The organism is Streptomyces bikiniensis (assembly GCF_000716625.1).
GTDB classification, from domain to species: Bacteria; Actinomycetota; Actinomycetes; order Streptomycetales; family Streptomycetaceae; genus Streptomyces; species Streptomyces bikiniensis.
On the sequence record NZ_JNXJ01000001.1, the window covers coordinates 230,316 to 322,456 of the forward strand.

74 protein-coding genes and 1 pseudogene (1 of these 75 only partly in view) are annotated in these 92,141 nt (G+C 72.6%); 35 read left to right on the forward strand and 40 right to left on the reverse strand.

The window, feature by feature from the left end; genetic code table 11:
* From OO47_RS00900 to OO47_RS00950, 11 genes are all read right to left on the reverse strand, one after another.
* Nucleotides 1-1,935, reverse strand: the 5' portion of a protein-coding gene (locus OO47_RS00900; protein ID WP_030211565.1) for a helix-turn-helix transcriptional regulator. 819 nt of this gene lie to the left of the window's left edge; 1,935 of the gene's 2,754 nt are visible here — the first part of the coding sequence; its start codon is at nt 1,933-1,935; the stop codon falls past the left edge of the window.
* Nucleotides 1,936-2,196: 261 nt separating this feature from the next.
* Nucleotides 2,197-3,078: an alpha/beta hydrolase gene (locus OO47_RS00905; protein WP_030211566.1), complete on the reverse strand. Its 882-nt coding sequence runs from the start codon at nt 3,076-3,078 to the stop codon at nt 2,197-2,199.
* A gap of 29 nt (nt 3,079-3,107) precedes the next feature.
* On the reverse strand, nt 3,108-3,959 hold the full coding sequence (locus OO47_RS00910; RefSeq protein WP_030211568.1) for an alpha/beta fold hydrolase: 852 nt from the start codon (nt 3,957-3,959) through the stop codon (nt 3,108-3,110).
* Nucleotides 3,960-4,119: 160 nt separating this feature from the next.
* Nucleotides 4,120-4,692 carry a Dps family protein gene (locus OO47_RS00915; protein WP_030211570.1) on the reverse strand — a complete coding sequence of 191 codons (573 nt, stop codon included), beginning with the start codon at nt 4,690-4,692 and terminating at the stop codon, nt 4,120-4,122.
* Nucleotides 4,689-5,225, reverse strand: coding sequence for a DoxX family protein (locus OO47_RS00920; protein WP_030211572.1), 537 nt, complete (start codon nt 5,223-5,225; stop codon nt 4,689-4,691). Before OO47_RS00920 ends, OO47_RS00915 begins: the two co-directional genes overlap by 4 nt.
* A 37-nt stretch (nt 5,226-5,262) precedes the next feature.
* Nucleotides 5,263-5,925 carry a hydrolase gene (locus tag OO47_RS00925; RefSeq protein ID WP_030211574.1) on the reverse strand — a complete coding sequence of 221 codons (663 nt, stop codon included), beginning with the start codon at nt 5,923-5,925 and terminating at the stop codon, nt 5,263-5,265.
* Nucleotides 5,926-6,203: 278 nt separating this feature from the next.
* Entirely contained in the window at nt 6,204-8,102 is a 1,899-nt protein-coding gene (locus tag OO47_RS00930) for an amidohydrolase (RefSeq protein WP_030211576.1), read from the reverse strand.
* 65 nt (nt 8,103-8,167) lie between these two features.
* The gene (locus OO47_RS00935) at nt 8,168-8,578 is read right to left on the reverse strand and encodes an SsgA family sporulation/cell division regulator (RefSeq protein ID WP_033207550.1); all 411 of its coding nucleotides are present in this window, start codon (nt 8,576-8,578) and stop codon (nt 8,168-8,170) included.
* An 84-nt stretch (nt 8,579-8,662) separates the two neighbouring features.
* Nucleotides 8,663-9,304 carry a GPR1/FUN34/YaaH family transporter gene (locus OO47_RS00940; protein WP_234323044.1) on the reverse strand — a complete coding sequence of 214 codons (642 nt, stop codon included), beginning with the start codon at nt 9,302-9,304 and terminating at the stop codon, nt 8,663-8,665.
* 153 nt (nt 9,305-9,457) lie between these two features.
* Complete coding sequence (locus OO47_RS00945) at nt 9,458-10,426, reverse strand: alpha/beta hydrolase (protein ID WP_030211582.1); 969 nt, start codon at nt 10,424-10,426, stop codon at nt 9,458-9,460.
* 154 nt (nt 10,427-10,580) lie between these two features.
* On the reverse strand, nt 10,581-11,549 hold the full coding sequence (locus OO47_RS00950) for an alpha/beta hydrolase (protein WP_030211584.1): 969 nt from the start codon (nt 11,547-11,549) through the stop codon (nt 10,581-10,583).
* A gap of 321 nt (nt 11,550-11,870) precedes the next feature.
* Between OO47_RS00950 and OO47_RS36740 the strand changes: the two genes are divergently transcribed.
* Together OO47_RS36740 and OO47_RS33810 are read left to right on the forward strand one after the other, a co-directional pair.
* Complete coding sequence (locus OO47_RS36740; RefSeq protein WP_051715789.1) at nt 11,871-13,007, forward strand: helix-turn-helix domain-containing protein; 1,137 nt, start codon at nt 11,871-11,873, stop codon at nt 13,005-13,007.
* Between the two features lie 55 nt (nt 13,008-13,062).
* A complete protein-coding gene (locus tag OO47_RS33810) occupies nt 13,063-14,067 on the forward strand; it encodes a helix-turn-helix transcriptional regulator (RefSeq protein WP_051715791.1) in 1,005 nt (334 codons plus the stop codon).
* Between the two features lie 54 nt (nt 14,068-14,121).
* Here OO47_RS33810 and OO47_RS00965 read toward each other — a convergent pair whose 3' ends face one another.
* From OO47_RS00965 to OO47_RS00975, 3 genes are all read right to left on the reverse strand, one after another.
* Nucleotides 14,122-16,884, reverse strand: coding sequence for an AAA family ATPase (locus tag OO47_RS00965; RefSeq protein ID WP_051715792.1), 2,763 nt, complete (start codon nt 16,882-16,884; stop codon nt 14,122-14,124).
* 138 nt (nt 16,885-17,022) lie between these two features.
* The gene (locus OO47_RS00970; protein ID WP_051715795.1) at nt 17,023-18,051 is read right to left on the reverse strand and encodes a helix-turn-helix domain-containing protein; all 1,029 of its coding nucleotides are present in this window, start codon (nt 18,049-18,051) and stop codon (nt 17,023-17,025) included.
* Nucleotides 18,052-18,385: 334 nt separating this feature from the next.
* A complete protein-coding gene (locus OO47_RS00975; protein ID WP_030211598.1) occupies nt 18,386-18,991 on the reverse strand; it encodes a TetR/AcrR family transcriptional regulator in 606 nt (201 codons plus the stop codon).
* A 135-nt stretch (nt 18,992-19,126) separates the two neighbouring features.
* On the opposite strand from OO47_RS00975, the gene OO47_RS00980 reads away from it, so the two are divergent.
* Together OO47_RS00980 and OO47_RS00985 are read left to right on the forward strand one after the other, a co-directional pair.
* Nucleotides 19,127-20,305 (forward strand): DmpA family aminopeptidase, encoded by a 1,179-nt coding sequence (locus OO47_RS00980; RefSeq protein ID WP_078489421.1) that lies wholly within the window; start codon nt 19,127-19,129, stop codon nt 20,303-20,305.
* Nucleotides 20,306-20,338: 33 nt separating this feature from the next.
* Complete coding sequence (locus OO47_RS00985) at nt 20,339-20,899, forward strand: C40 family peptidase (protein ID WP_030211602.1); 561 nt, start codon at nt 20,339-20,341, stop codon at nt 20,897-20,899.
* A gap of 134 nt (nt 20,900-21,033) precedes the next feature.
* On the opposite strand, the gene OO47_RS00990 is transcribed toward OO47_RS00985, so the two are convergent.
* A complete protein-coding gene (locus OO47_RS00990; protein WP_030211603.1) occupies nt 21,034-22,563 on the reverse strand; it encodes a helix-turn-helix domain-containing protein in 1,530 nt (509 codons plus the stop codon).
* 51 nt (nt 22,564-22,614) lie between these two features.
* Nucleotides 22,615-22,971: a VOC family protein gene (locus tag OO47_RS35915; RefSeq protein ID WP_030211605.1), complete on the reverse strand. Its 357-nt coding sequence runs from the start codon at nt 22,969-22,971 to the stop codon at nt 22,615-22,617.
* On the opposite strand from OO47_RS35915, the gene OO47_RS01000 reads away from it, so the two are divergent.
* The 9 genes from OO47_RS01000 (at nt 22,954) to OO47_RS01040 (ending at nt 35,325) form a co-directional block, all read left to right on the forward strand.
* Nucleotides 22,954-23,490 carry a GNAT family N-acetyltransferase gene (locus tag OO47_RS01000; RefSeq protein ID WP_051715797.1) on the forward strand — a complete coding sequence of 179 codons (537 nt, stop codon included), beginning with the start codon at nt 22,954-22,956 and terminating at the stop codon, nt 23,488-23,490. The genes OO47_RS35915 and OO47_RS01000 overlap by 18 nt on opposite strands.
* 150 nt (nt 23,491-23,640) lie before the next feature.
* Nucleotides 23,641-26,355 carry an aconitate hydratase AcnA gene (acnA, locus tag OO47_RS01005; protein WP_030211609.1) on the forward strand — a complete coding sequence of 905 codons (2,715 nt, stop codon included), beginning with the start codon at nt 23,641-23,643 and terminating at the stop codon, nt 26,353-26,355.
* 457 nt (nt 26,356-26,812) lie between these two features.
* Nucleotides 26,813-28,255 carry an N-acetylglucosamine/diacetylchitobiose ABC transporter substrate-binding protein gene (gene ngcE, locus OO47_RS01010; RefSeq protein WP_030211612.1) on the forward strand — a complete coding sequence of 481 codons (1,443 nt, stop codon included), beginning with the start codon at nt 26,813-26,815 and terminating at the stop codon, nt 28,253-28,255.
* A gap of 106 nt (nt 28,256-28,361) precedes the next feature.
* Complete coding sequence (locus OO47_RS01015; RefSeq protein ID WP_030211614.1) at nt 28,362-29,291, forward strand: carbohydrate ABC transporter permease; 930 nt, start codon at nt 28,362-28,364, stop codon at nt 29,289-29,291.
* Nucleotides 29,291-30,229 carry a carbohydrate ABC transporter permease gene (locus tag OO47_RS01020; RefSeq protein ID WP_030211615.1) on the forward strand — a complete coding sequence of 313 codons (939 nt, stop codon included), beginning with the start codon at nt 29,291-29,293 and terminating at the stop codon, nt 30,227-30,229. The genes OO47_RS01015 and OO47_RS01020 overlap by 1 nt, the downstream gene beginning before the upstream one ends.
* A 288-nt stretch (nt 30,230-30,517) precedes the next feature.
* Nucleotides 30,518-31,729, forward strand: a complete 1,212-nt coding sequence (locus OO47_RS01025) for an ROK family transcriptional regulator (RefSeq protein ID WP_030211617.1) — start codon at nt 30,518-30,520, stop codon at nt 31,727-31,729.
* Between the two features lie 122 nt (nt 31,730-31,851).
* Entirely contained in the window at nt 31,852-32,925 is a 1,074-nt protein-coding gene (locus OO47_RS01030; RefSeq protein WP_030211619.1) for a sugar ABC transporter substrate-binding protein, read from the forward strand.
* 310 nt (nt 32,926-33,235) lie between these two features.
* A complete protein-coding gene (locus OO47_RS01035; RefSeq protein WP_030211621.1) occupies nt 33,236-34,015 on the forward strand; it encodes an ATP-binding cassette domain-containing protein in 780 nt (259 codons plus the stop codon).
* Nucleotides 34,012-35,325 (forward strand): sugar ABC transporter permease, encoded by a 1,314-nt coding sequence (locus OO47_RS01040; protein WP_030211623.1) that lies wholly within the window; start codon nt 34,012-34,014, stop codon nt 35,323-35,325. Before OO47_RS01035 ends, OO47_RS01040 begins: the two co-directional genes overlap by 4 nt.
* A 56-nt stretch (nt 35,326-35,381) precedes the next feature.
* Here OO47_RS01040 and OO47_RS01045 read toward each other — a convergent pair whose 3' ends face one another.
* Entirely contained in the window at nt 35,382-36,152 is a 771-nt protein-coding gene (locus OO47_RS01045; protein WP_030211625.1) for an IS5/IS1182 family transposase, read from the reverse strand.
* 309 nt (nt 36,153-36,461) lie between these two features.
* On the opposite strand from OO47_RS01045, the gene dxs reads away from it, so the two are divergent.
* From dxs to OO47_RS01060, 3 genes are all read left to right on the forward strand, one after another.
* Nucleotides 36,462-38,408: a 1-deoxy-D-xylulose-5-phosphate synthase gene (dxs, locus tag OO47_RS01050; RefSeq protein WP_030211626.1), complete on the forward strand. Its 1,947-nt coding sequence runs from the start codon at nt 36,462-36,464 to the stop codon at nt 38,406-38,408.
* A 175-nt stretch (nt 38,409-38,583) separates the two neighbouring features.
* On the forward strand, nt 38,584-40,098 hold the full coding sequence (locus OO47_RS01055; protein ID WP_030211628.1) for an amino acid permease: 1,515 nt from the start codon (nt 38,584-38,586) through the stop codon (nt 40,096-40,098).
* Nucleotides 40,099-40,206: 108 nt separating this feature from the next.
* Nucleotides 40,207-41,292, forward strand: a complete 1,086-nt coding sequence (locus OO47_RS01060; protein ID WP_051715799.1) for a hypothetical protein — start codon at nt 40,207-40,209, stop codon at nt 41,290-41,292.
* A gap of 71 nt (nt 41,293-41,363) precedes the next feature.
* Here the strand turns inward: OO47_RS01060 and OO47_RS01065 are convergent, their stop codons facing one another.
* Nucleotides 41,364-42,446 (reverse strand): LCP family protein, encoded by a 1,083-nt coding sequence (locus OO47_RS01065; protein ID WP_030211632.1) that lies wholly within the window; start codon nt 42,444-42,446, stop codon nt 41,364-41,366.
* 236 nt (nt 42,447-42,682) lie between these two features.
* Here OO47_RS01065 and OO47_RS01070 point away from each other — a divergent pair, with 236 nt between their 5' ends.
* The 6 genes from OO47_RS01070 (at nt 42,683) to OO47_RS01095 (ending at nt 53,046) form a co-directional block, all read left to right on the forward strand.
* Nucleotides 42,683-44,257: a hypothetical protein gene (locus tag OO47_RS01070; RefSeq protein WP_051715801.1), complete on the forward strand. Its 1,575-nt coding sequence runs from the start codon at nt 42,683-42,685 to the stop codon at nt 44,255-44,257.
* A gap of 203 nt (nt 44,258-44,460) precedes the next feature.
* A complete protein-coding gene (locus OO47_RS38355; RefSeq protein ID WP_106969315.1) occupies nt 44,461-45,816 on the forward strand; it encodes a CDP-alcohol phosphatidyltransferase family protein in 1,356 nt (451 codons plus the stop codon).
* Complete coding sequence (locus OO47_RS33815; protein WP_030211639.1) at nt 45,813-50,249, forward strand: glycosyltransferase; 4,437 nt, start codon at nt 45,813-45,815, stop codon at nt 50,247-50,249. The genes OO47_RS38355 and OO47_RS33815 overlap by 4 nt, the downstream gene beginning before the upstream one ends.
* 31 nt (nt 50,250-50,280) lie before the next feature.
* Complete coding sequence (locus OO47_RS01085) at nt 50,281-51,045, forward strand: rhamnogalacturonan acetylesterase (RefSeq protein WP_033207555.1); 765 nt, start codon at nt 50,281-50,283, stop codon at nt 51,043-51,045.
* Nucleotides 51,042-51,773, forward strand: a complete 732-nt coding sequence (locus tag OO47_RS01090; RefSeq protein WP_030211643.1) for an Ig-like domain-containing protein — start codon at nt 51,042-51,044, stop codon at nt 51,771-51,773. The genes OO47_RS01085 and OO47_RS01090 overlap by 4 nt, the downstream gene beginning before the upstream one ends.
* Nucleotides 51,766-53,046: a phosphodiester glycosidase family protein gene (locus OO47_RS01095; protein WP_078489424.1), complete on the forward strand. Its 1,281-nt coding sequence runs from the start codon at nt 51,766-51,768 to the stop codon at nt 53,044-53,046. The genes OO47_RS01090 and OO47_RS01095 overlap by 8 nt, the downstream gene beginning before the upstream one ends.
* Before the next feature lie 97 nt (nt 53,047-53,143).
* Here OO47_RS01095 and OO47_RS01100 read toward each other — a convergent pair whose 3' ends face one another.
* The 5 genes and pseudogenes from OO47_RS01100 to OO47_RS01120 form a co-directional block, all read right to left on the reverse strand.
* A complete protein-coding gene (locus OO47_RS01100; RefSeq protein ID WP_030211649.1) occupies nt 53,144-55,273 on the reverse strand; it encodes a 3-hydroxyacyl-CoA dehydrogenase NAD-binding domain-containing protein in 2,130 nt (709 codons plus the stop codon).
* Entirely contained in the window at nt 55,270-56,484 is a 1,215-nt protein-coding gene (locus OO47_RS01105) for a thiolase family protein (protein WP_030211651.1), read from the reverse strand. The genes OO47_RS01100 and OO47_RS01105 overlap by 4 nt, the downstream gene beginning before the upstream one ends.
* Nucleotides 56,485-56,702: 218 nt before the next feature.
* Nucleotides 56,703-57,986, reverse strand: coding sequence for an HRDC domain-containing protein (locus tag OO47_RS01110; RefSeq protein ID WP_030211653.1), 1,284 nt, complete (start codon nt 57,984-57,986; stop codon nt 56,703-56,705).
* Nucleotides 57,982-58,500: pseudogene (locus OO47_RS34555) on the reverse strand (response regulator); the annotation flags it as partial. The gene OO47_RS01110 and the pseudogene OO47_RS34555, both read right to left, overlap by 5 nt.
* Before the next feature lie 267 nt (nt 58,501-58,767).
* On the reverse strand, nt 58,768-59,463 hold the full coding sequence (locus OO47_RS01120; RefSeq protein WP_030211660.1) for a DUF3000 domain-containing protein: 696 nt from the start codon (nt 59,461-59,463) through the stop codon (nt 58,768-58,770).
* Nucleotides 59,464-59,584: 121 nt separating this feature from the next.
* Between OO47_RS01120 and hemE the strand changes: the two genes are divergently transcribed.
* The gene (hemE, locus tag OO47_RS01125; RefSeq protein WP_030211662.1) at nt 59,585-60,661 is read left to right on the forward strand and encodes a uroporphyrinogen decarboxylase; all 1,077 of its coding nucleotides are present in this window, start codon (nt 59,585-59,587) and stop codon (nt 60,659-60,661) included.
* Between the two features lie 129 nt (nt 60,662-60,790).
* Here hemE and OO47_RS01130 read toward each other — a convergent pair whose 3' ends face one another.
* Both OO47_RS01130 and OO47_RS01135 read right to left on the reverse strand, forming a co-directional pair.
* Entirely contained in the window at nt 60,791-62,179 is a 1,389-nt protein-coding gene (locus tag OO47_RS01130; RefSeq protein WP_030211663.1) for an FAD-dependent oxidoreductase, read from the reverse strand.
* Nucleotides 62,180-62,189: 10 nt separating this feature from the next.
* Entirely contained in the window at nt 62,190-63,266 is a 1,077-nt protein-coding gene (locus OO47_RS01135; protein ID WP_051715803.1) for a DUF4349 domain-containing protein, read from the reverse strand.
* A gap of 138 nt (nt 63,267-63,404) precedes the next feature.
* On the opposite strand from OO47_RS01135, the gene hemG reads away from it, so the two are divergent.
* Together hemG and hemQ are read left to right on the forward strand one after the other, a co-directional pair.
* Nucleotides 63,405-64,901 (forward strand): protoporphyrinogen oxidase, encoded by a 1,497-nt coding sequence (hemG, locus tag OO47_RS01140; RefSeq protein WP_030211666.1) that lies wholly within the window; start codon nt 63,405-63,407, stop codon nt 64,899-64,901.
* 17 nt (nt 64,902-64,918) lie between these two features.
* Nucleotides 64,919-65,632 carry a hydrogen peroxide-dependent heme synthase gene (gene hemQ / locus OO47_RS01145; RefSeq protein ID WP_030211673.1) on the forward strand — a complete coding sequence of 238 codons (714 nt, stop codon included), beginning with the start codon at nt 64,919-64,921 and terminating at the stop codon, nt 65,630-65,632.
* A 200-nt stretch (nt 65,633-65,832) separates the two neighbouring features.
* On the opposite strand, the gene OO47_RS01150 is transcribed toward hemQ, so the two are convergent.
* The 3 genes from OO47_RS01150 to OO47_RS01160 form a co-directional block, all read right to left on the reverse strand.
* Complete coding sequence (locus OO47_RS01150; protein WP_051715805.1) at nt 65,833-66,870, reverse strand: TIGR04222 domain-containing membrane protein; 1,038 nt, start codon at nt 66,868-66,870, stop codon at nt 65,833-65,835.
* A gap of 2 nt (nt 66,871-66,872) precedes the next feature.
* Complete coding sequence (locus OO47_RS01155; protein ID WP_030211675.1) at nt 66,873-68,429, reverse strand: DUF692 domain-containing protein; 1,557 nt, start codon at nt 68,427-68,429, stop codon at nt 66,873-66,875.
* 121 nt (nt 68,430-68,550) lie between these two features.
* A complete protein-coding gene (locus OO47_RS01160; RefSeq protein WP_030211676.1) occupies nt 68,551-69,234 on the reverse strand; it encodes a peptidyl-tRNA hydrolase in 684 nt (227 codons plus the stop codon).
* A gap of 123 nt (nt 69,235-69,357) precedes the next feature.
* Here OO47_RS01160 and OO47_RS37145 point away from each other — a divergent pair, with 123 nt between their 5' ends.
* From OO47_RS37145 to OO47_RS01175, 3 genes are read left to right on the forward strand one after another with little or no spacing between them, the layout of a single operon-like run.
* Nucleotides 69,358-70,227, forward strand: coding sequence for an ABC transporter ATP-binding protein (locus tag OO47_RS37145; protein ID WP_030211677.1), 870 nt, complete (start codon nt 69,358-69,360; stop codon nt 70,225-70,227).
* Nucleotides 70,224-70,874 carry a hypothetical protein gene (locus OO47_RS37150; RefSeq protein ID WP_030211678.1) on the forward strand — a complete coding sequence of 217 codons (651 nt, stop codon included), beginning with the start codon at nt 70,224-70,226 and terminating at the stop codon, nt 70,872-70,874. Before OO47_RS37145 ends, OO47_RS37150 begins: the two co-directional genes overlap by 4 nt.
* A gap of 55 nt (nt 70,875-70,929) precedes the next feature.
* A complete protein-coding gene (locus OO47_RS01175) occupies nt 70,930-71,127 on the forward strand; it encodes a hypothetical protein (RefSeq protein WP_030211680.1) in 198 nt (65 codons plus the stop codon).
* Between the two features lie 6 nt (nt 71,128-71,133).
* Here the strand turns inward: OO47_RS01175 and OO47_RS01180 are convergent, their stop codons facing one another.
* The gene (locus tag OO47_RS01180) at nt 71,134-72,000 is read right to left on the reverse strand and encodes a polysaccharide deacetylase family protein (protein WP_030211683.1); all 867 of its coding nucleotides are present in this window, start codon (nt 71,998-72,000) and stop codon (nt 71,134-71,136) included.
* 58 nt (nt 72,001-72,058) lie between these two features.
* Nucleotides 72,059-72,256 carry a hypothetical protein gene (locus tag OO47_RS01185; RefSeq protein ID WP_030211685.1) on the reverse strand — a complete coding sequence of 66 codons (198 nt, stop codon included), beginning with the start codon at nt 72,254-72,256 and terminating at the stop codon, nt 72,059-72,061.
* 491 nt (nt 72,257-72,747) lie between these two features.
* Between OO47_RS01185 and OO47_RS01190 the strand changes: the two genes are divergently transcribed.
* Entirely contained in the window at nt 72,748-73,920 is a 1,173-nt protein-coding gene (locus OO47_RS01190) for a hypothetical protein (protein WP_030211687.1), read from the forward strand.
* Here the strand turns inward: OO47_RS01190 and OO47_RS01195 are convergent.
* The 4 genes from OO47_RS01195 to zapE form a co-directional block, all read right to left on the reverse strand.
* A complete protein-coding gene (locus OO47_RS01195; protein WP_030211689.1) occupies nt 73,906-74,790 on the reverse strand; it encodes a PPK2 family polyphosphate kinase in 885 nt (294 codons plus the stop codon). The two genes, OO47_RS01190 and OO47_RS01195, sit on opposite strands and share 15 nt — an antisense overlap.
* An 80-nt stretch (nt 74,791-74,870) precedes the next feature.
* Nucleotides 74,871-76,271, reverse strand: coding sequence for an alkaline phosphatase PhoX (locus tag OO47_RS01200; RefSeq protein ID WP_030211691.1), 1,401 nt, complete (start codon nt 76,269-76,271; stop codon nt 74,871-74,873).
* A gap of 197 nt (nt 76,272-76,468) precedes the next feature.
* Nucleotides 76,469-76,894: an OsmC family protein gene (locus tag OO47_RS01205; RefSeq protein ID WP_030211693.1), complete on the reverse strand. Its 426-nt coding sequence runs from the start codon at nt 76,892-76,894 to the stop codon at nt 76,469-76,471.
* A 38-nt stretch (nt 76,895-76,932) separates the two neighbouring features.
* The gene (zapE, locus tag OO47_RS01210) at nt 76,933-78,018 is read right to left on the reverse strand and encodes a cell division protein ZapE (protein WP_030211695.1); all 1,086 of its coding nucleotides are present in this window, start codon (nt 78,016-78,018) and stop codon (nt 76,933-76,935) included.
* A 36-nt stretch (nt 78,019-78,054) separates the two neighbouring features.
* Between zapE and OO47_RS01215 the strand changes: the two genes are divergently transcribed.
* The 4 genes from OO47_RS01215 to msrB all read left to right on the forward strand — a co-directional run bounded on the left by OO47_RS01215 (nt 78,055) and on the right by msrB (nt 81,433).
* Entirely contained in the window at nt 78,055-78,858 is an 804-nt protein-coding gene (locus OO47_RS01215) for a pyrimidine reductase family protein (RefSeq protein WP_030211697.1), read from the forward strand.
* Nucleotides 78,859-78,963: 105 nt separating this feature from the next.
* Nucleotides 78,964-79,434, forward strand: coding sequence for a hypothetical protein (locus OO47_RS01220; RefSeq protein ID WP_033207563.1), 471 nt, complete (start codon nt 78,964-78,966; stop codon nt 79,432-79,434).
* 160 nt (nt 79,435-79,594) lie between these two features.
* The gene (gene murC / locus OO47_RS01225; protein ID WP_030211701.1) at nt 79,595-80,986 is read left to right on the forward strand and encodes a UDP-N-acetylmuramate--L-alanine ligase; all 1,392 of its coding nucleotides are present in this window, start codon (nt 79,595-79,597) and stop codon (nt 80,984-80,986) included.
* A 39-nt stretch (nt 80,987-81,025) separates the two neighbouring features.
* Nucleotides 81,026-81,433: a peptide-methionine (R)-S-oxide reductase MsrB gene (msrB, locus tag OO47_RS01230; RefSeq protein ID WP_030211703.1), complete on the forward strand. Its 408-nt coding sequence runs from the start codon at nt 81,026-81,028 to the stop codon at nt 81,431-81,433.
* Between the two features lie 311 nt (nt 81,434-81,744).
* Here the strand turns inward: msrB and OO47_RS37555 are convergent, their stop codons facing one another.
* On the reverse strand, nt 81,745-82,305 hold the full coding sequence (locus tag OO47_RS37555; RefSeq protein ID WP_063831866.1) for a hypothetical protein: 561 nt from the start codon (nt 82,303-82,305) through the stop codon (nt 81,745-81,747).
* Between the two features lie 217 nt (nt 82,306-82,522).
* On the opposite strand from OO47_RS37555, the gene OO47_RS38360 reads away from it, so the two are divergent.
* Together OO47_RS38360 and OO47_RS33820 are read left to right on the forward strand one after the other, a co-directional pair.
* On the forward strand, nt 82,523-84,187 hold the full coding sequence (locus tag OO47_RS38360) for a phospholipase A2 (protein ID WP_033207565.1): 1,665 nt from the start codon (nt 82,523-82,525) through the stop codon (nt 84,185-84,187).
* A gap of 240 nt (nt 84,188-84,427) precedes the next feature.
* Nucleotides 84,428-87,220, forward strand: a complete 2,793-nt coding sequence (locus OO47_RS33820) for a S8 family serine peptidase (RefSeq protein ID WP_051715806.1) — start codon at nt 84,428-84,430, stop codon at nt 87,218-87,220.
* A gap of 50 nt (nt 87,221-87,270) precedes the next feature.
* Here OO47_RS33820 and OO47_RS01250 read toward each other — a convergent pair whose 3' ends face one another.
* From OO47_RS01250 to OO47_RS01270, 5 genes are read right to left on the reverse strand one after another with little or no spacing between them, the layout of a single operon-like run.
* Nucleotides 87,271-88,323 carry a hypothetical protein gene (locus OO47_RS01250; protein ID WP_030211711.1) on the reverse strand — a complete coding sequence of 351 codons (1,053 nt, stop codon included), beginning with the start codon at nt 88,321-88,323 and terminating at the stop codon, nt 87,271-87,273.
* A gap of 14 nt (nt 88,324-88,337) precedes the next feature.
* Nucleotides 88,338-88,868 (reverse strand): hypothetical protein, encoded by a 531-nt coding sequence (locus OO47_RS01255; protein WP_030211713.1) that lies wholly within the window; start codon nt 88,866-88,868, stop codon nt 88,338-88,340.
* Complete coding sequence (locus OO47_RS01260) at nt 88,865-89,575, reverse strand: vWA domain-containing protein (protein WP_030211715.1); 711 nt, start codon at nt 89,573-89,575, stop codon at nt 88,865-88,867. The genes OO47_RS01255 and OO47_RS01260 overlap by 4 nt, the downstream gene beginning before the upstream one ends.
* Nucleotides 89,576-89,621: 46 nt before the next feature.
* Entirely contained in the window at nt 89,622-90,794 is a 1,173-nt protein-coding gene (locus tag OO47_RS01265; RefSeq protein ID WP_030211717.1) for a protein kinase domain-containing protein, read from the reverse strand.
* Entirely contained in the window at nt 90,791-91,966 is a 1,176-nt protein-coding gene (locus OO47_RS01270) for a serine/threonine protein phosphatase (protein WP_234323045.1), read from the reverse strand. The genes OO47_RS01265 and OO47_RS01270 overlap by 4 nt, the downstream gene beginning before the upstream one ends.
* Nucleotides 91,967-92,141 lie beyond the last annotated feature (175 nt).

The following is a 92,141-nucleotide window of genomic DNA, read 5'->3' on the forward strand; positions in this document are numbered from 1 at the left end:
CCAGACGGCGAGCGTCCGGAACGAAAGCAGGTTGAGCGTCATGCCGTGCGCTTCCGACGACGCCCTGCCCTGTTCCGCGAGGGTCAGGCAGTGGTCCCAGCGGCCGCGGACGACGCCGTCGGAGATCCGGCACATGTCCACGAAGGCCGAGGTGACGAAGGGTGCCCGGTCCGCTATCCGACTCCAGAGCTCTTCGAACTCGCCGAAGGATTCGACGGCGGTGGCGCTCCAGAGCAGGTGCCAGGCGGCCTCGTCCTCGGCGTCGGCCGGGAGGCTGGCGACGGCGGCCCGGAGACGGTCGGCCCCGTGCCGAGCCGTACGGGCCGGGTCCCGCCACAGGTCGGCGCAGAGCCGGGTGAGCTCCGACGCCCGGCCGAGTTCCGCCGCGGCGTCGTCCCAGAGCTCCGGTGCCCCGGCGTACGGGGCGAGGAAGGCGACCTGGAACAGCAGTCCCTCCCGCAGCGCCGTCGTCGAGGGGGTGTCCGGCAGCGTGGCCAGTGTCCTCAGCGCGCGCGGGTACAGCGCGAGCGGGGTCCGGAAGTCGCCGCTGAGGTTCTGCCGCAGGTAGGACAGCGTGTGGGTGTGGAGCACCTGATGGAAGGGGGCCAGGCCGTCACGGTCGACGCCGTCGATCACCCTGGCCGCCAGGTCGGTCAGCCCTCCCCGGGTCGCGGCCGCCGCGGCCTCGGTCAGCCTGCGGTAACGCTCCGCCGGTTCGGTGCTCAACTCGGCGGCCCGGGCCAGCATGGTGGCCGCTTCGGGGTCCCCGCCCCGGCGGACGGTACGCCGGGCGGCTTCGTCGAGCGCGGACGCGATGGAGTCGTCAGGACCCGCCACCGAGTCGGCCAGGTGGATGACGTGGTGGTCGTCGTCGGGAGACAGGACCTCGGCGAGGGCGCCGTGCGCGCGCCGGAGGTCCTCGGGAGAGGTGCTGTCGATCAGTGCCGCGCGGACCAGCGGATGCCGGAACGTCAGGGTGCCCGGCACCCGGCCCTCCGCGACGAGACCACTGGTCAGGACGGCGTCCCAGTCCTCCGCCGTGGCGTGCCGACCGCCGGAGGCGAGCGCCGCCAGGACGAGAGCGCGCGAACGGCCGGTGGAACCCGCCAGGGCGGTGATGAGCAGAATCCGGCGCGCCGCGGGCGTCAGCGAACGCAGTTGCGCGCCGAAGACGCGCTCCAGCCTTTCGGGCAGCGGGACCTGTGACGGCTCGGGGGGAATGCCCGCGCTGTAGAGGGGGGCCAGCTCGACGAGGGCCAGGGGGTGGCCCGCGGCGTCCTGGAGTACGCGTCGCCGGGTGCTCGGCGACAGCTCCGGGTGGCGCTGCCGCAGGAGGCGGAGCGCGTCGGCGTCGGTGAGCGGCCCGAGGCGCAGGACGTGTGCCCCGTCCATCACGGGATGATCGGGGCGCGCGGCGCACAGCACCGTCATCCTGAGCCGCTCCGTCCTGCGCTGGACGAATCCGAGGACCCCCGCGCTGGAGGCGTCGATCCACTGGACGTCGTCCACGACGAGCAGCAGGGGCCGGTCCAGTGCCGCGGCTTCGAGCAGGCCGAGCACGCCCGACGACAGGATCAGCGTGCTCGGTGGATCCCCGCCGGCGAGCTCCAGCGCTTTGCTCAGGGCGTCCCGCTGGGCCGGCGGCAGGGCGGCCTCGAACGACCGCAGGGGAAGCAGTAGTTGCCGCAGTCCGGCGAAGGCGAGCGGGGATTCCGCCTCCGTGCCCGTCACGCGTACGACGCGTGTCCCGTGCTCGTCGGCGAAGGCCGCCGCCCGTTCCAGCAGGGCGGTCTTGCCGATGCCCGCCTGGCCCGATACCCACAGGGCCCGCCCTCCGCCCGAGACCATCGCCTCGCGCAGAACGGCCCAGGGGGCGTCTCGTCCCACCAGTTCGGCGGCGGACGGGGCTGGTGTTTCGATCGTACGGCCGGGCATCGCCTCGTCCTTCCCTGATGGACACCGTCACGGGAGCGGCGGGCGCTGTCGGTTCTCACGTCCGACCTCCGTGTCGGACCACGGTATGCCGGATGTGACAGCTGATCAGGGACGGTGCAGGGAGAGGCAGAGGCCGTGCAGGGACAGACCGGGACCCGCATGCGTCCGGCGCCGCCCGGCGGGCGGCACTCCGGTCTCGGCGGCAGTCCGTTCGGCCGGTCCGCACCTTCACGGACCGGCCGAAAGGCGGGTGGGCGGGGTTCAGGCGGAGGCATCGTCTCCGGTGCCGACGTGGCGGCGTACGAAGGCGAGCGCGGTGTCGGCGACCTCACGCCAGCCGCTGTCGATCGTCAGGGCGTGGCCCCGGCCGGGGATCTCGACGATCTCGGTGACAGCCGACTCGTTGCGCACCTGCTTCTTGTAGGAGGCATGGGCGATGGCCCACGGGACGGTGTGGTCCTTCTCGCCCGAGATGATCAGGAGCGGGCCCCGGTCGGCCGCGAGCGTGTCGACTTTGACCTCCGTCCACGGGTTGATGTTCGCCGCCGCGGCCTGGAAAAGCGGTTCGCCGGGAGCCGGTACGGCGAAGGTCTCGTACAGCTCCCGGGCCTCGGACTCGGTGACGGCGTTGGCGAACGAGTACCGGAACTGCTCGTACGTGAGGGGCACGGCCCGGTGGTAGTTGGCCGGGTTGCCGAGGACGGCGCTCGCCGCCCGCAGCGAGGACAGCGGCAGCGGCAGCACCCCCCGGAACGGTGCCGGGTCGATCGCCACCGAGGCCCTGGACAGGCCGCGGCCCGCGATGATCTGGGTGATCAGACCGCCGAAGGAGTGGCCGATCACCACCGGGGTGCGGTCGAGCTTCCGGACGAGGTCGCAGAAGTGGTCGGCGACCTGCCCGACGCTCTTGCCCGCGAAGACCTCGGGGTGGGCGTTGGCCTCGTCGACCGTGGCGGGGTCGTCGGGCCAGCCCGGCATGACCGGGGCGAAGCCGGCCTCGTCGAACACGGCGGCCCACCGTTCCCAGCTGGTCGGCAGCAGCCAGAGGCCGTGGACGAAGACGACCGGGATCCGCCCGTCGGCGTTGGCGCGTTCGACCTGGGCCAGGTCACGGGCGTAGGAGTCCTTGGAGGGGAGCGACATGGAACCGTCCTTCGGGAGTGGGGTGCCGTTCAGCGCCGGACGTGGTCGGCCGCGGCCCGGATCAGCCCGGCCACCGCGTCGGGGGCGCTGTGCAGGGGGAGGTGCGAGCTGCGGACCTCGGCCGTGCGGGACCCCGCCCGCCGGGCCTGGAAGCGCTGCAGCTCCGCGGGGATGCCTCGGTCACGGGTGGCGACCAGGGCCCAGGAGGGCAGGGAGCGCCACGCCGCCGCCGTCGCCCGGTCGCCGAAGGCGGTGGCGCTCAGCGGACGCTGGACGGCGGCGAGGGTGCGTGCGGTGGTGAGGGACACGTCCTGGGCGAAGACCCGGTGGAACTCCTCGGTCCTGATGTAGAGGTCGAGGCCGGGGGAGCCGTCGGGCGCGGGGGCGGGGACCTGGGTGAGCGCCGGGGTCAGTTCCGAGCCGGGGAAGCGGCCCGCCAGTTCGCCCAGCACCTCTCCGGCGTCCGGCATGAAGGCGGCGACGTAGACGAGTGCCTCGACACCGGGGGCGTTCGCGGCGGCCTCGGTGATCACCGCGCCGCCGTAGGAGTGGCCGGCCAGGACGACGGGTCCCTTGACGCTCGCGAGGACGGCGGCGATGTGCGCCGCGTCGTGGTGCAGCCCGCGCAGCGGGTTGGCGGGGGCGATCACCGTGTGACCGCGGCCCTGGAGCCGTTCGATGACGGGCGACCAGCTCGACGCGTCGGCGAAGGCGCCGTGGACGAGGACGATCGTGGGCCTGCCGGGGCGGGTGTGGCCCGGGGCGGCGGTCGCCGGTTCCGCCGCGGTGGCGGTGGCGGCCGGTCCGACGGTGACGGCGGCGGCTGCGGCGGCTCCGGCGGCGAGCGCCGTGCGCCGTGATACGGCCTGGTGAAGGGACATGGGGTGCGCTCTCTGCTCGGGGCGGACGGGGCGGCCGGACGGGATGTTCCCGCGTTCGACCGCCGTCGGCCGGGCGGGGGAGTGGTGCCCGGCGCACACGGGAGCGTCCACCGGTGCGCCGGGAGCATCGGCGTACGGGCTCCGCCGGGGACGCGTCTTCTCAGACGCGGGTCAGGGGGGTGTCGACCAGGTGCTCGGCGAGGAACCAGACCTGGGTCTCGCCGGTCCGCACGACCTCGGAGACGATGAGGTCGTTGCTGCCGTCGTCCCCCAGGTCCGCGACACGGCGGGCCGCGTCCCGCGCGTCCGCCAGGATCGTCTCGTGCGCCTCCAGGAGCCGCGACAGCATCGCGGGGACCTCCTCCGCGCCGTCGGGCGGGCGCGGTACGCGGGTCATCTCGGCGGCGTGCCGGGGATCTCCCACCGCGATGCCTCCCAGGCTCTGGACGCGTTCGGCGAGGAGGTCGACGATCGCGAGCTGCCGCTCGGCGTGCTGGTCGAGCAGCAGGTGGAGCTGGTGGAAGGTGGGGCCGCGCATGAGCCAGTGGTGCTTCTTGTACAGGGCGTACAGCATCTGCGTGTCGGCCAGGAGGCGGTTGAGGCGCTGGCAGGCGTACGCCCTGGCGTCGTGGGAGAGCCCGATCGGCAGTTGCTTCACGGTGCCGAAGGGCTGGACCTCGTGTCCTTTCTGGTGCAGCAGCGGCTGGGTGCCGCGGGCGGGGGCGGTCGTCATGTCGCACTCCGGGTGTCAGAGGGGCGGGCGGGGGCCCCGGCGGGCGCCGGGACGGGACGGTGCAGGAGGAGGCGGACGGCGAGGCCGCTGACCACCCCGCCGACCGCGGTGACGGCGGCCCACCAGGCGGGCCAGGGCGTCAGGTGCAGGGCAGCGTCCGCGGACCAGCGGCCGGGGCCGGTGAGCGCGAGCGCCGCGGGGACGGCCACCAGGACCAGGGGGTACTCGTAGCCGTCGTTCTGCACCCACAGCCCGTGCGGCCGTTTCACGGTCAGGGCCACGGTCATCACACCGACGACACCGGCGGCCGCCAGCGGGGTGAGGGCGCCGGCGGCGAGCAGCAGGCCCGCCCCGATCTGGGTGGTCCCCGCGGCGAGGGCCGTCAGGACCCCGCCGCGGAACCCGTCCCCCCGGAACTCCTCCGTACCGCCCGCCAGGCCCTTTCCGCCGAGCCGGAAGCTCACCTTCTGCACTCCGTGACCGGCGACGAGCAGTCCGGCGACGAGCCGCAGGACCAGCAGACCGATGTCCATCGTGGTGCTCCTGGAGTCGAGGCGGTCGCCGGGCGGGTCAGCCGACGGCGTTCGGGTCGATCATGGACTGGGCGTAGACGACCCCCATGCCGTAGGCGCCGCCGTGCTCCTTCACGACGTCCAGGGTCTGGGTGTACGTCTCGCCGCGCGCCCAGTCGCGCTGGAGCTCCAGGAGCACCTGGAGCCAGGTGACCGGCACCGCTCCGGCGGCGGTCATGCGCTGCATCGCGTGCTCGTGGGCCTCGGGGGTGACGCCTGCCGACGCGTCGGCGACGACGTACACCTCGTAGCCCTGGGAGAGGGCGGAGAGGGCGGGCAGCACCAGGCAGACCTCGGTCCACAGCCCGGACAGGATGATCTTGCTGCGGCCGGTCGCCTTGACGGCGTCGACCAGGGCCGTGTCCTCCCAGGCGTTCATCGTGGTGCGGTCCACGATCTCGTGCTTGGGGAACACCTCGCGCAGCTGCGGCAGGAGGGGGCCGGAGAAGGACTCGGCGGCCACGGTGGAGAGCACCACCGGGACGTCGAAGACGGTGGCCGCCTTGGCCAGGCCGACGGTGGCGTTGATGACCCCGGCCCGGTCGGCGCTGGCGGCGCCGAAGAACATCTGCGGCTGGTGGTCCACGAACAGCATCATCGCGTTGTCGGGCGTCAGCAGGTCGGGGCTGGGCGCGGCCTGGACGGTATCGAAGTCGACCATGGGAGGTCCTTTCGGGAAGGGAGAAGAAGGGGGCACGCGTCGGGGCGGGGCGCCCCGGGACGCGTGGCTCCGGTGAGGTGGGCAACGGGCCTGGATGGAGGCCTCGTTCACCGCTCACGTTACGGAGACGAGGAGGCCTTCGTTTGGCTCTGGGTGACCGGGACTGTTCCCCTGCTGCACGGGTGCCGCGGGTCTCGCCGGCTCATGCCGAAGGCCCTCGTTCCGGCCGCGGGCAGCGGTGGGAACGAGGGCCTTCGGCGCGCCCCGTCAGGGGTCGCTCAGAGGACGTAACAGGGGTCGAAGACCTGTAGGGCGTTCTCGGGGGCGAAGCCCCGGGCGACCCGCCACTGGCGGTGCTGCTCCGATGCCGCGACCGCTTCGGCCAGCCGGTCGGCCTGGCGCGCCCCCGTCAGCCCCGGGGGCATGGTGGCCTGGTAGCCGCCGAAGTGGGCCACCGGACTCCAGGAAGGGCTCACGGCGGGAACCTCCTCGTCCAGTCCCTCGTACTCCGCCGCGGCGTAGACCAGCCGCCCGCCGACGACCGTCAGGACGGACTCGATGTGGGGGATGTCGTCGTCGTGCACGGAGAAGTAGTCGCGGGAGAGGACGGTGAAGTCGGCGAGATACCCGGTCCTGAGGATCCCCTTGCGCTCGCCCTCCCCTGTCATGAGGGCGCCGCCGCGGGTGTACATCTCCAACGCCTTCTCCCGCGACACCAGGCGGTCCGGCGGGTAGAGGCAGAGGTCTCCCACGGTGCGTCCGGTGACGAGCCAGTGCAGGGCCACCCAAGGGTTGTACGAGGAGACGCGGGTGGCGTCGGTGCCCGCCGCCACCGGCAGGCCGAGGTCCAGCATCTCCTTGACGGGCGGGGTGTGCGCCGCGGCCTCGGCGCCGTACCGGTCGACGAACGCCTTGCCCTGGAACGACATGCGGTTCTGCACGCTGATCGAGCCGCCCAGGGCGGCGATCCTCTCCAGGCTCCGCGGTGACACCGTCTCGGCGTGGTCGAAGAGCCAGCGGTTGCCCGCCGGGAAAAGGCCGTCGGCGGCCAGCTTCTCGAAGACGGCGAGGTCCCGGCGGATCGTCTCGTCGTAGGTGGCGTGCAGCCGGAAGCCCCAGCCGTTCTCCATGAGCAGCCGGACGGCCTTCTCGAACTCCTCCTCGTAGCCGGCGGCGAGTTCGGGCCGGGGTTCGGAGAAGTTCTCGAAGTCCGCGGCCGCCCAGGTCAGGTTCTCCCCGGCGCCGTTCAGCCTGAGCCACTCGTCGCCCTCGTCGGGGCGTACGGCCTCGATCCAGCGCCGCAGGTCGTCGAGTTCCTGACCGGCGGTCTGCGGGAAGAGGTGGTAGGCGATCCGGAGCGTCAGTTCCCCGTCCCGGGCCAGTTCGGTCACCGTCGCGTAGTTCTCGGGGAAGTTCTGGAAGCCGCCGGCCGCGTCCACGGCCGAGGTGAGCCCGAAGCGGTTCAGTTCCCGCAGGAAGTGCCGGGTGGAATTCTTCCTGTCCTGCTCGCCGAGGACGGGGGCCGCCGCGAGGGTCGAGTAGAGGATCAGCGCGCTGGGCGCGGCGAGCAGCAGACCCGTCGGCTCCTCGTCCCGGCCGCGGACGATCTGACCGCCCCGGGGGTCGGGGGTGTCGCGGGTGAAACCCGCGGCGCGCACGGCGGCGCGGTTCAGCAGCGCGGACTGGTAGAGGTGCAGGACGAAGACGGGGGTGTCCGGGGCGGCGGCGGTCAGCTCGGACACGGTCGGCATCCGCCGCTCCGCGAACTGCTCGGGCGTCCATCCGCCCACCACCCGTATCCACTGGCCCTTCGGGGTGCGGCCGGCTTGTTCGCGCAGCATGGCCAGGGCCTGGCGCAGTGAGGGGACGCCGTCCCAGCGCAGCTCCAACACGTAGTTCAGGCCGCCCCGGATGACGTGCAGGTGCGAGTCGTTCAGCCCGGGGACGATCCGGCGCCCCAGGGCGTCGACCACGCGCGTCCGCGGCCCGACGTGCCGCGCGATCACGGCGTCGTCGCCGAGCGCGGTGATCCGTCCGCCGCGGACGGCGACAGCCGTCGCGGCGGGTCGCGCCGGGTCACCGGTGTGGATCCGCGCGTTGCGGACGACGAGTTCGGCGGCGTCGCCGTCCTCGATTCCGGGGAGGGGGGTGACGCCGCCGACCGGCATCGTCGTCATGTCCTTCTCGCTTTCTCAAGGGGGTGTGGGCAGGAGCGGTGTCCTGGGGAAGTGGCCGGCGCCGCCTACGCGCGCCGCAGGATGGCGTCCAGGGTCCGGTCGAGTTCGCTCCGGACCCGTGCGGAGACCTGAGGGGGCCAGGTCTCGGTGCGGGCGAGGAAGGAGCGCAGCGCGGCGGTGCGGAACCGTACGAGGCAGTGGCCGTGGGCGGGGCGCAACTCGATGTGCGTCTCGTACGCGTCGCCCGGGCGCACCCGTACGTCGCCGTCACCGGCCGGGGCGGTGACCCCCTCGGACAGCAGTGACCTGGCGAAGACCCAGGTGGCGGCCGACTGCTCCGGTCCACCGGTGGGCGCGAAGTCCAGCCGGACCGCCAGGGGGTCGTCGGGCCGGTGGCGGATCCACACGACCAGCCGGCCGCCCGCGTGGTCGGGCGTCGAGACCTCGGCCGTGACGACGTGCTCGATGGGCTGCACGGACTCTCCTCGCGGTATGGCCCTGGGACGGACGGCACCGCCGACACGGGCGTGATGAGTGGACGTCGGTGGACGGGCCGGGAGTCAGAGGGTGCGGCGGACACCGGCGGCGCGTTCGAGGTTGCGCAGCTGGACGGTGAGGTCGCCCTCGACGGCGTGGTGGGCGGGGCCGCTGCGGCCGATGGGCAGGACCTGCTCGCCGCGCATGTCCTCCAGCATCAGCGCGAACGCCGCGTACAGCGCGACGGAGGCCAGGACCAGGCCGAGGACGCCGGAGACGGTGCCCACCCATGGGGTGCCGGAGAGGTTGAAGACGGCCGCCGCGGCGAACCTGGGCACGGCGACGCACAGCACGAGCCACAGGGCGCGCTTCGCCTTGGCGACGCTCGCCATGAGACCGGCGAACACGGTGAAGGCGAGGTTCAGCACGCCCAGCACCTGTGTGCCGCCCGGCGGGTCGAAGGCGAGAACGAGTGAGGTGGCCAGCCAGGTCCCGGAGAAGCAGGCCATCAGGGTGGCCGCCAGCACGTCCCGGGCGCTGAAGGCCAGTACGCCTACCAGGAGTTGGAGGACGAAGGCGGGAAGGATGGTGAAGGCGACCGCCCGGTGCGCGTTCTCGTCGAAGACGCCGAGCTGAAGACAGCCGACGATGACCGAGGCGATGGCCACGGCGTAGAAGCCCAGGGGCATCGGCGAGGCGATCGGGCGGAGGTTGATCCGGGCCATGCGCCGGAGATCGGGTTCGTGGTGCCGGCCACCGGGCACGGGGGGATCACTGTCGGGCGTGGTCATGCTGCTGCCTGCCTGCTCGGAGGAGACGGGAAGAGGGACGGCGGGCCGGGGGACCGGGCGGGCGCGCCGTCCCCCGGTGTCACCGGTTCAGTCGTTGGCGAGCGCGAGGCGCAGGGTCTCGACGGCCAGCGCGATGGCGGACCGCGCGGCGTACGTCTCGCGGAGGGCGTTGAGCATGACGAAGTCGTGGATGATGCCCTGGTAGCGCACGGCGGTCACCGGGACGCCCGCGGCGCGCAGCTTGTTCGCGTACGCCTCGCCCTCGTCGCGCAGGACGTCGGCCTCGGCGGTGATGACCAGCGCGGGCGGCAGACCGGCGAGCTGCTCCCGGGAGGCGCGCAACGGGGAGGCGGTGGCCTCGGCGCGCTGCTCCTCTTCGGTGGTGTACTGGTCCCAGAACCACTGCATGCCGTCGCGGCGCAGGAAGTAGCCCTCGGCGAACTGGTGGTAGGAGGCGGTGTCGAAGGACGCGTCGGTGACGGGGTAGAAGAGAACCTGCTGGAGCAGCGGGAGGCCGCCCCGCTCCTTGGCCATCAGGGTGAGCGCGGCGCTCATGTTGCCGCCGACCGAGTCGCCGGCGACGGCGATGCGGCTGGCGTCCAGGCCCTTGCTCGCCCCGTCGGTCACGACCCAGCGGGCGACGGCCCAGTTCTGCTCGATCGCCACCGGGTAGCGGTGCTCCGGGGACAGGTCGTACTCGGGGAAGACGACGGCGGCGCCGGCGCCGGAGGCCAGCTCGCGGACGAGGCGGTCGTGGGTGTGCGCGTTGCCGAACACCCAGCCCGCGCCGTGGATGTAGAGGATGACGGGGAGGTCACCCGTGAGACCGGCGGGACGGACGATCCGGGCCCGGACCGAGCCTCGTCCCGGCACGTCGACGGTGATCCACTCCTCGTCGACGTCCGGCTTCTCCACCGGGCCGGACTGGACCTCGTCGACCGCCTTGCGGCCTTCGGCGGGAGGGATCTGGAAGAGGAACGGCGGCTGGGCGGTCGCCTCGGCGAAGGCCGCCGCGGCCGGCTCCAGGACGGGGGCGACGGGAGGGAAATCGGTCATGACGGGACCCGTTCGGTAAAGGAGGAATGCGTTTCGGCGCGCCGCCGTAAGGCGACATGCCGCGACGCTATGTCCGTTCACCAGGCTGGAAGTGCCGCACCGCGCACAGTGCTGCTCCGAGGACGCACGCCGGTGGGGATCCCGGTACGGCTCCTCAGCGGCTCCGGTGCAGGGCGACGTGAAGCGTGTCCACCGTCTGGATCCGGGCGGCTCGTGCCGCGTCGCTCTCCCTCAGCGGGTCGAACAGCACGAACGCGTGGATCGTGCCGTGGTAGCGGGCGGAGACCACGGACACCCCGGCCGCCCGCAGCTTGGCCGCGTACGCCTCCCCCTCGTCGCGCACGATGTCGGCCTCGGCCGTGATGACCAGCGCGGGCGGCAGCCCCCGCAGGTCGTCGACGGTCGCCCGCAGAGGCGAGGCCGTGATCTCCGTGCGCAGGGTGGGGTCGGAGACGTAGCTCCGCCAGTAGCCGAGCATGGCGGCGCTGCTCAGGAAGTACCCCCTCGCGAAGCTCCGGTACGAAGGGGTCTGGCCGGACGCGTCGGTGACGGGACACACCAGCACCTGGTGCACCAGGTCGAGGTCTTCGCGCTCCTTGGCCACGAGGGTGAGCGCGGCAGCGAGGTTGGCGCCCGCCGAGACGCCGACCACGGCGATGCGGGTGTGGTCGAGCCGGCAGTCGGCGCCGTTCTCGGCGATCCAGCGCGCCACGGTGTAGCTCTGCTCGACGGCCACCGGATAGCGGGCGGCCGAGGGCCGTTCGTATTCGGGGACGACGACGGCCGCGTCCGCGCCGAGGACCAGGTCCTCCAGCAGGCGCTGGTGTGTGGTGGCACTGGTGTGGGCCCACCCGATGCCGTGCAGGTAGAGGATGACCGGCAGCGGTTCGTCGCTCCCGGCAGGCCGCAGGATGCGCACCCGTATGCGGTTGCCGTCGCATCCGGGGAGTGCCAGCCACTCCTCCTCGATGTCCGGGGTGGTGTCCGCCTCCCCGCTCAGCGCGGCCGGCATACCGGCGTACCCCGCGTCGACGCCGTCCGGGGCCCCGGGGCACGCGTGGTCCTCGACGAAGGCCTGGACCAGGTGCTCGAGTACCGGCGGCGGGCCGGAGACATGTTCCACAACACACTCCTGTACGGGAGCGCCCCCGGGGGAGACGGTCGGATATCGCTGAGCCCCGGAACACGCGCGTCGGGGCACGGGCCTGGACCCCGACGGCCCACACTAGGGGTTGTGTCAGCGCTCGCGCTCCACTCGCGTGCATGGGACGTGCCTCTGCGCGCACACGTCTTGCCTCGGAGCGACCACGACGGGTGGAGCACGTCAGATGACCTACGTCGCGCTCCCCCGTCTCGTGGACCGTCCGCAGAGGGGGTGGTCGTTCACGTCACCCGCCGGCGGCAGGACGCCCGGTCCACGGGCGAGGCGAGACGAGGAGCCCAGATGGCGCAGACCACCCTTCGGAACGCGGGGGCGGCGAAGGACGAGACGGTGCCGCGGCGGTGGGAGGAGGTGTTCGCCGAGTACGTCGCTCCGGTCCGCCTGACGGCCGGTGGGCCCCTCTCCGGGCATCCGGCGCCGACACCCGCGCACCTCGGCTGTCTGACCCTGCTGGAGGTCGAGGCAGGACCGCTCAGGGTGCAGCGCACGCCCCGCCTGGTCGAGGCGGGCCCGAGCGACAGGATCGTCCTGGCCCTGCAGCGTGCGGGGGTGGCGACGCTCACCCAGGACGGACGGAACACCGCTCTGGAACCGGGCGGCGCGGCTTTCGTCGACCCGCAACGGCCCTTCTCCCTCGAACAGCGCGAGGACTTCCGCATGCTGCTGCTTTCACTGCCCAGCCGGGTGCTGGGCGTTCCCACCGCCGGCCTGTCGCGGCTCACCGGCCTTCAGATCCGGCGGGAGGAGGGGGTGGCGGCCGCCCTGGGCATCCCTTTCCTCGACCGGCTCGCCCTCGTGGCCGAACAGGTGCCGCCGGGCGTCGGCGAAACGCTGGCGGGCAACTCGGTCGAGTGGATCGCCCTCCTCGCGGACGAGGCGCTCGGAGAAAGCGGCGGCACCGGGGGCGACTCGCGCCGGCACCTGGCGCAGGAGATCCGCGCCCACATCGATCAGAACCTGGGTGATGCGGACCTGACACCCGGACGGATCGCGGAGGCCCACCACATATCGGTGCGCTATCTGCACCGCCTCTTCGAGAAGGAGGGGACGACCATCGGGCGCCTCATCCAGCAGCGCCGTATCGAGGAATGCGCGAGGGAACTGGTACGGCGAGAACGCGCCAGCCCCACGATCTCCGCCGTCGCCCGGCGCTGGGGCTTCCAGAACGCCACCCACTTCAGCCGCGCCTTCAAGCAGGTGCTCGGAGTGTCTCCGCGTCAGTGGGGGCTCTCCCGACTCCCGGAGGCGGAGCCGCTCGTGGTCGGGCCGCTCGTGGAAGAGAGTTCCCCACCACGGGATCCCGGGCCCGCGGGCGGCGGACCGGACGCCGGTGAGGGCTCCCGCGCGGCCCGGTGGTCCTCGACGAGGTCGGACTCCGTGCAGTCGTATGACCTACATGACCGGGCCGGCCAGGGGTGAACGTGGTCGGGCGGGGCGCCGATGGGGAGCGCCCCCTGTCCAGCGGGGGTTCGACGTGCACACCATTCCACCGCCGTACGAGGACCGGAGGACCGGCCCGGGCCGTCAGGCGACGGTACGCCGTGAGCAGGCCGCTCCGCACCGGGACCAGGCCGCCGAGGCGCTCTTCCGCGCTCTGGTCGAAGTCGTCGAAGGCCGATGGCCCATGGCCGGCACCCCGTCGACGGGATCGCCGGACGGCCCCGGAACCCGCGAGATCGTCCTCTGCACGCCCCTGAGGGGCTCGTTGCGTCTCGCTTCGGAGCCGACGGGCCGAGTCGGCGCGGGCCACCTCCTGCTGGTCGACTCCCACCGACCGCTCGGAACGGTCTCGGCCCAGGGATGCGAGCTGATCCTGCTCAGGATCCCGCGCCGGCTGCTGCCGTGCGGGGACGACGCCCTCGCGTGCAGCACCGGTCGCGGTCATGACGGCGCCAAGGGCACCGCGGCCCTGCTGCTTCCCCTGCTGCGCACCCTGGCCACGCGGGACTTTCCTCCCGGAGTGTCCCCGCACGGTCCCACCACCGCGGTGCGACTGAGGAACGTGCTGGCGGACCTCGTCGCGTGCCTGGTCCGCGAGATCGCGGAGCAGGGGCCGGATGTGGACCGGGCAGGTTCGGGATCGGCGGACCGCGAAGCGGCTGACCGGGTCCGGACATGGCTGAACTCCCGTCTCATGGACTCCCGGCTGCGCCCGGACACCGTGGCCGCCGCCCACTACATGTCCGTCCGGCGCCTCCACAAGCTCTTCGAGGGGGAGAGCGGCACCATCAGCCGGTGGACGCAGCAGCGACGTCTGGAGGAGTGCCGACGGGAGCTGGGGCGAGGCGACGGCGGAACGGTGATGGTGAGCTCAGTGGCCCAGCGCTGGGGCTTCGTCAACGCCGCCCACTTCAGCAGGGCCTTCCGTGCAAGGTTCGGCATGTCGCCACGCGCATGGAGGGAACTGCGCGCGGAGTCCACCGGTGGCGGAGACGCCGTGCCGCGACACCCGGAGTCCGCCGGTCGGAGCAGCCGCTGACGCACCTCCCCGGGGACTGCCCGGCGGCGGTCCGTGGGGCCCGCGCCGCGCGCCTCACGGCCGCGGCCGGGTGACGTCCGGGACCGGGACGACCGGAGCCCGGGCCGACGGGCCGTCCGGCCGGCCGGACAGGGCCTGTGCGATGCCCGCCCGGGAGGAGACCCCGAGCTTGGGGAAGATCTTGTAGAGGTGCGCCGCCACGGTACGCGGAGAGAGCCGCAGCGCCTTGCCCACCTCCTTGTTCGTCATCCCCTTCGCGACGAGCTGGGCGATGCGCCGCTCCTGACCTGTCAGGGGCCCTTCGCCCCCGGCCGAGCCCTCGGCGGTCAGCTCCTCCTCGCACCGTTCCACCCACGGTCCGGCGCCCAGCCGCCGGAACCCCTCGCACGCCAGCTTCAGCACGTCCCGTGATTCCGCCCTGCGGCGCCGGCGCAGCCAGGAACCATGCTCCAACCGCAGCCGCGCCAGGCCGAACGCCCACGTCTGCGCGCCGGGCACCTGGTACGCGGCTCGATAGCAGGCGTCCGCGTCCTCGTCGGGGGCCGCCACGGCGGCCGCCGCCGCCAGGAGGAACGCGTGATGGCCGGAGATCTCCGCCATCCGCGCCGACCGTCCGGCCCGGACGTGGGCCTCGGCCTCGGCCCGACGGCCGGTGTGCATCGCCGCCACCACGAGATCGAAGAAGGGCAGATGGAACCACGGCAGGCCGCGCGGCAGCACACCGGGCGGCATCAGCCGCTCGCACAGCAGGTACGCCTCCTCGTACCGGCCGTGCGCCAGGGCGGCGAGCCCTCTGAGGTGAAGGAGATGATCGGTGACGAACCGCATCCCGGCGGCCTCGGCCACCGTCCCGATGCGGGCCTCCACCTCCCGCAGGCCCCTCTCGTCACCCCGGCCGGCGAGGAAGTGGGCGTGGTAGTGCCGGAACAGCAGTGCGTTGCAGTGGTAGCCGAGCCGCTCCGCCGTCTCCGCCTCCCGCAGGCACGCGTCGGCGCTCTCCCACCGGCCGCGGAGGAAGTCCTGGTAGACCCTCGCCTTCGCGATCGAGCCCTGTGTGGCGTAGGCGTGCTGACCCGTGAAGCGCCGGCACAGCGCCTCGTCGGCGGCATCGACGGCCGACGCCGTCCAGAGCAGGAACCACGCCGCCGACGCCTCTCGCCGGCCGCTCATGTCCGCGGCCACGTCACCCAGTCCGTGCGCCACCCCGTGGGCGGTCCGCGCGGGATCGGACCACGCGTCGCGGCTCAGCCGCGCCAGCGGGGACATCCTGCCCGCGTGCTTCGCCAGAGCGCGCCATCCGCGGGAATCGCCCGTGTACACGCTGGCGAGCAGCAGCTTGAAGTAGATCTGTTCCGTCAGTCCCTCGAAGGGCTCGACGCCGCTCTCCGTGAGAACATCCAGGGCTTCGGGAAGCAGGGTGAACGACGAAGCGAAGTCGACCCGGTGGCTCTGGTCCACGTAGACCACCGCATAGGCGAGGAGCGGGCCGTAGCCGTCCGGCACCGGGCGTCGTCTGAGTTCCTCGACGAGCGCCGCGGTGTGGGAGAGCCGGCCACCCCGTGCCGCCATGACGGCGGCCCAGATCAGGCGCCTGGTGTGTGCGTCCGGGTCGGCGCTCAGAGCGGCGGCACGGTCCATGAGCACCGCGCCCTCGGCGTCACCGCCGCGTGCGGCGGTGTGCCTGCCCGCCTTCTCCAGCCTGGCGGCGAGGGAGGCGTCGGGCAGGATCGCCGCCGCCGCCTCGTGGGTGAGCCGCCGGGGGTCGTCCTCCTCCAGACCGGCCGCCAGGATCCGCCGGGCCGACCTCCTCCGCTCCGGCGAGGAGAGGGAGACCACCGCGCTGCGCACCAGCGGATGGCGGAAGGCGAGGGCCCCCGACGCGTCCACGTGTGCCAGCTTGCTCGCCTCGATGTCGGAGAGGACCGCTTCCCGGCTCGTTCCGGGGAGGACGGTCGTCCATGCGGTCGTGTCCTGGTCCTGACCGGCGAGCGCGGCCAGGAGCAGGACGTGCGCGGCCTCCTCCGACAGGGCTCTGATCCTGTCGTCGAAGAGGTTCTCCAGCCGGTGCGCCGGGGACGACGGCGCGGGGGCGCCGGGGCCGGACCCGGGCTCGGCGCCGTAGGGCATCGGCAGTTCGAGCAGGGCGAGCGGATTGCCCGCGGCCTCCGCCAGCACGGAACGGGCCACGTCGGCGGTCAGGACGGGATCGCGACGCCGCAGCAGTGCCTCGGCGGCCGCGGGCTCCAGGGCCCCGACGCGTAGTTCCTCCTCCGTCCACCAGCTGAGGCCTTGGCCCTCCTCGCGGGTCGCGCCGACGACGAGAGCCGGCAGTTCGCTCACGCGTCTGTGCAGAAAGGCGAAGACGGCCGCGCTCGACTCGTCCACCCAGTGCAGGTCGTCCAGCGCGAGCAGCAGGGGGCGCTCCCGCGCCGCGTCGGCGAGGACACTCCAGGCCGAGGCCCCCAGCGCCGCCCCGTCCGGCATCGGCCCTTCCCTGAGCCCCAACGCGCATTCCAGGGAATCTCGTTCCGCCGAAGGCACCGCCGATTGCCGAACCAGCGGCCAGAAGACCTGGTGGAAGGCACCGAAGGCGAGCTCGGACTCGCTCGCGGCACCCGCCGCGCCCAGCACGAGCAGCCCGCGGCGCCCTGCCTCGGCCTTCACCCAGGACAGCAGGGCCGTCTTCCCCGCGCCCGCCTCACCGCGCAGGACGACCGCGGTCCCCCGCTTCCGCGTGAGCACCCCGTCGAGAGCGTCGAGGAGCAGCCCCTTCTCCCTCTCCCTGCCCAGCAGGCACGCCTCATCCGATGTGAACAAACCGACCACTCCTCGCTCCGACCCACCCCTGCTCAAGGGCGCCGTCCACTCCCTCCCACGTGCCGGCCCGTCCGCGTACGGAGGCTGAGTCGCGGCCGGCTTCCGGACCCGCGCACGCGAGTCCCGACGCGCCCTCGCTCAGCCGGACCTCGTGGCCGGCGGGCCCGGCTCGTCACCTCTCACGCCGCTTCCCGCTGCCGAGGGCGGATCCGCCGACAGGAGAGGACGGGCCTCACGCCATTGCCGGGGGGTGACCCCGTAGGCGGCCTTGAAGCGGCGTGTGAAGTGGTTCGGTGTGCTGAAGCCCCAGGAGTGCGCGATGTGCTCGATGGTGCGCGTTCGTGTGTGGGGCGAGACGAGCGCCGCGCACGCCCCTTCCAGGCGCTGTTCGATGATCCACTGCTCCAGGCTCAGTCCGCCCTTCGCGAACAGGCCGTACAGCGCCCGGACGGAGATGCCGTGGGCGCTCGCGATCCGGTCCGCGGAGAGTCCCGGGTCTCTCAGGTGCGCGCGGGTGTAGGCGAGGATCCGGTGCAGCAGCGACTCGGCCGCCGCGGGCCTGGCCCAGGCGTCCATGTCGGCCGCCGAGGTGATCAGGGCACGCAGCAGCGCGATGGTTCCGGTCCCCAGCGCCTCGGCGCCCGGATCGGCGCTGAGCACGTCGGCGTCGGCGTGAAGTCGCAGCAGGTGCGAACGGACCATGTCGTACATCGGCGAAGCCGCAAGCCGTTCGGCTCCACGCCGCACGACCTCGGGTGGGAGGTCGAGGACGTCGTAGGACAACTGCAGGGCGTAGGCGGAGCCCGTGCCGGACCACGCGAACTCGTAGGGGATGGTGAGGTCGTTGAGCATCAGCTCGCCCGGTCTCACCAGGCTCTGCCGGCCCAGTTGTCCGAACCTGCCGGTCCCCGAGGTCTGGAGGGCCAGCGAGACCATGGGCGGCCCCTCCAGGCGCAGGAAACGCGCGTCACGCGCCACCCGCCAGCCGGTGGACCGGCTGGTGAAGAGCATGAGGGAGCCGAACTCCCAGCGGGACATGCGGCCCTGAACACGATGGACGTTGTCTTCCAGGGTGACCAGGGACGGCACCGAGGAACTGAGCAGAGCCGCCCGGAAGACCTCGATGCGCAGTTCCGCGTCGTGATCGTTCGTGTCCAGCAGCTCCACGTCGTCTCCCCTGCCGCGCCGCCGGTGACCGCCCACCCCGTCCACCCAATGCGCTCATCGTGCACACTTCCGATGAACCTGACAAGTGATCACCGGATCGGCCAGGTCGAACGAAATCGCAGCTCACCAGGGTCTCGGAAGGATCTCGCATGAGCGAACAGGGGGCGTGCCCGTTCCCGCATCGGGCGAGCTTCGCATGCGTCAACCGCGAGAGCTTCCTGAACCAGGTGGCCCCGTCGTCTCGAACGTGTGCCCCGGCTCCCATGCGATGCGGAGTGTCCAGTCCGCCGTCACTGTGTCCGGTGGAGGCGCCCGGTGTGCGGCGGGCCGCGGGTCAGGGGGCGAGGGAGGGGTCGGCGACCGCGACGGAGGCGTAGCCGAACAGGTGACGTTCCGCGCGGTCTCTGGTCATGAACGTCCGGGCGATGACGTGGTAGCCGTAGGCGTCCTCCAGGGCGACGAGGTTGGCGGCGATCTCGTCGGCCGGTCGCTGGAGGTGGAAGTGTCCGCTGTCGGCGCCGGCGGTCAGTACGCGCTCGTACAGGTCGACCTGTCGGCCGTACAGCTCCTTGCGCAGCCGGGAGTCGGAGGGACGCCGCCGCGCCTGGGGTGAGAATTCGTAGAGTAGGCAGCACAGTTCGTCGTCCGGCCCGGTGGGCAGTCCCGAGCGCAGTACGGCGGCGAGCTGTCCTCGCGGGTCCGCCTGGGCGGCGGCGTCGTTCTCCCGGGTGGTGCAGAACCGTGCGACGGCCTCGGCGAAGACGAGGTCGAACAGCTCTCCCAGCTCGCGGAAGTAGTAGGTGACGGTGCCGGTGGCGACTCCGGCCTGATCGGCGACGTCGCGCACCCGGGTGGCCTGAAGGCCACGGTCGAGGATCGCGGAGCGGGCCGCGCGCAGCAGTTCCTCGCGTCTGGCGTCCTGTTGCCTGGGGCGTGCCACAACCCGTCCCCTTCCGCCCTCGTTTCCGAACGCTCTGAATCCTATCGGCCGTCCGATCCGTTGACGTGCACACAACCGAGCCGTAGTTTCTTGTCGTGCGGTACGAAGAATTACCGGGCTGGAGGGAGGGAACCCATGGACGGCTTACCCCGCCGGAAGGTCCTTCCGCCGCAGGGTGCGGCCCGCCCGGGCCGCCCTGTCAGGGCCCGTGAGCTGGGCCTGCCCTTCGACGGCGCCCCCGGTCCGTTCAACGCCCTCACCGACGTCCCCGGCGTGGAGGTCGGTCTCGTCACCCTGGTGAGCGGCGGCGGGCCCCTTCGGACCGGCGAAGGTCCCGTGCGGACCGGGGTGACCGCGATTCTGCCGAGAGGTCGCGCGGGGGTGGCGGATCCCTGTGCGGCGGGTGTCCACGTGCTCAACGGCAACGGTGAGATGACGGGCACGGCCTGGATCCGCGAGTCCGGCGCTCTCGCCTCTCCGATCCTGCTGACGAGCACCCACGCGGTCGGCCCGTGCCACCAGGGGGTCGTGGACTGGCTGAACGATCGCACCTCCGCCTCGCACGACGGCTGGTTCCTGCCGGTCGTCGCCGAGACGTACGACGGCTACCTCAACGACGTCGACGGGCGGCACGTCACACCGGCCACGGCGTTTCAGGCGCTCGACGCCGCGCGTCCCGGTCCGTTCCCCCTCGGCTCGGTCGGAGGCGGTACCGGGATGTGCTGCTACGGCTTCAAGGGCGGTACGGGAACCGCCTCGCGTCGCACACGGGTGGCCGGCGCGTCCTTCACTCTGGCCGTGCTGGTCCAGGCCAACTTCGGTTCCCGGCGCGAGCTGACCGTCGCCGGTGTCCCGGTGGGCCGCGTGCTCACCGCTCCTGATCCGCTGGCGCACCAGCCGGTGCTGCCGGCGGGGGCCGGATCGGTCATCGTGGTCGTCGCCACCGACGCGCCGCTGCTGCCCGCCCAGTGCGCCGCCCTGGCCCGGCGGGTGCCCCTCGGCCTGGCCCGTACCGGCACCACCGGCTCCCACTTCTCCGGCGACCTCTTCCTCGCCTTCTCCACCGCCAACGCCGGATCCCTCCACAGCCGCCCGCCCCGGCCGACCGACCGGCCGGAACTCGACCGGCTCGACTTCGTACCGCTCGGTCACATCGACCCGCTGTACGACGCGGTCGTCCAGTGCGTTGAGGAAGCGGTCGTCGACGCGCTCGTCTGCAACACCTCCATGACCGGCAGGGACGACCACCACGTACCGGCCCTGCCGCACGCCCGGCTCCTCGACGCCCTGGCGGCCCTCCCGCCGGACAGGTAGTCCACCCCCACCCATGACACGAAGGAGATCCCCATGCTCCCCGCTCACCCCCGTAGCCGCCACTGGCGCAGGGTCCTCGCCGCCACGGCGTCCGCCGCCGCGCTCGCGGGCGTCCTCGCCGCCCCCGCCTCCGCGGCCCCGGCACCGTCCACCGAGGCGACGGCCGCAGGGGTCCGCCAGGCCGTCGTGAACACCGCCAAGGCCTACCTCGGCACCCCCTACAAGCTCGAGTACGGCTGGACCTGCGGCACCGCCCGGGTCGACTGCGAATGCCTCAACCGCCACGCCATCTGGGACGGCACCAAGAAGGCCACCGGACACGGCCTCCAGCTCAACTACTGGCTCCAGGGCCAGATCAACCAGGGCCGCCGCACCGACAACCCCCGCCCCGGAGACCTCATCTTCTGGGACACCGACCCGAACGACGGCATCCGCTACGGCGGCGACCTCGACCACACCGGCGTCTACATCGGCAACGGCCAGGCCATCGACGCCAACGCCTACCACGGCCGCGTCAAGTACGACACCGTCACCCTCGGCGGCACCGAACGCGACCCCATCTACGTCGACGTCCTCACCCCCAACGGTTACTGACCGTCCTCGCTCGTGCGGCCCGCCCACGGGGGGCGGGCCGCACCCCATCGGTGAGAGCCGGCACGACCACTCCCTCGGACGGCGGCAGCGGCGTCACCCGAGAGAGATCTCGTCAGTCATTGCCTGACGGTCTTTCAAATGTCCCGGAAGATCTCGATCTGCGCCCCGATCGAGTTCAGTCGTTCCGCCAGGTCCTCGTAGCCCCGGTTGATGACGTACACGTTGCGGAGGACCGACGTGCCCTCGGCGGCCATCATCGCGAGGAGGACGACCACGGCGGGGCGGAGGGCGGGTGGGCACATCATCTCGGCCGCGCGCCAGCGGGTCGGGCCCTCGACGAGGACGCGGTGGGGGTCGAGGAGCTGGAGGCGCCCGCCGAGGCGGTTGAGGTCCGTGAGGTAGATGGCCCGGTTGTCGTAGACCCAGTCGTGGATCAGGGTCTTGCCCTGCGCCGTGGCCGCGATGGCCGCGAAGAAGGGGACGTTGTCGATGTTCAGGCCGGGGAACGGCATCGGGTGGATCTTGTCGATCGGCGCCTCCAGCTTGGAGGGGCGGACCGTCAGGTCGACCAGCCGGGTGCGGTCGTTGTCGGCGGTGTACTCGGGCGAGCGGTCGTGGTCGAGGCCCATCTCCTCCAGGACCGCGAGCTCGATCTCCATGAACTCGATCGGCACCCGGCGGATCGTCAGCTCCGATTCGGTGACGACGGCGGCGGCCACCAGGCTCATCGCCTCGACCGGGTCCTCGGAGGGGGAGTAGTCGACGTCCACGTCGATCTGCGGCACGCCGTGCACGGTCAGCGTGGTGGTGCCGATGCCGTCGACCCGTACGCCCAGCGCCTCCAGGAAGAAGCAGAGGTCCTGGACCATGTAGTTGGAGGAGGCGTTGCGGATGACGGTCGTGCCGTCGTGCCGGGCGGCGGCCAGCAGCGCGTTCTCGGTGACCGTGTCGCCGCGCTCGGTCAGGACGATCGGGCGGCCGGGGGTGACCGAGCGCTCGACCTGCGCGTGGTAGATGCCCTCCGTGGCCGTGACGTCGAGTCCGAAGCGGCGCAGGGCGATCATGTGCGGCTCGATCGTGCGCGTGCCGAGGTCGCAGCCGCCCGCGTACGGCAGCCGGAAGCGGTCCATGCGGTGCAGCAGCGGGCCGAGGAACATGATGATCGAACGGGTGCGGATCGCGGCCTCGGAGTCGATGGACTCCATGTCCAGCTCGGCCGGCGGCACGATCTCCAGGTCCACGCCCTCGTTGATCCAGCGGGTGCGCACGCCGATGGAGTTGAGAACCTCCAGGAGCCGGAAGACCTCCTCGATGCGGGCGACCCGGCGCAGGACCGTGCGGCCCTTGTTGAGGAGCGAGGCGCACAGCAGCGCGACGCACGCGTTCTTGCTGGTCTTGACGTCGATGGCGCCGGAGAGCCGCCGCCGGCCGACCACCCGGAGGTGCATGGGGCCCGCGTACCCCAGCGACACGATCTCGCTGTCGAGGGCCTCGCCGATCCGGGCGATCATCTCAAGGCTGATGTTCTGGTTGCCGCGCTCGATCCGGTTGACGGCGCTCTGGCTCGTGGCCAGCGCTTCGGCGAGCTGCGTCTGGGTCCAGCCGCGGTGCTGCCGGGCGTCACGGATGAGCTTGCCGATGCGTACGAGGTAGTCGTCTGCCATGGCGTCACGTTATCTCAGATATGAGATGAAGATCGGATCCGGGGTGGGCCGTCAGGGTGAAAGGTCGTGCGCGGTCGGGTGACGCGGTTCGTACAGGGGGAGTTCGGTGCCGCTCGGCAGCCGGACGGCCGCGAGCAGCCCCCAGTCCCGGTCGCTGATGGCCCGTGAGATCTCCGCCCCCCGGTCCTCCAGGGCCGTCAGGGTGCGGGTGAGGTCGTCGCACATGAGGTACACCTCGTGCCGCGGCCCGTCCGCCGCGGGGTGCATCGCGATCTCGGCGGGCGGCAGCTTGAAGACGAGCCAGCCGCCCCCGGCGTCCACGTGCTCGAAGCCGAGGACGTCCTGGAGGAAGGCGCGGTCCGCCTCCGCGTCCCGGCTGTAGAAGGTCACGTGCACGCCGCTGAACATGTCCCGATCCTCGGCCTCCCGCACCGGGGCGGCCAGTCGTCCGCGTCCGTACGGGGCCGCGCCTTCGTGGAGCGCCGGTGGGGGAGGGCGGCCACCGGGGCCGGGTGCCCCTTCGTCCTCGTGGACCCCGGCGGGCGGCCCGTCGGCGCCGTCGGTCTCCGGCCGGGCGGGGAGGAGGTCACCCTGGGGTGCCGGGTCGTCGCCTCCGCCCGGGGCGGGGGTGCCGCCGGGGCCGGTCTCGCCGCCGTCGCCGACCGGGCCCTGCGGGAACGGGGCGTTTCCCGTCCGGTGCTGCACGTCGAGCCGTGGAACACCGCCTCCGTGCGGGTCGCCGAGCGCGTGGGCTTCCGGCGGGAGGGGATGCGGGAGGGGTGGCTGCGGATCGGGGGCGAGCGCCGGGACGTGCTCGTGTTCGCGCCGTCCCGTCGCGACCGGGAGGCGGCGTGCCGAACCTCCCCGGCGCACCGTCCCGACACTTCGCGGGCGCCCGGGCATGACCGAGCGACCGGGATGCACTAGAGTTATCTCGACATCGAGATAACTGCTTACGGCGCACCGTGGCCGCCCGGCCGGTAAGGGTTACCTAACTTAGCCTTACCTTAACGGATCCGCGAGGGGTCGTGGCGGCAGCATGACGGTAGTACGCGCACATTGATGAAGGAGACTGTCGTGTCGGCGAACAGCTTCGACGCCCGCAGCACGCTGCACGTGGGCGACGAGTCGTACGAGATCTTCAAGCTGGACAAGGTCGAGGGCTCCGCGCGCCTCCCTTACAGCCTGAAGGTCCTCCTGGAGAACCTGCTCCGCACCGAGGACGGCGCGAACATCACCGCCGACCACATCCGGGCCCTCGGCAACTGGGACTCGCAGGCCCAGCCGAGCCAGGAGATCCAGTTCACGCCGGCCCGCGTGATCATGCAGGACTTCACCGGTGTGCCCTGTGTCGTGGACCTCGCCACCATGCGCGAGGCCGTCAAGGAGCTCGGCGGCGACCCGGCGAAGGTCAACCCGCTCTCCCCGGCCGAGCTGGTCATCGACCACTCGGTCATCGCCGACAAGTTCGGCACGAAGGACGCCTTCGGCCAGAACGTCGAGCTGGAGTACGGCCGCAACAAGGAGCGCTACCAGTTCCTGCGCTGGGGCCAGACCGCCTTCGACGACTTCAAGGTCGTCCCGCCCGGCACCGGCATCGTCCACCAGGTGAACATCGAGCACCTGGCCCGCACGGTCATGGTCCGCAACGGCCAGGCGTACCCCGACACCCTCGTCGGCACCGACTCGCACACCACCATGGTCAACGGCCTCGGCGTGCTCGGCTGGGGCGTCGGCGGCATCGAGGCCGAGGCCGCGATGCTCGGCCAGCCGGTCTCCATGCTCATCCCGCGCGTCGTCGGCTTCAAGCTGACCGGCGAGCTGCCGGCCGGCACCACCGCCACCGACCTCGTCCTCACGATCACCGAGATGCTGCGCAAGCACGGCGTCGTCGGCAAGTTCGTCGAGTTCTACGGCGAGGGCGTCGCCGCCACCTCCCTGGCGAACCGCGCCACCATCGGCAACATGTCGCCGGAGTTCGGCTCCACCGCCGCGATCTTCCCGATCGACGGCGAGACCCTGAACTACCTCAAGCTCACCGGCCGCTCCGAGCAGCAGGTCGCGCTGGTCGAGGCGTACGCCAAGGAGCAGGGCCTCTGGCTCGACCCGGCCGCCGAGCCCGACTTCTCCGAGAAGCTGGAGCTCGACCTCTCCACGGTCGTCCCCTCCATCGCCGGCCCGAAGCGCCCGCAGGACCGCATCGTCCTCGCGAACGCCGCCGAGCAGTTCAAGCAGGACGTCCGCAACTACGTGGACTGCGTGGACGAGGCGGGCCAGGAGTCCTTCCCGGCCTCCGACGCCCCGGCCATCGCGAGCTCGGTCCCGTCGAACCCGGTCCAGGTGACCGCCCCCGACGGCTCCACCTACACGCTCGACCACGGCGCCGTCACCGTCGCCGCGATCACCTCCTGCACCAACACCTCGAACCCGTACGTCATGGTCGCCGCCGCGCTCGTCGCGAAGAAGGCCGTGGAGAAGGGCCTGACCCGCAAGCCGTGGGTCAAGACCACCCTCGCCCCGGGCTCGAAGGTCGTCACCGACTACTTCGACAAGGCGGGCCTCACCCCGTACCTCGACAAGGTCGGCTTCAACCTCGTCGGCTACGGCTGCACCACCTGCATCGGCAACTCCGGCCCGCTGCCGGAGGAGGTCTCCAAGGCCGTCAACGACCACGACCTGGCCGTGACCTCGGTCCTCTCGGGCAACCGGAACTTCGAGGGCCGCATCAACCCCGACGTCAAGATGAACTACCTGGCCTCCCCGCCGCTGGTCGTCGCGTACGCCATCGCGGGCTCCATGAAGGTGGACATCACCAAGGACGCCCTGGGCACCGACCAGGACGGCAAGCCGGTCCACCTGGCGGACATCTGGCCGACCGAGGCCGAGGTCAACGACGTCGTCGCCAACGCCATCGGCGAGGACATGTTCAACAAGTCCTACCAGGACGTCTTCGCGGGCGACGCCCAGTGGCAGGCGCTGCCGATCCCGACCGGCAACACCTTCGAGTGGGACACCGAGTCCACCTACGTGCGCAAGCCCCCGTACTTCGAGGGCATGACGATGGAGACCACCCCGGTCTCCGACATCTCCGGCGCCCGCGTCCTGGCCAAGCTGGGCGACTCGGTCACCACCGACCACATCTCCCCGGCCGGCGCCATCAAGGCCGACACCCCGGCCGGCCGGTACCTCACCGAGCACGGTGTGGAGCGTCGTGACTTCAACTCCTACGGCTCGCGCCGGGGCAACCACGAGGTCATGATCCGCGGCACCTTCGCCAACATCCGCCTGCGCAACCAGCTCGCGCCGGGCACCGAGGGCGGCTACACCCGCGACTTCACCCAGGCGGACGGGCCGGTGTCGTTCATCTACGACGCCTCCCGCAACTACATCGAGCAGGGCACCCCGCTCGTCATCCTGGGCGGCAAGGAGTACGGCTCCGGCTCGTCCCGCGACTGGGCCGCCAAGGGCACCGCGCTCCTCGGCGTCAAGGTCGTCATCACCGAGTCGTACGAGCGCATCCACCGTTCGAACCTCATCGGCATGGGCGTCCTGCCGCTCCAGTTCCCGGAGGGCCAGTCGGCCGAGTCCCTCGGTCTGACCGGCGAGGAGACCTTCTCCTTCACCGGCATCGAGGAGCTCAACGACGGCACCACGCCGCGCACGGTGAAGGTCACCACCGACACCGGCGTCGAGTTCGACGCGGTCGTCCGCATCGACACCCCCGGCGAGGCCGACTACTACCGCAACGGCGGCATCATGCAGTACGTGCTCCGCAACCTGATCCGCGGCTGACGCCGCAGGACCCGGTAGGACGAAGCGGGCCCCGCCCCTCGGAAGAGGGGGGCGGGGCCCGCTTCGCGTTTTCCTTCGTTTCTCGAAGGCGCGTCCGATTTGTCTTTCGGGGGCCCGGCGGCACCGCCGCCACGGGCCCCAGTACGGGTGTCCCGGGACCGCTGTCAAGGGTGTCGGCGGACGGATGGTTGGACGAAACGCCGCAGTTCCAGCGTGCCTATCCCGGAGGTCTCAACTCGGGAAAGATGGCTGTCGAAACCTGCTTTCGATCTTGCTCAGGCGAAGGGAAGTGGACTATACCTGTCGGCGTCCAGCCCGTCGTGTCCATCGACGACGGTCCGACGCGTGCACGACCCGGCTGCAAATGACCGCGGTGGCGGGGCCCTTCGCCTGTGGCGAGTTGAGAACGGGCGACCGGTACACCGCCTGAGTCCTGAATGAAGGCGAGGACTTGAGCATGGGATCCACCTCCGCACAGACCAATGAGGGCCTCGGCCGTCGCGATCTGATCAAGCGTTCCGCCGCTATCGGTCTGATCTCCGTACCGACCATGGGGTTCCTGTCCGCCTGTGCGAGCAGTGACAGCGGCGGCAACGGAAAGGTCGAGAAGGGGACGAAGTCCGACAAGAACCCGCTCGGCGTGAACGAGTCGGCCCCGCTCGACTTCGTCCTCTTCGACGGCGGATTCGGACAGCAGTACGCCAAGGACGCGATCAAGGTCTACGAGACCAATTACCCCAAGGCCACCGTCAAGTTCACCCCGACCCAGAAGATCACCACCACGCTCCAGCCGCGCTTCAACGGCGGCACCCCGCCGGACCTCATCGACAACTCCGGCGCCGAGCAGATGGACATGGGCGTCCTGGTCGGTCAGAAGCAGCTCGCGGACCTCACCCCGCTCCTCGACGCGCCCTCCATCGACGACCCGAGCAAGAAGGTCCGCGACACCCTGCGGCCCGGCATCGTCGAGATGGGCCAGTTCGACGGCGAGCAGTGCTGGATCCTCAACTACGCCTACACCGTCTACGGCGTCTGGTACTCGCAGAAGCTCCTCGACTCGCTCGACGCGAAGTACCCGGAGACCTGGGACGAGATGCTGGCCGTCTGCGAGAAGGCCAAGAAGAAGGGCATCGCCGCCTGGACGTACGCCGGCAAGCACCCGTACTACGTCCCCTTCTCGCTCTACCCGATGATCGGCAAGGTCGGCGGCCGCGAGGTCCTGGACGCCATCGACAACCTGGAGCCCAAGGCCTGGGAGCACCCCGCCGTCAAGGCGTGTTTCGAGGCGTACTACGAGCTGGTCCAGAAGGGCTACATCCTCAAGGGCACCCCCGGCCTCGACCACATCCAGTCGCAGACCGCCTGGACCGAGGGCAAGGCGCTGTTCATCCCGAACGGCTCCTGGGTCGAGAACGAGGCCGCGAAGACCATGCCGGCCGACTTCGGCCTGGCCGTCTCCGGCCCGACCGGCCTCGACGCCTCCGACAAGATGCCGTTCGGCACCATCTGGGCCGCCGGCGGAGAGCCCTTCATCGTCCCGGCCAAGGCGAAGAACGCCGAGGGCGGCATGGAGCAGCTGCGCATCATGCTCAGCGAGGCCTCCTCCAAGAACTTCACCCAGTCCGTGAAGTCCCTGACCGCCCTCAACGGCGGCACCGACGGCATCGAGCTCTCCCCGGGCCTCAAGTCCGGCGTCGCCGCCCTGGAGAAGGCCGGCCAGAACGTCGTCAACCCGCGCCTCCAGGACTGGTACGTCGCCCTCCAGAAGGAGAAGATCGGCGTCGCCGGCATCGGCGAGATGATGGCCGGCCGCGCCACCCCGGCCGAGACGATCAAGAAGATCCAGAAGTTCGCCGACGAGGCGGCCAAGGACTCCTCGATCAAGCACTACAAGCACTGATGAGCGGTGCCGGGGCCCCTTCCCGCCGACCGGGAGCGGGCCCCGGCCCCTTGGCGCGCGGCACGAGCGGCGTGCCCGGCGCGGGAAAGATCGGGGTCGGTAGGAAATGCAACACGGCAAGTACCGTTTCATCGTGGGGTTCCTGGCGGCCCCCCTCGCGCTCTACGCGCTCTTCGTCATCTGGCCGTTCATCCAGTCCATCTACTACTCCTTCACGGACTGGACCGGACTGAGCCCCGAATTCGGAATGATCGGATTCGGCAACTACAGCAGGATGCTGGACGACGAGATCTTCTGGAAATCGCTCCAGCACAGCCTGACCTTCGCGGTGGTGCTGCCGCTGGTGACCGTCGGCCTCGCGCTGTTCTTCGCCTTCATGCTCAATGTCGGCGGTCGGCGCCGCAAGGGCGCGGCCGTCGCGGGCGTGCGCGGATCGTCCTTCTACAAGATCGTGTATTTCTTCCCGCAGGTGCTGTCGATCGCGATCGTCGCGCTGCTCTTCCAGTTCGCGTACAACCCGAACAGCGGAGCCATCAATTCCGTACTGAAGGGCGTCGGACTCGGCAGCGTCCAGCCGGACTGGCTGGGAGACCCCGACCTCGCCCTCATCTGCGTGATGGTCGTCCTCGTCTGGTCCACCGTCGGATTCTTCGTCGTCCTCTTCTCGGCCGGCATGGCGTCCATTCCGCGGGACTTCTACGAGGCGGCCCTGCTCGACGGCGCGAACCGCTTCACCACCTTCTTCCGGATCACCCTGCCGCTGCTCTGGGACACCGTGCAGTCCGGGTGGATCTACATGGGCATCCTCGCCCTCGGGGCCGAGTCCTTCGCCGTCGTCCAGATCATGACCGTCGGTCCCAGCGGCGGCGGGCCCGACTACTCCACCATCGTCCTTCCGCTGTACGTGTACCAGAAGGCGTTCCGGGACGGTCAGGCCGCCTACGCAACGACCATCGGTGTCGCCCTGCTCCTCGTGACGCTGGCCTTCGCGGCCGTCGTGATGAAGCTGGGCCGGCGCGAGCGGCTGGAGTTCTGATGAAGACGACCGACACGACCCCCGCCGGAGTGGAGAACCCCGGCTCCCCGGCCGGGCCGGGCCCCGTGATCACCAAGACGAAGGCCCCCGCGCCCCGCAAGGAGCCGAAGGGCGAGGGCGCCACCCTGAACGTCTTCTCCCACGGCATCCTGATCCTCTGGGCGATCATGGTCGTCATGCCGCTGCTCTGGGCGGTCATGACCTCCTTCAAGACCGACCGGGCGATCTTCACCTCCCCGTGGTCGCTGCCCGACAGGCTGCACTTCGAGAACTGGTCGCGCGCCTGGACCGAGGCGCACATGAGCGACTACTTCCTGAACACCCTCCTGGTGGTCGGCTGCTCGCTGATCGGCACGCTCCTCTTCGGCTCGATGGCGGCCTACGTCCTGGCCCGCTTCGAGTTCCCGGGCAACCGCTTCATCTACTTCCTCTTCATCGGAGGGATGAGCTTCCCGATCATCCTGGCGCTCGTGCCGCTGTTCTACGTGATGCAGAACATGGCCCTGCTCAACACGCTGCACGGCCTGATCCTCGTCTACATCGCGTACTCGCTGCCGTTCACGGTCTTCTTCCTCACGGCCTTCTTCCGCACCCTGCCGACCTCGGTGGCGGAGGCGGCCTTCGTGGACGGCGCCTCGCACACCCGGACCTTCTTCCAGGTGATGCTGCCGATGGCCAAGCCGGGCCTCATCAGCGTCGGCATCTTCAACTTCCTCGGGCAGTGGAACCAGTACCTGCTGCCGACCGTGCTCAACACCGAGCCGGAGCGGAAGGTGCTCTCGCAGGGCCTCGTCCAGCTCGCGGTGAGCCAGGGCTACAAGGGTGACTGGTCCGGACTCTTCGCCGGCCTGGTCATGGCCATGCTCCCGGTCCTCGCCGCGTACGTCATCTTCCAGCGGCAGGTGGTGGCCGGCCTGACCGCCGGCGCCGTGAAGTGACCCCGGGGCCGCACCGGCCCCGCCACCGCTCCCGAAGGGCCCCCGGCGCACCGCGCGCCGGGGGCTCTTCCGGCCGTACGGGGCCGGACCGGGCCCCTCCCGGTCGTACGGGGCCGGGGGAGGGCCGCCCGGGAAGGTCCGGCGGCACCCGGGGGAGACGGCCCGGGAAACCCCGTGCGAACGCCGTGTGACCCTCACCTCGGACACTCAAGGTCTTGACGGGGAGCAAGCCGAAAGCGTCCCCTTAGAGTTCACATGTTGGAGAAAACGGTGGGAGTGAGTGAGTCGATGGAGACTCCGGGGTCGCAGACTTCTCTGCACAGGGCCAATCTCGAACGGGTCGTCCGGGCGGTGCGCATGGCCGGCTCGCTCACCCAGGCGGAGATCGCCCGGGCGACGGGCCTCTCCGCCGCCACGGTCTCCAACATCGTGCGGGAGTTGAAGGACGGCGGCACCGTCGAGGTCACGCCCACCTCCGCCGGGGGGCGCCGGGCCCGCAGCGTCTCGCTCTCCGGGGACGCCGGCATCGTGATCGGGGTCGACTTCGGCCACACCCACCTCCGGGTCGCCGTCGGCAACCTCGCCCACCAGGTGCTCGCCGAGGAGGCCGAGCCGCTCGACGTCGACGCCTCCGCCGCCGAGGGCTTCGACCGGGCGGAACAGCTGGTCAAGCGGCTGATCCTGACCACCGGGATCGGTGCCGACAAGGTGATCGGCGTCGGCCTCGGCGTACCGGGCCCGATCGACGTCTCCTCCGGCACCCTCGGCTCGACGTCGATCCTGCCGGGGTGGAGCGGCATCAACCCCGCCGAGGAGCTCTCGGGCCGCCTCGGGGTCCCCGTGCACGTCGACAACGACGCCAACCTCGGCGCGCTCGGCGAGTTGGTCTGGGGCGGTGGCCGGGGCGTCAAGGACCTGGCGTACATCAAGGTGGCCAGCGGCGTCGGCGCCGGGCTCGTCATAGACGGACGGGTCTACCGGGGCCCCGGCGGCACCGCGGGGGAGATCGGGCACATCACCCTGGACGAGTCCGGTCCGGTCTGCCGCTGCGGCAACCGGGGCTGCCTGGAGACCTTCACGGCCGCCCGCTACGTCCTGCCGCTGCTCCAGCCGAGCCACGGGCCCGACCTGACCATGGAGCGGGTCGTCCAGCTGGCCCGGGAGGGCGACCCCGGCTGCCGCCGGGTGATCGCGGACGTCGGACGGCACATCGGCAGCGGCATCGCCAACCTCTGCAACCTCCTCAACCCCAGCCGGGTGGTGCTCGGCGGCGACCTCGCGGAGGCCGGGGAGCTGGTCCTGGCGCCCATCAGGGACTCCGTCTCGCGGTACGCGATCCCCAGTGCCGCCCGGCAGCTCTCGCTGGCCCAGGGGGCCCTCGGCGGGCGCGCCGAGGTGCTTGGCGCGCTCGCCCTCGTCCTGAGCGAAATGGGCGATTCGACCCTGTTGGAGAGCGCGCTGCCGGCCGCCGCCCCGGCCTCTCGGCTTGCCTTCACTTAGATAACGAACACCACCGTTGTCATCTCGTTAAGAATTTACTTCTTGACGTCAACGTTGCGGCCGAGTTGACTTCGTGCCACCTCGGCCGCAACGTCGCGGCCTCGTCAGGGAGGCAACCCCAAATGAACGCAGTGACGCGTCGCGCCGTCATAGCCACGGCCGCGGTGTCGATGGCCCTCTCGCTCGCCGCCTGTGGCCAGGCCGGTGGCGACAAGAAGGACGACGCCGCCGGCTCGGGCAGCTCGACCAAGATCGGCCTGCTCCTTCCCGAGAACAAGACCTCGCGCTACGAGGCCCTGGACAAGCCCCAGTTCGAGAAGGCCGTCAAGGCCGCCTGCGGCGGCTGCGAGGTCGTGTACAACAACGCCGTCTCCGATGTCGTCAAGCAGAAGCAGCAGTTCGACCAGTTCATCGCCGACGGCATCAAGGTCATCGCCCTCGACCCGGTCGACGCCACCAAGGCCGAGAGCTGGGTCAAGGACGCCAAGGCCAAGGGCGTCAAGGTCGTCGCGTACGACCGCGCCGTCAAGGGCGCCGACGCCTACGTCAGCCACGACAACAACAAGGTCGGCGAGCTCCAGGGCCAGGCCCTCCTCGCCGCGCTCGGCGACAAGGCCGCCACCGCCAACGTCGTGATGATCAACGGCGACGAGAAGGACCCGAACGCCGCGCTGTTCAAGAAGGGCGCCCACACCGCCCTCGACGGCAAGGTCGGCAAGATCGCCTACGAGGCCTCCGGCGAGTGGGACCCGAAGGTCGCCGGCGAGAAGATGTCCGCCGCGATCTCCTCCGTCGGCAAGGACAAGATCGGCGCCGTCTACTCCGCCAACGACGGCATGGCGGGCGGCATCGTCACCTCCCTGGAGAACGCCGGCATCAAGGGCATCCCGGTGGGCGGCCAGGACGCCGAGGTCGCGGGCGTCCAGCGCATCATCGCCGGCACCCAGACCTTCACGATCTACAAGTCGCCGCTCCAGCTGGCCCCCGAGGCCGCCAAGTTCGCGGTGAACCTGCTCCAGGGCAAGGCCCTCGGCGCCGAGGGCGAGACCGACGGCGTGCCGTCCACGCTCTTCCCGCCGGTCGTGGTCGACAGCAAGAACATCCAGGACACGGTCGTCAAGGACGGCATCTACAAGGCCGCCGACCTCTGCACCGCGGACCTCGCCGCCAAGTGCACCGAGCTGGGCATCAAGTAGCCCGTGCCCGACCCCGCCGGGCCCGCGAGGGCCCGGCACCGCGGACCCCGGCCCGGCCCGCGCCCGGCCCCCGGCCGTCTCCCGACCGAGACGGCGCCGGACGCGCGGCCGCCCGCGTACGGAAGGTGAAGGCCCCGTACGGCGACCGGCGACGGGCCCGGTCCGCTCCCCCAAGCCCGTCCGGTCCCCGGCCGACCCAGACCCCGCTGTCGGCCCGGGGACCGGACGAAGCCCACCCCCAGAACTTTGCTGGCGCTGCACCTGCGGCGCGACGTGCCGCCGTCCGCGGGCGGCGAAGGAGTTGGTTCACGTGTCCCAGACGCCCGTGCTGGCGTTGCGCGGGATCTTCAAGCGATTCGGAGCGGTCCAGGTCCTCTCCGGTGTCGATCTCGAAGTCCACGCAGGTGAGGTCGTCGCGCTCGTCGGCGACAACGGAGCGGGAAAGTCCACGCTGGTCAAGACGATCGCCGGCGTGCACCCCATCGACGAGGGCGTCATCGAGTGGGAGGGCAGGCAGGTCGAGATCTCCCGCCCCCAGGACTCCCAGAACCTCGGCGTCGCGACCGTCTACCAGGACCTCGCGCTCTGCGACAACCTCGACGTCGTCGCCAACCTGTTCCTCGGCCGCGAGATCAAGAAGGGTGGCGTCCTCGACGAGGTCGCCATGGAGAAGCGCGCGAAGGACCTGCTCTCCACCCTCTCCATCCGCATCCCCAGCGTCCGCATCCCCGTCGCCGCCCTCTCCGGCGGCCAGCGGCAGGTCGTGGCCATCGCCCGCGCCCTGGTCGGCGACCCGAAGATCGTGATCCTCGACGAGCCGACCGCCGCCCTCGGCGTCGAGCAGACCGCCCAGGTCCTCGACCTGGTCGAGCGGCTGCGCGAGCAGGGCCTCGGCGTCATCCTCATCAGCCACAACATGGCCGACGTGAAGGCCGTCGCGGACACCGTGGCCGTCCTCCGCCTGGGCCGCAACAACGGCACCTTCCCGGTCGCCACCACCACGCACGAAGAGATCATCGCCGCGATCACCGGTGCCACGGACAACGCCGTGACCCGCCGCCAGGCCCGCAACGCGGAGGTAGCGAAGTGAGCACGACCCCTCCCACCGCGAACGACCCGGCCGCGGTGCCCGACCCCCGCACCCCCGACGCGCCGGTCACCGAGGCCCCGGCCGCCGCCGCGATCCCCGCCGTCGACCCCCGCCTCCTCGTCCGCGAGCAGGGCTTCAAGGGCTACGTCGAGGAGTTCAAGCGCAAGATCCGCTCCGGCGAGATCGGCTCGCTGCCCGTCGTCGTCGGCCTCATCGTCATCGGCGTCGTCTTCCAGGCCCTCACCGGCAACTTCATCACCTCGTACAACCTCGACCAGATCACGCTGTACGCGGTCGGCCCCGGCATCATGGCCGTCGGCATCGTCTTCGTCCTGCTGCTCGGCGAGATCGACCTCGCCGTCGGCTCCGTGGCCGGTCTCGCCGGCTCCGTCTGGGGCGTCCTCGGCACCGACATGCCCGACGGCCTCGCCATCCTCCTCGGCATCCTGTCCGGCACCCTGATCGGCGCCTTCCACGGCATCGTGTTCGCCAAGATCGGCGTGCCCGCCTTCGTCGTCACCCTCGCCGGCTTCCTCGGCTGGGCCGGCCTCCAGACCTGGGTGATGGGCGAGCGCTCCACCATCTCCACCCCGATCGGCAGCTTCGTCAACGACCTCACGAAGTACTACTTCTCCGACGTCGCCGCCGCCTACGGCCTCGCCGCCGTCGTGATCGCCGCCTTCTACCTGGCCCAGTTCCGCGACGCGCGCCGCCGCAGGGCCGCCGGCCTGCCGCACCGCCCGCAGAGCGAGATCGTCCTGCGCACCGCCGTCCTCGCGGTCCTGGTCCTCGTCGCCGCGTACGGCTTCAACCAGGAGCAGGGCCTGCCGCTCTCCCTGGTGATCTTCCTGGTGATCCTGCTCGTCACCGACTTCGTGCTGCGCCGCACCACCTACGGCCGCCAGGTCTTCGCGGTCGGCGGCGGCATCGAGGCCGCCCGCCGCGCCGGCATCAACGTCTCCTGGATCCGGATCTCGGTCTTCATGATCTCCGGCACCATGGGCGCCGTCGGCGGCCTGTTCCTCGCCTCCGCGACCGGCGGCGCCGACCGCTCCCTCGGCGGCGGCAACCAGCTGATGATGTGCATCGCCGCGGCGGTCATCGGCGGCACGTCCCTGTTCGGCGGACGCGGCAAGGTCTGGTCGGCGCTCCTGGGCATCCTGGTCATCCAGTCGATCGTCCAGGGCCTCAACCAGATGAACCTGTCCTCGAACGCCATCCAGTACATGATCACCGGAGCGGTCCTGCTCATCGCCGTGATCATCGACTCCGTCTCCCGCAAGACCCAGAAGACGGCCGGACGCGCCTAAAGGGTGTTGCAGAAGGTCCGGCTTCGGCAGGCAGAAGCGGCACCTGAACTGCTGTTTCACCGCGCCATGGCGAGGTTGTGCATGGCGGCGACGGCCTGGACCGCGTGGTGAAGGCCGTCGCCTTTCTGGCGGCAGTCGCGAAGGATCTTCCAGTTCTTCATCCGGGTAAACGTGTGCTCGACACGGGCCCTGACCCGTCGGTGCTCGGCATTGTCCTCCTCCTGCCCGCGCAGGAGGGGGCGGCCGGCTCTCTTGCGGTGCGGGACGATCAGGCCGGTGCCGAGGTAGGCGCCGTCCGCGATCACGGTCGTTCCCGCCGTCAGGACGGGCAGGCCCGACTCGCACCAGACATGGGCATCGGCCTTGTTGCCCGGCGCCGGGCGGGCCGCGGCGACGACCAGGCGGGTGTCGGCATCGATGATGACCTGCACGTTCGCCGAGAACCGGTAGTTGCGGGACGAAGCTGCGACCTTCCGGTCGCGGACCGGGATCAAAGTGCCGTCCACGATCCACAACCGGTCGGTGTCCACCACCGGCCGCGGAGCCCGTTCGAGCGCCAGCAGCGGCTGGAGCCGCTGGATGACCCGGCACACCGTCGCCGGCGAGATGCCGAACAGCGGAGCGAGCTGCCGCATGGTGAGGTTCGTGCGGTAGTACACGGCCACCAGCAGCACCCGGTCCGGCAGCGGCAGACACCACGGACGGCCACCACCCGGCCCGTTCCCACCCCGCTCCTTCACGACCTTCACCAGCTTCGCGAACCGGTCCATCCGTAAGCCCGTGAACGTCTCCACCCACAACGGCTCAGCCCGCAACACCCCACCCATACAGGCAAAATGCCCAAAACCGAGCCTTCTGTAACACCCTTTAGCGCCCGGAAAACCGGCGGGACGCGCCCGGAAGGGCCGCCGCCACGCACGCGTAACGCCCGCCACACCCGCCCGGCGCCGTGAAACCGGCGCCGGGCGCCCGTGCGTCCGGACCAGTGCACACACCCGTACGGAGCCGTACGGATCGCCGGTCCGCGGGCCGTGGGAGTGACGCCACATCCCCCGGCCCGCTGCCCACGATCCGGGACGGAACATTAGACTCGACGAATCGGCAAGCTCGACCAGCTCAAACGCAAGGAGGAACGGGTGGCTCTGCTGACCCGTATCAGGGGACCGCGAGACCTGGACCGGCTCTCCCCGGAACAGCTGGACCAGCTGGCCGACGAGATCCGGACGTTCCTCGTGGACGCCGTCTCCAAGACCGGCGGGCACCTCGGACCCAACCTGGGCGTGGTCGAGCTGACCATCGCCCTGCACCGCGTCTTCGACTCCCCGAAGGACAAGGTCCTCTGGGACACCGGCCACCAGAGCTACGTCCACAAGCTCCTCACCGGCCGCCAGGACTTCTCCCGGCTCAAGATGAAGGGCGGCCTCTCCGGCTACCCCTCGCAGGCCGAGTCCGAGCACGACGTCATCGAGAACTCGCACGCCTCCACGGTCCTCGGCTGGGCCGACGGCCTGGCCAAGGCGAACGAGGTCCTGAAGAAGGACGACCACGTCGTGGCCGTCATCGGCGACGGCGCCCTCACCGGCGGCATGGCCTGGGAGGCGCTGAACAACATCGCCGCCGCCAAGGACCGCCCCCTCGTCATCGTCGTCAACGACAACGAGCGCTCCTACGCGCCCACCATCGGCGGCCTCGCCAACCACCTGGCGACCCTGCGCACCACCGACGGCTACGAGCGCTTCCTCGCCCGCGGCAAGGACATCCTGGAGCGCACCCCGGTCGTCGGGAAGCCGCTCTACGAGACCCTGCACGGCGCCAAGAAGGGCCTCAAGGACTTCATCGCCCCCCAGGGCATGTTCGAGGACCTCGGCCTCAAGTACGTCGGCCCCATCGACGGCCACGACATCGAGGCCCTGGAGTCCGCCCTGACGCGCGCCAAGCGCTTCGGCGGCCCCGTCATCGTCCACTGCCTCACCGAGAAGGGCCGCGGCTACCAGCCCGCCCTCCAGGACGAGGCCGACCGCTTCCACGCCGTCGGCAAGATCCACCCCGACACCGGCCTCCCGATCGCCACCTCCGGCGCCGACTGGACCGGCGTCTTCGCCGACGAGATGGTCGCCCTCGGCAAGGAGCGCGCGGACGTCGTCGCCATCACCGCGGCCATGCTCCAGCCCGTCGGCCTCGACAAGTTCGCCAAGGCCTTCCCCGAGCGCGTCTTCGACGTCGGCATCGCCGAGCAGCACGGCGCGGTCTCCGCGGCCGGCCTGGCCACCGGCGGCCTCCACCCGGTCTTCGCGGTGTACGCCACCTTCCTCAACCGCGCCTTCGACCAGGTCCTGATGGACGTGGCCCTGCACAAGTGCGGCGTCACCTTCGTCCTCGACCGGGCCGGCGTCACCGGCACCGACGGCGCCTCCCACAACGGCATGTGGGACATGTCGATCCTCCAGGTCGTACCCGGCCTGCGGCTCGCCGCCCCGCGCGACGCCGACCAGGTCCGCGCCCAGCTCCGCGAGGCCGTCGAGGTCACCGACGCGCCCACCGTGGTCCGCTTCTCCAAGGGCGCGGTCGGCCCCGCCGTCCCCGCCCTGCGCCGCGTCGGTGGCATGGACGTGCTCCGCGAGCCCGGCACCGACAGGCCCGACGTCCTCCTGGTCTCGGTCGGCGCCCTGGCGCCGATGTGCCTGGAGATCGCCGACCTCCTCGACCGGCAGGGCATCTCCACCACCGTGGTCGACCCCCGCTGGGTCAAGCCCGTCGACGAGGCCCTCGCCCCGCTCGCCGCGCGCCACCGGGTCGTCGTCACCGTCGAGGACAACAGCCGCGTCGGCGGCGTCGGCTCGGCCGTCGCCCAGGCGCTCCGCGACGCCGGCGTGGACGTGCCGCTGCGCGACTTCGGCATCCCGCCGCGCTTCCTCGACCACGCCTCCCGCGCCGAGGTCCTGGCCGAGATCGGTCTGACCGCCCCGGACGTCGCCCGGCAGGTCACCGGCCTCGTCTCCCGCCTCGACGGCCGGTACGAGGACAGCGCGGAGGAGAGCGCCGAGAAGAGCGGCGCCAAGACCGCGGAGCCCGCCCGGGACTGACCCCGCACCACCTCCGTACCACCCCCGCGCCACCCATTGGGCCGGTCGGCCCACCCTCCCGGGTGCCGACCGGCCCGTTCGCGTGCATCCTGGCTCTGTTCGGGCAGACGTCGTCACAGCCTCCGACCCGCGGAGGCACCGGGACCGACGTCGGACGGAGCGCGGAGGTGCCACGGTGAGCACGGACCAACACCCAAGGGCCAATTCCGGTGTGTTCCGGACCAAGACGGTCGAGCAGTCGATCCGGGACACGGAGGAGCCGGAGCACGCCCTCAAGAAGTCCCTGTCCGCCTGGGACCTGACGGTCTTCGGCGTCGGCGTCATCATCGGCACCGGCATCTTCGTCCTCACCGGCAAGGTCGCCAAGGAGAACGCGGGCCCGGCGACGGCCCTCGCCTTCGTCGCCGCCGGCATCGTCTGCGCCCTCGCCGCCCTCTGCTACGCCGAGTTCGCCTCGACGGTGCCGGTGGCCGGATCGGCGTACACCTTCGCGTACGCCTCCATCGGCGAGCTGCCCGCCTGGATCATCGGCTGGGACCTCGTCCTGGAGTTCGCCCTCGGTACGGCGGTGGTGGCCGTCGGCTGGTCGGGCTACGTCCGGTCGCTCATGGACAACGCCGGCTGGCACCTGCCGGCGGCCCTTGAGGGGCCGGACGCGCCCGGCGGGACCTTCGACATCCTGGCGTTCCTGCTCGTCCTGGTCCTCACCGTCGTCCTCGTCCTGGGCATGAAGCTCTCCGCCCGGATCACCGCGCTCGTCGTGGCGATCAAGGTGACCGTGGTGATGATCGTGATCGTCGCCGGTCTGTTCTTCGTCGTCGGCGACAACTACAAGCCCTTCATCCCGCCGGCCGTCACCCCGGAGGGCGGCGGCTCCAACTGGGACTCCCCGCTGGTCCAGCTCCTCTTCGGGTACGAGCCGACGAACTTCGGCGTCATGGGCATCTTCACCGCCGCCTCCGTCGTCTTCTTCGCCTTCATCGGCTTCGACGTGGTGGCCACCGCCGCCGAGGAGACCAAGCTGCCGCAGCGGGACATGCCCCGGGGCATCCTCGGCTCGCTCCTCATCTGCACCGTGCTCTACGTGGCCGTCTCCCTCGTCGTCACCGGCATGCAGAACTACAAGGAGCTGTCCGTCAGCGCCCCGCTCGCCGACGCCTTCAAAGCCGCCGGCCATCCCTTCTACGCGGGCGTGATCAGCTTCGGCGCCGCCGTCGGCCTCACCACGGTCTGTCTGATCCTGCTCCTCGGCCAGACCCGCGTCTTCTTCGCGATGAGCCGCGACGGCCTGCTGCCGCGCTTCTTCTCCGTCACGCACCCGCGGTTCAGGACCCCGTACCGGCCGACGATCCTGCTCGGCGTCGTCATCGCGATCGTCGCCGGCTTCACCAGCATCAACGAACTGGCGACCCTGGTGAACATCGGCACCCTCTTCGCCTTCGTGATGGTCGCGGCCGGCGTCATCGTCCTGCGCCGCACCCGCCCCGACCTGCCGCGCGCCTTCCGCACCCCCTGGGTGCCCGCGCTGCCGATCCTCTCCATCGCGGCCTCGCTCTGGCTGATGCTCAACCTGCCGGGCGAGACCTGGTTCCGGTTCGCGGTCTGGATGGCGATCGGCGTCGTCGTGTACTTCCTGTACGGGCGGAGTCACAGCCGGTTGGGCCGGGAGGGCCAGGACGCCCGGTACTGAGGGGCCGCCGGAAGCGGGGCGGCGGGCGAGGGGAAGAGCGTTCGAAGGGGCCGCTACAGTCGGCTCGTATCCGACCCGCACCCCGATGACCGGAGCGCTGCACCTCTCATGGCGAATCGATCCGAGGCCCCCGCCGCCCGCCCCCACGGCCCCTCCGCCGACCCCCGCCTGCGGGGCTCCTGGCTGGCCCGCGGGAAGGAGGGCAGATTCAGCCTCTACCTGCCCCGGGACGGCGGAGTGGTGCGCTGGACGGAGAACGCCGGCGGCGGCTGGAGCGGGCCCGTGCCGATCGGCGGCGGCAGCGGCGGGCTGCTGCCCAGCCTCTCGGTGGGCCAGGGCGCCGACGGGTACGTGCACCTCGTCGGCCTCCGGTCCGTGGCGGGCGGCGAGCCGGACCGCGTCGAACTGGTGCACAGCACCCAGTACCAGACGGGCCGTCCGGCCCTGGAGTGGCGCTCGATCACCCATCCCAACGGCGCCGCCCACCAGTGGACCGGGACCCCCTCCGTGACCGTGGACGGCATCGGGCGCGCGTACGTCTTCTGCCGGAACGGCGGCGGCGGCATCAGCGTGCGGGCCCAGAAGGACGCGGGCGGCTGGCACCCCTGGTGGGACCTGCTCGGCTCCAAGACCGACCCCCTGCCGGTGGCCGTCACCAACGGGTCGGGCTTCGTGGAGCTGTACTCCTCGCACGCCGCGGGGCTCGTCCGCTACGTGCAGCGCGAGTCCGGTGCGAAGCCGCTCCGCGAGGAGCTCCTCCCGGCCCCGGTCACCATGGGCACCATGGCGGCCGTGCAGGGTCCCTCCGGGCACGTCACCGCCTTCTACCTGGACAAGGAGGGGCGGGTGTGCGCCTGGTCGCCCGAGCGGGCCCTGGAGCCCGTGCCCCTCGGCGGGGCGGTCGGCGAGGGCCCGCTGAGCGTCGTCCGCCGTTCCGTCGACGGCCTCGACCACACGCTGCTCGCCCAGCGCGACTCCTCGGGCCGGATGCTGTTCGCCTCCTACCCGGCGGAGCGGGAGGGGACCGAGCTGCGCTGGACCCCCTCGGGCCCCGCCGTCCAGGGCCCCCCGGTCCTGGCGGGCGACGCCTCCGGCACCGTCGTCGCCGCGGCGGTCGCTCCGGGCGGCGAGCCGATAGTGGCGGGCCGGGAGGCGGGGACGGGTCTCCTGCCGGGGACGTGGACGCGGATCTGACCCCGGACGTGCCGGTGCCCCGGGCCCCCTCAGAGGGAGGGGGCCCGGGGCACCGGCACGTCGGGGCGCGGTCAGCCGCCCGTGGCGGGGGACTTCTTCGCGGACGCGGGGATCTCGGCGTCCTCGCGGATCGCCTTCCACAGCTGGGTGGCGTTCGGCTCGGCGGGGACGACGCGGTTCGGGTCCTTCTTGTCGTAGGCGACCGGCAGCATGATCGTCTCCATGTTCTGCGGGTCGACGCCGTTCAGGCTGCGGCCGAACTCGCTGAGCGCGGTCAGGGAGGCCAGCGCGGAGTCGGTGGTGAGCGCCTTGGTCGCCGAGTCGGCGATCTTGTAGCTCTTGGCGGGGCTGCCGAGCAGGTCCTGCTTCTTGACCTCGGAGAGGAGGGCGGTCAGGAACTGCTGCTGGAGGCTGATGCGGCCGAGGTCGCTGCCGTCGCCGACGCCGTGGCGGGTGCGGACGAAGGCGAGCGACTGGGTGCCGTCGAGCCGCTGCGGGCCGGCTTCGAGGTGGAGGCCGCTCTGCTTGTCGTCGATCGGCTCCTTCACGTCGACCGTGACCCCGCCGATGGCGTCGACCAGGTCCTTGAAGCCGGCGAAGTCGATCTCCAGGAAGTGGTCGAGCCGGACCCCGGACATCGACTCCACGGTCTTGACCACGCAGGCCGGACCGAACTGGGCGTAGACGGAGTTGAACATGACCCGCTGGGCCGGGGGCGCGGCCGAGCCGTCGCCGCGGACGCACTCGGGCCGGGTGACCAGGGTGTCGCGCGGGATGCTCACGGCGACGGCCTCGGTCCGCCCCTCGGGCACGTGCACCACGAGCGCGGTGTCCGAGCGGCCCCCGCCGACGTTGCCGCCGGCCAGGTCGCCGTTGGCGCCCGCCCGCGAGTCGGAGCCCAGGACGAGCAGGTTCTGGCCGCTGGTGGGCAGCTTCTCCGGGCGGTCGTCGCCGAGCGCCTTCTCGATGTCGACGCCCTTGATGTTGCCGTCGAGGCTGCTGTACATCCAGTACGCGCCGCCGCCCGCGGCCAGGAGCAGGACGAGCAGCGTCAGCAGGACGATCCGGCCGGTTCTGCGGCGCTTGCGGGGCGGCCGCGAGGCGCGGGCGGAACGGCGGCCGCCGGTGTCGGGCGTGCGTGTGTCCTGGCTCATGGTGCGGTGATTCCTCGCATCTGCTGACGGCGTCGGGCGACGGGGAATCCGGTTTCCCCCCCGGTCGTACAGGGGCCGCGGGCGCCTGTGACCGTGCAGTATAGGCCGCTGTCGGACATGTGTACGACGGGTACGGATTTTCCGGTCCCCGTGCGGCCGTCTATCGTTCCGGGGAGGCGTCGGTCGAAAGGATGATCGACGGGGTGGCGAACGGCAGTCGACTACAGGGGGCGGAGATGGCGCGAGGAACCGACCGGAGAACACGGTCCGGGCGCCTCGCGGGCGGCGCCCGCCCCGCCCCCGGCCTGCTGCTCCTGGTGGTGGCCGCGCCCGCCGAGGCGATCGCGCCGCTCGGCGCGGAGCCGCCCGGCGTGCCCCTCGCCGTGGTCTGCCTCGGCCGGGGGGAGCCCGGCGAGGCCGAGGCCCTCGGCTCCGCCCTGGCCGCCGCGCGGGAGCGCGGGCACCGGATCGCCGGCGAGCCGTACGTGCTGGACGTCCGGGGCGACGCCGGGGAACGGCTGCTCGACCTCTTCCTCGACCTCGGCCCGACCCGGGTCGGCACGCTCGACCCCGACCCGGAGAGCGTCGCCGTCGAGGGCGGGGAACGGAAGTACGCGGTCGTCGAGCCCCCCGCCCGGGGGGCCGCCGCCCGGGCCGCCCTGGCTGCGGCCCGCGCGTACCAGGAGCGCACCGGCCGGCCGGTGTACGTGGACTGCCGGCGCGCCGGCACCGATCCGTACGCCCCGGGGGAGGCCGCCTCCCGGTACCCCCGGCAGAGCCGCTGGCTCACCCGGGGCGCGGACGGGCGCCTCTCCGTCCACCTGCTGTCCGCCGCCGGCGTCCTGCGCTGGACGGAGACCGCGCCGGGGGGACCGGACTGGGACGGCCCCGAACTGCTCGAAACGCCTCCGGAACTGATGCCGGGTCTCACCGTGCTCCAGGGCTCCGACGGGTACGTCCGCCTCCTCGGCCTGCGCAGGGCCACGGACAAGGGGGAGCGGGCCCTGGAGGTCGTCACCGCCGTCCAGTACCAGAGCGGCCGGCCGCTCGCCCCCTGGCAGTCGATCGGCAACCCGAACGCGCGCGAGTGGGAGCGGGCCCGGCAGGTCGGCTTCCCCGTCGCCGCGCTCGACGCCGAGGGCGCCCTGCACGTCTTCGTGCGCAACGTCGGGCGCGGCATCAGCACCCGGCGCCAGGACCGGGCCGGGCACTGGACCGGCTGGGAGCACCTGCGCGGCCTGCGGGTCGCCGACGAGCTGGCCGCCGTCCCCGGCCCGGGCGGCGGCGTCGACCTCGTGGCCCGGCGCCGCGACCGCGCGGAGGCCGTGCGCTGGCACTACGACCCGGCGGCCCGGAGCTGGACGGAGGACCGGGAGGTCCCGGTCCGGATGGTCCCCGGCAGCCTCGCGGCCGCCCCCGAGGCCGGCGGCGTCCGCTTCCGGTACGCCGACACCAACGAACTCTGCCTCTGGCGGCCGGGCGCGCCCGCGCCGGAAGCCCTGGGCGGTGCCGACGGCAGCGGGGCCGCGACCGGTGCCGTCGGCGCGGCGGTCCAGGGCTGGTCCTGCACGGTACTGGTCCGGCCGGGCGGCGACGGGACGGTCGCGATCGGGGTGCACGCCGACGGCCGCCCCGACACGGGCACCTGGTGGGCGCCCGGCGGCGAGCGGTCCCTGGTGGCTCCGGCGGTGGCCCTGGACGCCGGGGGGCGGGTGGTGGCGGCCGTGCTGGGCACCGACGGGGAGCCCCGGGTCATGCGCCAGCGCGAGGGGGCGGAGGGGCTGGACTTCGAGCCCTGGCGGGCCCTTTGACGCAGGTGGGACCCGCCACATTCGACCCGTTCCAAGTTTCGAACGTCGATCGCATTTGCTAGTCTCATGCAGTCTTTATGTGAACCACAAGTGGACCACATGTGTGGATCGCGTGGACGGCCCCCCGGCCCGAACGCTTCGGGCGGCAGGCCAATGGCTGCCCTGCCGCACCAGATGTCCGTGCGCCGACGACTGAGGGGCTCATGCAGAAGCTGTCACTCCGGGCTGTCCAGAAACTCACGTGCAAGAAGCGTGACGCCTGGTGGACCGTGCTCCTCGTCGACCCCGTCGCCACCCGGCTCGTCTGCCTCTTCGCCCGGTTCGACTGGATCACCCCGAACCGCGTCACCTGGGCCGCCCTCTTCGTCGGCCTCGGCTCGGCCGGCTTCTTCCTCAAGGGCGACTACGAGTCCCTCGCCATCGGCGCCGGGCTCTACCACGTCAGCTTCATCCTCGACTGCATCGACGGCAAGCTCGCCCGGCTCAAGGGCAACGGCTCCGTCTTCGGCGGCTGGCTCGACTACGTCTTCGACCGCATCCGGGTGCTGTTCTGCGCCCTCGCGCTGATGGGCGGCCAGTTCCTCCGGACCGACGAGCCGGTCTTCCTGCTCGCCGCCCTCGTCGTCGTCTTCCTCGACATGCTCCGCTACGTCGACGCGCTCCAGATCTACAAGATGCGCATGTCCATGCGCGCCAAGATCGAGGCCGTCACCCTCGCCCGGCAGGCCGAGGCCGGTGTGAAGGAGGAGGACCAGAAGGTCGTCTTCATGGAGGACCTGCTCCGCGCGAACCCCCTCGCGGAGGGCGAGACCCTCAAGGCCGCCGCGACCACCCGGCCCGGCCAGCCCGAGGTCATCGACCTCCACCAGCAGTTCCGCAAGAGCTTCCCCTGGTACGCCCGCTTCCGCCACGCCCTCCTGCGCACCCGCATCCGGCCGCACCTGATCAGCGGCATCGAGTTCCAGATGTTCATCTTCATCGTCGGCCCCCTCATCGGCCACGTCCTCGTGACGACCGCGGTCTCCGCGATCCTCCTGGGCGCCTTCGAACTCGTGATCATGTTCAAGTTCTGGCTCTCCACCCGCGACTTCACGCGCACCATGGAGCGCCTCGCGCCCGACAGCGTCCCCACCCGCGCGGGCTCCATCTCGCCCCACCTCCAGGCCGGCCGGCACCGCCGCCGCGAAGGCGACCAGGGACGCCCGGACACCGGCGCCGACGCGTGGACGGACCAGGGCGACCCGTACTCCCGCGACGACCTGCGCCTCCAGGAGCACCCGTACTCCCGCGACGACCGGGACCGCCAGCACCTCCGGGGCTCCCAGGACCATCCGTACCCCCACGACGCCCGGACGGAGCCGGACGGCTGGAACGAGCAGGTCACGTGGATGGACCAGCGCTTCCCCGCCCCCGAACCCGACGACGACCCCGGCTTCCAGCCGTACCCGCACCCCTACCCCGCCGAGCCCGAGGCGCAGGACACCGCGTGGCTCCCGCGCGTCCCCGCACAGCCCCACCCCGGCCACCACCACGCGGACTCGGGGCAGAGCTGGTCATGAGCGTTCCGCAGGACATCACGCACTACCGCGTCAGCATCGTCGTCCCCGCCCACAACGCGAGCGCCACGCTCTCCCGCGCCCTCCAGTCGGCCCTCTCCCAGACCCACCGCAACGTCGAGGTCCTGGTCGTCGACGACCGCTCCACCGACGGCACGCTGCTCACCGCCCGCCGGTTCGCCCAGGACGACCGGGTGCGGATCATCGAGCGGCCGGAGAACAGCGGCGGCTGCGGAGCGCCCCGGAACAACGGCATCGAGGCCGCCACCGGCGAGTACGTGATGTTCCTCGACGCCGACGACGAACTGCCCCTCAAGGCCGTCGAGGAACTGCTCTCCTCCGCGCTCGCCACCGGCTCCGACGTCACCGCCGGCCGCGCCCTGCGCGTCAACCTGGGCACCGACGAGGTCACCGTCTGGCAGCCGCAGCTCTACGCCGGGGACCAGACCGTCGGAGGCCTCGGCGCCTTCCCCGAGCTCTTCGCCGACCCCATCGCGGCCGGCAAGCTCTACCGCCACGACTTCCTCGACGACTTCGGCATCCGCTTCCCCGAGGGCGTCTTCTTCGAGGACACCTACTTCTCCACCGTCGCGAACTTCCACGCCCGCTCCCTCACCCTCCTCGCCACCCCCGTCTACCGGTGGATGTGGGAGAGCGAGAGCGACCAGCCCTCCATCACCAACCGGCGCCACGAGCTCCGCAGCATCCGCGACCGGGTCCTCGTCCACCAGTACACCGACCACTTCCTCACCGACGTCGGCCGCCCGGACCTGCTCGCCCACAAGGGCGCCAAGTTCCTCGCGCACGACCTGCGCCTCTACACCCCCGAACTGCGCGGCGGCGACGAGAACTACCGCCGCGGCTTCGTGCGGGCCGTCGCCCCGTACCTGCGGAGCCTGCACCCGCAGACGTACGACCTGTGCGGGCCCATGGAGCGGGTGCGCGCCTTCGGCCTCATGCACGGGCGGACCGACATCGCCGTGTCCGCGGCCGACTTCACCCGCCGCCGCAGCGTCGTCAGCTCCGACGTCGTCGAGCGCGACGGCCGCGTCTACTGGTCGGCCTCGATGCTCGGCATCGACGGCGCCGAGCGGTTCCTCGACGTCACCGACCTCGAACTGACCGGCACCAAGCTCGCCGACGCGCGCCTCTACAACGAGGCGTCCCGGGTCGAGATCGTCGGCGACCGGATGCACATCGCCGGTGCCATCAGGAACCAGTTCGGCCGCGTCGACCCCGAGGGCAAGACCTCGCTCACGGCCGTGCTGCGCCGCCGCAGCACCAAGACGGACCACCCCTTCCCCGCCACCGGCGTGGAGGTGGACGAGCACTGGATCCGCTACCACGCCACGATCGACCTGGCCGCCACCCTCGGCAAGGCCGACCACGGCGGCCACTGGAACTTCTTCGTCCAGCTCCGGCACGGCGGGGAGCGCGCCTCCACCGCGCTCAACATCGGCGCCGTCGACGTCCAGGACCTGCGGTACGCCACCGGCGCGGCGACCTACGAGGTCTACGAGACGGTCAGCGGCAACCTCGGCCTGCGCCCGCAGACCACCGAGACCCGGTCCAGGGTCCAGCCGCGCGGCACCCCGTGGCTGTGGTGGCGGGACGCCCCGCCGACCGCCCCGGCCACCGCCCCCGGCGGCCGGTACGGGGCCGCGGTCGTCGTCCACTGCCGCAACGACGAGTACGACCTGCCCGACTTCCTCGGCTCCCTCGCCGCCCAGGCGGACTTCCCCGGCACCGAGGTCGTCCTCGTCGACGACGGCTCCACCGACGCGACGCCCTACCTGCTCGCCGAGTTCACCGCACGGCACCCCAACGCCCGCGTGGTCACGCAGTACAGCCTCGGCCTGCGCTCCGCCTTCGACCACGGCCTCCGGTACGTCACCGCGCCCTACGTCATGTTCGCGCGGGCCCGCGACATCCTCGGCGAGGCCGCGGTCGCCCGGCTCCTGGCCGCCGCCCGCCGCGTCGACACCGGCGTCGACGTCGTCGTCGGCCGCGCCGACAACTTCCCCGGCCCGGCGCTGAACGAGGAAGAGCCCTGGCAGCGGTACTTCAAGGAGAACACCGCCGTCGACCGCCTCGACGACGCGCCGTACCTGGTCTTCTCCACCGCCCTCGGCGCGAAGCTGTTCAAGACCTCCTACGTGCGCGCCCACCGCTTCCGCTGCGGCCCCGGCCCCGGCTTCGAGGACGACTGGTTCACCGTCCCCGCGCTGCTCCGCTCCCGCCGGATCGCGATCGCCCGCGGCGCCCGCTTCTACGCGCGCGACGAGGAACTGCGGGGCTCCCTCTTCGACCGGCCGTGGAACGACCCGGTGAAGACCCAGGAGATCGTCCGGCTCGCCGCCCACGTCCTGAGGGCGGTCCAGGAGCAGCCGGAGCGCACGGTGCGCCTCGCCCAGCGGTTCGTCGTCCGCACGCTCCAGCCCTACGTGCGGAACATGCACCGGATCATGAGCAAGCCGGAGATCGCCGCCGCCCTGCCCTGGCTGCACGAGATCTACTCGGGGATACCCACCGACCTCGTCCTCCAGTACACCGTCCAGCCCCTGGCCCGGCTCCAGCACCACGCGATCGTCACCGGCGACCTGGACCTCTTCGCCGAACCGCGGACCGCGCCGGACTACCTGCCGACCCTCCACCTCGACGACGAGGGCGTCTACCGCAGGATCGCCGGCGACCCCGTCGACACCCGGCTGCTGCGCGTCCCGAAGATCGGCGCCGTCCTGGAGACCCTCGACTGGACCGGCGGCGAGATCGAGTTCCAGGGCCTGCTGGTCCTCGCCGCCACGGACATCGACCGGCCCTTCACCAACCGCATCGAACTGGTCCTCTCCGACGGGCGGCGCGAGTACGCCGTCCCGGTCGAGCAGGTCTACCGGCGCGACCGCTGGCGCACCCGCAAGGACCGGGACCTGTACGCCGGCTGGCGGGCGCGCGTCCGCACCACCCGGCTGCCGTCCGCCGTCGCCAACGCCGACCTCACCCTGACGATCCGCATCCACGAGGGCGACCGGCACCACGACACCCCGCTGGCCGCCCGCCAGATGCTGCACCGCTTCAAGGGCGTGCACACCCGCGGCAAGGAGCGCCTCGTGCTCTCCGTGGAGCAGGACGAGACGCCGAGGGTCCGCTGGGTGCGCGGCTTCCTCGCCCGCCGCGCGGACAAGCGCCGCCGCTTCTTCCGGGAGGTGCGCGCCTCGCTGCCCGGCCGCCCCGGCTGGCGCACCCGCCTGATGTACTGGCTGACCCACCCGCTCCTGCACCGCAAGGGCATCTGGATCATCGGCGAGCGCGAGGACACCGCCCAGGACAACAGCTACCACCTGTTCAAGTGGATCCGGCAGAACCACCCCCGCCGCAAGATCTACTACTCCATCAACCGCACCTCGGCCGACTGGGCCAAGCTCGCCCCGTACGGCCAGGTCATCGACCGCCTCTCCTGGAAGCACCGCGCCTACCTGCTGCACGCCGAGCGCCTGATCAACGCCTACGACCTGGAGGCGTACCTCGGCTTCCCCGGGCTCCCCAAGCGCGCCTTCCTGCGCGGCTACGGCGACCTGCTGCGCTACAAGCGGGTCTTCCTCCAGCACGGCGTGGTCTACAACGACGTGGTGGCCTCCATCCACGCCCAGGCCACCAACGTCGACATGGTGCTCACCACCGGCCGCAGCGAGCGCGCCTACTTCGCCGAGCACTGCGGCTACGGCTACGACCGCGTCGCCGCCACCGGGCTGCCGCGCTACGACGCGCTCGCCCCGGTGCCCGGCCTGCGCCGGATCCTGGTCATGCCGACCTGGCGGCGCGACATCGTCGCCCCCTCGTACAACAGGGCGGCGAAGCCCGAGATCCCCTTCGCGGCCTCGCAGTACTACCGCTTCTTCTCCTCGCTGCTGCGCGACGAGCGGCTGCTCGCCGCCCTGGAGCGGTACGGGGTGGAGCTGGAGTTCATGCCGCACTACGAGATCCGGCCGTACCTCAAGCACTTCACCATCGACCACCCGTCGATCACGGTGTCCACCACCGGCCGGGACGTCCAGCTGGCGATGCGCGAGTGCTCGATGCTGGTCACCGACTACTCGTCCGTCTTCTTCGACGTGGCCTACATGGGCAAGCCGATCGTCTACACGAACTTCGACGACGAGGAGTTCTACCGCAAGCACTACAAGCGCGGGTACTTCGACCTGGCGCGGGACGGCTTCGGCCCGGCCTGCGGCACGGTCGAGCACGCCGTGGACGAGATCATCGGCTCCATCGAGCGCGGGTTCCGCGTCGAACCGGAGTACCAGCGGCGCGCGGCCGAGTTCTTCGTGCTGCGCGACACGGCGAACTGCGAGCGGGCGTACCGGGTCATCGAGACCCTGGACGCCTCGGTCGTGGCCGACCCCGACTTCGAGGCCCATCGCGGGGTGCGCATTCCATGAACCGACGGGTCAGCCACTCAGGAACGATCAGATGAGAAGAATATTCATCGCGGGCGGCTCGGGAGCCTGCACGCGCCAGACCAGCATGGCACCGATGGTCGGCTGGGGCCAGGTGCTGCACCTGTTCACCCAGGGCGTCGAGGTCGTCAACGCGGCCCGCGCGGGGGCGAGTTCACGCAGCTTCTACGAGCGCGGCCGGCTGGCCTGGATCCTGGAGAACATCGCCCCGGGCGATCTGCTGCTGATCTCCTTCGGCCACAACGACATGCGCGCCGAGGACGGCCGGTTCACGGCCCCCTTCACCGACTTCCAGTTCTACATGCGCAAGTACACCGACGGCGCCCGGGCACGGGGCGCGCACCCCGTGCTCGTGCCGGGCGTGGAGCGGCGGGTCTTCGACGCGCACGAGAACATGCGCCGCAGCCTCGGCGTCTACCCGCAGGCCATCCGGGAGCTCTCCCGGACCATCTCGGTGCCCCTCATCGACCTGCACGACTTCACCAGCACCTGGTGGGAGCAGCTGGGCTCCGAGGAGAGCAAGAAGGTCTTCCTCTACCTCCGGCCCGGCGAGAACCCCAACTACCCCGACGGCGTCGAGGACAACAGCCACCTGCGGCCGCACGGCGCCCTGGAGTGCGCCCGCTTCGTGGCCCGGGGGATGTACGCGCAGGGCCTGCTGCTGCCGGAGTACTTCCGGAACCTGGACGCGCTCGTCCCGGAGCACGAGGTCGCCTGGCTCCCGGACGACGTCTTCGAGCACCTGACCAAGTCCCGCGTGAGCGAGGTGGCGCAGTGAGCGAGAACTGGTACCCGCTGGCGAGGGCCTCGGTGTTCCACCCGGAGACCCCGCGCCACGGCGGCCGCCTGGAGCTGTACGGCGACGCCGACCCGGCACTGCCCCTGGCTCCCGGACAGCGCTTCCGGCTGATGCTGTCGATCACCCCGCAGGACGAGCCGTTCCGCGTGTACGGCTACGTCCTGCCCGACCTCTTCGAAGGGGTCCTCGGCGTCGTCCGCCACCAGGGCCTCGCCAAGATGGAGAGCGGCCGGTACGCCACCTACGCCTCCGGGAGCGAGCCGCGCGCCGTCACCATGACGGTCCGGGTCGCGGACGACGCGCCCGAGGGCTCGTACTTCCTGCCCCGGATCGTGGTCGGCGTCAAGCGCACCGAGAAGGAGCGCCTGGTCGCCTCGATGGCCAACTCCCACCTGGGCTTCCGCGTCCGCCGGCACTGGCTGGCCGGGCACGTGATGCTGCTCGAACCCGGCGGCGGCTTCACCGTCCCGTCCGACTACAGCCCCCTCGAAGGCCTGCGGTTCACCGGCAGCTCGTTCCCCGCCCGCGGCACCCTCTTCCACCAGCCCGGCGGAGGACTCACCTACCAGGCCGCCCCCGACTTCCTGGGCTACGACTCCTTCTCGGTCGAGTTCGAGGACGGGACGGGACACCGGGTCCGGCAGGAGATCACCGTCCACGTCGGCGGCCTGGGCGACTCTCCCGGCGCACTGCCGGCGGATGCCTAGGATCCCGGCCCGGCACCGGGCCCTCGCGCTCGCGCTCGCCCTGCTGGCCGTGACCGGGGCGTGCACCCGGTCGGAGGAGAAGGGCCCCGGCATCTCCGCGAAGCCGTCCGGCCCCGTCACCGAACGGCCGCTCGCCGCCGGCGTCGACTACCGGGAGTCCGTCCACCGGGGCCCGGCCGGACCGGTGCGGGTCTCGGTCCTGCGGATCGCCCCGGACGCCGCGGCCCGGCTCGTCGGCGCGCACGGCGCGAGCATGGCCCTGCCCCAGACGGTGCGTCAGGCGGCGCGCCGGGCCGGGGCCCTCGCCGCCGTCAACGGCTCGTACTTCGACATCAAGGGAGGCAAGGCGTACAGCGGCTACCCGGGCGACCCCGTCGGCCTGTACGTCGAGGGCGGCCGGGTCCTCAGCGAGGCCCGCGACGACGGCGCCGCCCTGCTCCTCGGCCACCGCGACGGACGCCTGTGGGCCCGGATCACCGAGGTCGCCACGCCCGGTCTGATCACCGCCGCCGACGGGGAGACCCGGCGGCTGGACGGCGTCGACCGGGCCGCGGGCCGGCTCCGCCCCTGCCGAGGCACCGACCACGACCGGCTCGCGGCCGAGGGCCGCGTCTGGCGCCAGGACCCGGGCACCGGGCTGTGCGAGGACCCCGACGAGATCGTCGAGTTCACGCCCGACTGGGGCGTCGCGACCCCGGACGGCCCCCGCGGCAGCGTCGAGGCGGTGCTGGACGGCGACGGCGCCGTGAGCCGGCTGCGCTCCCCGGCCGGCGGCCCCGTACCGAAGGACGGCCGGGCCCTGTACGGGATCGGCGAGGGCGCCGACTGGCTGCGGGAGCACGTCCGGCGCGGCACCGCGCCGGACGTCTCGATCCCGCTGACCGACTCCTCCGGCGAGGACCTCACCGGCTTCGTCGACACCGCGGTGGGCGGCGGCAGGCGGCTCCTCTCCGGCGGCCGTGTCGTGCTGAGCGAGCGGGACCGCGCGGCGACCGACCGGCCGCCGCGGACCCTGGCCGGGGTCACCGCCGACGGCTCGGTCCTGCTGGTCACCGTCGACGGGCGCGACCCGGGCGCGAGCGAGGGCGCCACCCTCGCCGAGTCCGCCGGGCTGCTGAGCTCCCTCGGCGCCGTCGACGGGCTCAACCTCGACGGCGGCGGCTCCACGACGATGGTGGTCGGCGGGGAGCTGCGCAACCGCCCCCGGGAGGCCGTGGGCGACCCGGTGGGCGAGCGGAAGGTGGCCACGGTCCTGGCGGTACTGCCCCGCTGACGCGGCGCGGGGAGGGACGAACGCAAGGGGAGGGACCGAACGGAAGGAGGGGCCGGTGGCAGTGCCACCGGCCCCTCCTCATGGCCTCCCGCAGGCGTTACGCCGGGACGCTCGCCACGCCCTGCGCCAGGAAACGCTTCCCGTTGACGCGCTCGGAGACGCCCTCACGGTCCAGGTACGGCGTGATGCCGCCCAGGTGGAAGGGCCAGCCCGCGCCCGTGATCAGGCAGAGGTCGATGTCCTGCGCCTCGGCGACGACACCCTCCTCCAGCATCAGGCCGATCTCCTGCGCCACCGCGTCCAGGACGCGGTCGCGGACCTGCTCCTCGGTCAGGACGGTGTCGCCCTGCTTCAGGAGGGCGGCGACCTCGGGGTCGAGCTCCGGCTTCCCGGAGTCGTACACGTAGAAGCCCCGCTTGCCGGCCTCGACGACCGCCTTCAGGTTGGGGGAGACCTTGAAGCGCTCCGGGAAGGAGCGGTTCAGGGTCTCGGAGACGTGCAGACCGATCGCCGGGCCGACCAGCTCCAGGAGGACCAGCGGCGACATCGGCAGGCCGAGCGGCTCGATGGCCTTCTCCGCCGTCTCGACGGGGGTGCCCTCGTCGATGACGTTCTGGATCTCGCCCATGAAGCGGGTCAGGATGCGGTTCACGACGAACGCCGGGGCGTCCTTGGTGAGGACCGCGGTCTTCTTCAGCTTCTTCGCCACGCCGAAGGCGGTGGCGAGGGATGCGTCGTCCGTCCGCTCGCCGCGCACGATCTCCAGGAGCGGGAGGATCGCGACCGGGTTGAAGAAGTGGAAGCCGACCACGCGCTCGGGGTGCTTGAGCTTGGAGGCCATCTCCGAGACGGAGAGCGAGGAGGTGTTGGTGGCGAGGATCGCGTGCGCCGGGGCGACCGCCTCGACCTCCGCGAACACCTTCTGCTTGACCGACATCTCCTCGAACACGGCCTCGATGACGAAGTCCGCGTCCGCGAAGCCCTCGGCCTTGTCCAGCACGCCGGAGACCAGGCCCTTGAGGCGGTTGGCCTTGTCCTGGTTGATGCGGCCCTTGCCGAGCAGCTTCTCGATCTCGGCGTGGACGTAGCCGACGCCCTTGTCGACGCGCTCCTGGTCGATGTCGGTCAGGACGACCGGCACCTCCAGACGGCGCAGGAAGAGCAGGGCGAGCTGGGAGGCCATCAGACCGGCGCCGACGACGCCGACCTTGGTGACCGGGCGGGCCAGCGACTTGTCCGGGGCGCCGGCGGGGCGCTTGCCGCGCTTCTGCACCAGGTTGAAGGCGTAGATGCCGGAGCGCAGCTCGCCGCCCATGATCAGGTCCGCGAGGGCCTGGTCCTCGGCGTCGAAGCCCTTCTGCAGGTCCCCGTCCTTGGCGGCCTCGATGATGTCGAGGGCGCGGTAGGCGGCCGGGGCGGCGCCGTGCACCTTGGAGTCGGCGACGAAGCGGCCCTTGGCGACGGCCTGGTCCCAGGCCTCGCCGCGGTCGACCTCGGGGCGCTCGACGGTGGTGGTGCCGTTGAGGACGGAGGCCGTCCAGATCAGCGACTGCTCCAGGAAGTCCGCGCCCTCGAACAGCGCGTCGGCGATGCCGAGTTCGAAGACCTGCTTGCCCTTGAGCTGACGGTTCTGGTTCAGCGAGTTCTCGATGATGACCGAGACGGCCTTCTCGGCGCCGATCAGGTTCGGCAGGATGGCGCAGCCGCCCCAGCCGGGCACCAGGCCGAGGAAGACCTCGGGCAGCGAGAAGGCCGGCAGGGCCTTCGAGACGGTGCGGTAGGTGCAGTGCAGACCGACCTCGACGCCGCCGCCCATGGCCGCGCCGTTGTAGTACGCGAAGGTCGGCACGGCGAGGGAGGACAGACGCTTGAAGACGTCGTGGCCGCCCTTGCCGATGGCGAGGGCCTCCTCGTGCTTCTTCAGCAGCTCGACGCCCTTGAGGTCGGCGCCGACGGCGAAGATGAACGGCTTGCCGGTGATGCCGACGCCGACGATCTCGCCGTTGGCGGCCTCCGCCTCGACCTGGTCGATCGCCGTGTTCAGGTTGGCGAGGGACTGCGGCCCGAAGGTGGTCGGCTTGGTGTGGTCGAAGCCGTTGTCCAGCGTGATCAGCGCGAACCGGCCCGCACCCGCGGGCAGTTCGAAGTGCCGTACGTGGGCGCTGGTGACGACCTCGTCCGGGAAGAGCTCGGCGGCGCCCTTCAGAAGCTCGGCGGTGGTGCTCACTTGCCCTCCCAGTGGGGGTTCTCCCAGATGACCGTCGCGCCCATGCCGAAGCCGACGCACATGGTGTTGAGGCCGTAGCGGACCTGCGGGTTCTCCTCGAACTGGCGGGCCAGCTGCGTCATCAGGCGGACGCCGGAGGAGGCCAGCGGGTGACCGTAGGCGATGGCGCCGCCGTACTGGTTCACGCGGGCGTCGTCGTCGGCGATGCCGTAGTGCTCCAGGAAGGCGAGGACCTGGACGGCGAAGGCCTCGTTGATCTCGAAGAGGCCGATGTCCTCGATGGACAGGCCGGCCTGCGCGAGGGCCTTCTCGGTGGCGGGGATCGGGCCGTAGCCCATGACCTCGGGCTCGACGCCGGCGAAGGCGTACGAGACCAGGCGCATCTTGACCGGGAGGCCGTTCTCCCGGGCGAAGTCCTCGGAGGCGATGATCGAGGCGGTGGCGCCGTCGTTCAGGCCGGCCGCGTTGCCCGCGGTCACGTTGCCGTGGACGCGGAACGGGGTCTTCAGGTTCGCCAGCGACTCCAGGGTGGTGCCCGGGCGCATCGGCTCGTCGGCGGTGACCAGGCCCCAGCCCGTCTCGCCGCCCTCGGCGTTGGTGCGGCGGACCGAGATCGGCACCAGGTCCTGCTGGATCTTGCCGTCGGCGTACGCCTTGGCGGCCTTCTCCTGCGAGCGCACGGCGTACTCGTCGGCGCGCCGCTTGGTGATGCTCGGGTAGCGGTCGTGCAGGTTCTCGGCGGTCATGCCCATGAAGAGGGCGGACTCGTCGACGAGCTTCTCCGACACGAAGCGCGGGTTCGGGTCGACGCCCTCGCCCATGGGGTGGCGGCCCATGTGCTCGACGCCACCGGCGATGACGGCGTCGTAGGCGCCGAAGGCGATCGAGCCGGCGGTCGTGGTGACGGCGGTCAGCGCGCCGGCGCACATGCGGTCGATGGAGTAGCCCGGCACCGACTGCGGCAGCCCGGCGAGGATGCCCGCCGTGCGGCCGAGGGTCAGACCCTGGTCGCCGATCTGCGTGGTCGCGGCGATGGCGACCTCGTCGATCTTCGCGGGGTCGAGGCCGGGGTTGCGGCGCAGCAGCTCCCGGATGGCCTTGACGACGAGGTCGTCGGCGCGGGTCTCGTGGTAGATGCCCTTCGGGCCCGCCTTGCCGAACGGGGTGCGGACGCCGTCGACGAAGACGACGTCCCTGACGGTACGAGGCACGATGGCTCTCCTCCAGGGTGCGGGACGGCCTGCTGCGGCGCACGCCTAAGCGTGCGCTTGCTCCCCCCATGCTACTTACGAGTAACCATGCTGCCCACCCCCTGGGGGCCAAGCGGCGAAGGTCACACCGGGAACTCTGCCGCAGACGGCCGGAAACGGCGGAGCCCCCGTCACCCTTCCGGGTGCGGGAGCTCCGCGGGGGAGTCGCACTCGCGCGGTTACGCGGTCGCCGCCAGCGCCTTCACCAGGAGCGGGGCCACCAGCTCCACCTGCCAGGGGCGTGCGCCGTACCCCGCCAGGGCGGCGGCGACGCGGTCGGGGTCGGCCGGGGACGGGGGCTCCCAGCAGACCCGGCGCACGGTGTCCGGGGTGATCAGGTTCTCCTGCGGCAGGTTCAGCTCCTCCGCGAGCGCCGAGACCGCCGCGCGCGCCGCCGACAGGCGGGCCGCCGCCACCGGGTCCTTGTCGGCCCAGGCGCGCGGCGGGGGTGGCCCCGCCGGCTGCTGGCCCGGCTGGGGCAGCTCGCTCTCCGGCAGCGCCCTGGCCCGGTCCACCGCCGCCTGCCACTGCTCCAGCTGGCGCCGGCCCATCCGGTGGCCGAAACCGGTCAGCGCGGTCAGCGCGGCCAGGTTCACCGGCACCGCGAGCGCCGCCTCCACGATCGCCGCGTCGCTCAGCACCTTGCCGGGGGAGACGTCGCGCCGCTGGGCCACCCGGTCGCGGGCCGTCCACAGCTCCCGTACGACCGCCATCTGGCGCCGCCGGCGCACCTTGTGCATGCCGGAGGTGCGCCGCCACGGGTCCTTGCGCGGCGGGGCGGGCGGGGCGGCGGCGATCGCGTCGAACTCCTGGCGCGCCCACTCCAGCTTCCCCTGCCGGTCGAGCTCCGCCTCCAGGGCGTCCCGCAGGTCCACGAGCAGTTCGACGTCGAGCGCCGCGTAGCGCAGCCAGGGCTCGGGGAGCGGCCGGGTCGACCAGTCCACGGCGGAGTGGCCCTTCTCCAGGGCGTAGCCGAGGACGGACTCGACCATCGCGCCGAGGCCGACGCGCGGGAAGCCCGCGAGCCGCCCGGCCAGCTCGGTGTCGAAGAGCGAGGTCGGCCGCATGCCTATGTCACGGAGACAGGGCAGGTCCTGGGTGGCGGCGTGCAGGATCCACTCGGTTCCGGCCAGGGCCTCGCCGAGCCCGGAGAGGTCGGGGCAGCCGACGGGGTCGATCAGGGCGGTGCCCGCGCCCGCGCGGCGGAGCTGGACGAGGTAGGCGCGCTGGCCGTAGCGGTAGCCGGAGGCGCGCTCGGCGTCCACGGCCACGGGGCCGGTCCCGGCGGCGAAGGCGGCGGTCACCTCCGCGAGCGCGTCCTCGGTCTCGACGACGGGCGGCACCCCCTCGCGGGGCGCCAGCAACGGGGTCGGAAGCCCATTCGCAGGGACGTCGTCGTCCGGGGGGCCGCCCCCGGTGGTGCGCAGTGCCGCGTCTGCTGCGGTCTCTTGGGCGTCGGTCACCCGTCAAGGGTATCGGTGAACGGTCACGGCCGGAGAGCTCGCGGTAGCCGCCCGGGTGGCTCGGGGCACCCGGGGGGCGGCGGTGGCCCAGACGGGCCGCCGCGGCGCCGATGGGGGCGGCGCCGGGGCGGGTGGGGTGACCGATGTTGGTCCGGGTGCCGGTGACGACGTAGCCCTTCACGCCGCCCGCGAGGGCGTTGCGCACGGCGCCGATGTCGTCGGCGGCCGAGAGGGCGAGGCCGTTGGGCCAGCCCGCGGCGCGGGTCTCGGACAGCAGGGTCAGGCCGCTGCCGTCGGGCAGGTGGACGTCGGCAACGCAGATGTCGCGCGGGTTGCCGACGCGGGGACGGGCCTCCGCGATGGACGACGCCTCGATCACGTCACGTACTCCGAGGGCCCACAGGTGGCGGGTCACGGTGGAACGGACGCGCGGGTCGGCCACGACGACCATGGCCGTCGGCTTGTTCGGGCGGTAGGCGACCAGGCTTGCGGGCTGCTCGAGGAGAACGGACACCAGGCCTCCTGGGGGGAAGGTGGGGGACGGAGCCGGCTCGGGGAAGAAGCCGGGGGCGAACCCGTGCTGTGAAGGGGTCACTGACTCCTTCGGCAGCAGGGCCGCCCGCCTTTAGGGAAAGATCACGATTTGGTGAGTAACAATTAGGGCAATTCGGACGCTTGATCGATCATCCTACGAGCGGGCCCCGCTCCTTCACCCTCCCGGGGGAGCCCCGGAGCGCCTTTGCGAACGTCCCGCGTGGCGTTCCGGAGCGCCCCGGACCCCTCAGGCCTGCTGCGGCCCCCGCCGCTGCGGCAGCGAGACGACGCCCGCGCCCGTGGCCGTCCCCGCCGCCCCCGGCTCGACCGGCGCGGGCGGCAGCCCCGCGATCTGGCAGAGCAGGTCGCACCAGGCCGCCAGGTGCGCCCCCGTGTCCGGCACCCCGCCCAGGCCCTCGCGCGGCGTCCAGGACGCCCGGATCTCGATCTGGGTCGCCGGCCGCCGGTCCGCGAGCCCGCCGAAGTAGTGCGAGCCCGCCATCGTCACGGTCCCGCTCGCCTCCCCGTACGCGAGCCCCCGCGCCTCCAGGGCCCCCGTCAGCCAGGACCAGCACACCTCGGGCAGCAGCGGGTCCGCCGCCATCTCCGGCTCCAGCTCCGCCCGCACCAGCGTCACCAGGCGGAACGTTCCCTTCCAGGCCTCGTGCCCGTCCGGATCGTGCAGCAGGACCAGCCGCCCGTCCGCCAGGTCCTCCTCGCCGTCCACGACGGCCGCCTCCACCGCGTACGCGTACGGCGCCAGCCGCTGCGGCGGCCTGGTCGGGTCCACCTCGACCTCGGACCGCAGCCGCGCCGAGCGCAAGGCCCCCACCGCCCGCCGGAAAGCCGGTGGCACCGGGTTCGTCTCCGTACTGCCCGCCGTTTCGTCCGTCCCTCGATCGCCGTCGGAATGATCGGAAAAGTGTCCCTGAGCCGCAGCCATGCGGGGAAGAGTAGGCGGAACGGGGCTTTCGTGCAGGGAGGGACACCCTGCCCGGACGAGCGGCTTCCCGCCACATGCGAAGATTCCGGGCGCGAGTGCCGACCGTGCGAAGATTCTGGGCGTGAGTGCCAACGACAGCCCGCAGGGCCAGCAGACGAAGCAGCAGTCGCGGACGCACGACTCCGCGTTCCTCAAGGCGTGCCGGCGCGAACCGGTGCCGCACACCCCCGTCTGGTTCATGCGGCAGGCCGGGCGCTCCCTCCCCGAGTACCTGAAGGTCCGCGAGGGCGTCCCCATGCTGGAGTCGTGCATGCGGCCCGAGCTGGTCACCGAGATCACGCTCCAGCCGGTACGCCGCCACAAGGTCGACGCCGCCATCTACTTCAGCGACATCGTCGTCCCCCTCAAGGCCATCGGCATCGACCTCGACATCAAGCCCGGCGTCGGCCCGGTCGTCGCCGACCCGATCCGCACCCGCGCCGACCTGGCCCGGCTGCGCGACCTGACCCCCGAGGACGTCCACTACGTCACCGAGGCCATCGGCATGCTCACCGGCGAGCTGGGCGACACCCCGCTCATCGGTTTCGCCGGCGCGCCCTTCACCCTCGCGAGCTACCTCGTCGAGGGCGGTCCGTCGCGCAACCACGAGCACACCAAGGCGCTCATGTACGGCGACCCGCAGCTCTGGGCCGACCTCCTCGACCGCCTCGCCGGGATCACCTCGGCCTTCCTCAAGGTCCAGATCGAGGCCGGCGCCTCCGCCGTGCAGCTCTTCGACTCCTGGGTCGGCGCCCTCGCGCCGGCCGACTACCGCCGCTCCGTGATGCCCGCCTCCGTGAAGGTGTTCGACGCGGTCGCCGGGTACGGCGTCCCGCGCATCCACTTCGGCGTCGGCACGGGCGAGCTGCTCGGCCTCATGGGCGAGGCGGGCGCGGACGTCGTCGGCGTCGACTGGCGCGTCCCGCTGGACGAGGCCGCCCGCCGCGTCGGCCCCGGCAAGGCGCTCCAGGGCAACCTCGACCCCGCCGTCCTCTTCTCCTCCCGCGAGGCCGTCGAGGCCAAGACGGACGAGGTCCTGGCCGCCGCGAAGGGCCTGGAGGGGCACGTCTTCAACCTGGGCCACGGCGTCCTGCCCACCACCGACCCGGACGCGCTGACCCGCCTCGTCGAGTACGTGCACACGCACACGGCCGTCTGACCGCCGGGAAGCACGGCCGAGTACGCGCACGACCGAGTACACGCACGACCGGCCGACCGGCCGACCGCCGGGAAGCACTCGCGCGACGGCCGCCGGGACACCCCCCGGCGGCCGTCGCCGTTCCCGTGCTCAGCCCGCCGCGCGGACCGCCGCCGTCGCCTTGCGGGCCGCGACGAGCACCGGGTCCCACACCGGCGAGAACGGCGGCGCGTACCCCAGGTCCAGGGCCGTCATCTCCTCCACCGTCATCCTGGCCGTGAGCGCCACCGCCGCCACGTCCACCCGCTTCGCCGCGCCCTCCCGGCCCACGATCTGCGTCCCGAGCAGCCGCCCGGTCCGCCGCTCGGCCAGCATCTTCACCGTCATCGGCGCGGCCCCCGGGTAGTAGCCCGCCCGGCTGGTCGACTCGACCGTCACCGTCACGAACCGCAGCCCCGCCTCCCGGGCCTCCTTCTCCCGCAGGCCGGTCCGCGCGATCTCCAGGTCGCAGACCTTCGACACCGCCGTGCCCACCACGCCCGGGAAGGTCGCGTAGTCGCCGCCGACGTTCGACCCGATGACCTGGCCCTGTTTGTTCGCGTGCGTCCCGAGGGCCACGTGCCGCATCCGGCCCGAGACCAGGTCCAGGACCTCGACGCAGTCGCCGCCCGCCCAGACGTTCCCGTGCCCCCGCACCCGCATCGCCAGATCGGTGAGCAGCCCGCCGTGCGCCCCGAGCGGCAGCCCCGCCTCCTCGGCGAGCGCGGTCTCCGGCCGTACGCCCGTGCCCAGGACCACCACGTCCGCCGGGTACTCCTCCTCGTCCGTCGCCACCGCCCGGACCCGGCCGCCGGGGCCGGTCAGGACCTCCGTGACCGCCGCCGAGTTGACCGTCCTGATCCCGAGCCCGTCCATCGCCGCGTGCACGAGCCGGCCCATGTCCGGGTCGAGGGTCGCCATCGGCTGCTCGCTGCGGTTGAGGACGGTCACCCCGTACCCCCGGTTGAGGAGCGCCTCGGCCATCTCCACGCCGATGTACCCGGCGCCGATCACCACCGCCCGCCGCCCCTCCGCACCGGAGCCCTCCCCACGGGAGAGCGCGTCGATCAGGGCCTGGCCGTCGTCCAGGTTCTGCACGCCGTGCACCCCGGGCGCGTCGATCCCCGGCACCGGCGGGCGCAGCGGCCGCGCCCCCGTCGCGATCACCAGCTTGTCGAAGCCGGTCCACTCCTCCGTACCGGACTCCAGGTCCCGGGAGCGGACCCGCTGCCGCTCGACGTCGATCTCCGTCACCTCGGTGCGCGTCCGCAGGTCGATGGCGCGGGCCCGGTGCTCCTCGGGGGAGCGGGCGATCAGCTCGTCGCGCGAGCCGACGTCCCCGCCGACCCAGTAGGGGATGCCGCAGGCCGAGTACGAGGAGAAGTGCCCGCGCTCGAAGGCGACGATCTCCAGCTCCCCGGGGGACTTGAGCCTGCGCGCCTGCGACGCGGCGGACATGCCCGCCGCGTCGCCACCGATGACCACCAGTCGTTCGCTCATGGGGACGACGCTACTTCTCCCCGGCCCCTCCGGTCTCCGGGGCCTTTCCGGTCTCCGGGGCTTCAGGGCCCACGGGCGCCCCGGCGGCGTTCCGCCCGGCCCCGGCGTCACCGGGACGCGGCCCCGGCACCGGCGCGGGGCGGCGGGCGGCGAGCCGGGGGCGGATCAGCCGGCGCCAGAGGACGAGGGCGACCAGGCCGACCGCGAGCCACGGGGCCAGGGCCGCGAGCACCACCAGGAACCAGGCCGCCACCCCGACCAGGGCGTTCCAGCCGCCGCTCAGGGCGTCCAGGAAACCGGGGCGGCCCTCCTCCTCCGGCTCCTCGTCCTCCGGCTTCTCCTTCCGCTTCTCGGTGAGCTGGAGGGTGATCGTCGCCAGCGACGTCCGGTCCTTCAGCGAGGACTGCTGCGCGAGCAGCGCCTCCAGGTCCGCCTGACGCCGGCTCAGCTCGGCCTCCAGGGTCACCACGTCGGACAGCTCGTCCGCCCGGTCCATCAGCTCCCGCACCCGCGCCACACTGGCCCGCTGGGTGGCGATCCGGCTCTGCACGTCCACCACCTGGTCGGTGACGTCCTGGGCGTCGGCCTTGCGGCCCAGCAGCTTCCCGGTGCCCGCCAGTTCGGCGAGGACGGAGTCGTACTCCTCCTGCGGCACCCGCAGCACGATCCGCGAGGCGAGGTACGCGTCGTCCACCCGCTCCGTCGACTCGTTCTCGACCCGTCCGCCCGCCTCCACCGCCGCCGCCCGGGCCGTGGCCAGGGCCTTCGCCGCGTCCGCGACCTCCACGGACAGCGAGGCGGTGCGGATGACGTGCTGCGGGGCCGGCGCCTTCGCCGCGGCCTTCCCGGAACCGGAACCGGACCCGGAACCGGAGCCCGAGCCGGACGCGGACCCGGCCCCCGGTCCCGACCCCGACGAGGCCCCCGAGGAGCCGTCCGCCGCGCCCCCGCCCGGCGCCCGGTCGGCGGGCTTCTCCGCCCGCGCCCCCGCCGCCTTGCCGTCCGCGTCCGACCCGCCCGCGCCGCAGCCCGTCAGGACCAGTGACGCCGTCAGCAGGACGGCGGCCGTCGTACTCGCTCTCCGCACGGGAACCCCCCAAGGTGGTGACGATCGATGCCCCTTTGACGTACGACCCGGCGGCGCGGGTTGCCGTTCGCCGGTAGCGATGCGGTCACGGTCCGGCCTCGGAACGGGAGAGGACGGGCGGTTTGAGAGAGTGGCCCCATGAACGCGGACACCACGGGACCCCACGTCGTCGTCGCCGGGGGCGGGATCACCGGCCTCGCCGCCGCCCACCGGCTGGCCCTCGCCGGCCACCGGGTGACCCTCCTCGAAGCGGACGGCCGGCTCGGCGGCAAGCTCCTCGCCGGGGAGATCGCGGGCGCGCCCGTGGACCTCGGTGCCGAGTCGCTGCTCGCCCGCCGCCCCGAGGCGGTCGCCCTCGCCCGCGCCGTCGGCCTCGGCGACCGGCTCCAGGCCCCCGCCACCACCACCGCGTCCGTCTGGTCCAGGGGCGAGCTCGTCCCCATGCCGAAGGGGCACGTCATGGGCGTCCCCGGCGACGCCCGCGCGGTCGAGGGCCTGCTCTCCGAGGAGGGCGTGCGCCGGGTCGCCGCCGACCCCGACCTGCCGCCCACCGGGATCGGGGACGACGTCGCCATCGGCGCGTACGTCGCCGCCCGCATGGGCCACGAGGTGGTCGACCGCCTCGTGGAACCCCTCCTCGGCGGGGTGTACGCCGGGGACGCCCACCGCATCTCCATGAAGGCCGCCGTCCCCGCCCTCTTCGAGGCCGCCCGCGAGCACCCCGCGCTCACCGACGCCGTCCGCGCCGTCCAGCGGGCCGGCGCCGCCGTTCCGGCCGACGCGGCGGGCGCCGCCACCGGCCTCGGCGGCTCCGTCTTCGCCGGTGTCGAGGGCGGCGTCGGCACCCTGCCCGGCGCGGTCGCCGACGCGGTCCGCGCCGCCGGCGGCGAGATCGTCCCGAACGCCCCCGTGACGGCCCTGCGCCGCACCGGGGCCACCGGCTGGCAGGTCGTGGCCGGCGACCGGGTCCTCACCGCCGACGCCGTCGTCCTCGCCACCCCGGCCGGGCCCGCCGCCGCCCTCCTCGCGGAGCACGCCCCCGCCGCCGCGCGCGAGCTCGGCGCGATCGAGTACGCCTCCATGGCCCTGGTCACCCTCGCGTTCCGCCGCTCGGACGTCTCCCTCCCGGCCGGCTCCGGCTTCCTCGTGCCCCCCGTCGACGGCCGCACGATCAAGGCCTCCACCTTCTCCTCGCAGAAGTGGCGGTGGGTGGCCGACGCCGCCCCCGACCTGTTCGTGCTCCGCACCTCCGTCGGCCGCCACGGCGAGGAGGAGCAGCTGCGCCGCGAGGACGCCGACCTCGTCGGCGCCTCCCTCGAGGACCTCGCCGCCGCCGTCGGCCTCGGCGCCCGCCCGGTCGCCACCACGGTCACCCGCTGGACCGGCGGCCTGCCCCAGTACCCGGTCGGCCACCTCGCCCGCGTCGCCCGCGCCCGCGAGGCCGTCGCCGCCCTGCCCGGACTGCGGATCGCGGGCGCCGCGTACGACGGCGTCGGCGTCCCCGCCTGCATCGCCTCGGCGCACCGCGCGGCCGACGCGATCGCGGCCGGGCTCACCGGCGGAGCCGCCGGTTCCGGCGACGAGATCATCGCCACGCCGGAAACGGCGGCCCCCGGTGCGGGGCACTCCTCGTGACGGGCGAGAATAGGCGCATGAGTGCGCCCGAAAAGATCCCGAACGCCGGTAAGAAGGCGAAGGACCTCAACGAGGTCATCCGCTACACCCTGTGGTCCGTCTTCAAGCTGCGCGACGCCCTGCCCGAGGACCGGAGCGGCTACGCCGACGAGGTCCAGGAGCTGTTCGACCGGCTCGCGGCCGAGGACGTCACGATCCGCGGCACGTACGACCTGTCCGGTCTGCGCGCCGACGCCGACGTCATGATCTGGTGGCACGCCGAGACGAGCGACGAGCTCCAGGAGGCGTACAACCTCTTCCGCCGTACCCGCCTGGGCCGCGCCCTGGAGCCGGTCTGGTCGAACATGGCGCTGCACCGCCCGGCCGAGTTCAACAAGTCGCACATCCCGGCCTTCCTGGCCGACGAGAACCCGCGCGACTACGTCTCGGTCTACCCCTTCGTCCGCTCGTACGACTGGTACCTGCTGCCGGACGAGGACCGTCGCCGGATGCTCGCCGACCACGGCAAGATGGCCCGCGGCTACCCGGACGTCCGTGCCAACACGGTCGCCTCCTTCTCGCTCGGCGACTACGAGTGGATCCTCGCCTTCGAGGCCGACGAGCTGCACCGCATCGTGGACCTCATGCGCCACCTGCGCGCCTCCGAGGCGCGGATGCACGTCCGCGAGGAGGTCCCGTTCTACACCGGTCGCCGCAAGAGCGTCGCCGACCTGGTGGCGGGCCTGGCCTGACGGCCGTACGAAAACCTGGTGGCGGTCCGGCTCCCGGCCGGGCGCGCCATCCCCCGACCCGGAAGATCAGACGGCCGGCGGAAACCATCCGCCCGCCGCTCCAGCGACACCGGGTCCGGCTCCTGGTGCGGCGCGCGTCACGCGCGCCGCACCGGCGTCATTTCCGGGCCTCTTCCGGGCGGCACGGGCGGTACGGGCGGTCAGCTGCTGGAGCTCGAACACGAACTGGAGCTGGAGCTCGAACACGAGCTGGAGCTCCCGCCGCAGCTCGACCCCCCTCCCGAGCAGGACCCGGAGGACCCGGGGCCGGAGGAGCAGGAACCGGAGGAGCACGAGCCCGACGAGCAGGAGCCCCGGCCGCCCCCGTCCCCTCCGCCGCACGAGCCGGAGTCCGCGCACCACACGGTGACCACGCCGAGCGCGTCCGCGCCCGAGGGGGACGAGGAGGAGCGGTGGTGCGGGAACGGCCCCGAACGCCCGCCGCGGCCGGGCCTCCGCGGCCCGTTGACGCGGGCCGCGGCGAGAAGCTGCTCCCGGAGTACGGGGTCGGGCAGCGCCCGCAGTCCGTGCAGGGCCACGAGGCGGCCCGCGTCCGCGAGGTGCCCCCGCTCGCGGACGTACCCGGCGAGCGCCTGCCGGCCGGCCGGGGTGATCCGCCCGGTGGAGGCCGAACCGCAGACGGCGGCCGCGACGCCCATCGCGAACAGCGCCGGGACCACCTTGAAGGTGAACGGCACCGAGAACCCGTCGCTCATGGCGAAGCCGGCGATCGTGAAGAAGAACGAGACCGGGAACAGGACGAACGCCGCGAGGCCGACCACGACGCACCACCGGTTCGTGACGCGCCGCACCGCCGGGTCCACGAGCAGCCCGCGCTCCGCGAGCCCGTCGCCGATCTCCTGCACCGCAGGGTGCCGCATCACGGCGAACCGCAGGTGGTGCAGGGCCCCGTGCGGGGCGGCGGCGTGCTCCTGGAGCACCGCGCGCTCCACCAGGTCGCGCGCGGTGGGACGGACGACGGCCACGATGCCGGGCCCGCCGACCGCGATCCGGCCGTCCGCGTGGAGGGCCGCGAGGGCGCTGTCGGCGACCCGGGCGGGCCCGCCGTTGAGGAAGGCGGCCTCGTACCGGTCGTGGACCGGCCCGCCCGAACCGCGGCGGGACCGGACCACCCGGGTGACCAGGACGGCGACGGCGACGGCGGCCACGAGGTAGTACAGGGCGATCAGGGGGCCCATGGTCATCTCCGTACGAGTGCGTGGCGGACGGCCCGGACGAGCCGCGCGGCGGGGCCCGGCGGGCGACTGCCGGAACGGTCCTGCCACCACCGGGTGAGCAGGCGGTGCGCGGCCGGGTCCTCCGGGCGCCCGGCGAGCAGCAGGTGCTCGGCGAAGTCGAGCGCGTCCCGGCGGTAGCCGCCGCTCATGGGACGGGACCTGGCGTACGCGAGGAAGGCGGGCCGGAACTCCCGGCCCAGGATCCCCGGCAGCTCCGGCGCGACCTTGGCGACCACACCGGCCCGCTTGGCGGCGAGTGCCCGGCCCTGCACCCCGATCCGCCGGCTGTCGAACCCCTCGGGCACGGGCGTCCCGGCGACGAGCGCCGAGAGCAGCGAGGCCTGCGCGAGCCCGAGCCGCTGCCGCGCGCCTTCGACGGAACCGGAGCCGGAACCGGAGCCGGAGGCGGAGCCCGAACCAGAGCCGGAACCGGAGGCTGCCCCGGACCGCTGCCGCGCGCCCTCGTCCCCGCTCCCGCTCCCGCCACGCACGGGTGCGACCGCCTCCGGCACCGGGAGGGCCGCGTCCGGGACGGCGGGCATCGGCCCGCCGGAGACGCGGGCACCGGCGCCGATGAGCAGCGGCCGACCGGCAGGCTTCCCCGCCGCCGCGCCACGCCGGACGGGCGCCCCGGCCGATGCTCCGGTCACCGATGCCCTGGTCACCGATGCCCCGGCCACCGACGTCCCGGTCACCGACGCGCCCGCCAGCGTCGCCCGGATCACGGCCAGTTCCTCCGCCAGCTCCTCCGCCGGAGGGAAGTCGTCGTCCCGCTCCAGGAGGACCCCGGGCGGCGAGACCCGGGACGCCAGGTCGGCGAGGACGTCGAGGACCGGACGGGGCACCGGATGGGCGTGCGTGTCGTGCCAGACGCCGTCCCGCTCGACGCCGCCCGCCACGTGCACGTACGCGATGGCCTCGACGGGCAGCTCGGACAGGGCGCGGGCCGGGTCCTCGCCGCGGTTGACGCGGTTGGTGTGCAGGTTGGCGACGTCGATGAGGAGCCGTACCCCGGTGCGCTCCACCAGCTCCGCGAGGAACTGCCCCTCCGTCATCTCCTCGCCCGGCCAGGAGATCAGGGCGGCGATGTTCTCCAGGGCGAGCGGCACGGGCAGCGCGTCCTGCGCGATGCGCACGTTCTCGCAGAGCACGTCGAGGGCGTCGCGGGTGCGGGGCACGGGGAGCAGGTGGCCCGCCTCCAGCGCCGGGGACGCCGTGAGCGTCCCCCCGGCCCGTACGAACGCGATGTGCTCCGTGACCAGCGGCGCTCCCAGCGCCACCGCCTTCTCGCCGAGCGCCGCGAGCCGCGCGGGGTCGGGCCGGTCCGCGCCGCCGAGCCCCAGCGACACGCCGTGCGGCACGACCGTGACGCCGCGCCGCCGCAGCCGGGCCAGGGAGTCGGGCAGGTGGTCCGCGCAGATGTTCTCCGCGACGACCTCCACCCAGTCCACCCCGGCCAGCCCCTCCACCGCCTCCGCGATCTCGGGACGCCAGCCGATGCCGATGCCGAGTTCCGTCATGTCCCCCTCCTTCGGTCCTCAGTTCCCCAGTGATGGCCCACGCGGGGACGTCCGAACCCCGGGAGGGGGACGTTCAGAGCTTCATTTGAGGTTTCGGGGCCCGGAGCCTCCGGCGGCCGTCTCAGTGGGTCCGGGGGAACGCCGACACCACCGTGGCCGAGCCCGGGGCGATCTCGGTGAAGCCCGCGTCGCGGACGACCGGGAGGCCGCTCGTGGCGAGGGCGGGCCAGTCGGCGGCCGGGGCGGTGCGGACGGCGAGGGGGAAGCCCGCCTCGCGCCAGGCCGTGCGGCCGGCCTCCGGCATGGCCCACCAGAGCAGCTGGGCGCCGTGGCCCGCCTGGGCCATCGACTTGCCGGCCGACATGGCGAGGTCGGGGTTGAACCAGAGGACCGCCGCCCCCTCCGGCACGGGGCCGGGGGCGGCCGGGTCGTCCAGGTCGGTGCCCGAGACCTGGAGGCGGGCCAGGTCCTTGGGCCAGCCGTCGAGCGGGACCGGCGGGAAGACCCGTACCTCCGCCTCCGCGCCGGTGACCGTGATGCCCGGGAGCGCGCACGCCCGCCGCCACTCGGCGCCGCGCGCCCGGCGCACCACCTTGCGGATCCGGGCGTCCTGCCAGTCGCTCACGGCCCGTGCCCACTCGCCCTCGCCGGTGGAGCGCCCGTCGGTCAGGATCTCCAGGACGGCCCGCGCCGCGGTCTCCAGGGCGTCGGTACGGGCCGGGGGCGCGTCGCGCTCGATCCGCACCACCAGGGGGAGGACGAACTGCGGCTTCTCGTCGCGGGAACCGGTCTCATCGCTGCTCACCGGGCAAGTCTGCCACCGGCGCCGTGACGAGCGGTTTTGTGGAGACCGCCGCCTCCACGCCAGGATGCCCCCATGAGGAGCGACCTTTCCGCCAGGGGGCGGTCCGCCCGGGGGAACGGCCGGTTGAGGCTGGAGAAGGTCGGACGCCGGTACGGTGTGCGGGGGCCGTGGGCGCTGCGCGGGATCGACCTCGACCTGCCCGCCGCCGCCCTCGTCCGGGTCACCGGCGCCAACGGCACCGGCAAGTCCACCCTGCTCCGGCTGCTCGCCGGCATCGACGCGCCCACCGAGGGGCGCGTCACCGGACGGCCCGCCCGCACCGCGTACGTCCCCGAACGCTTCCCCGCCGCCCTGCCGTTCACCGCCCTCGGCTACCTGGTCCATCTCGGCCGCGTCCAGGGCCTCGGCCGGGCGGCCGCCCGGGCCCGCGCGGGGGAGTGGCTGGAGCGCCTCGGGGCCGGTGGGCACGCCCGCACCGGGCTCGCGGAGCTCTCCAAGGGCACCAGCCAGAAGGTCGCCGTCGCGCAGGCGTTCCTCGCCGATCCGGCCCTCCTCGTCCTCGACGAGGCCTGGACCGGCCTCGACGCCGGAGCCCGCGCCGTGCTCGACGCCGCCGTCCGCGCACGCGTCGCGGCGGGCGCGACGGTCGTCTTCGTCGACCACGACCCGCGCCGGCTGCGGGGCGAGGCGAGCGCGGTGTACGCGGTGGAGGCGGGACGGGTACGGCCGGGGCGGGAGACCGCGGCGGAGCCGTCCGGGGCCCGCGTGCTGATCACCGTCTCCGGCGGGTCCGCGCTCCCCGGCCGGCTGCCGGGAGACCCGGCCGTCGCGCCCGGACCCGACGGCACCACCGTCCTCACCGTGGACGCGGCCCACTCCGACGCCCTCCTCGGAGCGCTCCTCGCGGCCTCCTGGCACGTCCACCGGCTCCGTACGGCGAAGACCGGTGTCCCCGGAGTCCCCGGCATCCCCGAAGGAGGCGTACGGATATGACCGCGCTGCTCCGTTACCAGTCGGGCCTCCTCTTCCGCTCCCAGCGGTGGCTCGCGCCGCTCCTCCTGTACGCGGTCTTCATCGGCGTCGGCGTCCGGGCGGCCGAACCGGTGCTCGACGCGCTCGGGTTCACCGCCGCCGCCCTGCTCCCGGTGACGGCCTGGACGGTACGGATCTGCCTCACCCAGGAGCCGCCCGCCGCGCGGAACGCGGTCGCGGCCGCCGCCGGCCGGAACCGCGCCCACCTCGCGGCGTTCCTCGCCGGGACCGCCTGGCCGCTGTTGCCCGGCACGGCCGCCGTCCTCCTCGTGACGCTCGTGAGCGACCGGCGCGGGATCGCCGCCCCCGCCGCGGCCGTCACCGGGCTCCTCGCCGCACTGGCCTGCGCCCTCACGGGCGCCGCCGTGGGCGCGCTGGCCTCCCGGCCCTTCCTCAAGGCCTCCGGCTGGTCCCTCTCGGCCCTGGTCCTCGGCTCCCTCCTCGCCTTCGTGGTCACCGGTTCCCCGGCGAAGCACGCCATGACGGCCCTGACCGCCGGGGCCCGCACGGCGACCGCCGTCCCGCCCTGGCCCGCCTTCGCGGGCGCCCTGCTCCTCGCGGCGACGGCGGCGCTCCTCTCCTGCCGTGCCACGGCGCGCCTGGAGTGAGCACGCCCGGAGTGAGCACGCCTTCAGGGAGCGCGCCGGGAGTACGCTCGGACGTATGACCGAGTCCACGCACGTCTCCGCGTCGTACTGCACCCCCGAGCCCGCCCCGGGGCCCGAGCCGGCCGCCGAGGGGCCCTTCGCCGCCTGCGTGCTGTGCCGGGAGCCGACCGAGTACCCGGAGTCGGCCAAGGGCATCACGCTCTGCCCGGTGTGCGAGTGGCAGGAGGCCCAGCGCACGGCCTGCTCGGGCTGAGATCCCTCAGCCCCTCATCAGCTCCGAGACCTTCACGAAGCGGTAGCCGCGGGCCCGCAGTTCCGGGACGATCCGGCGGACCGCCCGCTCGGTGGCGGGCGCGGCGCTCCGCGTGCAGTGCAGGACCACGAGCGAGCCGGGCTCGACGCCGTCGAGCACCTGCTCGGCGACCGCGTCCGCGTCCTTCGCGAAGGCGTCCCCGCCGACCACGTCCCACTGGACCGCCGTCACCCCGGCTGGACCGAGGGCGCGCAGGGCCGCGTCGTCGTAGCAGCCGCCGGGGAAGCGGAAGTACGGGACGACGTTGAGGGCTCCCGCGTCCCGGAAGGCGTCGAAGGCGCGCCGCACGTCCGCCGCCATGTCGGGCCCGGCGACGGCGGGCAGGCCGTAGCAGGGGGAGGCGAAGGCGTGGTGGCTGTACGAGTGGTTGGCGATCTCGAAGAGCGGGTCGCTCCCGATGGACCGGGCCTGGTCCGGGTACTCCTCGGCCCAGCGGCCCGTCATGAAGACGGTCGCGTCCACCTTCAGGCGGCGCAGGGTCGCGATGAGCTCCGGGTTGTCGAACCGCTCGCCGCGCGCGGCCCTGGGGCCCTGGTCCGCCGTCATGTCGGCGTCGAAGGTGAGCGCCACGACCTTCTCGGCGCTCCGCGGGGAGGCCGCGGCCCGGCGCGTGTAGACGGGCGTGAGTCCGTCGGGTCCGGGCGCCATGGTCGGCGCGGCGGCGGGCCCGGCGCCGGGCTTGGGGCGGGCGGCGGCGGTCGTGCTCGCCCGGGGGGCGGGGGTGTCGACGGCTGCCGGCGCGTGCGCGGCCTCCGGGACGGCCCCCCCGCCGCAGCCGGTGAGGGTGGCGCCCAGAAGACCGAGCACCGCCACTTTTCGTACATAAATGTTCACAACCGGAAGTTATCTGATCAGATGGTTTTCGGACGGTTTATCGCTCGCGACTCGACAGGAGCAGCACCCGGGTCCACGCGCTGAGCCGGCGCACCATCGCCTGGGCGTGCGCGGCCCGCTCGCGGCGGAAGGGGAGGACGGCCGGGGCGGGCAGGAAGGCGAGCGTCACGAGGAGCAGGGGGACGGTCGCGACGAGGACGATCAGGGCGCGCTGGGCCCGGCGGAGGGTGAGCATCGGATTCCTTCGGCAGGAGGTGGACGAGTCCTCACCGTCGGCCGGGTCGGGTACGTGGCGAAAGCCGCAACCGTTGCCGGTGCGGTGTCAACGGGGCCGGGGGAGGAGCACCATGACCGGAGTGGCGCGTACGCGGGGCGGACCGGCGGAGGTCGAGCGGGGCGGGATCGCCGAAGTCGCGGCCCTCGGCAACGAGTTGACCGGCCTCTTCGACAGACTGGGCATTCACGCGGACCCAGTACGCGTACCGCGTCCACCTCGACAAGTCCGCCGTCTCCCGTTATCTGAGCGGCCGGAGGCCGGCGCCCCAGGAGTTCGTCGACCGGCTGGTCAGGGAGGTCGAGGAGCACGTCGGCGCGCCCCTCCGGCCGGAGGCCAGGGAGGCGATCCGGAGCCGGCGCCTGGAGGCGCTGCGGGCCTGCAACCCGGCGGAGTACGAGCTGGAGGCGCTACGGGGCGAGCTGGCCCGCTCGCGGCGGGACGCGGAGCGGGTGAACCGCAACATCGAGGCCCTGCACGTGCTCCTGGAGCACAAGGAGTCCGAGGTCCGCGCCGTGGCCGACGACCTCACCCGCCTCCGCCTGGACTGGGGCGCCGAGCGCACCGCCCTCGCCCGCACCCAGGAGGAGCTGCGCTCCGAGGTCGCCCGGCTCCGCGAGGACCTGGCCGGCGCGGAACGGCTGCGCCTGGACGCCGAGCGGCGGGGGGAGGAACTGCGGGGGACGGTGCCGCGCCTTGAGGAGGAGCTGGCGCGGCGGCGCCCGGCGGGCGGGCCGGGGAAACTGCCCCTGGACGGGTTCCAGCGGCAGATCGTCGCGATGACGGAGGCCGAGGACTTCGCGGAGGTGGCGCGGGAGCTGACCGAGGCGGCGTGGTCGCGTCCGCTGGACGAGGTGGCGGAGCTGCTGCGGTGGCTGGAGGGGAGCGACGGCGTCGGGACGATGGCGGCGATGTTCGCCACGAACGTCGCGCGGCTGCGCCCCCTGGAGGACGTACTCGCCTTCGCTCCCGAGGTGAGGAGGCGGGGAGGGGCCGGGCTCCGGCTGGAGTGGCGGGCCGTGGTCGCCGCGCGGATCACCGAGCACAACGCGGCCGCCGTCTACCTGGGGCTCCGGGACGAGGAGACCCCCTCCGACTCCGAGGGCGACCGCGTACTGGCCATGGCGCTGAGCCGGACGCGGAGCGACACGGAAGCCGCCTCCCTCGTGTCGGCCGCGCTGGCCGGCACCGCCCACCCCGCGCGGTTGACGCGCGTGACGGACTTGCTCGTCCGGGGGCGGACGGGCGACCCGCTGGGCCTGAAGGTCCTGCTCCGGCTCGCCGAGCGGGGCAGGTTCGACGTGGCGGCCGCCGTCCTCGCCGTCGCCGTCGGCGAGACGTCGGAACCGTTCGACGGCGGGGACGGGGGCGCGCGGCTCGGCCGGCGGGTCCGGGAGCTCGACGGCGCGCGGATCGGCGTCCTGTTCGATCTGGTGACGTGGCTGGACGACACGGAGGTCATGACGCTCTTCGCCGCGCGACTGCTCCACGCCGACGACGACGCCCTGCTCCACCGCCTGTTCCGGACGATGGAGGAGCAGAAGCGCCTGGACCTCCTCGGCCTCCGGATGTCCGCCGGGCTGCGGCGTGCCCTCACCGACCGGCGCCGCTCACGACGCCAGTAGCCTCTTCCGGCTCTCCTCCACGTCGAAGTCGCCCGGCGGGTACTTCGGGTCCAGCGCCTCCAGGTGTTCCAGGAGCAGCTTGCTGATCGCCCAGTTCCGGTACCACTTGCGGTCCGCCGGGACCACGTACCACGGTGCCGCGTCCGTCCCGCAGCGCTCCAGGGCCAGTTCGTAGGCCTTGCGGTAGTCCGGCCACAGGGCCCGTTCCTCGATGTCGCCCGTGGAGAACTTCCAGTGCTTGTCGGGGTCGTCGAGGCGGGCGAGGAGACGGGCGCGCTGCTCCTCGTACGAGAGGTGGAGGAAGACCTTGACCACCGTCACGCCGTCGTCCGCGAGGGCCTTCTCGAAGTGGTTGATCTGCCGGTAGCGGCGCTTGATCTCGGAGCCGGAGACCAGGGCGTGGACGCGCGGGACGAGGACGTCCTCGTAGTGCGAGCGGTCGAAGATGCCGATCTCGCCCGGCAGGGGCAGCGCCTTCTCGATCCGCCAGAGGAAGGGGTGCTCCTTCTCCTCCGTCGTGGGGGCCTTGAAGGCGCGCACCCGGCAGCCCGACGGGCTGAGGAAGCCGATCACGTGCTTGACCGTGCCGCCCTTGCCGCTGGTGTCCATGCCCTGGAGGACCAGGAGCAGCCTGCGCCGGTCCCCGGCGGTGCTCGACGCGTACAGGCGCTCCTGGAGGTCGGCGAGGCGCGGCCCCAGGGCGGCGGTGGCGGTCGTCCCGGCCGCCTTGTCGGCGGGGCCGGCCGGGATGCCCCGGGCGTCGTACGAGGTGAGGTCGACCGGCTCGCCCACGGGGACGCGCAGGACGTCCCGCAGGACCGGCTCCCGAGGCTCCTCCCGCCGCTTCTTCCCCTCGTTCTTCTTCGGCATCTCGCGCTCCTTCCGCAGTCCCGCCCTCCTTCCCCCGATCCTCCGCCGCAAGCGGGCCGTCCGCGACCTCCGGGGACGGGTCAGCGGTGCCAGGGGCCCGTCACCGCGAAGGTCGTCCCCGGCGTGTAACAGTTGACGTACATCGTGCTGCGGTCCGGGGAGAAGGTGACCCCGGCGAACTCGCCCCACTCGGGCTCCTCGGACGTGCCGCCCGCCGCGGCAGCGGCCGACGTCAACGCCTGCGCGTTCCGCGCGACCGGATAGACCTCGCCCCGCTCGCTCACCCCGAAGACGTGCTGCGCGCCCCCGCCGTCCTCGCTGACCATCAGGCCGCCGGTCGGCGCCAGACAGATGTTGTCGGGCGACTCGCCCGGCAGCCGGACGTCGGTGCTCGGGCCGAAGACCACGACGAGGGTGAGCCGGCGCCGGTGCGGCTCGTACTTCCACACCTGGCCGAAGTGGGTCGCCCCCGAGCCGTCCCCGGTCCGCGCGAACGACGACACGAAGTAGACGGCCCGCCCGCCCCAGTAGCAGCCCTCCAGCTTCTGCGCGTGCGTGATCCCCCTGGGGCCGAAGTCCTGGAACCTGATGGGCGTTCCGGCCGCGAGCGGGTCCGGTACGGGAACCCACTCGACGCCCTCGAAGCGGGCGCCGGTCTCCTGGACCACGGAGAGGTCGGGGACGTCCGGCACCCGCATCGCCTCCAGGGCGCCGCCCGCGCGCAGCGAGCCCGTGCCGCCGAGCGGCTTGCGGGGGAGGAAGCGGTAGAAGAGCCCGAAGGGGCGGTCGAAGGCGTCCTCCGTCTCGTACACGATGCCGCTGCGCGGGTCGACGGCGACGGCCTCGTGCTGGAAGCGGCCCATGGCGGTGAGCGGGACGGCCCCGGTGCGGCGCGGGTCGGCGCCGTCGACCTCGAAGACGAAGCCGTGGTCCTTGGTGTAGCCGTTCGTGCCCGCCTTGTCCTCGGTCTCCTCGCAGGTCAGCCAGGTGTTCCAGGGCGTGGGCCCGCCCGCGCAGTTGACGGCCGTGCCCGCGACGGCGACCCGTTCGCCGAGGACGCCGTTCCGGCCGTCGAGCTCCAGGGCCGTACAGCCGCCCTTGGCCGCCGGGTCGTACGTGAGGCCGGGAACGGTCGGGACGCCGATCTTCCCGGTGGCCTTGTTCTCGTGGTTGCGGACCAGGTGCACCCGGCCCCGGTGGCCGGGGAAGGCGCCCATGCCGTCGTGGTTGCTCGGGACGGGTCCTTCACCGGAGCGGAGCGGGTCGCCCTGTCGGGAGAGGACCTTGTAGCGGAAGCCGGCCGGCAGGTCGAGGAGGCCGTCGGGGTCGGGGACCAGGGGGCCGTAGCCGCTCCGGGGCGGACGGTCGCCGGGGGCCGCCCAGGCACTCCCGGCGAAGAGTTCGGAGAGGGCGCCGGTGAAGGCGATCCCGGCGACGGACGCACCGGTGCGGGACAGGATCTGACGTCGTGTTGCGGACATGGGCAACGGCCTCCCCTGGAGGTACCCCCATGCCGAAGGCCATGGGGGAGGACGGGATGTGACGCTCCGTCGTGTCACGTGTCGCCTGTGTGACGTGCGACCCGCACGTGTGTATCACGCGCTCCGGTGGCGCGTGAACCGTGCGGGCCGCAACCGTCCGGTGTGGCGCGGTTTCTGACCTGGAGTCAGGCGCGGAGTCAGCCCAGCTCGGCGGTGAGGGTGATGGTCGTGCCCGACAGCGCCTGGCTGACCGGGCAGTTCTTCTTCGCGTCCTCCGCCGCCGCCCGGAAGCCGTCCTCGTCCAGGCCGGGGACGTCGCCGCGCACGGTCAGGTGGATGCCGGTGATGCCCTCGCCCGGCTGGAAGGTGACGTCGGCCTTGGTCTCCAGGCGGGCGGGCGGGGTGCCCGCGCCGGCCAGGCCGTGGGAGAGGGCCATCGAGAAGCAGGACGAGTGCGCGGCCGCGATCAGCTCCTCGGGGCTGGTCCTGCCGTTCGGCTCCTCCGACCGGGAGGGCCAGGAGACGTCGAACTGTCCGACGCCGGAGGAGTCGAGGGAGACGACGCCGGAGCCCCGGAGGAGGTCGCCCTCCCAGACGGTGTGGGCGTGACGCACGGTGGCCATGGTGGATCCCTTTCGATCGATCGGGTACGGCCCCCAAGCTACTGCGCGACGAGTCCCTTCGCGTCGCGGGCGAGCGCGGTGAGCCGCGAGATCGCCCGGAAGTACTTCTTGCGGTATCCGCCGTTCAGCATCTCCTCGCTGAACAGGCGGTCGAAGGGGAGGCCGGAGGCGAGGACCGGTATCTCGCGGTCGTAGAGCCGGTCGGCCAGGACGACCAGCCGCAGCGCGGTCGACTGGTCGGGCACGGGCCGCACGTCGGTCAGGCAGACGGCGGTGAGGTCGTCGGTCAGGGCGCCGTACCGGCTGGGGTGCACCCTGGCCAGGTGTTCGAGCAGGTGCGGGAAGTCGTCCAGGGAGGCGCCCGGCGTGGCGTACGCGGTCTCGGTGACGACCTGGTCGGAGTACGGCGCGGGGGCCTCGGGCAGGCCGCGGTGGCGGTAGTCCTCGCCGTCGATCCGCAGCGGCCGGAAGTGGGCGGAGAGGCCCTGGATCTCGCGCAGGAAGTCGGCGGCGGCGAAGCGGCCCTCGCCGAGCTTGCCCGGCAGCGTGTTGGAGGTGGCGGCGAGCGCCACGCCCGACTCGACCAGCTTGCCGAGGAGGCTGGAGACGAGGACGGTGTCGCCCGGGTCGTCCAGCTCGAACTCGTCGATGCACAGGAGCCGGTGCCCGCTCAGGGTCTTCACGGTCTGCTGGAAGCCGAGCGCGCCGACCAGGTTCGTCAGCTCCACGAAGGTGCCGAAGGCCTTCAGGGCGGGGTCGGCGGGGGTCGCGTGCCAGAGCGAGGCGAGCAGGTGGGTCTTGCCGACGCCGTAGCCGCCGTCCAGGTAGACCCCGCGCGGCCCGGTGGGGGCGGCGGGCTTCCGCGCGAACCAGCGGCGCTTCCCGGCGCCGGAGGCGTGCGCCCCGCCCAGGCCCTCGGCGAAGCCGCTCAGGACCTCGACGGCCTGCGTCTGGCTGGGCTGGTTCGGGTCCGGGATGTACGTGTCGAAGCGCACGGAGTCGAAGCGCGGCGGCGGCGCCATCTCCGCCACCAGGCGCTCGGCGGGGACGTGGGGCTCTCGGGAGCAGAGCGAGAGCGGGGCCGCGGAGGAGGGGGCGGCTTCGGTGAGGGCACGGGTCGACACAGTTCCCCACTGTAAGCGCCGTGTCAGACTGCCTGGATGCGACGCCTGTTTCCTGTGACGGACATGACAGCCGGACCGGCCGCGCCGACCGCACCCGCCGGACCGGCCCCCGATGCCGGGGACGGCGACTGGTCCCTCGACGCGCTCGCCGACGCCTACGCCTATCCGGAGGGCGACGGCCCCTGGCTGCGGGCCAACATGGTCTCCTCGCTCGACGGCGCAGGCCAGCACGGGGGGCGCTCCCAGCCGCTCTCCTCCGAGACCGACATGAGGATCTTCGGGACCCTGCGCGGGCTCGCGGACGTGATCGTGGTGGGCGCGGAGACCGTACGCCTGGAGGGGTACCGCCCCGCCCGGGCGCGGGAGGCCTTCGCGGAGCGCCGGGCCGCCGCCGGACAGGGCCCGGCCCCCGTGATCGCCGTCGTCACCGGCTCCCTCGACCTGGACTTCTCGCTGCCGCTCTTCACCGCGCCGCTGGTGCCGACCCTGGTCCTGACCGGGAGCGCGGCGCCCGCCGAGCGGGTCCGGGCGGCCCGGGAGGCGGGGGCGGAGGTGCTGTTCGCGGGCGACGGGACCCGGGTGGACCCCGTCCTCGCGCTCGCGGCCCTGACCGGGCGCGGCCTGCGGCGCCAGTTGACCGAGGGCGGCCCCCGGCTGCTCGGCCAGTTCGTGGCGGCGGGGGTCCTGGACGAGCTGTGCCTGACGATCTCGCCGACCATGACGGCGGGCGACGCCCAGCGGATCGCCGGAGGCCCCCCGGTGGCCGTCCCGACACGCTTCAGGGTGGCTTCCGTCCTGGAGCGGGACGGCTTCCTCTTCACCCGCTACCTTCGGTCCTGAGAAAAGCGGAATTAGCAGTTCCGCTTACCGTCCGCTGGGCACACTTACTGTCGCAGACCCCGTGCGAACACGGGGAAGGATGGTTTCCGCAGAAGGGCTCCTGAGGTGTTCACAAGCGTTCTGATGATCGAGAAGCCCCTGACGTCCGTCGACGTGGAATTCGTCACCACGCTGCACGGCGACGAGGGCGTGTCCTTCATCGTCCTGATGCAGCCGCGCGGTGACCAGGCCGATGTACTGCTGCGTGCCATCGACGACGTCGCCATGGGCGAACTGAAGGAAGCGGCCCGCGAGGGCGAGGAGCCGGAGGGCAGGGAGGCCCGGCCGCCTGCCGAACAGGCACTGGAGCACTCGCTCCGGGCCCTGAGGGACGCCGGCTGCGAGGCGGTCGGCCAGGTGGTCGAGGACCACCCGCTCGACAAGATGAAGGCGGTCGTGGAGGAGGCGGGCGCGGACGAGGTCATCGTCCTGACCGCACCGCACTACGTGGAGGAGTTCTTCCACCGGGACTGGGCCTCCCGGGCCCGCCACAAGGTCGGCGTCCCCGTCCTGAAGCTCTTCGCGCACAGCGTGTGACCGGGCGGTGACGGCGGCCGGGCCCGCGCTCCGTGCAGGGGGCGCGGGCCGGGCCGTGCCCCGCCGGGCGCGTACGACGGGAACCACTAGGGTGGATTCCACGCGTTGTGCAGCGCGTACGCAATACCCAGACACGAGACACACCCGGGGAGAGATCCGCATGGCACCCGCCATTCCCGCCGCCATGGAACGGCCGCACTTCATCGGCATCGGCGGTGCCGGAATGTCGGGCATCGCGAAGATCCTCGCCCAGCGCGGCGCCAAGGTCGCCGGCAGCGACGCCAAGGAGTCCGCGACCGCCGAGGCCCTGCGCGCCCTCGGCGTCACCGTGCACATCGGCCACGCCGCCGAGCACCTGGCCGACGACGCCTCCGCCGTCGTCGTCTCCAGCGCCATCCGCGCCGACAACCCCGAGCTGGCCCGCGCCGCCGAGCTCGGCATCCCGGTCGTGCACCGCTCCGACGCGCTCGCCTCCCTCATGGACGGCCTGCGCGCGATCGCGGTCGCCGGTACGCACGGCAAGACGACGACCACCTCGATGCTGGCCGTCGCCCTCGGTCACCTCGGCCTGGACCCCTCGTACGCCATCGGCGGCGACCTGGCGGGCCCCGGCACCAACGCGCGGCACGGCGACGGCGAGGTCTTCGTCGCCGAGGCCGACGAGAGCGACCGCAGCTTCCAGAAGTACGACCCCGAGGTCGCGATCGTCCTCAACGTCGAGCTGGACCACCACGCGAACTACGCCTCCATGGACGAGATCTACGAGTCCTTCGAGGCCTTCACCGCCAAGATCCGCCCCGGTGGCACCCTCGTCGTGGGCGAGCACGCCGGCGCGCGCGAGCTGGCCCGCCGGGTCGCGGACCGCGAGGGCCTGGAGGTCGTCACGGTCGGCGAGTCCGAGGACTCCGACGCCCGCATCCTGAAGATCGTCCCGAACGGCATGAGGAGCGAGGTGACCGTCGCCCTCGACGGCGCCGAGCACACCTTCACCGTCTCGGTCCCCGGCCGCCACTACGCCCACAACGCGGCCGCCGCCCTCGCCGCCGGCGCCCGCGTCGGCATCGACCCGGCCGAGCTGGCCCGGGCCCTCACCGCCTACACCGGCGTCGGCCGCCGCCTCCAGCTCAAGGGCGAGGCGAAGGGCGTGCAGGTCATCGACTCGTACGCGCACCACCCCACCGAGATGACCGCCGACCTGGAGGCCATGCGGGGCGCCGCCGGGGACGCCCGGCTGCTCGTCGTCTTCCAGCCGCACCTGTTCTCCCGCACCCAGGAGCTGGGCGAGGAGATGGGCGAGGCGCTGGCCCTCGCGGACGCCTCCGTCGTCCTCGACATCTACCCGGCCCGCGAGGACCCGATCCCGGGCGTCACCAGCGAGCTGATCGTCGAGGCCGCCCGGAAGGCCGGCGCCGACGTGACGCCCGTCCACAACAAGGGCGCCGTGCCCGAGATCGTCGAGGGAATGGCGGGCCCCGGCGATCTCGTTCTCACCATGGGGGCGGGCGACGTCACGGACCTCGGCCCGCGCATCCTGGACCACCTGTCGAAGTAGCGCGAAGCGGAAGCGGCGCGGAGCAGAGGGAGCGAGCCCATGGCGTACGACGTCGAGAAGCCGGACGAGCAGTGGCGTGCGGAGCTGACCCCGGCGGAGTACCAGGTGCTGCGCCGGGCGGGCACCGAGCCCGCCTTCCGCGGCGAGTACACCGACACCACCACCCGGGGCGTCTACTCCTGCCGGGCATGCGGCGCGGAGCTGTTCACCTCGAACCAGAAGTTCTCCTCGCACTGCGGCTGGCCGTCCTTCTACGACCCGAAGGACTCCGACGCGGTCGAGCTGGTCGAGGACCGCTCCCACGGCATGGTCCGCACCGAGGTCCGCTGCTCGCGCTGCGGATCGCACCTGGGCCACGTCTTCGAGGGCGAGGGCTACCCGACCCCGACGGACCAGCGGTACTGCATCAACTCGATCTCGCTGCGCCTGGAGCCGACGGAGGGCTGACGGCGACGTCCCGGGACCGAGGGGCGGGGCAGGACGGTTTCGACCGTCCCGCCCCGCCCCTCCGCCGTTTCGGAACGCCCCCGGCACACGTGCGCGCGGATCACACGTGCGCGCGGATCACATGTGCAAGCGTCGGGAACGATCGCCTGGTCGATGAGTCGCAACAGGCGAGCGCTATGTGAATCCTCTAAATGTGAAGTACCCAATGGTTGTTTAGTCCGTTTTTGTCTATCGATAGGTCACTAACTAGGGGTTCCTGCTGAGGATCCGTGTGGATCGAGCGGGCGACTTCTCGTAAATTTTTCAGGCAATTATTTCGCAACTGCGAACGGTCCGCTCTGGGGTGCGACGCACGCCGTGACGAGGGTCCTCTCACCGTCCACCGAGCCGTCGAGGCAGAGCCGGCCGCCCTTGTCGCGCAGGTCGAGGGCGAACGTCGTGGCCGTGCCCGACCGCCGGAGCCCGTGGATGCGCTCGTCGACGTAGCCGAGGTCGTTCAGCACCTTCCTGACCTTCTCCGGAGTGGGGTCCGCCAGCTCCCAGACCGCCCGGCTGATGCGCTCCTCGTGCAGGGCGCTCGCACACCAGTCGCGGGCGTTCAGCTCCACCTCGGGGCCCGAGGTGGGAGCGGGTGCGGCCGCGTCGCCCGGGGGCTTCTCCACGGGGCCCGGCGCGGGGCACGACCGCGCCACCCGATCGAGCATCGCGGTGAACGCCGTGGCGGTCGGAGCGGCGGAAGGTCCGGCCTGCACGCTTGCCGCACCGCCCTGGGGGGACCCGCAGGCCACGAGCGCCAGCGAGGCGAGCGCAGCTGCCGCGAGAGCGCTCCCCGGGCGGGTGAACAGGGGCTTCGGAGAAGGGGTTTCCGTCATGCCGACAGTCTGTGACGGGTGCTCAGTGCGCACATGAGTACGCGTACTCAATCGGCTCCGCACGCGCGGCGGCGACCGCCGGGGGCACTTCACTGGTGCAAGCGGACGAGCCCGGCCGGCCGCGGCGGAAGCACCTTGTGCAGGTGATCGACGGCTGCCTAATGTCCGCAGCGATCACCAACGATCACCCATCAGGAACGACACGAGGGGGGAACTCGTGCGCAGAATTGCGCTTCCTGCCATCGCCGCGCTGTCCATGGCGCTGCTCCTGCCGCAGCAGTCCGTGGCGCTCGCACCCGCCGCCCAGCCGCAGGCCGCCGCCCAGCCGCAGGCCGCGGCGGAGGTCCCGGACCAGCCGCTGGCCGAGGGCACGCTGTCCACGATCGGCCCCGGTCAGTACTCGACCGCGGACAAGACCTTCGAGGTCGCCGAGCACGACGTGGACACCGCCCTCATCGGGCGCCGGCACACCGTCGCCGCGCAGCCCGACGGCGGCCTCGCCAGGCCCGAGTCCGCGCCCGCCACCCGCCCCGAGATGGGCGTCTTCGGCCCCAGCTGGGAGGCCGAGTTCGTCGGCGGCCAGCTCAACCGGAAGCTGGAGCAGCAGGGCGACAAGATCGTCGTCACCGACCTCGGCGTCGACGAGAAGATCACGTACGCCCTCAAGTCGAGCATCGACTACCCGGACGGCGGCAGCCTCAAGAAGTACGCGACCGCCGACGGCTCCCAGGTCACGGCGACCTCCCGGTGGAACGACGCCACCGGCACCCTGGTGACGTCCGTCGTCGAGGTGCTCGGCGTGGACCTCACCGCCGTCGCCGCGGGCGACGACGCCTTCACCGACGCCGCCGGCAACCCGATCCCGGCCGCGGACCTCAAGCCCACCTACAAGTGGCAGCAGGCCGCCACCGGCACCGACAAGTGGCGCGTCACCAGCGTCGGCAACAACGTCTACGCCACCACGGTCCAGTACGACTCCAAGGGCCGCATCTCCAAGATCACGACCCCCGCCGCCGGCGAGCGGCCCGCCACGTCCACCTCGGTCGCCTACGCGACCGCGACCACGGCCGCCGGCGGCTCCTTCGGCGACTACACGGGCCGCGTCAAGCAGATCACCGTCACCGAGGGGGCCACCACGCAGACCCTCGCCCGGTACGCCTACGACTCCTCCGGCCTGCTGCGCACGGTCACCGACCCGAGCGAGGCCGCCGAGCCGCGGGCCACCTACGGCTACGACGCCTCCCAGCGCCTCGCCGACATCGCCTCGCCGACCAACGGCAGCTGGGACCTGACCTTCCCGGCCGCTTCCGCGGCCCCGACCGCCGTCCTCGACGGCGAGGCCGTCCCGACCCCCGGCACGCCGGTCGAGGGCGACGCCCCGGGCGACGGCACGGGCACCACCACCCCGCCGCCCGCCTCGGACTTCCCCGGCGGTGAGATCACCGACCCGACGTCCTACCCGGCGAAGTGCAGCTGGGTGCGGCACTGGCTGTACTACTGGAAGTCCGGCTGCACCTCCAAGGTGGCGCACTACGGCTGGCGCTCGCCCCAGTGGAAGAAGACCCCCACGGGTTACTGGGTGCGCGGCATCAACCACGACCACTGCACCACGGCGCCCGACAAGCCGCTCGGCTACAACTTCATCCCCGCCTGCGACATGCACGACTACGGGTACGGCCTGATCGGCAACTCGTACAAGGGCTACAGGTACTACCTGTCGCGCAACAAGGGCCTGTCCGTGGACGCCGTCTTCTACAGCACGCTCTACAGCAAGACCTGCTCCGCCTACTTCTTCAAGAGCACCTGCCGCTCCCTCGCCAACACGTACTTCGGGGCGGTGACGGTCTTCGGCCGGGCGAAGAACGGCGCGAAGGCGACCTGACGCCGGGCACGGACCCCTGACGTCCCCCGGGCACGGACCCCTGAAGTCCTCCGGCACGGACCTCTGACGTCCCCCGACACGGACCCCTGACGGACCGCGTCCCCCGGTCGAGAAGGGCCGGGCGGCACAGCACCGCCGCCCGGCCCCTCCGCACCCCGCCCCTTCGTCCCCCGTCCCCACGGACCCGGCCGCGCCCGCCCCTCCGGGCGGCCCACCGGGCCCCCTGCTTCCCGAGGCACCATGAAGAGAACGATCCGGGCCGCGGTCGTCGCCCTCGCGATCACCACGACCCTCGGCGCGGCGCCGGCCCTGGCCGCCGCCCCGACGAACACCCCCGACACGCCGGCGGTCACGGCCGAGACCGTCGACCCGCCGCTGTACGAGCGGACCGCCGACGGCGACACCGTCCGCGTCAACGTCCTCACCGAGAGCCGCACGGACCTCCCCGAGGCCGCCACCGCGGGCGAGACGAAGCAGAAGTTCGAGACCCTGCCGGTGGTCACCCTCAGGGTGGACCGGGCGGGCCTGGACCGGCTCGCCGCCCAGCCGGGCGTGGTGAGCGTCACCGAGGACAGGCCGGAGCCGCCGACCCTGGACCAGAGCGTCCCGCTCATCGGCGGCGACGCGGCCGCCAAGGCCGGCAAGACCGGCACGGGCACCGCCGTCGCCGTCCTGGACACCGGCGTCGCCACCCAGCACCCGTTCCTGAAGGGCCGGGTCAAGGCCGAGGCCTGCTTCTCCCCGATCGACCCCGACCTGGGCGCCACCAGCCTCTGCCCCGACGGCACCGAGCGGCAGGAGGGCCCCGGCTCCGCCGACGCCGACTCCGGCCCCTGCGCGACCCTGAACGCCTGCGACCACGGGACCCACGTGGCCGGCATCGCCGCGGGCAAGGGCACGGGCGCCACCGGCGCCCCGAAGACCGGGGTCGCCCCCGGCGCCGACATCGTCGCCCTCCAGGTCTTCTCCCGGTTCGACACCGTCGACGCCTGCGCCGGCGAGGCGCCGTGCGTCGCCAGCTTCCCCAGCGCCCAGCTCGCCGCCCTGGAGAAGGTGCTGCAGCTCAAGCAGGCCGGGACGCCGCTCGTCGCGGCGAACCTCAGCCTCGGCGGCGGCCACTACACCGCCGCCTGCGACGGCGACCCGCGCAAGGCGGCGATCGACAAGCTGCTCGGCGCCGGCGTCGCCACCGTGGTCGCGGCCGGCAACAACGGCTACACCGACGCGGTCAGCGTCCCCGGCTGCATCTCCTCCGCCGTCACGGTCGGCTCCACCACCGACGACGACGAGCTGTCCGCCTTCACCAACCGGGGCCGGCTGCTCGACCTGTTCGCCCCCGGCACGAGCATCGTCTCCTCGGTGCCCGGCGGCAACTACGCCTCGAAGAACGGCACCTCCATGGCCGCCCCGCACGTGGCGGGCGCCTTCGCCGTGCTCAAGCAGGCCTACCCGACCAAGAGCGTCGCGGACCTCACGGCCCTGCTGAAGAACAGCGGCCGGAGCATCGTCTACACGGGCGCCACCACCTCCCGCATCGACCTCGGCGCGGCGCTGGGCGGCGGCGGCAACCCGCCCCGGCCCAGCGGCATGACCGACTTCAACGGCGACGGCGTCGAGGACATCGCGATCTCCGACACCCAGGCCACCGTCGGCACGGCCGCCCGGGCCGGCCTGATCCGCGTCGTGTACGGCGGCGGCAAGGGCACCGTCGAGATCAGCCAGGACCTGGACTGGGTGCCGGGCGGCTCCGAGGCGGACGACTACTTCGGCGAGACCCTCGCCACCGTCGACTACAACAAGGACGGCTTCACCGACCTGGTCGTCGGCACCCCGAGCGAGGACCTCGGCACCGCCACCAACGCCGGCATGGTCGACATCCTGTACGGCGCCGCCGGCGGACTGGGCACGGGCGCCACCAAGGTCACGCACTTCGAGCAGGGGTCGGGCACCGGGGCGATCGCCGCCTCGGCCTCCGAGACGGGCGACCGCATGGGCCAGTCGCTCGCGGCCGCGGTCAACGACGCCGGCCGCCCGTACCTGCTGATCGGCCTGCCCGGCGAGGCCCTCGGCACGCTCACCCAGGCGGGTTCCGTCTTCTACGTGCACGGCGGCACGACCCTGACGATCAACCAGGACAAGCCCGGCGTCCCCGGCGACCCCGAGAAGGACGACAACTTCGGCTTCTCGCTGGCCGCTGACTCCAACTACATCGCCATCGGCTCCCCCAACGAGTCCATCGGCACCAAGGCGAAGTCGGGCGGCGTCGTCATCTTCGACGCCAACGCGTACGAGACCGACGGCCGGCCGGCCACCCTGTCCTGGCTCGACCAGGACAACGCGGCCATCTCCGGCGGCACCGAGGCGGGCGACCAGTTCGGCTACGCGGTGGCCATCGCCCCGTTCCGCGCCACGGGCGCCCCCGCCCCCACCGAGTCGATCCTCGCGATCGGTTCGCCCGGCGAGAGCGTGGTCGTGGGCACCGAGGACCGGCTCAACGCGGGCCGCGTGGTGCAGGTCCGGATCAAGCCCGACGGCACCTGGAGCTATCTGCGCGAGCTCAAGCAGGGCACCGCGGACGACGAGGTGTCCGGCACCTCCGAGACCGGTGACCGCATGGGCGAGACGCTGACCGCCGTCAACACCGCCCCGAACGCGGTGAGCACCGTCGCCTCCATGCGCCTCGCGGTCGGCGCGCCCGGCGAGGCCCTCGGCACCGCGACCAGGGCCGGCGCGGTCCACACGTTCTCCATGGCCGGCTCGGCCGGGGCGAACGACCGCTGGATCGAGGCGGGCGACGGCGACGGCATCCCCGGGACGCCCGGCGCCAACCAGGAACTCGGCAAGAACATCCACTTCACCGCGACCAGGCTGTACGTGGGGATGCCGTTCGGGCCGAACGCCGCCGGCGCGCTCTACGCGCTGCCGATGTCCAACGTGACCCAGGGCGGTACGGTCGCTCCCGTGACCACGTACAAGCCGGGCTCGGGCGGCCTGCCCGCCAACGGCGTGGCCTTCGGGTACGCCGCGCGTTAGGCACTCCGGGGTGCGCACCCGGTCCGGGTGCGCACCACCCGGGAAGCGGCTCAGCTCGGAGAGGGCTCCGGGGTGAGCCGCTCCCGGCCGATCCGGGAGCCCGACTTGTAGATGCTGACGGTGCCGTCGCGGATGACGTAGCGGTACGGGCGGTTGTTCGCCTCGTACCCGGTGCTCGTCTTCTTCGCCGGCATGGCGATGCCCTCCTCGCGCCCGTCCCTGAACTCGCCGTAGTAGTACAGCTTCCCGCCCGTCGTGCGGCACAGGGTGATCCGGTGCTCGTCCGTGCGGAACGCGGCGACCAGCGCGGCCCCCTCGCCGCTCGGCAGCGCGGACGCGATCCGGGACGGGCACGCGGTGCCGGTCGCGGTCGGCCGCGCCGTCGGCTTCCCTTCGTCCGGACCGCCGGAGTCGAGGGCTCCGACGACGAGGCTCTGCACGACGCCCAGCAGGACGAGCCCGCCCACCACGCCGAGGCAGCTGTACAGACAGCCGTGCGACTTCTTCGCCGGAGCCCGGTACGGCGCCCCGGACGGCCCCCGGTGCGGAGCCCGGGGCGGCGGGGTGCGGACGGGAGGCGCGTACGGGGGCGGGGCCTCCGCGCGCGGCGGCGCCGGGGTGTAGCCGGTGCCGCCCGTCGGCGGGTAGAAGACGCCCGTCGGCCGCGGCGGGGTCGTCCTCCGGGGGGCCGCCTTCTTCGCCGGGCGCGGCCTCGACGCCGTCCCGGACGACGCCGGCTTCGGTGGCGTGGCCTTCGAGGCGGTCGTCTTCTTCGGGGCGGCGGCCCCGGGCGCCGCCTTCTTCCCGTCCGCCGCCTTCTTCGCGGTCGTCGTCTTCTTCGGGGCGGGGCCGCTGCTCGTCCTCCAGCTCTTGCCGCAGCCGACGCAGCTGAGGTTCCGCGCGCTGTTGGTGGCCCGGCACGTGCCGCACCGCCAGTCGCCGGCCGGCCGCGCGGGTGACGGGCGCTCGGCCGCGGGGCGCGACGGGGCGGCGGGCCGCGGCATCGGAGCCCGCCGGTCCGACCCGCAGATGACGCAGACCGCATCCTCCGGTCCGTTGTTGCTGTCGCAGTCCGCGCACTTCCAGTTGGCCGAGTCCGCCACCCCTGTCGTCCCTCCTAGCGGTCGCTGTGCGCCGGGCGTGCCATCACGTCCCGGAAGAGCTCTTCCGACCTCGGCCCGGCGGGGCTGACGATCCAGCCGGGTGCGTCGGGGACCCGCTCCAGTTCGGCCTCGCCCGCCGCGCCCGCCCCGGCCTCCTCCTCTTCCTCCGGCTCCGGTTCCTGCTCCTGCTCCTGTTCCGACGCCGGAGGCTCCGTGTCCGGGTCCTCCCCGCTCGCACGTCCGGGCTCCGCCTCCTCCCGGTTCGGCACCGAGTACTCCCTCCAGAGCAGGTCCACGAACCGCTGGACCGCGCCCACCACGTCCGGAGGCACGTCGGTGCGGACCACGACGGACTCCGCCCCCGCGGCGGCGCCGGGGAACCGGAACCGGAAGACGAGCCGGTGGCGCCCGTCCGTCCCCTCCGGCGGGAGGACCACGGCCGAGAGGCACCTCGTCACCCCGGCCTGCAGGTACCCGCCCGACCAGGCGAGGACCAGCCCCTCACGGTCCAGGGAGAGGCGGAAGCCGTCCCACTCCAGACTCACAGGCTGTTCGCGATCGTCTCGATGATCTCGTCCATCTCGAACTCCTCCAGCCCCTCGCCCGCCTTGGAGGCGAAGTGGAGGGTGAGGTCCCACTCCTCGGCGATCGGGTCGGACCAGGGGGCCTCCTCCGGCGCGAAGAGCACGAGCCGCTTGGCGGACTGCTCCATGACCGAGGTCTGGCTGCGGGCGTAGCCCCACTGCTCGAAGAGGTCGTCCATGCTGCGGGGGATGTGCTTCGGGTACGTGGACGCGTCCGCGCCGACCGTCCCGAGGGCGTGCGCGGGGGCGTCCGTGAACATCACGATGACGTGGCGCCTGCGGTCGAGCCCGGTCTCCCAGGGGGAGTTGATCGCGAGCGCCAGCGCCTCCAGGCCGGACTCCGGGATGTCGCCGCCGCCGCCCGCGTCGATCCCGCTGACGAACCGCTCGAACTCCTTGGCCTGGGCGGGGAGGTGGAGGAAGTCGGTCTCCTCGATGGCGTCCGAGGGGTCGTCGCCGAAGTCGCGGAAGGCGATGACCTTCAGCCGCAGCTGGCTGATGGACTTGCCCTTCTTGGCCATCACGTCGTCGAGCCGCTGGTGGAACTGGAGGGCGCTCGACTTCACCGTGTCGAGGACGGGGTGCATGCTGCCGGTGGCGTCGATGCACAGGGCGATGTCGACGGCGTACTGCAGGTTGCCCTGGTACTGCCCGCGGGCGTCGGTCATGGGTGTCTCTCCTTGTCGGGGGGATGCGGCGGCAGGGGGTGCGGCGTCAGGGGGTGCGGCGGTCGCCGCGGCGACCGCCGAGGTTGATGCGGACGCGGGAGGCGCCCGGTGCCGGAGCGGGCGCCGGTTCCCCGGCGGCCGGAGCCGCCGGGGTCTCCGTCGGCGGAGGCGCGGGCGCGGGGACGGCCGGGCGCGCGTCGGTCTCCTCGCGGCGCCCGAACGTGGACCGGACGCGGCTCGTACGACGCTCCTCGGGCTTCGCCGAAGGGGCGGCGGGGGCGGGGGCGGCCGTCTTCGCACCCGGAGCCGTCGTGCCGGGCCTGCGGTGCTGGAGGACGCACACCCCGGGGTCGGAGAGCGCCGCGAGGAAGGCGGCGGCGTCCGGCCGCGCCCGGGGGTCGGCGGAGGTCATCCGGCGTACCAGGTCGAGCAGTTCGTCGGAGAGGCGCGGATCGAGCCGCAGTTCCTCCCCGGCGTTCACGGCGTCCGCCGGAGACCCGAACCTCGCGTCGTACGAGGGGAGTCCCCCCGTCACGTACAGATGGGTCATGAGCCCGAGCGCGAAGACGTCGACGGCGCAGGTGAGGTCCTCGGGGCCGGCCGTCCCGTCGCCCCGGAGGTAGCGCCGCCACTCCGGGGCGCCGTACACGGAGTCACCCGAGATGTCCTCGGGGTTCGGCGGGTTCCCGGAGTCGTAGGAGTCGTCGAAGTCGATCAGCTTCGCCGAGTGGAAGGCGGCGCCCTCGCGCTTCTGGACCAGCACGTTCAGCGGCTTGAGGTCCCCGTGCACGGTGCCGCTGTCGTGGAGCTGCTTGAGGCTCGATCCGAGGGTCTTGAGCAGCACCGTCTTCTGGCGCGGTTCGAGGCTCTGCGGCCGCTCCAGGCTGGAGGTGTCGATCCGCTCGGTGACCTTGTAGTAGGTGCTGCCCTCGTGGAAGAAGTCGGTGGCGAGGACCAGGTTGCCGCCGCCGAGCGTGTCCGGGCGCAGCCGCTTCATGATCCTGCGGTGCCGCTGCTCGAACTCCTGGGCGACCTCGCGGCGGATCCGCACACTCTTCGAGTCGGCGGCGTCGTCGCGCGGGCGCTTGGGTTCGAGGAACTGCTTGATGAAGTACTGCCCCCCGTCCTTCTCCGCGAAGGCCCAGATGCACTTGCCGCCGTTGGCGTTGGTGGGATCGGTGACGATGCGGTAGCCCGCGATCGTGTCGCCCTTCTTCATCGGTGCTCCTCGGCCGCGGACGGCAGGTAGGTCTCGTATCCGGCGCGGTAGGTCCGCCAGCTCTGGTCCTGCCAGGCGCGGACGCGGGCGTGGTCCTCGCGCTCGCCCTCCTGGCTCCGCGGCCCCTCGCTCCCGGCGCGGGGGGCGCGGTCGAGGACGCCCGGACGCCCCCGCACGTACCGCTCGGTGAGGTCGGCGAAGCGCCGCTCGTAGGAGCTCCGCAGGTGCGCGAAGTCCTTGTGGCCCAGGGCCAGCAGGGCGAGCGAGGCGTCGTCCCCGGTGTACGCCTGCACCTCGCGGCGCAGCAGGTCCGCCCACTCGTACTCGTTGTGGGCCTCGCGCAGGGTGCTCAGGAGCAGGTGCTCGAAGTCCGCGGGGGTGTGCACGTAGCCGAAGTAGCCGTCCGTGGCCGCCACCAGGACGCAGGGCAGGGCGAACGAGGCGAGGTGCTGCGTGTCGATCGTGAACTCGCGGTCCGCGCACACCACGTTGGTCATCGGCGGGTCGGTGCGCAGCAGTTCGAGGGCGTCGCTCTCCCGGGTGTGGTCCCGGGTGAGGACGTGCAGCCCGCTCGTGGGGGAGAGCACGTACGCCCGGGAGTCGCCGGCCCACAGCGGACGCAGCTCCACCCTGGAGTAGTCCGCGTGGAAGCGGTAGTGCACGGCCGCGAGGGTGGTGGGCAGCCGGCGGCGCATGGTGCCGCCGATCTTGCTGTGCCGCTGGGGGGCCTTGGACAGGAACCAGCGCAGGTACAGATGCAGGCTCTCCGGAACGGCCTCCTCGTTCCCCAGCGCCACCTCGCGGAACCAGCAGTCGACGGCCAGGCGCGCGACCCGGGACCCGACCCAGGCCCCGGTGTGCCAGGCGCCGTCGGGACCCTGCCAGGTGGGGGTGGCGCCCGCGCCGCCCGAGCCGTCGAACACGGCGATCATGCCCTGTTGGGTCTCCAGGTGGTGGACGACGAACGGTTCGGCGTCCTCACCGAGGCCGGACACCTGCTCGGTCCACACCGAGAGCGTTTGGAGGCTCTTGTACTTCTGGTCCGGCGTCCAGACCGCCTGGCGCGGCGGCACCCGGCCCGCCGGCTCCTCGGCTTTTCCAGGCCGCTTCGGCTCCTGCGGTTCCTGCGACTCCTGCGGCTCCTTCGGTTCGTTCGACCGCTTCGCAGCCATGGGCCCCGGCCCGATGTCCGGCCCTGCCCCGGGCCCGGCCCCCGGGGGCGGGAGGAGAGGCGGGGGCGGCCCCGGGGGGTGCGGGGCACCGTCAAGCGGGACGCCCCCCGACCCGGATCCGACAGGGAGCGCCGATGACGGACCAGGAACACAGGGCACGGCACTCCGCCCCGCC

Coding starts and splice junctions, on each gene's coding strand:
- OO47_RS01060 (WP_051715799.1), top strand. CDS start 40,207: ATGGCGAATCGATCCGAGGCCCCCGCCGCCCGCCCCCACGGCCCCTCC.
- OO47_RS00980 (WP_078489421.1), top strand. CDS start 19,127: ATGGACGGCTTACCCCGCCGGAAGGTCCTTCCGCCGCAGGGTGCGGCC.
- OO47_RS01085 (WP_033207555.1), top strand. CDS start 50,281: ATGAGAAGAATATTCATCGCGGGCGGCTCGGGAGCCTGCACGCGCCAG.
- OO47_RS01020 (WP_030211615.1), top strand. CDS start 29,291: ATGAAGACGACCGACACGACCCCCGCCGGAGTGGAGAACCCCGGCTCC.
- OO47_RS33815 (WP_030211639.1), top strand. CDS start 45,813: ATGAGCGTTCCGCAGGACATCACGCACTACCGCGTCAGCATCGTCGTC.
- OO47_RS01265 (WP_030211717.1), bottom strand. CDS start 90,794: ATGAAGAAGGGCGACACGATCGCGGGCTACCGCATCGTCACCGATCCC.
- OO47_RS01045 (WP_030211625.1), bottom strand. CDS start 36,152: ATGGGTGGGGTGTTGCGGGCTGAGCCGTTGTGGGTGGAGACGTTCACG.
- OO47_RS37150 (WP_030211678.1), top strand. CDS start 70,224: ATGACCGCGCTGCTCCGTTACCAGTCGGGCCTCCTCTTCCGCTCCCAG.
- OO47_RS01195 (WP_030211689.1), bottom strand. CDS start 74,790: ATGCCGAAGAAGAACGAGGGGAAGAAGCGGCGGGAGGAGCCTCGGGAG.
- OO47_RS01070 (WP_051715801.1), top strand. CDS start 42,683: ATGGCGCGAGGAACCGACCGGAGAACACGGTCCGGGCGCCTCGCGGGC.
- OO47_RS00925 (WP_030211574.1), bottom strand. CDS start 5,925: ATGGTCGACTTCGATACCGTCCAGGCCGCGCCCAGCCCCGACCTGCTG.
- OO47_RS01205 (WP_030211693.1), bottom strand. CDS start 76,894: ATGGCCACCGTGCGTCACGCCCACACCGTCTGGGAGGGCGACCTCCTC.
- murC (WP_030211701.1), top strand. CDS start 79,595: ATGGCACCCGCCATTCCCGCCGCCATGGAACGGCCGCACTTCATCGGC.
- OO47_RS01065 (WP_030211632.1), bottom strand. CDS start 42,446: ATGAGCCAGGACACACGCACGCCCGACACCGGCGGCCGCCGTTCCGCC.
- OO47_RS01120 (WP_030211660.1), bottom strand. CDS start 59,463: ATGGCTGCGGCTCAGGGACACTTTTCCGATCATTCCGACGGCGATCGA.
- OO47_RS00930 (WP_030211576.1), bottom strand. CDS start 8,102: ATGACGACGATGCCGGTCGGCGGCGTCACCCCCCTCCCCGGAATCGAG.
- OO47_RS01260 (WP_030211715.1), bottom strand. CDS start 89,575: ATGACCGACGCCCGCGGGCAGTACCAGGGCAACCTGCAGTACGCCGTC.
- OO47_RS00915 (WP_030211570.1), bottom strand. CDS start 4,692: ATGACGACCGCCCCCGCCCGCGGCACCCAGCCGCTGCTGCACCAGAAA.
- OO47_RS01015 (WP_030211614.1), top strand. CDS start 28,362: ATGCAACACGGCAAGTACCGTTTCATCGTGGGGTTCCTGGCGGCCCCC.
- OO47_RS01200 (WP_030211691.1), bottom strand. CDS start 76,271: ATGTCCGCAACACGACGTCAGATCCTGTCCCGCACCGGTGCGTCCGTC.
- ngcE (WP_030211612.1), top strand. CDS start 26,813: ATGGGATCCACCTCCGCACAGACCAATGAGGGCCTCGGCCGTCGCGAT.
- OO47_RS00940 (WP_234323044.1), bottom strand. CDS start 9,304: ATGGCCCGGATCAACCTCCGCCCGATCGCCTCGCCGATGCCCCTGGGC.
- OO47_RS01030 (WP_030211619.1), top strand. CDS start 31,852: ATGAACGCAGTGACGCGTCGCGCCGTCATAGCCACGGCCGCGGTGTCG.
- OO47_RS33820 (WP_051715806.1), top strand. CDS start 84,428: ATGAAGAGAACGATCCGGGCCGCGGTCGTCGCCCTCGCGATCACCACG.
- OO47_RS00985 (WP_030211602.1), top strand. CDS start 20,339: ATGCTCCCCGCTCACCCCCGTAGCCGCCACTGGCGCAGGGTCCTCGCC.
- OO47_RS00920 (WP_030211572.1), bottom strand. CDS start 5,225: ATGGACATCGGTCTGCTGGTCCTGCGGCTCGTCGCCGGACTGCTCGTC.
- OO47_RS01175 (WP_030211680.1), top strand. CDS start 70,930: ATGACCGAGTCCACGCACGTCTCCGCGTCGTACTGCACCCCCGAGCCC.
- OO47_RS00905 (WP_030211566.1), bottom strand. CDS start 3,078: ATGTCGCTCCCCTCCAAGGACTCCTACGCCCGTGACCTGGCCCAGGTC.
- OO47_RS35915 (WP_030211605.1), bottom strand. CDS start 22,971: ATGTTCAGCGGCGTGCACGTGACCTTCTACAGCCGGGACGCGGAGGCG.
- OO47_RS37555 (WP_063831866.1), bottom strand. CDS start 82,305: ATGACGGAAACCCCTTCTCCGAAGCCCCTGTTCACCCGCCCGGGGAGC.
- OO47_RS01095 (WP_078489424.1), top strand. CDS start 51,766: ATGCCTAGGATCCCGGCCCGGCACCGGGCCCTCGCGCTCGCGCTCGCC.
- hemG (WP_030211666.1), top strand. CDS start 63,405: ATGAACGCGGACACCACGGGACCCCACGTCGTCGTCGCCGGGGGCGGG.
- hemQ (WP_030211673.1), top strand. CDS start 64,919: ATGAGTGCGCCCGAAAAGATCCCGAACGCCGGTAAGAAGGCGAAGGAC.
- OO47_RS00910 (WP_030211568.1), bottom strand. CDS start 3,959: ATGTCCCTTCACCAGGCCGTATCACGGCGCACGGCGCTCGCCGCCGGA.
- OO47_RS00945 (WP_030211582.1), bottom strand. CDS start 10,426: ATGACCGATTTCCCTCCCGTCGCCCCCGTCCTGGAGCCGGCCGCGGCG.
- msrB (WP_030211703.1), top strand. CDS start 81,026: ATGGCGTACGACGTCGAGAAGCCGGACGAGCAGTGGCGTGCGGAGCTG.
- OO47_RS01155 (WP_030211675.1), bottom strand. CDS start 68,429: ATGACGGAACTCGGCATCGGCATCGGCTGGCGTCCCGAGATCGCGGAG.
- OO47_RS01185 (WP_030211685.1), bottom strand. CDS start 72,256: ATGCTCACCCTCCGCCGGGCCCAGCGCGCCCTGATCGTCCTCGTCGCG.
- OO47_RS01025 (WP_030211617.1), top strand. CDS start 30,518: ATGGAGACTCCGGGGTCGCAGACTTCTCTGCACAGGGCCAATCTCGAA.
- OO47_RS01270 (WP_234323045.1), bottom strand. CDS start 91,966: ATGGCTGCGAAGCGGTCGAACGAACCGAAGGAGCCGCAGGAGTCGCAG.
- OO47_RS00990 (WP_030211603.1), bottom strand. CDS start 22,563: ATGGCAGACGACTACCTCGTACGCATCGGCAAGCTCATCCGTGACGCC.
- OO47_RS01130 (WP_030211663.1), bottom strand. CDS start 62,179: ATGAGCGAACGACTGGTGGTCATCGGTGGCGACGCGGCGGGCATGTCC.
- OO47_RS01215 (WP_030211697.1), top strand. CDS start 78,055: ATGCGACGCCTGTTTCCTGTGACGGACATGACAGCCGGACCGGCCGCG.
- OO47_RS38355 (WP_106969315.1), top strand. CDS start 44,461: ATGCAGAAGCTGTCACTCCGGGCTGTCCAGAAACTCACGTGCAAGAAG.
- OO47_RS01150 (WP_051715805.1), bottom strand. CDS start 66,870: ATGGGCCCCCTGATCGCCCTGTACTACCTCGTGGCCGCCGTCGCCGTC.
- OO47_RS36740 (WP_051715789.1), top strand. CDS start 11,871: ATGGCGCAGACCACCCTTCGGAACGCGGGGGCGGCGAAGGACGAGACG.